Source organism: Streptomyces sp. NPDC015220 (assembly GCF_043079345.1).
Classification (GTDB): Bacteria; Actinomycetota; Actinomycetes; order Streptomycetales; family Streptomycetaceae; genus Streptomyces.
Map to the genome: position 1 here is coordinate 1 of NZ_JBIBUK010000005.1, position 115054 is coordinate 115054.

The 115054-nt window shown below is 73.3% G+C and carries 93 protein-coding genes, 2 tRNA genes and 2 pseudogenes (1 of these 97 cut by a window edge); 51 read left to right on the top strand and 46 right to left on the bottom strand.

Features of this window, described 5'->3' with window-relative positions; translation table 11 throughout:
• Nucleotides 1-167: pseudogene (locus ACF061_RS13705) on the bottom strand (phosphoserine transaminase); the annotation flags it as partial.
• Between the two features lie 156 nt (nt 168-323).
• Between ACF061_RS13705 and ACF061_RS13710 the strand changes: the two are divergent.
• The 11 genes and pseudogenes from ACF061_RS13710 (at nt 324) to ACF061_RS13760 (ending at nt 15302) form a co-directional block, all read left to right on the top strand.
• The gene (locus ACF061_RS13710) at nt 324-3233 is read left to right on the top strand and encodes an FAD-binding and (Fe-S)-binding domain-containing protein (RefSeq protein ID WP_392267052.1); all 2910 of its coding nucleotides are present in this window, start codon (nt 324-326) and stop codon (nt 3231-3233) included.
• Between the two features lie 121 nt (nt 3234-3354).
• Complete coding sequence (locus ACF061_RS13715; RefSeq protein WP_392267053.1) at nt 3355-4314, top strand: DMT family transporter; 960 nt, start codon at nt 3355-3357, stop codon at nt 4312-4314.
• A gap of 195 nt (nt 4315-4509) precedes the next feature.
• Nucleotides 4510-4695 (top strand): hypothetical protein, encoded by a 186-nt coding sequence (locus tag ACF061_RS13720; RefSeq protein ID WP_392267054.1) that lies wholly within the window; start codon nt 4510-4512, stop codon nt 4693-4695.
• A gap of 51 nt (nt 4696-4746) precedes the next feature.
• Nucleotides 4747-5532: pseudogene (locus ACF061_RS13725) on the top strand (TIGR03084 family metal-binding protein); the annotation flags it as partial.
• A 215-nt stretch (nt 5533-5747) separates the two neighbouring features.
• Nucleotides 5748-7382, top strand: coding sequence for an acyclic terpene utilization AtuA family protein (locus ACF061_RS13730; RefSeq protein ID WP_392267315.1), 1635 nt, complete (start codon nt 5748-5750; stop codon nt 7380-7382).
• A complete protein-coding gene (locus ACF061_RS13735) occupies nt 7379-8977 on the top strand; it encodes an acyl-CoA carboxylase subunit beta (protein ID WP_392267055.1) in 1599 nt (532 codons plus the stop codon). The genes ACF061_RS13730 and ACF061_RS13735 overlap by 4 nt, the downstream gene beginning before the upstream one ends.
• A gap of 27 nt (nt 8978-9004) precedes the next feature.
• A complete protein-coding gene (locus ACF061_RS13740; protein ID WP_392267056.1) occupies nt 9005-10852 on the top strand; it encodes a biotin carboxylase N-terminal domain-containing protein in 1848 nt (615 codons plus the stop codon).
• 208 nt (nt 10853-11060) lie between these two features.
• Nucleotides 11061-12221, top strand: coding sequence for an acyl-CoA dehydrogenase family protein (locus tag ACF061_RS13745; protein ID WP_392267057.1), 1161 nt, complete (start codon nt 11061-11063; stop codon nt 12219-12221).
• Between the two features lie 153 nt (nt 12222-12374).
• The gene (locus ACF061_RS13750; RefSeq protein WP_392267058.1) at nt 12375-13943 is read left to right on the top strand and encodes a 4-coumarate--CoA ligase family protein; all 1569 of its coding nucleotides are present in this window, start codon (nt 12375-12377) and stop codon (nt 13941-13943) included.
• Entirely contained in the window at nt 13940-14677 is a 738-nt protein-coding gene (locus ACF061_RS13755) for an enoyl-CoA hydratase family protein (RefSeq protein ID WP_392267059.1), read from the top strand. The genes ACF061_RS13750 and ACF061_RS13755 overlap by 4 nt, the downstream gene beginning before the upstream one ends.
• A gap of 25 nt (nt 14678-14702) precedes the next feature.
• On the top strand, nt 14703-15302 hold the full coding sequence (locus ACF061_RS13760) for a TetR/AcrR family transcriptional regulator (RefSeq protein ID WP_392267060.1): 600 nt from the start codon (nt 14703-14705) through the stop codon (nt 15300-15302).
• A gap of 57 nt (nt 15303-15359) precedes the next feature.
• Here the strand turns inward: ACF061_RS13760 and ACF061_RS13765 are convergent, their stop codons facing one another.
• Nucleotides 15360-16460, bottom strand: a complete 1101-nt coding sequence (locus ACF061_RS13765; protein ID WP_392267061.1) for a citrate synthase 2 — start codon at nt 16458-16460, stop codon at nt 15360-15362.
• A gap of 300 nt (nt 16461-16760) precedes the next feature.
• Between ACF061_RS13765 and pdxH the strand changes: the two genes are divergently transcribed.
• Nucleotides 16761-17438, top strand: coding sequence for a pyridoxamine 5'-phosphate oxidase (gene pdxH, locus ACF061_RS13770; RefSeq protein ID WP_392267062.1), 678 nt, complete (start codon nt 16761-16763; stop codon nt 17436-17438).
• A 553-nt stretch (nt 17439-17991) separates the two neighbouring features.
• Here pdxH and ACF061_RS13775 read toward each other — a convergent pair.
• Both ACF061_RS13775 and ACF061_RS13780 read right to left on the bottom strand, forming a co-directional pair.
• Nucleotides 17992-19434 carry a PAS domain-containing protein gene (locus tag ACF061_RS13775; protein ID WP_392267063.1) on the bottom strand — a complete coding sequence of 481 codons (1443 nt, stop codon included), beginning with the start codon at nt 19432-19434 and terminating at the stop codon, nt 17992-17994.
• A 170-nt stretch (nt 19435-19604) separates the two neighbouring features.
• Nucleotides 19605-20360, bottom strand: a complete 756-nt coding sequence (locus ACF061_RS13780) for an SIS domain-containing protein (RefSeq protein ID WP_392267064.1) — start codon at nt 20358-20360, stop codon at nt 19605-19607.
• Between the two features lie 313 nt (nt 20361-20673).
• On the opposite strand from ACF061_RS13780, the gene ACF061_RS13785 reads away from it, so the two are divergent.
• The 3 genes from ACF061_RS13785 to ACF061_RS13795 all read left to right on the top strand — a co-directional run bounded on the left by ACF061_RS13785 (nt 20674) and on the right by ACF061_RS13795 (nt 23434).
• Nucleotides 20674-21366 (top strand): metal-dependent transcriptional regulator, encoded by a 693-nt coding sequence (locus ACF061_RS13785; protein ID WP_392267065.1) that lies wholly within the window; start codon nt 20674-20676, stop codon nt 21364-21366.
• A 525-nt stretch (nt 21367-21891) separates the two neighbouring features.
• Nucleotides 21892-22920, top strand: a complete 1029-nt coding sequence (locus ACF061_RS13790; RefSeq protein WP_392267066.1) for an alpha/beta fold hydrolase — start codon at nt 21892-21894, stop codon at nt 22918-22920.
• A 55-nt stretch (nt 22921-22975) separates the two neighbouring features.
• Entirely contained in the window at nt 22976-23434 is a 459-nt protein-coding gene (locus tag ACF061_RS13795) for a hypothetical protein (protein ID WP_392267067.1), read from the top strand.
• A 49-nt stretch (nt 23435-23483) separates the two neighbouring features.
• Here the strand turns inward: ACF061_RS13795 and ACF061_RS13800 are convergent, their stop codons facing one another.
• The 3 genes from ACF061_RS13800 to ACF061_RS13810 are packed head-to-tail and all read right to left on the bottom strand — an operon-like array spanning nt 23484 to nt 26598.
• The gene (locus ACF061_RS13800) at nt 23484-25103 is read right to left on the bottom strand and encodes a transporter (protein WP_392267068.1); all 1620 of its coding nucleotides are present in this window, start codon (nt 25101-25103) and stop codon (nt 23484-23486) included.
• Complete coding sequence (locus ACF061_RS13805) at nt 25100-25894, bottom strand: ABC transporter ATP-binding protein (protein WP_392267316.1); 795 nt, start codon at nt 25892-25894, stop codon at nt 25100-25102. The genes ACF061_RS13800 and ACF061_RS13805 overlap by 4 nt, the downstream gene beginning before the upstream one ends.
• Before the next feature lie 38 nt (nt 25895-25932).
• A complete protein-coding gene (locus ACF061_RS13810) occupies nt 25933-26598 on the bottom strand; it encodes a bifunctional DNA primase/polymerase (protein WP_392267069.1) in 666 nt (221 codons plus the stop codon).
• A 507-nt stretch (nt 26599-27105) separates the two neighbouring features.
• Between ACF061_RS13810 and ACF061_RS13815 the strand changes: the two genes are divergently transcribed.
• Together ACF061_RS13815 and ACF061_RS13820 are read left to right on the top strand one after the other, a co-directional pair.
• Nucleotides 27106-28491, top strand: a complete 1386-nt coding sequence (locus ACF061_RS13815; protein WP_392267070.1) for a transcriptional regulator — start codon at nt 27106-27108, stop codon at nt 28489-28491.
• A gap of 157 nt (nt 28492-28648) precedes the next feature.
• Nucleotides 28649-30373 (top strand): hypothetical protein, encoded by a 1725-nt coding sequence (locus tag ACF061_RS13820; RefSeq protein WP_392267071.1) that lies wholly within the window; start codon nt 28649-28651, stop codon nt 30371-30373.
• 124 nt (nt 30374-30497) lie between these two features.
• On the opposite strand, the gene ACF061_RS13825 is transcribed toward ACF061_RS13820, so the two are convergent.
• Entirely contained in the window at nt 30498-31811 is a 1314-nt protein-coding gene (locus tag ACF061_RS13825; protein WP_392267072.1) for an ABC transporter substrate-binding protein, read from the bottom strand.
• A gap of 117 nt (nt 31812-31928) precedes the next feature.
• On the opposite strand from ACF061_RS13825, the gene ACF061_RS13830 reads away from it, so the two are divergent.
• Together ACF061_RS13830 and purU are read left to right on the top strand one after the other, a co-directional pair.
• Entirely contained in the window at nt 31929-32429 is a 501-nt protein-coding gene (locus ACF061_RS13830; RefSeq protein ID WP_392267073.1) for a hypothetical protein, read from the top strand.
• Nucleotides 32430-32574: 145 nt separating this feature from the next.
• Nucleotides 32575-33459: a formyltetrahydrofolate deformylase gene (gene purU / locus ACF061_RS13835; RefSeq protein ID WP_392267074.1), complete on the top strand. Its 885-nt coding sequence runs from the start codon at nt 32575-32577 to the stop codon at nt 33457-33459.
• 30 nt (nt 33460-33489) lie between these two features.
• On the opposite strand, the gene ACF061_RS13840 is transcribed toward purU, so the two are convergent.
• A complete protein-coding gene (locus ACF061_RS13840) occupies nt 33490-34770 on the bottom strand; it encodes a zf-HC2 domain-containing protein (protein WP_392267075.1) in 1281 nt (426 codons plus the stop codon).
• Nucleotides 34767-35348, bottom strand: coding sequence for a sigma-70 family RNA polymerase sigma factor (locus ACF061_RS13845; RefSeq protein ID WP_392267076.1), 582 nt, complete (start codon nt 35346-35348; stop codon nt 34767-34769). Before ACF061_RS13845 ends, ACF061_RS13840 begins: the two co-directional genes overlap by 4 nt.
• Before the next feature lie 414 nt (nt 35349-35762).
• Here ACF061_RS13845 and ACF061_RS13850 point away from each other — a divergent pair, with 414 nt between their 5' ends.
• The 3 genes from ACF061_RS13850 to ACF061_RS13860 all read left to right on the top strand — a co-directional run bounded on the left by ACF061_RS13850 (nt 35763) and on the right by ACF061_RS13860 (nt 38340).
• Entirely contained in the window at nt 35763-36131 is a 369-nt protein-coding gene (locus ACF061_RS13850; RefSeq protein WP_392267077.1) for an STAS domain-containing protein, read from the top strand.
• Nucleotides 36132-36355: 224 nt separating this feature from the next.
• A complete protein-coding gene (locus tag ACF061_RS13855) occupies nt 36356-36868 on the top strand; it encodes an EF-hand domain-containing protein (RefSeq protein ID WP_392267078.1) in 513 nt (170 codons plus the stop codon).
• 953 nt (nt 36869-37821) lie between these two features.
• Nucleotides 37822-38340 carry an ATP-binding protein gene (locus tag ACF061_RS13860; RefSeq protein ID WP_392267317.1) on the top strand — a complete coding sequence of 173 codons (519 nt, stop codon included), beginning with the start codon at nt 37822-37824 and terminating at the stop codon, nt 38338-38340.
• A gap of 740 nt (nt 38341-39080) precedes the next feature.
• On the opposite strand, the gene ACF061_RS13865 is transcribed toward ACF061_RS13860, so the two are convergent.
• Nucleotides 39081-39884 (bottom strand): serine hydrolase, encoded by an 804-nt coding sequence (locus ACF061_RS13865; protein WP_392267079.1) that lies wholly within the window; start codon nt 39882-39884, stop codon nt 39081-39083.
• Between the two features lie 254 nt (nt 39885-40138).
• Entirely contained in the window at nt 40139-41284 is a 1146-nt protein-coding gene (locus ACF061_RS13870; protein WP_392267080.1) for a GlxA family transcriptional regulator, read from the bottom strand.
• 71 nt (nt 41285-41355) lie between these two features.
• Here ACF061_RS13870 and ACF061_RS13875 point away from each other — a divergent pair, with 71 nt between their 5' ends.
• The gene (locus tag ACF061_RS13875) at nt 41356-42663 is read left to right on the top strand and encodes an MFS transporter (RefSeq protein WP_392267081.1); all 1308 of its coding nucleotides are present in this window, start codon (nt 41356-41358) and stop codon (nt 42661-42663) included.
• Between the two features lie 7 nt (nt 42664-42670).
• Here ACF061_RS13875 and ACF061_RS13880 read toward each other — a convergent pair whose 3' ends face one another.
• Complete coding sequence (locus ACF061_RS13880) at nt 42671-43870, bottom strand: flavin-containing monooxygenase (RefSeq protein ID WP_392267082.1); 1200 nt, start codon at nt 43868-43870, stop codon at nt 42671-42673.
• Between the two features lie 238 nt (nt 43871-44108).
• Between ACF061_RS13880 and ACF061_RS13885 the strand changes: the two genes are divergently transcribed.
• Nucleotides 44109-44696, top strand: a complete 588-nt coding sequence (locus ACF061_RS13885; protein ID WP_392267083.1) for a GNAT family N-acetyltransferase — start codon at nt 44109-44111, stop codon at nt 44694-44696.
• 92 nt (nt 44697-44788) lie between these two features.
• Nucleotides 44789-45652, top strand: a complete 864-nt coding sequence (locus tag ACF061_RS13890; RefSeq protein ID WP_392267084.1) for a GNAT family N-acetyltransferase — start codon at nt 44789-44791, stop codon at nt 45650-45652.
• A gap of 18 nt (nt 45653-45670) precedes the next feature.
• Here the strand turns inward: ACF061_RS13890 and ACF061_RS13895 are convergent, their stop codons facing one another.
• Both ACF061_RS13895 and ACF061_RS13900 read right to left on the bottom strand, forming a co-directional pair.
• Nucleotides 45671-46336: a pyridoxal 5'-phosphate synthase gene (locus tag ACF061_RS13895; protein ID WP_392267085.1), complete on the bottom strand. Its 666-nt coding sequence runs from the start codon at nt 46334-46336 to the stop codon at nt 45671-45673.
• A gap of 143 nt (nt 46337-46479) precedes the next feature.
• On the bottom strand, nt 46480-47115 hold the full coding sequence (locus ACF061_RS13900; RefSeq protein WP_392267318.1) for a TetR family transcriptional regulator: 636 nt from the start codon (nt 47113-47115) through the stop codon (nt 46480-46482).
• 134 nt (nt 47116-47249) lie between these two features.
• Here ACF061_RS13900 and ACF061_RS13905 point away from each other — a divergent pair, with 134 nt between their 5' ends.
• The 4 genes from ACF061_RS13905 to ACF061_RS13920 all read left to right on the top strand — a co-directional run bounded on the left by ACF061_RS13905 (nt 47250) and on the right by ACF061_RS13920 (nt 51903).
• On the top strand, nt 47250-47978 hold the full coding sequence (locus ACF061_RS13905) for a VOC family protein (RefSeq protein ID WP_392267086.1): 729 nt from the start codon (nt 47250-47252) through the stop codon (nt 47976-47978).
• 163 nt (nt 47979-48141) lie between these two features.
• Entirely contained in the window at nt 48142-50550 is a 2409-nt protein-coding gene (locus ACF061_RS13910) for a PQQ-binding-like beta-propeller repeat protein (RefSeq protein ID WP_392267087.1), read from the top strand.
• A gap of 257 nt (nt 50551-50807) precedes the next feature.
• Entirely contained in the window at nt 50808-51458 is a 651-nt protein-coding gene (locus ACF061_RS13915; protein WP_392267088.1) for a hypothetical protein, read from the top strand.
• 220 nt (nt 51459-51678) lie between these two features.
• Nucleotides 51679-51903, top strand: a complete 225-nt coding sequence (locus ACF061_RS13920; RefSeq protein WP_392267089.1) for an ATP-binding protein — start codon at nt 51679-51681, stop codon at nt 51901-51903.
• A 114-nt stretch (nt 51904-52017) separates the two neighbouring features.
• On the opposite strand, the gene ACF061_RS13925 is transcribed toward ACF061_RS13920, so the two are convergent.
• From ACF061_RS13925 to ACF061_RS13935, 3 genes are all read right to left on the bottom strand, one after another.
• A complete protein-coding gene (locus ACF061_RS13925) occupies nt 52018-52236 on the bottom strand; it encodes a hypothetical protein (RefSeq protein WP_392267090.1) in 219 nt (72 codons plus the stop codon).
• A gap of 175 nt (nt 52237-52411) precedes the next feature.
• Entirely contained in the window at nt 52412-52585 is a 174-nt protein-coding gene (locus ACF061_RS13930; protein WP_392267091.1) for a hypothetical protein, read from the bottom strand.
• Between the two features lie 203 nt (nt 52586-52788).
• Nucleotides 52789-55737, bottom strand: a complete 2949-nt coding sequence (locus ACF061_RS13935) for a BTAD domain-containing putative transcriptional regulator (protein ID WP_392267092.1) — start codon at nt 55735-55737, stop codon at nt 52789-52791.
• A 320-nt stretch (nt 55738-56057) separates the two neighbouring features.
• Here ACF061_RS13935 and ACF061_RS13940 point away from each other — a divergent pair, with 320 nt between their 5' ends.
• From ACF061_RS13940 to ACF061_RS13950, 3 genes are all read left to right on the top strand, one after another.
• On the top strand, nt 56058-58643 hold the full coding sequence (locus tag ACF061_RS13940; protein WP_392267093.1) for a bifunctional FO biosynthesis protein CofGH: 2586 nt from the start codon (nt 56058-56060) through the stop codon (nt 58641-58643).
• 83 nt (nt 58644-58726) lie between these two features.
• A complete protein-coding gene (locus ACF061_RS13945; RefSeq protein ID WP_392267094.1) occupies nt 58727-59296 on the top strand; it encodes a hypothetical protein in 570 nt (189 codons plus the stop codon).
• Nucleotides 59297-59670: 374 nt separating this feature from the next.
• Nucleotides 59671-60792, top strand: coding sequence for an ADP-ribosylglycohydrolase family protein (locus ACF061_RS13950; protein ID WP_392267095.1), 1122 nt, complete (start codon nt 59671-59673; stop codon nt 60790-60792).
• Nucleotides 60793-61016: 224 nt separating this feature from the next.
• Here ACF061_RS13950 and ACF061_RS13955 read toward each other — a convergent pair whose 3' ends face one another.
• The 4 genes from ACF061_RS13955 to ACF061_RS13970 all read right to left on the bottom strand — a co-directional run bounded on the left by ACF061_RS13955 (nt 61017) and on the right by ACF061_RS13970 (nt 65534).
• Nucleotides 61017-62594 carry a sodium:solute symporter family protein gene (locus ACF061_RS13955; RefSeq protein WP_392267096.1) on the bottom strand — a complete coding sequence of 526 codons (1578 nt, stop codon included), beginning with the start codon at nt 62592-62594 and terminating at the stop codon, nt 61017-61019.
• A gap of 418 nt (nt 62595-63012) precedes the next feature.
• Nucleotides 63013-63204 carry a DUF397 domain-containing protein gene (locus tag ACF061_RS13960; RefSeq protein ID WP_392267097.1) on the bottom strand — a complete coding sequence of 64 codons (192 nt, stop codon included), beginning with the start codon at nt 63202-63204 and terminating at the stop codon, nt 63013-63015.
• A 213-nt stretch (nt 63205-63417) separates the two neighbouring features.
• On the bottom strand, nt 63418-64275 hold the full coding sequence (locus tag ACF061_RS13965) for a helix-turn-helix domain-containing protein (RefSeq protein ID WP_392267098.1): 858 nt from the start codon (nt 64273-64275) through the stop codon (nt 63418-63420).
• A 506-nt stretch (nt 64276-64781) separates the two neighbouring features.
• Nucleotides 64782-65534 (bottom strand): GPP34 family phosphoprotein, encoded by a 753-nt coding sequence (locus ACF061_RS13970; protein ID WP_392267099.1) that lies wholly within the window; start codon nt 65532-65534, stop codon nt 64782-64784.
• A gap of 247 nt (nt 65535-65781) precedes the next feature.
• On the opposite strand from ACF061_RS13970, the gene ACF061_RS13975 reads away from it, so the two are divergent.
• Complete coding sequence (locus ACF061_RS13975; protein ID WP_392267100.1) at nt 65782-68304, top strand: D-alanyl-D-alanine carboxypeptidase; 2523 nt, start codon at nt 65782-65784, stop codon at nt 68302-68304.
• A gap of 154 nt (nt 68305-68458) precedes the next feature.
• Nucleotides 68459-70390 carry an MFS transporter gene (locus ACF061_RS13980; RefSeq protein ID WP_392267101.1) on the top strand — a complete coding sequence of 644 codons (1932 nt, stop codon included), beginning with the start codon at nt 68459-68461 and terminating at the stop codon, nt 70388-70390.
• A gap of 192 nt (nt 70391-70582) precedes the next feature.
• On the opposite strand, the gene ACF061_RS13985 is transcribed toward ACF061_RS13980, so the two are convergent.
• Together ACF061_RS13985 and ACF061_RS13990 are read right to left on the bottom strand one after the other, a co-directional pair.
• Nucleotides 70583-71092, bottom strand: coding sequence for a glutathione peroxidase (locus tag ACF061_RS13985; protein WP_392267102.1), 510 nt, complete (start codon nt 71090-71092; stop codon nt 70583-70585).
• A 9-nt stretch (nt 71093-71101) separates the two neighbouring features.
• Nucleotides 71102-72079, bottom strand: coding sequence for a helix-turn-helix domain-containing protein (locus tag ACF061_RS13990; RefSeq protein WP_392267103.1), 978 nt, complete (start codon nt 72077-72079; stop codon nt 71102-71104).
• 199 nt (nt 72080-72278) lie between these two features.
• On the opposite strand from ACF061_RS13990, the gene ACF061_RS13995 reads away from it, so the two are divergent.
• Both ACF061_RS13995 and ACF061_RS14000 read left to right on the top strand, forming a co-directional pair.
• Nucleotides 72279-73526: an MFS transporter gene (locus ACF061_RS13995; protein WP_392267104.1), complete on the top strand. Its 1248-nt coding sequence runs from the start codon at nt 72279-72281 to the stop codon at nt 73524-73526.
• A gap of 93 nt (nt 73527-73619) precedes the next feature.
• Nucleotides 73620-74069: a hypothetical protein gene (locus ACF061_RS14000; protein ID WP_392267105.1), complete on the top strand. Its 450-nt coding sequence runs from the start codon at nt 73620-73622 to the stop codon at nt 74067-74069.
• 105 nt (nt 74070-74174) lie between these two features.
• On the opposite strand, the gene ACF061_RS14005 is transcribed toward ACF061_RS14000, so the two are convergent.
• Together ACF061_RS14005 and ACF061_RS14010 are read right to left on the bottom strand one after the other, a co-directional pair.
• A complete protein-coding gene (locus ACF061_RS14005) occupies nt 74175-74495 on the bottom strand; it encodes a GYD domain-containing protein (protein ID WP_392267106.1) in 321 nt (106 codons plus the stop codon).
• A gap of 110 nt (nt 74496-74605) precedes the next feature.
• Nucleotides 74606-75010, bottom strand: coding sequence for an STAS domain-containing protein (locus ACF061_RS14010; protein ID WP_392267107.1), 405 nt, complete (start codon nt 75008-75010; stop codon nt 74606-74608).
• A gap of 107 nt (nt 75011-75117) precedes the next feature.
• On the opposite strand from ACF061_RS14010, the gene ACF061_RS14015 reads away from it, so the two are divergent.
• Nucleotides 75118-75447, top strand: a complete 330-nt coding sequence (locus tag ACF061_RS14015; RefSeq protein WP_392267108.1) for a helix-turn-helix transcriptional regulator — start codon at nt 75118-75120, stop codon at nt 75445-75447.
• Nucleotides 75448-75651: 204 nt separating this feature from the next.
• Nucleotides 75652-75948, top strand: a complete 297-nt coding sequence (locus ACF061_RS14020; protein ID WP_392267109.1) for a GYD domain-containing protein — start codon at nt 75652-75654, stop codon at nt 75946-75948.
• Between the two features lie 196 nt (nt 75949-76144).
• Here ACF061_RS14020 and ACF061_RS14025 read toward each other — a convergent pair whose 3' ends face one another.
• Complete coding sequence (locus ACF061_RS14025; RefSeq protein WP_392267110.1) at nt 76145-76912, bottom strand: DUF2182 domain-containing protein; 768 nt, start codon at nt 76910-76912, stop codon at nt 76145-76147.
• Nucleotides 76909-77523, bottom strand: a complete 615-nt coding sequence (locus ACF061_RS14030; RefSeq protein ID WP_392267111.1) for a DUF1326 domain-containing protein — start codon at nt 77521-77523, stop codon at nt 76909-76911. The genes ACF061_RS14025 and ACF061_RS14030 overlap by 4 nt, the downstream gene beginning before the upstream one ends.
• Before the next feature lie 490 nt (nt 77524-78013).
• Here ACF061_RS14030 and ACF061_RS14035 point away from each other — a divergent pair, with 490 nt between their 5' ends.
• Nucleotides 78014-79963: a PA14 domain-containing protein gene (locus ACF061_RS14035; protein ID WP_392267112.1), complete on the top strand. Its 1950-nt coding sequence runs from the start codon at nt 78014-78016 to the stop codon at nt 79961-79963.
• A 193-nt stretch (nt 79964-80156) separates the two neighbouring features.
• Here ACF061_RS14035 and ACF061_RS14040 read toward each other — a convergent pair whose 3' ends face one another.
• From ACF061_RS14040 to ACF061_RS14065, 6 genes are all read right to left on the bottom strand, one after another.
• Nucleotides 80157-80381: a cold shock domain-containing protein gene (locus ACF061_RS14040; protein WP_392267113.1), complete on the bottom strand. Its 225-nt coding sequence runs from the start codon at nt 80379-80381 to the stop codon at nt 80157-80159.
• A 225-nt stretch (nt 80382-80606) separates the two neighbouring features.
• On the bottom strand, nt 80607-81800 hold the full coding sequence (locus ACF061_RS14045) for an ABC transporter permease (RefSeq protein ID WP_392267114.1): 1194 nt from the start codon (nt 81798-81800) through the stop codon (nt 80607-80609).
• A gap of 149 nt (nt 81801-81949) precedes the next feature.
• A complete protein-coding gene (locus ACF061_RS14050) occupies nt 81950-82723 on the bottom strand; it encodes an ABC transporter ATP-binding protein (protein WP_392267115.1) in 774 nt (257 codons plus the stop codon).
• Nucleotides 82720-84210, bottom strand: a complete 1491-nt coding sequence (locus tag ACF061_RS14055) for a peptidoglycan-binding protein (protein WP_392267116.1) — start codon at nt 84208-84210, stop codon at nt 82720-82722. The genes ACF061_RS14050 and ACF061_RS14055 overlap by 4 nt, the downstream gene beginning before the upstream one ends.
• The gene (locus ACF061_RS14060; protein ID WP_392267117.1) at nt 84207-85163 is read right to left on the bottom strand and encodes a hypothetical protein; all 957 of its coding nucleotides are present in this window, start codon (nt 85161-85163) and stop codon (nt 84207-84209) included. The genes ACF061_RS14055 and ACF061_RS14060 overlap by 4 nt, the downstream gene beginning before the upstream one ends.
• 222 nt (nt 85164-85385) lie before the next feature.
• Nucleotides 85386-86306, bottom strand: a complete 921-nt coding sequence (locus ACF061_RS14065; RefSeq protein ID WP_392267118.1) for a DUF3152 domain-containing protein — start codon at nt 86304-86306, stop codon at nt 85386-85388.
• Nucleotides 86307-86471: 165 nt separating this feature from the next.
• On the opposite strand from ACF061_RS14065, the gene ACF061_RS14070 reads away from it, so the two are divergent.
• The 3 genes from ACF061_RS14070 (at nt 86472) to ACF061_RS14080 (ending at nt 89604) form a co-directional block, all read left to right on the top strand.
• Nucleotides 86472-87158: a response regulator gene (locus ACF061_RS14070; RefSeq protein ID WP_392267119.1), complete on the top strand. Its 687-nt coding sequence runs from the start codon at nt 86472-86474 to the stop codon at nt 87156-87158.
• A complete protein-coding gene (locus ACF061_RS14075; protein WP_392267120.1) occupies nt 87155-89011 on the top strand; it encodes an ATP-binding protein in 1857 nt (618 codons plus the stop codon). Before ACF061_RS14070 ends, ACF061_RS14075 begins: the two co-directional genes overlap by 4 nt.
• A gap of 110 nt (nt 89012-89121) precedes the next feature.
• Nucleotides 89122-89604: a GerMN domain-containing protein gene (locus ACF061_RS14080; protein WP_392267121.1), complete on the top strand. Its 483-nt coding sequence runs from the start codon at nt 89122-89124 to the stop codon at nt 89602-89604.
• A gap of 513 nt (nt 89605-90117) precedes the next feature.
• Here the strand turns inward: ACF061_RS14080 and ACF061_RS14085 are convergent.
• From ACF061_RS14085 to ACF061_RS14105, 5 genes are all read right to left on the bottom strand, one after another.
• Nucleotides 90118-90184 (bottom strand) — tRNA-Gly (locus ACF061_RS14085).
• 281 nt (nt 90185-90465) lie between these two features.
• Nucleotides 90466-90930, bottom strand: coding sequence for a hypothetical protein (locus tag ACF061_RS14090; protein ID WP_392267122.1), 465 nt, complete (start codon nt 90928-90930; stop codon nt 90466-90468).
• Nucleotides 90931-91631: 701 nt separating this feature from the next.
• The gene (locus ACF061_RS14095) at nt 91632-92687 is read right to left on the bottom strand and encodes a hypothetical protein (protein ID WP_392267123.1); all 1056 of its coding nucleotides are present in this window, start codon (nt 92685-92687) and stop codon (nt 91632-91634) included.
• Nucleotides 92687-93208 (bottom strand): SigE family RNA polymerase sigma factor, encoded by a 522-nt coding sequence (locus ACF061_RS14100; RefSeq protein WP_392267124.1) that lies wholly within the window; start codon nt 93206-93208, stop codon nt 92687-92689. The genes ACF061_RS14095 and ACF061_RS14100 overlap by 1 nt, the downstream gene beginning before the upstream one ends.
• 440 nt (nt 93209-93648) lie before the next feature.
• Nucleotides 93649-93721, bottom strand: a tRNA-Arg gene (locus ACF061_RS14105).
• 317 nt (nt 93722-94038) lie between these two features.
• Here ACF061_RS14105 and ACF061_RS14110 point away from each other — a divergent pair.
• Nucleotides 94039-96726, top strand: coding sequence for an ADP-ribosylglycohydrolase family protein (locus tag ACF061_RS14110; RefSeq protein WP_392267125.1), 2688 nt, complete (start codon nt 94039-94041; stop codon nt 96724-96726).
• 190 nt (nt 96727-96916) lie between these two features.
• Here the strand turns inward: ACF061_RS14110 and ACF061_RS14115 are convergent, their stop codons facing one another.
• Both ACF061_RS14115 and ACF061_RS14120 read right to left on the bottom strand, forming a co-directional pair.
• Nucleotides 96917-98425, bottom strand: coding sequence for an IclR family transcriptional regulator C-terminal domain-containing protein (locus ACF061_RS14115; protein WP_392267319.1), 1509 nt, complete (start codon nt 98423-98425; stop codon nt 96917-96919).
• Nucleotides 98426-98927: 502 nt separating this feature from the next.
• Nucleotides 98928-100208: a M6 family metalloprotease domain-containing protein gene (locus ACF061_RS14120; RefSeq protein WP_392267126.1), complete on the bottom strand. Its 1281-nt coding sequence runs from the start codon at nt 100206-100208 to the stop codon at nt 98928-98930.
• A gap of 676 nt (nt 100209-100884) precedes the next feature.
• On the opposite strand from ACF061_RS14120, the gene ACF061_RS14125 reads away from it, so the two are divergent.
• Together ACF061_RS14125 and ACF061_RS14130 are read left to right on the top strand one after the other, a co-directional pair.
• Nucleotides 100885-101544 carry a TetR/AcrR family transcriptional regulator gene (locus ACF061_RS14125; RefSeq protein ID WP_392267127.1) on the top strand — a complete coding sequence of 220 codons (660 nt, stop codon included), beginning with the start codon at nt 100885-100887 and terminating at the stop codon, nt 101542-101544.
• A gap of 427 nt (nt 101545-101971) precedes the next feature.
• On the top strand, nt 101972-103567 hold the full coding sequence (locus ACF061_RS14130; RefSeq protein WP_392267128.1) for an MFS transporter: 1596 nt from the start codon (nt 101972-101974) through the stop codon (nt 103565-103567).
• A 197-nt stretch (nt 103568-103764) separates the two neighbouring features.
• On the opposite strand, the gene ACF061_RS14135 is transcribed toward ACF061_RS14130, so the two are convergent.
• A complete protein-coding gene (locus ACF061_RS14135; protein WP_392267129.1) occupies nt 103765-104295 on the bottom strand; it encodes a MarR family winged helix-turn-helix transcriptional regulator in 531 nt (176 codons plus the stop codon).
• Between the two features lie 211 nt (nt 104296-104506).
• Here ACF061_RS14135 and ACF061_RS14140 point away from each other — a divergent pair, with 211 nt between their 5' ends.
• From ACF061_RS14140 to ACF061_RS14150, 3 genes are all read left to right on the top strand, one after another.
• Complete coding sequence (locus ACF061_RS14140; protein WP_392267320.1) at nt 104507-105274, top strand: dioxygenase; 768 nt, start codon at nt 104507-104509, stop codon at nt 105272-105274.
• Between the two features lie 491 nt (nt 105275-105765).
• Nucleotides 105766-106764: an RNA polymerase sigma factor RpoD/SigA gene (locus tag ACF061_RS14145; RefSeq protein ID WP_392267130.1), complete on the top strand. Its 999-nt coding sequence runs from the start codon at nt 105766-105768 to the stop codon at nt 106762-106764.
• Between the two features lie 667 nt (nt 106765-107431).
• Entirely contained in the window at nt 107432-108160 is a 729-nt protein-coding gene (locus tag ACF061_RS14150) for a TetR/AcrR family transcriptional regulator (RefSeq protein WP_392267321.1), read from the top strand.
• 322 nt (nt 108161-108482) lie between these two features.
• Here the strand turns inward: ACF061_RS14150 and ACF061_RS14155 are convergent, their stop codons facing one another.
• Nucleotides 108483-109448 (bottom strand): helix-turn-helix transcriptional regulator, encoded by a 966-nt coding sequence (locus ACF061_RS14155; protein ID WP_392267131.1) that lies wholly within the window; start codon nt 109446-109448, stop codon nt 108483-108485.
• 62 nt (nt 109449-109510) lie between these two features.
• Here ACF061_RS14155 and ACF061_RS14160 point away from each other — a divergent pair, with 62 nt between their 5' ends.
• The 3 genes from ACF061_RS14160 to ACF061_RS14170 all read left to right on the top strand — a co-directional run bounded on the left by ACF061_RS14160 (nt 109511) and on the right by ACF061_RS14170 (nt 111940).
• Nucleotides 109511-111040 (top strand): MFS transporter, encoded by a 1530-nt coding sequence (locus ACF061_RS14160; RefSeq protein ID WP_392267132.1) that lies wholly within the window; start codon nt 109511-109513, stop codon nt 111038-111040.
• Between the two features lie 402 nt (nt 111041-111442).
• Nucleotides 111443-111577, top strand: coding sequence for a hypothetical protein (locus ACF061_RS14165; protein ID WP_392267133.1), 135 nt, complete (start codon nt 111443-111445; stop codon nt 111575-111577).
• A gap of 111 nt (nt 111578-111688) precedes the next feature.
• Complete coding sequence (locus tag ACF061_RS14170; protein ID WP_392267134.1) at nt 111689-111940, top strand: hypothetical protein; 252 nt, start codon at nt 111689-111691, stop codon at nt 111938-111940.
• 139 nt (nt 111941-112079) lie between these two features.
• Here the strand turns inward: ACF061_RS14170 and ACF061_RS14175 are convergent, their stop codons facing one another.
• The 3 genes from ACF061_RS14175 to ACF061_RS14185 form a co-directional block, all read right to left on the bottom strand.
• Nucleotides 112080-112826 carry a DUF6227 family protein gene (locus tag ACF061_RS14175; protein ID WP_392267135.1) on the bottom strand — a complete coding sequence of 249 codons (747 nt, stop codon included), beginning with the start codon at nt 112824-112826 and terminating at the stop codon, nt 112080-112082.
• Nucleotides 112827-113021: 195 nt separating this feature from the next.
• Nucleotides 113022-114242 (bottom strand): Ig-like domain-containing protein, encoded by a 1221-nt coding sequence (locus tag ACF061_RS14180; RefSeq protein WP_392267136.1) that lies wholly within the window; start codon nt 114240-114242, stop codon nt 113022-113024.
• A 492-nt stretch (nt 114243-114734) separates the two neighbouring features.
• Nucleotides 114735-115054, bottom strand: partial view of a P1 family peptidase gene (locus tag ACF061_RS14185; protein ID WP_392267137.1) — the final stretch only. Its footprint extends 724 nt past the window's final position; only the last 320 of its 1044 coding nucleotides appear in the window; the start codon falls outside the window, past its right edge; it ends in the stop codon at nt 114735-114737.

The window sequence follows — 115054 nt, forward strand, 5'->3', positions numbered from 1 at the left end:
ACCCTGCCGACCAGGTTCTTCACCGGAGCCTGACGGTGGGAGGTGCCCAGGAGGGACGTGCCGGTGGCGGCGAGGGCGTCCAGCGCCTCGATCCGTACCTTGGAGGGGCCAGCGCCGAAACGTCCGTCGGCGGGCTTGATGTCAGCGGGGATCTGGATGTCGGCCACGAGTCGGAGGGTATCGGCTGGGTGAAACCGGACGGAACCATGTCCGTCCGGTGAGACGAGATCGCCGAGTAGTGAACTCATGAGGTCGTACGACGATATGCGTGAGGCTGTGGAAAAGTCGCCGTGACTGTGCGTGATCGGATGCATCCTGGACGCATGACGGATCTCTCGGGTCTCGAAGCGGAGCTGCGCGGGGTCGTCCGGGGCGAGGTCGGGTTCGATGCCACCGCCCGGGCGCTCGTGACCATGGACGCCTCCAACTACCGGCGCGTCCCGGCGGGTGTGGTGGCCCCGCGGGACGCCGACGACGTGGCGGCCGTGCTGGAGGTGTGCCGGACGTACGAGGTGCCGGTGGTCGCGCGGGGCGGAGGGACGTCGATCGCGGGCCAGGCGACCGGCACGGGCGTGGTGCTGGACTTCACCCGGCACATGAGCGCACTGCTGGAACTGGACCCGGAGGCCCGTACCGCCGTCGTCCAGCCGGGACTCGTCCTCGACCGGCTCCAGGAGGCCGCCGCGCCGCACGGGCTGCGCTTCGGACCCGACCCGTCCACGCACAGCCGCTGCACGCTCGGCGGAATGATCGGCAACAACTCGTGCGGCTCCCACTCGGTGGCCTGGGGCACGACCGCCGACAGTGTGCGGGAGCTGTCGGTGCTCACCGCGCGCGGGCGGCCGCTGCGGCTCGGCCGGGAGTGGGCCGGCGCGCCGCGGGGGCTGCGGGAACTGGCGGCGGGGGAGCTCGCGCGGCTGCGGACGGGCTTCCCCGAACTGCCCCGCCGCATCTCCGGGTACGCGCTGGACGCCCTGCTGCCGGAGAGGGGCGCGGACGTGGCGCGGTCCTTCTGCGGCTCGGAGGGCACCCTGGGCATCCTGACCGAGGCGGTGGTGTCACTGGTGGCGGCGCCCCGCGCGCGGGCGCTGGCCGTGCTGGGGTACGCCGACGAGAGCGCCGCCGCCGAGGCCGCGGCCGGTCTGCTGCCATGGGGGCCGCTCACGGTGGAGGGGATGGCCCGCGACCTGGTGCCGGCCGCCGCGGCCGGGCTGCCCGGGGGTGACGCCTGGCTGTTCGTGGAGACGGGCGGGCAGACCATCCGGGAGGCACGCGCGGGTGCGGAGGCGGTCGTGCGCGCGGCCGACGCCGTCGACGCCCTCGTGGTGACGGACGCGTCCGCGCAGCGCGCGCTGTGGCGCGTGCGCGAGGACGCGAGCGGCACGGCGACGCGGATGCCGGACGGCAGCGAGGCGTGGCCGGGGTGGGAGGACTGCGCGGTGCCGCCCGCCCGGCTGGGCGCGTACCTGCGGGAGTTCCGGGGGCTGCTGGCCGCGCACGGGCTGCGCGGCACCCCGTACGGGCACTTCGGGGACGGCTGCGTCCACGTCCGCATCGACTTCGACCTGCTCACCGAAGGGGGCGTCGGCCGGTTCCGGCGGTTCTCGGAGGAGCTCGCCGAGCTGGTGGTGGCGCACGGCGGCTCGCTGTCCGGGGAGCACGGGGACGGGCAGGCCAGGGCCGAGCTGCTGCCGAGGATGTACGGCGCGGAGACGGTGGCCCTGTTCGAGCGGGCGAAGGCCGTCTGGGACCCGGACGACCTGCTCAACCCCGGGATGCTGGTCCGCCCCGCGCCCCTGGACGCGAACCTGCGCTTCGCCGTGCTGCCGCGCCGGCCGGTGCCCGTGGCGTTCGGCTACTCCGCCGACGGCGGCGACTTCTCGGCGGCCGTCCGCCGGTGCGTCGGGGTCGCCAAGTGCCGTACGGCCGAGGCGCCGGGCGCGGCGGTGATGTGCCCCTCCTTCCGGGCGACGGGGCGGGAGGAGCACTCCACACGAGGGCGCGCCCGGCTGCTGCACGAGATGCTCGCCGGCGAGGTGGTGACCGACGGCTGGCGGTCGGCGGAGGTCCGGGACGCGCTCGACCTGTGCCTGTCGTGCAAGGGGTGCCGTTCCGACTGTCCGGTCGGGGTTGACATGGCCACCTACAAGGCGGAGTTCCTGCACCACCACTACGCGGGCCGTCGCCGCCCCGCCGCCCACTACGTCATGGGCCGGCTGCCGGTGTGGCTGCGCTGGGCGGCCCGCACCCGGGCGGCCCCGGTCGTCAACGCGCTCGCCGCCGTACGCCCGCTGGCCGCCGTCGCCAAGCGGCTGGGCGGGGTGGCGCCCGAACGAGGCATACCGCGACTGGCTTCGCAGCCGTTCACCCGATGGTGGCGCAGACGTCCGCACCGCCCCGGGGAGGGCGGCGGCGACCTGGTCGTGCTGTGGCCGGACACCTTCACCGAGCACCTCTCGCCCGACGTGGGCCGCGCCGCCGTACGGGTGCTGGAGGCGGCCGGACTGCGGGTGGCGCTGCCGCCGACCCTGCGGCTGCGCCGGCCACCGGTGGGCGACGGCCGGTCGGCGATCCTGAATCCGGTGTCCCTGCTGCGCGGCCGGGGGAGGGTCTGCTGCGGGCTGACATACGTCTCGACGGGCCAGCTCGACCAGGCCCGCGCGGTGCTGCGCCGCACCCTGGACCTGATGGGACCCGTGCTGGAGACCACCGCCCCGGTCGTCGTCCTGGAGCCGAGCTGCGCCGCGGCCCTCCGCACCGACCTGCCCGAACTGCTGCCCGACGATCCGCGCGCCCGGCGCCTGGCCGACCGGGTGCTGACCTTCGCCGAGACCCTGGAGCGGCACGCCCCGGGCTGGGCCCCGCCCCGGGTGGACCGCACGGTCGCCGGCCAGACCCACTGCCACCAGCACGCCGTGCTCGGCGACTCGGCCGACCGCCGGCTGCGCGCGGCGGCGGGCCTGACCGGCGAGCTCTCCGGCGGCTGCTGCGGCCTGGCGGGCAACTTCGGCTTCGAGAAGGGCCACTGGGAGGTGTCCACGGCCTGTGCGGAGGAACAGCTCCTGCCGTCGGTACGGCGGGCCGGCGAGGACACGGTGCTGCTCGCCGACGGTTTCTCCTGCCGCACGCAACTGGAGCAACTGGCGGGGGTGCGGGGGCGGCATCTGGCGCAGGTGCTGGCGGCCGCGCTCGAACCCGGCCGCACGGCCGCGGGCCGGACGGAGCGGAGCTGACATCCATGCCGGACGTGAGGACGGTGACAGTTCCGTATGGGTTCACACGCCTGACGCGGTCCACTACCCTGGACTTAGTAGTACATCGCGATGTACAAAGCCCGAGCCAGATGGATCGCCCGTGAGCACCCCGAGTACCCCCGGCACCGCCGCCCCGTCCTCCGCGAACCCGGTCGCCCCCGCGCCGGCGGGCCCGCCCGCGCCCATGGGTCAGGGCCGCTTCGGCTCCCTCGGGCCGGTCGGCCTGGTGCTCGCCGGGGGCATCTCGGTGCAGTTCGGCGGCGCCCTCGCGGTGACGCTGATGCCGCGAGCGGGCGCGCTGGGCGTGGTGAGCCTGCGGTTGCTGGTCGCCGCGATCGTGCTGCTGCTGTTCTGCCGGCCCCGGCTGCGCGGGCACTCGCGCGCCGACTGGGGCACGGTCGTCGCCTTCGGTGTCGCGATGGCCGGCATGAACGGCCTCTTCTACCAGGCCGTGGCCCGCATCCCGCTCGGACCCGCCGTCACCCTCGAAGTCCTCGGTCCGCTCGCCCTGTCCGTCCTGGCCTCCCGCCGGGCGGTCAACCTCGTCTGGGCGGGACTGGCCCTGGGCGGCGTCTTCCTGCTGGGCGGCGGGGGATTCGGCGACCTGAACGCGGCCGGTGTCGCCTTCGCGCTGGGCGCGGGCGCGATGTGGGCGACGTACATCGTCTTCAGCGCCCGCACGGGCCGGCGCTTTCCGCAGGCCGACGGGCTGGCCCTGGCCATGGCGGTCGGCGCGCTGCTGTTCCTGCCGCTCGGCATCGCCGAGTCGGGCGCGAAGCTCGCCGACCCGACGACCTTCGGGCTGGGCGCTGCGGTGGCGCTGCTGTCCTCCGTCCTGCCGTACACCCTCGAACTGCTCGCCCTGCGCCGCCTGCCCGCCCCCACCTTCGCGATCCTCATGAGCCTGGAACCGGCCATCGCCGCAACGGCCGGCTTCCTCGTCCTGCACCAGGCGCTCTCCCCGGCGGAGGGCGTAGCCATCCTGCTGGTCATCGCGGCGAGCATGGGTGCGGTGCGCACGCAGGTGCGGCAGGCCAAGGCGCCGGTGCCGGAGGCGTAGGGGTCCGGAGCGGGACCGGCGTCCACGGCGGTGCCGGAGGCGTAGGGGTCCGGAGCGGGACCGGCCCGCAGCGGTGCCGGTGCCGAAGGCGTGGGGCATGGGGTCCGGCGCGCGGCCGGCCCCCACGGTGCCAGGGCGGGAGGCGGCCTCCAACCCGATCCCCCGCACCACGGAACACCGTCTGCCTTCCTGCCCGTGCCCGTGCCCCTGCCCCTGCCCCGGTCCTTGCCCCTGTCCCTGTCCCTGTCCCTGCCCCTGCCCCTGCCCCTGCCCCTGCCCCTGCCCCTGCCCCTGTCCCTGTCCCTGTTCCGTGCCGCCGTTGCCGGCGGAGCGCCCGAGTGCGAGTGGTTCCCGGTAGTTCCCCGTCTGCCTCCGCAGTAATTCATGCAAGCATGCTTGATTGTTTTTTGGGTCGCTGCCATGCTCCCTCCCATGGCCGATCCGACGCCCGTGCTCGATGATCTGCGTGACGAAAGCGAAGAACTCGACCGGCTCGTGGCCGGGTTGGGACCCGGGCAGTGGAGGCTGCCCACTCCCGCGCCCGGGTGGAGCGTCGCTCACCAGATCGCCCACCTCGCCTGGACCGACCGGTCCGCGCTGCTCGCCGTCACCGACGCCGACCGTTTCCGCTCGCTGGTTCAGGAGGCGCTCGCCGCGCCCGGCTCCTACGTCGACCGGGGAGCCGCGGAAGGGGCGGGACTGCCGCCCGAGGAGCTGCTCGCGCGGTGGCGGAAGGGGCGGGCCGCCCTCGACGCCGCGCTGCGGGCGGCCGCGCCCGGCGTCCGGTTCCCCTGGTACGGGCCGCCCATGTCGGCCGCCTCCGTGGCCACCGGTCGGTTGATGGAGACCTGGGCCCACGGCCAGGACGTGGCGGACGCGCTGGGGGCGGTGCGGCAGCCCGGCGGCCGGCTGCGGCACGTGGTGCGCATCGGGGTGCGGGCACGGGACTTCGCGTTCGCGGCGCGGGGGCTGCCCGTGCCCGGCGAGGAGTTCCGGGTGGAGGTCGTCGCCCCGTCCGGACAGGTGTGGGCCTACGGACCCGAGGAGGCGTCCCAGCGCGTTACCGGCCCCGCCCTCGACTTCTGCCTGCTGGTCACCCAGCGGGCCCACCGCGCCGACCTCGCCGTGCGGGCCGAAGGACCCGACGCCGACCGGTGGCTGGACATCGCCCAGGCATTCGCCGGGCCGCCCGGCACCGGACGCGCGCCCAGGGAAGAGACCGGCGGGGAAGAGACCGGCGGGGGAGAGACCGGCGGGGGAGAGACCGGCGGGGGAGAGACCGGCGGGGGAGAGACCGGCGGGGAAGAGACCGGCGGGGAAGAGACCGGCAGGGGAGAGACCGCCGAGGGAGAGACCGCCGAGGTGGAGGCCAGGTGACCCGGGCACTGCGCGTCGGCAACGCCTCCGGTTTCTACGGCGACCGCTTCGACGCCATGCGCGAGATGCTGACCGGCGGCGAACTGGACGTCCTCACCGGCGACTACCTCGCCGAGCTGACCATGCTGATCCTGGGCCGGGACCGGCTCAGGGACCCGACCGCCGGGTACGCCCGCACCTTCCTGCGCCAGCTCGAGGAGTGCCTGGGGATCGCCCACGAGCGCGGGGTGCGGATCGTGACGAACGCGGGCGGACTCGATCCGGCCGGCCTCGCCGAGAAGGTCCGGGAGCTGGCCGCGCGGCTCGGCATCCCCGTGCGCGTCGCCCATGTCGAGGGCGACGACCGCACCGCCGACCACCCCGGCAGCCTCACCGCCCACGCCTACCTCGGCGGCTTCGGGATCGCCGAGTGCCTGCGCGCGGGCGCCGACGTCGTCGTCACCGGGCGGGTCACCGACGCGTCCCTGGTCACCGGTCCGGCCGCCGCCCACTTCGGCTGGGGGCCCACGGAGTACGACCGGCTCGCGGGCGCCGTCGTCGCCGGGCACGTGCTGGAGTGCGGCGCCCAGGCCACCGGCGGCAACTACGCCTTCTTCGCCGAGCACGCGCCGGAGCGGCTGCGCCGCCCGGGCTTCCCGCTCGCCGAGATCCACGCCGACGGCAGCAGCGTCATCACCAAGCACCCCGGCACCGGCGGTGTCGTGGACGTGGGCACGGTGACCGCCCAGCTGCTGTACGAGACGGGCGGCGCGCGGTACGCCGGGCCCGACGTCACGGCCCGGCTGGACACCGTGCGGCTGAGCCAGGACGGGCCCGACCGGGTCGGCGTCCGGGGCGTGCGCGGGGAGGCGCCGCCGCCCACCCTCAAGGTCGGTCTCACCCGCATCGGCGGCTACCGCAACGAGGTCGCCTTCGTCCTCACCGGACTCGACATCGAGCGCAAGGCGGCCCTGGTGCGGCAGCAGATGGAGGACGCGTTCGACGCCGCCGGGTCACCGCCCGGCGAGGTGCGCTGGGAGCTGGTGCGCACCGACCGGGCCGACGCCGACACCCAGGAGACGGCGAGCGCGCTGCTCCGCCTGGTCGTACGGGACCGGGACCCGCGGGCCGTGGGCCGGTCCTTCAGCGGGGCCGCCGTGGAACTGGCGCTCGCCGGATACCCCGGCTTCCACGTGCTCGCGCCGCCCGGCAAGGGCGCCCCGTACGGCGTCTTCGAGGCCGCCGCGGTCCCCCAGGACGCCGTCGGTCACGTGGCCGTCCTCCACGACGGCCGCCGCGTCACGGTTCCACCGGCCCGGGACACGCGCGTACTCGAGGACGTGCCCGAGCCGCCGCTGCCGGCGCCCCCTCCGCCCGGTCCCGCGCGGCGCGCCCCCCTCGGGCTCGTCGCCGGCGCCCGCAGCGGGGACAAGGGCGGAAACGCCAACGTCGGCGTGTGGGCGCGGTCCGAGGACGCCTGGCGCTGGCTGGCGGGCGAGCTGACCGCCGACCGGTTCCGGCAGCTCGTCCCGGAGAGCCGGGCGCTGCCCGTCACCCGGCACGTCCTGCCGGGCCTGCGCGCGCTGAACTTCGTCGTCGAGGGAATCCTCGGCGAGGGCGTCGCCGCCCAACACCGCTTCGACCCGCAGGCCAAGGCCCTCGGCGAATGGCTGCGCTCCCGCCACCTGGACATCCCGGAGGCCCTGCTGTGACGGTCCTTTCCTCCTCCCTGGACACCGGCTCCGCCGACTACCGGGCCAACCGCGAGGCGATGCTCGCCAAGCTCGCCGACCTCGAGGCCGAGCACGCCAAGGCGCTCGCGGGCGGCGGCGCCAAATACGTCGAACGGCACCGGCGGCGTGGCAAGCTGCTCGCGCGCGAGCGCATCGAGCTGCTCCTCGACCCCGACACGCCTTTCCTGGAGCTGTCCCCGCTGGCCGCCTGGGGCAGCGAATACGCCGTCGGCGGTTCGCTGGTCACCGGGATCGGCGTCGTCGAGGGCGTCGAGTGCCTGATCACCGCCAACGACCCCACCGTGCGCGGCGGCGCCAGCAACCCGTGGAGCCTGCGGAAGGCGCTGCGGGCCAACGACATCGCGCTCGCCAACCGGCTGCCCTGCGTCAGCCTGGTCGAGTCCGGGGGCGCCGACCTGCCCTCCCAGAAGGAGATCTTCATCCCCGGCGGCGCCGTCTTCCGGGACCTGACGCGGCTCTCGGCGGCCGGGATCCCCACCGTCGCCGTGGTCTTCGGCAACTCCACCGCCGGGGGCGCCTACATCCCCGGCATGTCCGACCACGTGATCATGGTCAAGGAGCGCGCCAAGGTGTTCCTCGGCGGGCCGCCGCTGGTCAGGATGGCCACCGGAGAGGAGAGCGACGACGAGTCCCTGGGCGGCGCCGAGATGCACGCGCGGGTGTCCGGCCTCGCCGACTACTTCGCCGTCGACGAGCGGGACGCCCTGCGGCAGGCGCGCCGGGTCGTCGCCCGCCTCAACCACCGCAAGGCCCATCCCGCTCCCCCCGGCGCCGAGCCGCCCCGGTACGACGGCGAGGAGCTCGCCGGGATCGTCCCCGGCGACCTGAAGGTCCCCTTCGACCCGCGCGAGGTCATCGCCCGGATCGTCGACGCCTCGGACTTCGACGAGTTCAAGCCGCTGTACGGGACGAGCCTCACCACCGGCTGGGCCGCCCTGCACGGCTACCCGGTCGGCATCCTCGCCAACGCCCGGGGCGTGCTGTTCAGCGCCGAGTCGCAGAAGGCCGCGCAGTTCATCCAGCTCGCCAACCAGCGCGACGTACCGCTGCTGTTCCTGCACAACACCACCGGCTACATGGTCGGCCGTGAGTACGAGCAGGGCGGCATCATCAAGCACGGCGCCATGATGATCAACGCCGTCTCGAACTCGCGGGTCCCCCACCTCTCCGTGCTCATGGGAGCGTCCTACGGCGCCGGGCACTACGGCATGTGCGGGCGGGCCTACGGCCCGCGCTTCCTGTTCGCCTGGCCCAGCGCCAAGTCCGCCGTCATGGGACCGCAGCAACTCGCCGGCGTGCTGTCGATCGTGGCCCGGCAGTCGGCGGCGGCGAAGGGGCAGCCGTACGACGACGAGGCGGACGCGGCGCTGCGGGCGATGGTGGAGCGGCAGATCGAGTCCGAGTCGCTGCCGATGTTCCTTTCCGGGCGGCTGTACGACGACGGGGTCATCGACCCGCGCGACACCCGCACCGTGCTCGGCCTGTGTCTGTCCGCCGTCCACACCGCGCCCTTCGAGGGCGCGCGCGGCGGCTTCGGCGTCTTCCGGATGTGAGGGATCGATCCAGTGACTGCGGATCCGATGATTTCGACGGTACTCGTCGCCAACCGGGGCGAGATCGCCTGCCGGGTCTTCCGCACCTGCCGTGAGCTGGGCATCCGGACGGTGGCCGTGCACTCCGACGCCGACGCCGACGCGCTGCACACGCGGGTGGCCGACGCCGCCGTACGGCTGCCCGGGGTCACGCCCGCCGAGACGTACCTGCGCGGCGAGCTGATCGTGAAGGCGGCCGTCGCGGCCGGCGCGGACGCCGTGCACCCCGGTTACGGCTTCCTGTCCGAGAACGCCGACTTCGCGCGGGCCGTGCTGGAGGCGGGGCTGGTGTGGATCGGTCCGCCGCCGCACGCCGTCGAGGCGATGGCCTCCAAGACCCGCGCCAAGCGGCTGATGGGCGTCGAACCCCTGGGCGAGGTCACCGAGGCCGATCTGCCGGTGCTGGTGAAGGCGGCGGCCGGCGGCGGCGGACGCGGGATGCGGATCGTGCGGCGGCTCACCGACCTGGACGCCGAACTGGCCGCCGCGCGCGCGGAGGCGGCGAGCGCGTTCGGGGACGGGGAGGTGTTCGTCGAGCCCTACCTGGAAGGCGGCCGCCACGTCGAGGTGCAGGTCCTCGCCGACGCCCACGGCACCGTGTGGCCCCTCGGCACCCGCGACTGCTCCCTCCAGCGCCGCCACCAGAAGGTCGTCGAGGAGGCACCCGCCCCCGGGCTCCCCGCCGAGCTGGAACACGAGATGTACGACCTCGCCGTGCGGGCCGCCCGCGCGGTCGGCTACACCGGCGCCGGCACCGTGGAGTTCCTGGTGGCCGACGGCAGGGCGCACTTCCTGGAGATGAACACCCGCCTCCAGGTCGAACACCCGGTGACCGAGGCCGTGTTCGGCATCGACCTGGTCGCGCTCCAGATCCGCGTCGCCGAGGGCCACGCCCTGGCCGCCGACCCGCCGCCCGCCCACGGGCACGCCGTCGAGGCCCGCCTGTACGCCGAGGACCCGGCCCACGACTGGGCCCCGCAGACCGGCACCCTGCACCGCCTCGCCGTCCCCGACGGCATTCGCCTGGACACCGGCTACACCGACGGCGACACCATCGGCGTCCACTACGACCCGATGCTCGCCAAGGCCGTCGCCCACGCCCCCACCCGCGCCGAGGCGGTCCGCGCACTGGCCGGCGCGCTGGAGCGGACCGCCGTCCACGGCCCGGTCACCAACCGGGACCTGCTCGTCCGCTCCCTGCGGCACGAGGAGTTCGCGAGCGGCCGCATGGACACCGGCTTCTACGACCGCCACCTCGCCGAACTGACCGCGCCCGCCGCCGACCCGTACGCCCCGCTGGCCGCCGCGCTCGCCGACGCCCACGGCCGGTCCCGGTTCGGCGGCTGGCGCAACGTGCCCTCCCAGCCGCAGGCCAAGCGGTACCTCATGGCGGGCGAGGAGCACGAGGCGCGCTACCGGCACACCCGCGACGGTCTCACCGCCGACGCCGACGGGGTGCGCGTCGTGCACGCGGACGCCGCTCTCGTCGTGCTCGAAGTGGACGGCGTGCGGCGCAAGTTCGACGTCGCCCGCTACGGCGACCGGGTGTACGTGGGCGGCACCGCGCTCACCGCCCTGCCGCGCTTCCCGGACCCGGCCGCCCAGCACGCCCCCGGGTCGCTGCTCGCCCCCATGCCCGGCACCGTCGTACGCGTCGCCGACGGGCTGGCCGCGGGGGCCGCCGTACGGGCCGGGCAGCCACTGCTGTGGCTGGAGGCGATGAAGATGGAACACAAGATCTCCGCGCCGGTCACCGGAACGCTCACGGCCCTGCACGCCGTGCCCGGCAGCCAGGTCGAGCCCGGCACGTTGCTGGCGGTGGTCCAGGCGGACTAGTGCCGCCGCAGGCGGCGTCCGCCCCGTCGCGCCGCCCGGCCGGCACACCCCGGAGCATTCGAGCAGGCGGGCCTCCTGAGAGCCCCCGGACGCCGCTGCCCGACGGACGGACGCCGGCCGCCACGGCACCGGCGCCAGGGGACCTCACGGAAACACCCGGCCCGCGAGGGCCCGGCAACCACACACCATCCGCACTCGGGAGACCCTCATGAGCCCCGTCATCGAATCCGAGGAACACAAGGACCTCCGGGCCGCCGTGTCCGCGCTCGGCAGGCGTTACGGACGCGAGTACGTCGTCCGCACCGTCGCCGAGGGCCGTCCGCCCACCGAACTGTGGACCGAGGCGGGCAAGCTCGGCTACCTCGGCGTCAACCTGCCCGAGGAGCACGGCGGGGGAGGCGGCGGGGTCGCCGAACTCTCCATCGTGCTGGAGGAACTGGGCGCGGCCGGCTGCCCGCTGCTGATGCTGGTGGTCTCGCCCGCCATCTGCGGCACCGTCATCGCCCGCTTCGGCACCGAGGAGCAGAAGCGGGCCTGGCTGCCCGGCCTCGCCGGCGGCACCCGCACCATGGCCTTCGGCATCACCGAGCCCGACGCCGGCTCCAACTCCCATCGCATCACCACCACCGCCCGCCGAGACGGCGCCGACTGGCTGCTCACCGGCCGCAAGGTGTTCATCTCCGGGGTCGACATCGCCGACGCCGTCCTCGTCGTCGGCCGCACCGAGGACGCCCGCACCGGACGCCTCAAGCCCTGTCTGTTCATCGTCCCGCCGGACGCCGAGGGCTTCCAGCGGCGGCCCATCGACATGGAACTCAACGCCGCCGAGAAGCAGTTCGAGCTGGTCCTGGACGACGTACGGCTGCCCGCCGACGCGCTCGTCGGCGACGAGGACGCCGGCCTGCTGCAACTGTTCGCCGGACTCAACCCCGAACGCATCATGACGGCCGCCTTCGCGATCGGCATGGGCCGCTACGCGCTCGCCCGGGCCGTGGAGTACGCGCGCGAACGCACCGTGTGGAAGGCCCCCATCGGCGCGCACCAGGCCATCGCCCACCCGCTCGCCCAGGCGCACATCGACCTGGAGCTGGCCCGGCTGATGATGCAGAAGGCCGCCCACCTGTACGACGCCGGGGACGACCTGGGCGCGGGCGAGGCCGCCAACATGGCCAAGTACGCGGCCGGGGAGGCATGCGTGAAGGCCGTGGACCAGGCCGTGCACACCCTCGGCGGCAACGGCCTCACCCGCGAGTTCGGGCTCGCCTCGCTGATAACGGCCGCGCGCGTGGCCCGAATCGCGCCGGTGAGCCGCGAGATGATCCTCAACTACGTCTCGCACCAGAGCCTGGGCCTGCCCAAGTCGTACTGATCCCGCGGGCCCTCGAGCCCGTGGGCCCGCGGGCCCTCAGACCCGCAGGCTCGCGGGCCTCGAACCCGTAGGCCCGGAGCCCACAGGCCCGCGGCCGACCGGGCCCCACCCGGCCCACCGACCCGTCTGCCCGGCGCGCGAGGAGGAGGAACCGTGTTCCGCAGCGAGTACGCAGACGTCCCGGCCGTGGAACTGCCCATCCACGAGGCCGTGCTGGGGCACGCCGCCCGGTTCGGCGACGCGCCCGCGCTGATCGACGGCACGGACGGCACCATCCTCACCTACGAGCAGGTGGACCGGTTCCACCGGCGCGTCGCCGCCGGCCTCGCCGAGGCCGGAGTGCGCAAGGGCGACGTCCTCGCCCTGCACAGCCCCAACACCATCGCCTTCCCCGTCGCCTTCTACGCGGCCACCCGTGCGGGCGCCTCGGTCACCACCGTGCACCCGCTCGCCACGCCCGAGGAGTTCGCCAAACAGCTCGACGACTCGGCGGCCCGCTGGATCGTCACCGTCTCGCCGCTGCTCCAGTCGGCCCGCCGGGCCGCCGAACTCGCGGGCGGCGTACGGGAGATCCTGGTCTGCGACAGTGCGCCCGGACACCGCTCGCTGTTCGACATGCTGGCCTGCACCGCACCGGAGCCGGCCGTCGCCCTGGATCCGGCGCGGGACATCGCCGCCCTGCCGTACTCCTCGGGCACCACCGGTCTGCCCAAAGGCGTCATGCTCACCCACCGCCAGATGGCCACCAACCTCGCGCAACTGGAACCGGCGATCACCACCGGACCCGGCGAGCGCATCCTCGCCGTCCTGCCGTTCTTCCACATCTACGGACTGACCGCCCTCATGAACGCGCCCCTGAGGCAGGGCGCCACCGTCGTCGTCCTGCCCCGCTTCGAACTGGAGACCTTTCTCGCCGCCATCCAGGACCACCGCATCACCGGCCTGTACGTCGCCCCGCCGATCGTGCTCGCCCTCGCCAAGCACCCGGTGGTCGCCCGGTACGACCTCTCCTCCCTGGAGTACGTCATCAGCGCGGCGGCCCCGCTGGACGCCGCTCTGGCGGCAGCCTGCTCCCGGCGCCTGGGCCTGCCGCCGGTCGGCCAGGCGTACGGCATGACCGAACTGTCCCCGGGCACGCACGTCGTCCCGCCGGACGCCCTGCACGAGGCCCCGCCCGGCACGGTCGGCAAGCTCGTCGCCGGCACCGAGATGCGCATCGTCGCCCTCGACGGGACCGGCGGCGACCTCGGGACCGGCGAGGCCGGGGAGATCTGGATCCGCGGCCCCCAGGTGATGAAGGGCTACCTGGGCCGGCCCGACGCCACCGCCGCCATGATCGACGCCGACGGCTGGCTGCACACCGGGGACGTCGGACACGTCGACGCCGACGGCTGGCTGTTCGTCGTCGACCGCGTCAAGGAACTCATCAAGTACAAGGGGTACCAGATGGCCCCCGCCGAACTGGAGGCACTGCTGCTCACCCACCCCGGCATCATCGACGCCGCCGTCGTCGGCGTCCAGGGCGACGACGGCGACGAGGTCCCGCACGCGTACCTGGTGCGCCGGCCGGCCGCCGGGGACCTCAGCGCGCGGGACGTCATGGGGTACGTCGCCGAACGCGTCGCCCCCTACAAACGCGTCCGCCGGGTCACCTTCATCGACACCGTGCCGCGGGCCGCATCCGGCAAGATCCTGCGGCGTGAGCTCAGGGAGCGTCCATGACCGAGACCGTCACCCGCGACCGTGCCCGCGGCGTCGAAATCCTCACCCTCGACTCGCCCGGCACCCGCAACGCCCTGTCCGCGGCCCTCGTCGGCGAACTCGACGACGCGCTCGCCGACTGCGGCGAGGACCCCGGTGTCCGCGCGGTCCTCCTCACCCACACCGGCAACACCTTCTGCGCCGGCGCCGACCTGCGCGACCCGCCCGACCCGCAGGCCCTGGTCGCACTGCTGCGGCGGATCGTCGCCCTGCGCAAGCCGGTCGTCGCCCGGGTGACGGGGCACGTCCGCGCGGGCGGCCTCGGCCTGCTCGCCGCCTGCGACATCGCCGCCGCCTCCGCCGCGGCCACCTTCGCGTTCACCGAGGTGCGGATCGGGGTGGCCCCCGCGGTGATCTCCCTGACGGTGACGGCCCGCGCCGACCCCCGCGCCCTCGCCCGCTACTACCTCACCGGTGAACGCCTCGACGCGGCCGAAGCGGCCCGCATCGGCCTGCTGACGATCGCCGCGGACGACGTGGACCAGGCCCTCGCCCCCGTCCTGGACGGCCTGCGCAGGTCCGCACCGCAAGGGCTGGCCGAGACGAAGGGCCTGCTCACGGCTAGGGTGCTGGAGGCATTCGACCGGGACGCGGCGGACCTCATCGCGCTCTCGGCCCGGCTGTTCGCCTCCCCGCACGCACGCGAGGGGATGACGGCCTTCCTCGAACGACGGGATCCCGCATGGGTGCTGTGAGACCAGCGAGAGCGGCAGGAACGGCATGGGCGTGAGCACGGTCGAGCGGGTCCCCAAGCAGGACCGCAGCCGGGCCACCCGGCAGCGGCTGCTCCAGGCCGCCGTGGCCTGCCTCGCCGAACACGGCTGGGCGGGCTCCACGGTGTCCGTCGTGGCCGAACGCGCGGGCGTCTCCCGCGGCGCCGCCCAGCACCACTTCCCCACCCGCGAGGACCTCTTCACGGCAGCCGTCGAGTACGTCGCCGAAGAACGCTCCACCGCCCTGCGCGACCTGTTCGGGCAGGGCGCAGCGCAGGACCGCCGGGCCGTGGTCACCGCCCTCGTCGACCTCTACACCGGCCCCCTCTTCCGCGCCGCCCTCCAGTTGTGGGTCGCCGCCTCCAACGAGGACCAGCTCCGGGCCCGCGTCACCGAGCTGGAGGCCCGCGTCGGCCGCGAGACCCACCGCATAGCCGTGGAACTGCTCGGCGCCGACGAGTCCCGCCCCGGCGCCCGCGAGACCGTCCAGGGTCTCCTCGACATGGCCCGCGGCCTGGGCCTGGCCAACCTCCTCACCGACGACGCCGCCCGCCGCGAACGCGTGGTCGCCCAGTGGGCGGCCGTCCTCGACGAGGCGCTGGGCTGAACCGCCGGGGGCGGCACGCCGAGCCGTGCTCCGCGTGCCGCCCCCGGCGCGATCCGGTCAGCGCGCGATGTCCTCGTAGCCCGGCACCTCGCGCGGGCTGCGCGGGCCCGGACCGATGTAGCGGGCCGAGGGACGGACCAGGCGGCCGGTGCGCTTCTGCTCCAGGATGTGCGCCGACCAGCCCGCCGTGCGCGCGCAGGTGAACATCGACGTGAACATGTGCGCCGGCACCTGGGCGAAGTCCAGCATGATCGCCGCCCAGAACTCCACGTTGGTCGCCAGGACCCGGTCGGGACGGCGGTTGTGCAGCTCCTCCAGGGCCGCCTTCTCCAGCGCCTCGGCGACCTCGAAGCGCGGCGCGCCCAGCTCCCGCGCGGTACGGCGCAGCACCCGGGCGCGCGGGTCCTCCGCCCGGTACACCCGGTGGCCGAAGCCCATCAGCCGCTCACCGCGGTCCAGCGCCTGCCTGACGTACCCCTCGGCGTCCCCGGTCCGCTCGATCTCCTCGATCATGCCGAGGACGCGGGAGGGCGCGCCGCCGTGCAGCGGGCCGGACATGGCGCCCACCGCGCCCGACAGGGCCGCCGCCACGTCGGCGCCGGTGGAGGCGATGACGCGGGCGGTGAACGTGGAGGCGTTCATGCCGTGCTCGGCGGCGGACGACCAGTAGGCGTCCACGGCCGCGACGTGCTTGGGGTCCGGCTCGCCCCGCCAGCGGATCATGAACCGCTCGGTGATGGAGTTCGCCTTGTCGATCTCCCGCTGCGGCACCATCGGCAGGCCCTGCCCGCGCGCCGACTGGGCGACGTACGACAGCGCCATGACGGCGGCCCGCGCCAGGTCGTCACGGGCCTGCTCGGCGTCGATGTCCAGCAGCGGCTTCAGGCCCCACACCGGGGCGAGCATCGCCAGCGCCGACTGGACGTCCACGCGGATGTCACCCGAGTGCACGGGGATCGGGAACGGCTCGGCCGGCGGCAGGCCGGGGTTGAAGGCGCCGTCGACGAGCAGTCCCCAGACGTTGCCGAAGGAGACGTGACCGACCAGCTCTTCGATGTCGACGCCCCGGTACCGCAGGGCGCCGCCCTCCTTGTCCGGTTCGGCGATCTCCGTCTCGAACGCGACGACTCCCTCGAGCCCGGGTACGAAGTCGGACATCAGGCGGCTCCTCGTGGTCTGTGCGACAGGTGGTGCGGTGGGGACGACGACCAGCTGTCGAAGGTCAGAAGTGGCGTGCGTGGGCGTCCGCCGGCGCGGATCCGCGGTCGTGTGCGATGACTCGCGGTCCGGGGCGGTCATCCCTTGTGATGCCCCGTGCGGTCGGCGGTCACCCCACCTGGACGACAGCAGCACGATATCCCCGGGCGGCACGGATGGGGAGAGCACACGGCACTGAGTGCCAGTCAGTGATGAAGGACACCCGGCAGCACCGGGCCGCGGATACGGCAAGATGACCGCGTGACCGACCGAGAAGCCGGAGAATCCGCGTCCCTCGACCTCGCCGCCATGCGCAAGCACTACCGGGCCGAGGGCCTCGCCGAGGCTGACCTGGCCGACACGCCCGTGGCGCAGTTCGCCCACTGGTTCCAGCAGGCCGCGGCCGAGGGCCACCTGTTCGAACCCAACGCCATGATCGTCTCCACGGCGGACGCCGAAGGCCGGCCCAGCTCCCGTACGGTCCTGCTCAAGGGCTTCGACGAACGGGGCTTCGTCTTCTACACCAACTACGACTCCCGCAAGGCCCGCGACCTGGCCGAGAACCCGTACGTCTCACTGCTCTTCCCGTGGCACCCGATGGCCCGCCAGGTCATCGTCCAGGGCGTCGCCCGCCGCACCGGCCGGGACGAGACCGCCGCCTACTTCCGCACCCGCCCGCACGGCTCCCAGCTCGGCGCCTGGGCCAGCGCCCAGTCCACGGTGATCAACACGCGCGGGACCCTGGACGCCTCGTACGCCGAACTGGCCGCCCGCTATCCGGAGGGCGAGCAGGTCCCCGTCCCACCGCACTGGGGCGGCTTCCGGGTCGCCCCGCGGACGGTGGAGTTCTGGCAGGGCCGCGAGAACCGCCTGCACGACCGCCTGCGCTACGTCGCCGAGGAGGACGGCGGCTGGCGGGTGGAGCGGCTGAGCCCCTGACGGCCGGCGCCCGGATAACGGCCCGCGCCCATGGGTGCGGGCCCTCGACGACGGGACGGGCCACGGGCTCGCGCCCGAGGGGCGGCCCGCCCGCGCCCCGTGGGCACGAGCCCCTGAACGCAGGCGACCCGCGAGCTGGGTCCCTCCGCCTGGGCGGAGAAGCCGGCCGGACGTACCGGCAGCTCGCGGGTCGGGTGACTGCTTGGGATTGGGCCGGCTGCACGCGTCTTTCGCGCACTGGTCCGGCACCGCACTGGATGTGGTGACGGGCCGCTAGCCCGCAGCCACCTCACGCGTCCGGTTCTCATACATCTGCCGAACCACCTCCCTTCTCGTGTACTCCACACCCTAAGAAGCGGTCGGCCCCCGATCAACCGCTTTTTTCGAGCCGCCCGTCGGCCGGCCCCGGCACCCGGCCCGGCCCCGGCTCCCGGCACCCGGCCCGGCCCCGGCTCCCGGCCGGTGCTGCGCACAGGACCCGGTGGGGGGCGGCGCGCAGGGCCCGGTGGGGGGCGGCGCGCAGGGCCCGCGCCGTACCGCGCCGCCGGGACCTTCAGGCCCGGCCCTCCCGCTCCCGCCCGGCCAGGTCCAGCGCCGTCGCGATGTGTACGGCCACGTCCTCGGCGTGGGCGGTGTCGGAGCGCTCGAAGGGGGCACGGCCGGAACCGCGCAGGAAGGTGACCACGCCCAGGGTGCGGCCCCGGCTGCGCAGCACCGCGCACAGGGCGTGCACCGTGTCCGCCGGCCACTGCCGGGCCAGGGCCCACTCGCGGGCCTGTTCGGCCGGCGCGGCGCCGACGGTGGCCCGTACCGAGCCGATCCGCTCCACGCACTGCAGGGCGGGGTGTCCCGTGCCGTAGCGGAGGGGCAGTCCGGACCGGCCGGTGAGCAGAGTGGGGCCCGGACCGGCGGTGGGCGTGGCGGCGACCCGGACCAGCCGGACCGGGGCGGCGGGGCCGTCCTCCGGCGGCGCGGCGCCGCCCGCCACACGGTCGATCAGGGCGTGGTCGGCGAAGCCGGCCAGCGCGAAGTCGAGGTGGACGGTGGCGGCGTCCAGCGGGTCCTCGCACTCGGCGGCGGCCCGGGCGGCCCGGTGGAGCTGGTTGGTGCGGAACCGCAGCAGCGAGGCCTCCTGCTCGCTCTGCCTGGTCTCGGTGACGTCGACGAAGAGCCAGGCGACGCCGAGCGGCACCGGCTCCTCGGCCAGCGGCGAGGCGAGCCGGACGAATCCGCTGCGCCAGCAGCGCCGCCGTTCGCCCTCCGGGGTGTGGACGGTCACCCACATCTCGGCCGGCGCGGGCGGCGCGCCCTCCGCCAGGACGTGCGCGAGCGAGCACTCGAGCTCCTCCACGCCCTGGGAGAGCAGCTCGCCGAGCGGACGGCCGAGCGCCGCCGTGCGGCCGGTGCCGAGGGCCTTCGCGGCGTGGGCGTTGACGACGGCGGGCCGCAGGTCGGCGTCGACCAGGACGACACCCCAGGAGGCGTCCTCGAAGAGGGCCTCGCTGAGCGCGATGGACCGCTCCAGGTCGATCTGCGCGTGGACCTCGCTGAACGCGCAGTAGAGCCCCGCGGGTCTGCCGTCGGGCCCCCGGACGGCCGCGGACTGGGTGCGCACGAGCACCCGGCCGCCGTCCTTGGTGAGCAGCGCGAACTCGTGCACCTGCCGGCCGGGCGCGTGCATGGCGGCCATCAGCCGCCCCTCGACCTCCCCGGCGTCCGCGCTGCGCACCGCCCAGCCGGCGAAGCCGTGCCGTCCGACGGCCTCGGCGGCGCTCCAGCCGAGGATCCGCTCGGCCTCGCGGTTCCAGTGGGTGACGACCCCGTCGGCGTCGAAGGCGCACAGCGCGGCGTCCATGCCGTCGAGCAGTGCGGCGAGCAGGTCGGAGCCGTCGGGACCGCCGGGACCGTGGGACGCCGCCGCGTCCCCGGGCCCGCCCCGCTCCGGCTCGTCCGGCCCCAGCTCGTCGGTGGCCCCACTACGCCGGGAAGCACTCACCTGGACCCCCTGCAGGCTGCGTCCGCGCGTACGGCGCTCCGCTTCGTCTCACTCACTGGCCATCATTCAACTTGAACGTGACGCAGCACACACCTGATTCCCGCAAGATTGTGGGAATCGTTGTACTCGGCGGATCGCGGGGCCGGCGAGTGACGCCGGTGGGCGCCCGCTCAGCGCCGGTAGAAGATGCGGTCGGCGTACTGGTCGAAGATCCGGGCGTTCCACTCGTGGCCGCCGTCGACGTTGCCCGAACGCAGCAGCGGGGGCTCGATGCCGCGCTCGGCCAGGGCGCCGGCGGCGGTGGCCATGACCGCCTGGAGCAGGGCGGAGGTGACGACCGTCGAGGCGGGGGCGAAGGGCGCCGGCACGGTGTCGAGGGTGAGCTCCGCGTCGCCGACGGCGATCTTGGAGTCGAGGACCAGGTCGCAGTGGTCCTTCAGGTACGTCCCCGAGGCGTGCCGCGACGTCGTCTCCGACGCGTAGGCCACCGAGGTGACGCCGATGACCTTCACGCCCAGGGCGCGGGCGGCCATGGCCATCTCGACCGGGAGGGCGTTGCGGCCGGACAGCGAGACGATCACCAGCGCGTCGCCGGCCTCGACGGGCGAGCTGTCCAGGACGGCCGAGGCGAGGCCGTCGACGCGTTCCAGGGCGGAGCCGAGGGTGGCCGGCACGACGTCGACGCCGACGGCGCCGGGGACGGCGAGGAGGTTCATCAGGGCGAGGCCGCCGGCGCGGTAGACGACGTCCTGGGCGGCGAGGGAGGAGTGGCCCGCCCCGAAGGCGAACAGCCGGCCGCCGGCGGCCACGGTGTCGGCGAGCAGGGTGCCGGCGGCCGCGATGGCGTCGGCCTCCTCGTCGCGGACCCGCTGGAGCAGGCCGATGGCGGCGTCGAAGAACTGGCCGGCCAGCGTGCGGTCGCTCATGCGAAGTCCGTCCCTTCGGGGTGTCTGCGTGTCGCCGATCACGGTGAGGTCTGGACCACAGCCGTGTCAATACGGCAGGTCCCGCCGCCGCGTTCGGCTCGGACGCCGCGTCCGTGCGCCGTTCGCCGCCGGGCCTCGACGCCCGCCGCCGCCGTCCGCGGCCCGCCGCTCGCCGCCGGGCGTCCACCGCGCGCCACCCGACGTTCCGGCGGAGCGCTCCGGTTGTCAGTGGTATGCGTCAGAATTGGGTTCAGGGCCAGCGCACGCGCCGGGGAGTCCTCGGACTCCCGGCAGAGGTAATCGAGGGGCACATATGTCCGGACTGATCGACACCACGGAGATGTACCTCCGCACCATCCTCGAGCTGGAGGAGGAAGGCGTCGTCCCCATGCGCGCCCGGATCGCCGAGCGGCTGGACCAGAGCGGGCCGACGGTGAGCCAGACGGTCGCGCGGATGGAGCGCGACGGCCTGGTCTCGGTCGCCGCCGACCGGCACCTGGAGCTCACGGACGAGGGCCGTCGGCTGGCCACGCGCGTCATGCGCAAGCACCGGCTCGCCGAGTGTCTGCTGGTCGACGTGATCGGCCTGGAGTGGGAGCAGGTGCACGCCGAGGCGTGCCGCTGGGAGCACGTGATGAGCGAGGCGGTGGAGCGCCGGGTGCTGGAGCTGCTGCGGCACCCGACCGAGTCGCCGTACGGCAACCCGATCCCGGGCCTGGAGGAGCTGGGCGAGAAGGACGGCGCCAACCCGTTCCTGGACGAGGGCATGGTGTCGCTGGCGGACCTGGACCCGGGTTCCGACGGCAAGACGGTCGTCGTCCGCAGGATCGGCGAGCCCATCCAGACGGACGCGCAGCTGATGTACACGCTGCGTCGCGCGGGCGTGCAGCCCGGCTCGGTGGTGAGCGTGACGGAGTCGGCGGGCGGTGTGCTGGTCGGCAGCGGCGGTGAGGCGGCCGAGCTGGAGGCGGAGATCGCCTCGCACGTCTTCGTCGCCAAGCGCTGACCCGGCCGGACGCGTCCGCCCCTTCCCCCTCCCGCCGCTCTTGGCGTCCCTCCCGTCCCCTTCTGGATTTCAGCGCGTCGAACGGCAGCGCCGCGACGGTTCGCGTGCGAGGCTGTCGCGAGAGGCATATGACCCAAAGGGGTGGGGCGGATGTGCCGCGGACATGGAGAGGGCCCCGGCGCCGTGCGGCGCCGGGGCCTGTCCTCCCCTGTGGCGACCCGGAGCCCCGAGCTCCCAGGGTCGTCCCCCTCGGACCCCTTTTCCCCGAGTGGTCCGCCTCCCGTTGAAGATCTCCCCCCGGCGGCGGCGATCATTCCTGACGGAGGGTCACTCGAACGAGGGGTGTTCGCTACGGAAACGGCATTTTCGAATACGCATTCGATAGCGTGGGAGTGACGAGTCGCACGGGACTTGCGCTACAGGAATGTGCACAACGGCATGGACACAGCGGAACGCGGTTCACAGGATCGGCCGGCCCGACCGGAGACGAGCGGCCGGAGCGGAGCCAGGGGGGTGCCAGGACCGATGGCGCGGCGTATCGACGTGACCGGGGCGGGCGGCGTACGGCTTGCCGCCTGGGAGTTCGCCGAACCCCCGAGGACCGGCCACCGGGCCGGCGGGACGGAGACCGGCCGGCTCTTCGTCCCGGCCCAGGCGGAACCGGCCGGGCTGCCCGTACCCTCGGCGTCGCCCGGGCCCGACGGGCGGCCCGGAACGAACAGGCCGAACGGGCCGGTCGCGCCCTCCGCCCCCGTGGCCGGCCCCGCCGCCGCGTCCCCCGAGAGCCCCACCGGTGTGCTGTTACTGCACGGGCTGATGGGCCGTGCCTCGCACTGGGCGCAGACCGCGCGCTGGCTCTCCGGGCGGTACCGGGCCGTCGCCCTCGACCAGCGGGGCCACGGCCAGAGCGAGAAGCCCCCGCGGTCGGCCTACACCCGTGACGCCTACGTCGAGGACGCCGAGGCGGCCGTGGAACAGCTCGGCCTCGGCCCGGCCCTCGTCATCGGGCACGCCATGGGCGCGCTGACCGCCTGGCAGCTCGCCGCCAAGCGCCCGGACCTGGTGCGCGGAGTGATCATCTGCGACATGCGGGCCTCCGCGCTCGGCGCGGCCTCCCAGCGCCAGTGGGAGGACTGGTTCCGGACCTGGCCGCTGCCCTTCGCCTCCCTCGCCGACGTCCGCCAGTGGTTCGGCGAGGACGACCCCTGGGCGGACCGCCCGAACCCGGCCCGCGGCGAGTTCTACGCCGAGATCATGCACGAGTGCGCGGACGGCTGGCGCCCGGTCTTCGAACCGGAGCAGATGCTCACCTCCCGCGAGACATGGGTGTACGACGCGCACTGGGAGGAACTGACCCAGGTGCGGTGCCCGGCTCTCGTCGTCCGCGGCCTGGACGGCGAACTCGGCCGCGCGGAGGCCCAGGAGATGGTGCGCGTCCTGCCGCGCGGCGAGTACGCGGAGGTCGTCGACGCCGGCCACCTCGTCCACTACGACCAGCCCGAGGCCTGGCGCTCGGCCATCGCACCGTTCGTGGAGGCGGTCCTCACCCGATGAGCGCGCGGACGACGGCGGCCGAGCAGGAGGCGTTCCTGAAGTCCATCTGGCGCTGATGCTGATGGGCGACGCCGAACGGGTGTTCGCGGAGGCCGCCCGTGTGCTGGCGCCCGGCGGTGTGCTGGCCTGCGTGGTCGGCGGCGGTGCGGTGGGCGGTGAGGCGTACGAGCTGTTCGGTTCGCTGCTGCGGGCCGCCGTGCGCGGCGCGCCCGCCGGGCAGCGCGTCCCGGCGCTGGGGGACCGCAGGACCCGCAGCCGCGAGGGCCTCGGCGCGCTGCTGCGGCCCGCCGGGTTCGGCCCGCCGGCCTGGGAGACCGTCCCGATCGACCTCGGTGGTCCACTCGAGCGGGTCTGGGCGTCGGTCTCCGGCATCTACGACGTCGGTCCGCTCGCCCCGGCCGCCGTGGCCCGCCTCCGCGACACCTTCCTCGCCGAGGCGGCCGGGCTGGCGGGGCCGGACGGCCGGGTCCCGTGCGGTTTCCGCGTCCACGTCGCCACCGCCCACCGCCGCTGACCGCCTCCGCCGCTGACCGTCTCCGCCGGCGGCCGTGCGGACGCGTCGCTCAGCCCTTGCTCACCGCCGCCAGGATCTCCGGGAGCCGGGCCGCCGTGCGGGGAGCGGCCAGGCGCAGGCCGAGGAGGGCGATCCCGGCGCCGTAGAGGGCGCCGGCCGGCAGCAGCAACCAGCCCCAGCGGTCGCCGCTCGCACTCACGTTCGCCCAGATGGTCAGGGCGATGACGGGGGAGCACAGCAGGGCCGCCGAGACCATGCCGCCGAAGACGGCGATCCAGGCGAGGCCTGCCTGGCCCGGCGCCACGTTCTTGTACCCCTCCTGGGGGATGGAGTACGGGAAGCGGGCCGACGTCCACGCCCCGGTCGCCAGCATCGCGCCGAGTATGCCGAAGGACAGGCCGAGCACCTCGGGCAGCCGCGGCCACTGGCCGAGCAGCGCGGTCGTCAGCACCGTGACGACCACGGCGTACGGCAGGGTCACCGCGAGCAGGGCCAGCGCGCGACCGCGCAGTTCGACGTAGGCGTCGCGCGGGGTGGAGATCGTCAGCGCGACCATCCAGAACGCGGACGTGTCCTGACCGAACTGGTTGTACATCTGCACGCCGAGCATCCCGGCCGCGAAGCAGGCGAAGTACGGCGACCCGGTGCCCTGGAGCGCGTTGAACACCGGCACGATCAGGCCGATGGCCAGCGAGGTCACCCAGGCGGCCTTGGTCTTCGGGTCCCGCCAGACGTAGCGCAGGCTGCGCCCCATGACCGTGCCGGTGCGGCCGGCCGGCAGCAGCCGGGTCAGGCCGCCGGCCCGGGACCGCTCGCGCGTGGCGGTGTCGGCCGCTTGGAGCGTCGAGGCGTCGGGGGAGGTCATCAGCGAGGTCAGGCTGCGCGCCCAGGCTCGCAGCAGCGCGGCCAGGGCGACCGCGGACAGGGCGAGCTGGGCCGCGGCGGCGCCGTACGAGCTGCGGCTCACCGAGTCCACCGCGCCCACCGCCGACGCGGGCGGCAGCCAGCGCAGCACGTCCGCCACCGGGTCGAGCTGCGCCAGCCCCGCCGCGCCGAGCCGCTGCATGCCGAAGTTGACGAACTGCGCCCCGATCGCGACGACCAGTCCGCTCAGCACCGCGAGGTCCCGGCCCTTCCTGCTGGTCAGCAGCCGGATGTTGGCGGCGGCCACGGCCCTGGCGAGGGCCACGCACACCAGCAGCGCGAGGACGACGGCGACGACCGCGACGACCCAGGCCGCAGCCCCGTGCGCCACCGAGATCACGCAGCCCGCCAGCAGCAGCACCGTGAACAGCGGCCCGACGCCGACCAGGGAGGCGGCCAGCAGCGCGCGGACCAGCGGTCGCGGGCGCAGCGGCAGCATCACCAGGCGGGTCGGGTCCAGGGTCTCGTCGCCGCTGGGGAAGAACAGCGGCATCACCGCCCAGCCCAGCGCCAGCACCGCCACGCCCGGCACGGCCACGGAGGCGATGTGCGGGTGGCCGCGCAGCGCGATCAGCCCGATGAGCTGCGACACCGCGAACAACAGGGTGAGGACGGCCGACCCGATCCAGGCCGCGCGCCGGTTGCCGGACTGCCGCAGCCCGTTGCGCAGCAGCGACAGTTTCAGGCGTACGACGACGGGCGTGATCGAGAGCTCCGGTGAACCGGCCCGGGCGGCGGCGCTCACCGGTTACCGCCGCCCAGCCAGTCGAGGTCGGATCCGGCGGCCCGGCCCTGCGCGCCGACGAGTTCCAGGAACGCCTGCTGGAGGGTAGAGGCCTCGCCGCGCACCTCGGCCAGGGAGCCGTGGGCGCGGATGCGGCCCGCGGCCATCACGGCCACCCAGTCGCACAGGGACTCCACCAGTTCCATGACGTGCGAGGAGAACACGACGGTGGCGCCGGAGCCGGTGTACCGCTCCAGGACGCCCCGGATGGTCTGCGCGGACACCGGGTCGACACCCTCGAACGGCTCATCGAGGAAGAGCACTTCGGGGTTGTGCAGGAGCGCGGCGGCCAGACCGATCTTCTTGCGCATGCCGGTGGAGTAGTCGACGACCAGCTTGTGCTGGGCGCCGGCCAGGTCGAGCACGTCGAGCAGTTGCGCCGTCCGCCGGTCCACCTCGTGACCGGGCAGTCCGCGCAACCGCCCCGAGTAGGCGAGCAGTTCACGCCCCGACAGCCGTTCGAAGAGCCGCAGCCCCTCCGGCAGCACCCCGATCCGCGCCTTCACGGCGACCGGGTCCCGCCACACGTCGTGCCCGGCGATCTCCACGGTGCCCTGGTCGGGCCGGAGCAGCCCGGTCACCATGGAGAGCGTGGTGGTCTTGCCGGCCCCGTTGGGCCCGACCAGACCGACGAACTTCCCCGCGGGCAGCTCCAGATCGATTCCGGCGACGGCGATCTGCTGCCCGAACCGCTTCCAGAGCCCCCGCACGCGCACGGCGCTGGTACCCACCACTGCTGCTCCCTCCGTCAGGTGAACCCTACGGCGGGTGCGGCGCACCGCTCACCCGGCTACCTGTCCCTCCCGCAGGCGTAGGCCAGCGCCGAGACCAACTCCTCGGCGTCCGGCAGCCACCGGTTCGCGGGCGTCGGCCGGCACGCCCACTGCACCGCTCCGCGCGACCCGTAACGGGTGGGCGGCGCGGCCACGTACGCGCCCTCGCCCAGTGCGACCATGTCGAGCGAGCCCGGTGACCACCCCAGCCGCCGCAGCAGGTCGGGCAGCTTCGCGCAGGCGCCGGGCAGCACGAAGAACTGCATGCGCCGCTCCGGTGTCAGGGACACCGGCCCGGGGGTCAGTCCCATCCGCTCCATCCGGGCCAGCGCCAGGAACCCGGCCGTCTCCGGCACGCACACCGCGTCGAACGTGCGGCCGGTGGGCAGCAGGACCGACGCGGTCGGCCGCGCCTGCCACATCCGGCGCGCGGCGGTGGCGCTGCCGGTCGCCTGCGTCGCCCAGTCCTCGCGCGCCGGGTGCGCGCCGGGCGCGGCGCACGCGGGGTCGCCGCAGGAGCAGCGCTGCACCCCGTCGACGGCCTCCAGCCAGGTGCCCGGGAACACGTCCCAGTGGCGCTCCTCGGCGTAGCGAACGGCCGTCTCCAGCAGCGAGTCCCCGCGCTGCTTGGGGATCTGACCGGCGATGTGTACGGCTTCCGGGCCCGCGATCGTCTCTTCCACGCTCAGCTCAACTCCCGCGCCCATTCCGGGTTACGCCCTGCTCCCGCCGCGGGCCGGCGTGCGCCCCACGGCCCCCGGAGCGCCCGCCGCCGCGGTGCCGGAAGGCCCGGGCCGCTCGTCACCGGGCCGTCCCGGCGCCCTTGCGACCGCACCCGCCGTGCGCCGCGGGGCGGGCCCGTCGGGCGGACGCGGCCGGTCCGGCGGCAGGGCCCCCGCGCGCGGGGGAGGGGCATCGGTTCCCCGGCTGGGGCGCATGGGTGCATGTGCGGGGGCGCGCGGGAGGATCGACGGCGGGCGCGGGGTAGTTGAGTGGGGGGCGGCATGCACCTTTACTCCGGCAATCTTCGCATGTCCCGCATTTTCGGTATGTCCGTGGGGCATTGATCTTCACGGCCGGACCCGCCGCCGGGACGCGACGGGGCCCGGCCGCGCGGAACACGTCAACTTCGGTGCGTGGGCGGGGCAGCGCAGCCACACGCGAGCCGCCAGGAAGCAGGGGGTTACGCCATGGCCGCAAGGCCTCTCGTCGCGCGGCAGCCGAACGAACGGCTGCAGGCGCTCATCCAGGAAGCGGGCTGCTCCAACGCCGGGCTGGCCCGCCGGGTCAACATGTGCGGTGCCGAGCACGGCCTCGATCTGCGGTACGACAAGACCTCCGTGGCGCGCTGGCTGCGCGGACAGCAGCCGCGCGGCCGGGCCCCCGCGGTCATCGCCGAGGCACTGGGCCGCAAGCTCGGCCGCACGGTCACGATCGACGAGATCGGCATGGCCAACGGCAAGAACCTCGCCTCGGGCGTGGGCCTCCAGTTCTCGCCGACGGTACTGGGGGCCATCGAACAGGTCTGCGAGCTGTGGCGCAGCGACGTGGGCCGGCGGGACTTCCTGTCCGGCTCCTCGGTCGCCGCGTCCGCGCTGGTCGAGCCGAGCCGCGACTGGCTGATCTCCGCGCCGGACGGGCAGGTCGCGCGGGCGGCCGGGCCGCGGGTGGGGCAGTCCGACGTGGCCGCCGTACGGGCCATGACGCAGGCGCTGGTCGACCTGGACCACGGTTACGGCAGCGGACACGTCCGCCCGGTGGTCGTGCACTACCTCAACAGCGTGGTCTCCGGACTGCTGTCCGGCTCGTACCGGGAGGCGGTGGGCCGTGATCTCTTCGCCGCCGTCGCCAGGCTGACCGAACTGGCCGGGTACATGGCCGTGGACACCGGTCAGCCGGGGCTCGCCCAGCGCTACTACATCCAGGCGCTGCGGCTCGCCCAGGCGGCCGGCGACCGCGGCTACGGCGGCTACGTGCTGGCGGCCTCCATGAGCCACCTCGCCGCGCAGCTCGGGAACCCGCGGGAGATCGCGCAGTTGGCCCGGGCGGCGCAGGAGGGGGCGCGCGGGCGCGTGACCCCGCGCGCCGAGGCGATGTTCCACGCGGCCGAGGCGCGCGGGCACGCCCTGATGGGCGACGCGCGGGCGGCCCAGCTCGCGGCCGGGCGGGCGGTGAGCGCGCTGGAGGCGGCCGATCCCGGCTCCGGCGACGACCCGGCCTGGATCACCCACTTCGACGAGGCCTACCTCGCCGACGAGTTGGCGCACTGCTACCGGGACCTGGGCCAGCCGGAGGCGGCGGCGCGGCAGGCGGAGCGGTCGCTGGCCGGGCATCCGGCCTCACGGGCCCGGCGCCGGGCCATCGGCTATGTGCTGCTCGCCACGGCGCAGGTGCAGCAGCGGGAGGTCGAGCAGGCCTGCAACACCGGGATGAAGGCCGTGGAGTTGCTGGGCACGCTGCGGTCCAACCGCGGCGCGGAGTACCTGGAGGACTTCCAGCAGCGGCTCGATCCGTACCGGGACGAGGCGGTGGTGCGGGAGTTCGGCGCGCGGCTGGAGGTGCGGGTCGCGGCGTGAGATCGACCACGTGAGCCATATACAGCGCACCGCACACGGGTTTCGTCACTGCGGCCGCGGGGAAAGAGGCGGAGTCCTGTGCTGCGTGGCACCGGGCTCGGGGGACCCGGTAGCGTGAGCCGACGATTCCGCAAGTCCCCCATTCGTAGGAGTCCCGGTGACGCAGAGTGGACAGGGCGAGGAGCCCTCGGCGCAGCCCGCGCGCGAAGGCATCGTGCTGCCCTCGGACGGTGGGCAGCCCCTGCTGCCGGGCATGACGGGCGGTCCGGCCGACCACGGCCGACAGGGTGGTCTGCCGCCGGCGCAGCCGGCCGGCGGGCCCCCGGCGGGCGGTCAGGCCTGGGGCCAGCCGTGGGGACCCGGGCAGCAGCAGACGCCGCCCCCGCCCGCGCAGGGCTGGCAGCAGAACCCGCCCGCCCAGTCCTGGGGCGCCCCGGAGCAGCCGTACCCGCAGTCACCGCAGGCCCAGTGGGGCGCGCACGACCAGGCCGCCCACCCGGGCGCCGGGCCGCTGCCCCCGGAGGGCGCCCCGGCGCCGGCCCACGGCACCCACGGCGGCGTTCCGCAACAGCCGTACCAGCAGCCGCAGCACCACCAGGCGAACGGCGCGCAGGCGGCCCAGCCCCCGGCGGGCGCGGCCCCGTACGGCGCCCCGGCCACCCCGTACCCCGCCGCCGGTCACGGCGCGCACGCCGCTCCCGCGCACGCCGCTCCGGCCGCCGACGAGGGCGCGACCCAGTACCTGCCGCCGGTCCCGGGGGCCCCGGGGGCCGCGCCGTACCCGCCGCCGGTGGACGAGGGCGCGACGCAGTTCATACCCCCGGTGGGGCCGGGCGCCATGCCGCCCGAGGCCGCCGGTGACCAGTCGACCCGGTTCCTGGGCCGCGTACCCCAGGGTGGCGCGCCCGGCGGCGGTCCGGACGCCGACGCCACGCAGTACATCGCCCCCGTGCCGACCCAGGCCGGTGGCGCCCCGGCCACGCCGTACGGCGCCGGGCCGGGCGGCGCGGGCCCGGGCGGCGCCGGCGGGCGGCAGACGCCCGCCGAGTTCGACAACCTGTTCCGCGGCGGAGAGGCCCCGGCCACCGCGCAACTGCCCCGGGTGGAACCGCCGTACGACGGCCGGCCCGGTCCGGGTGGTCCGCACGGTCAGCCGGGCTTCCCCGCCCCGGGCGGCGCGTCCTTCGCCGGGCAGCCCGGCGCCGCCGATCCGGCCGGCGGCGGTGGCCGCGGCGGCAAGCGCACCGGTTCGCGCCTGCCGCTGATCGCGGCCGTCGGCGTCGGCATCGCCGTCCTCGGCGTGGGCGCCGGCGCCCTGCTCAGCGGCGGCGGCGACGACGGCGACAGCACCCAGAACACCGGCGCCGGCACGAGCGTCTCCGCCTCCGCCCCCACCCCCGACACGTCCCCGACGCCGACCGTCGACCCGGCCCGGCAGCAGGCGGTCGAGCTGGACAAGGTGCTGGCCGACAGCGGCAACAGCCGGGCCTCCGTGATCAAGGCGGTGGCCGACGTCAAGAAGTGCGCCAACCTCGGCCAGGCCGCCTCCGACCTGCGCAACGCCGCCAAGCAGCGCAACGAACTGGTGACCCGGCTCAGCGCGCTCTCCGTCGACAAGCTCCCCGACCACGCCGCGCTGACCGGTGCGCTCACCAACGCGTGGAAGGCGTCGGCCTCGGCCGACCAGCACTACGCGGCCTGGGCGGACCAGGTCGGCGACAAGAAGGGGTGCAAGAAGGGCCACGCCCGCACCACCGGCGAGGCCCAGGCCGGCAACCGGCAGAGCGGCGTCGCCAGCTCCCAGAAGACCAGGGCCGCACAGCTGTGGAACGCGATCGCCACGAAGTACGGCCTCACCCAGCGCCAGCCGACCCAGCTCTGACCCCCGCCGGCCCGGCCCCCGGCATCCTGCCGGGGCCCCGCCCGCCCGCCACCCGGGCCCCCGCCCGCCACCCGGGCCCCCGCCGCCCGGGCCCGGACCCGGGGAGCCCGAGGTCCGGCCGGGCTCAGTCGATGTCCGCGTCCTGGAGTGTCCTGGTCACGTCGACGAAGTCCTTCGTGGCCGAGACCAGCCGGCCCCGGCGCACCACCTGGAGGGTCACGTCGGCGTTGACCATGCGGGCGAAGCCGGCCCCGGTGAACGGGCCCGACCCGCTCCAGCGCAGCGGCGGGGTCAGCCCGCCGGTGTCGACCCTCAGACCGCCGTTGAGGGTGCGCCGCACCGTGTCGGCGCTCACCTCGCCGGAGCCGATCCTCTCCAGGACGGCCCGCAGCACCGTGTAGGCGATCCACGTCGTCTGCACCCCGGCGTCCGCGGGGTCGACGCGGTTGTCGCCGAAGGCCTCCTCGCTGATCACCTTCTTCATCGCGTCCCAGCGCGGATCGTCCGCCACCGGGTACCAGCCGGTGATGTACGCCCCCTCGTACGGGCCCGCCGGTCCACCGCTCGCGTCGATCACCGTCTGGTCCACGCTGCCGAGCACGGCGGCGGTGCGCACCGCCGGGTACTTCTCCCGGCCACGGCGGAAGGAGTCCATGAAGATGCCGGTGCGCTCGCCCAGGGCGGGGACCACACAGCCCCGCTTGCCGGGTTCGGCGGTCGACTGCCGCAGCGCCCGGTCCGCCTGGCCGGAGTACTCGGTGGCGTCCTCCGCGGCCAGTTGGTCGTGGGCGGCCGGGTGCCCGCCGGCCTTGAGACCGGCGTCGAGCAGGCCGGGCAGTTCGTCGCCGGCGATGCTGTCGGGCCGGACGAACGTGACGGGCCCGCACTCGGCGGCGAGCTCCTTGCCGAGCCCGACCAGCAGGGTGGGCTGGCCGCCGTTGACCGGGTAGGACAGCGCCCGCGTGAACTCGGCGGTGGTCACGCCGTAGCCGCCGATGTAAGGGATGCCCGCCCCCTCCAGCGGCGGGAAGAAGGAGTCGCTGTACTGGCTGTAGGAGCCGACGACGGCGACCACGCCCTCCTTCACGGCGAGCCGGGCGCACTTCGCCGCCTCCACGCTGTCGTTGCCCTCGTTGCAGGTCAGGACCTTGAGCTTGTGGCCGGCGATACCGCCGCTCGCGTTGATCCAGCGGGCGTAGGCCCGGGCCATGGCCGGCATGCCGGGCTTGTTGGTCGCCCGGGTGACGTCCGGCGCCCAGGTCATCACGGTGACGGTGTCGTCCCCGGAGCCCCCCGTGACACCGGGGACGGCACCGCATCCGGCGGCGAGTGACGCGGACACCGCCAGGGCGCCCGCGGCCAGGAGGCTCCTCCTCCTTCCGGCGGGCCGGGGCGGGGCGGTGGGGAAGGTGCTGCGAGCGGGTCGCCTGCCGGTCATGCACACGCACGATTCCGGCACATCCCTAACCCGGAAGTGCACCATGCTCAACAATGGGTGACGGCACAGTGAATTACGGGGGCCCGGGCGGCCACCCGGAAGGAGAACGTACGATCGATGACCGTGCAAGGTTCGGAGAACTCTTCCCGTCGCGGCCGTCGCTCCTCCACCATGGGCGGCATGCCACTCAACGACATGCCGTGGTGGCGCTGGCGCAGCAATGTGCGCTCCGCGCTGCACATGCTCTCCGACCCGGGATTCCAGCGGGACGTCTGGCTGGCGGGCGCCGAGGGGTACGGAGACGTCACGGACGCCGTCTACCGGCTGGTCGAGGACACCTGGCTGGACAGCTGGTCCGCCGAGAAGTACGTCGGCACGATCTTCCGGGACTCCCAGGAGGCGGCACTCGTCGACACGGCGGTGCTGCGCGTGCTGCGCATCATGCACCAGGTCGGGCCCGACGCGCCGGTGGCCGCGTACCTCGACCACCACGGCTGGCCGGAGGCGGTGCGGGCGGCGCGGGACGCGCACCTGCGCCTGGCGGCGAGCGACGGCGACGACCCCGACGCGCCGCCGCGCAGTCTCGAAGTGCTGCGCATCATGACGCGCACCGCGTGAACGGGGGCGCGGACGCGCACCGCCCGGCCTGGGGCGGAATCAGCCCCTCGACAGCCCCGCTCCCACCGCCGCCGGCCGTGCCCGTCCGTCCCGTCCTGCGGAAGGCCGCCCGCGGAAGGCGGCCCGGTATGGGACCCTGTCACGCATGAGTGAGCAGTCCTCCCGAGCCGGCGAGGCCCAGGCCGGCCAGTACGTTCTGACCCTTTCCTGCCCGGACAAGCAGGGCATCGTGCACGCCGTGTCGAGCTACCTGTTCATGACCGGCTGCAACATCGTGGACAGTCAGCAGTTCGGCGACCAGGACACGGGACTGTTCTTCATGCGGGTCCACTTCTCCGCGGAGGCCCCCGTGACCGTGGAGAAGCTGCGCGCCAGCTTCGCGGCGATCGGCGACTCCTTCGCGATGGACTGGCAGATCCACCGGGCCGACGAGAAGATGCGGATCGTGCTGATGGTCAGCAAGTTCGGGCACTGCCTGAACGACCTGCTCTTCCGCGCCCGGATCGGCGCACTGCCCGTGGAGATCGCGGCCGTGGTGTCCAACCACACCGACTTCGCCGAGCTGGTGGGGTCGTACGACATTCCCTTCCACCACATCCCGGTGACCCGGGACACCAAGGCCGAGGCCGAGGCACGGCTCCTCGCCCTCGTCCGCGAGGAGAACGTCGAGCTCGTCGTCCTCGCCCGCTACATGCAGGTCCTCTCCGACGACCTGTGCAAGCAGCTCAGCGGCCGGATCATCAACATCCACCACTCCTTCCTGCCGAGCTTCAAGGGCGCCAAGCCGTACCACCAGGCGCACGCCCGGGGCGTGAAGCTGATCGGCGCGACGGCCCACTATGTGACCGCCGACCTCGACGAGGGCCCGATCATCGAGCAGGAGGTCGAGCGGGTCGGCCACGACGTCACCCCCGACCAGCTCGTCGCCATCGGCCGGGACGTGGAGTGCCAGGCGCTGGCGCGCGCGGTGAAGTGGCACGCCGAGCGCCGGATACTGCTGAACGGCAGGCGCACGGTGGTGTTCGCGTAGCGTCGCGCCGGCGCGGGGCGCCCCGCGCCGTCACATCCGGCTCAGCGACGCCGCCGCGTACAGCACGTCCTTGATCGCCTCCCGGTCGCCGAGCTGGCCGGCCGCCGCCTCGCACGGTGCCACGTGCCCGGCCGCGAGGCGGCAGAACTCCACCCCGTCCAGTGCCACGTGGGCCACCTCGTGGTCCGCGGAGCCCACCGCACCGGGCGAGTCGAGCGGTATCAGCCACTCGCCGCCGCCCAGCCCCTCGATCTCCAGGCGCAGACTGCGGCCGGGGGCGCCCGCGGCCACGAGATGCCGGGCGCGCAGGGGCGGGGCGAGCCCGGCCCGCCGCCGCGCGGCGAGCACCCCCGGCAGCATCCGGGCGGCGAGGTCGATCATCCCGTGCAGATGGCGCGGGGCCGGCGGCTCGTAGGGGTAGTCCACCGCGTCCGCGATGTCCTCGGCGTGCACCCAGCACTCGAAGGCCCGGTCGAGCAGCGCGTCCCGCAGCGGCAGCTCGCAGACGCCGTACGCCACCGTCGGCCGCCCGGAGGCGGCGGGCCCGGCGGCCCGGTACGCGCCCCTCCCGCTCGGCTCGGCTCCCTCCACGCCCGTTCCGCCCGCGTCCGTCGCGCCGGTGCGGGCCACCGTCCGGACGAGCGCGTGCGTCTGGTCCCGCCACGGCGCCCGCACGGAGTCGGTCGACGGGACGCGCGAGGCCCGCCAGTACGCCTCGGTGCGCGCCGCGGGCGTGGGTTCGCCGGCCGGGGTGCTCCCGAGCGGGTCGTCCAGCCCGAGGGCGACCGCGACCAGCCCGTCGACGCTCATCAGGTGTGCGATGACCCCGGCGACGGTGGTACGACGGCTCGTCGCCTTCTCGCCCTCGAACCACCGCAGCCGTACCGGCGCGTGCCACTCGGAGGCCCGGATGTCCTGGAGCAGCGCGTCCAGCCGCGCGGTCTCGGCGTCGTAGGGCGCAGCCCACTCGGGCACCGGGATGCGGGCCGGCCGCCGCTCCAGGCAGCTGTCCAGGACGCGGGTGCGCAGGCCCGGATCGAGGTCGAGGCTCTCGGGCGGGTGCAGCAGGCCGACCGCCTCCCGCAGTCGCCGTGCCTCCTCCGCGCAGTCGCCGCAGCCGCCGAGGTGCTCCTCGACGGCCACCGCCTCCCCGGGCGAACAGGCGGCCAGCGCCCATGCCCCGAGGAGCGACTTCAGGACGTCGTGCTCCGGCACGGGTCCGGTCCGGCTCCTCGGTTCCGCGGGCTCCTCCGGTACCGCCGGCCTGCGCAACGTCGGCGGCCGCCACTCGGACGCCCTTGGCCCGCTCATGCCGCACCCCCGTGTCCGGGCGGCGTCCCGAGCCCGCCGGCGTCGTGGGCGGTGGACAGCAGCTGGAGGCCGAGGCGGAGCCGGCGGCGGGCCTCGTCCGCGGTGACGCCGAGGTCGGCCGCGGCCTGCCGGTAGTCGCGGCGCTGGAAGTACGCCAGTTCCAGGGCGGCGCGCAGCGGTGCGGGCATGGAGTGGACGATGTAGTCCGCGCGGGCGGCGGCGGAGGCGCGGCGCACCTTGCGCTCCAGTTCCTCAGACGAGCCCCCGGCGCCGTCGGTGAGGGCGTCGGTCCCGGTGCTGCGCAGCCGCTGCACGGCGAGCCGGTGGGTCAGCGCGGCCACCCAGGTGCGCAGCGGCCCCTGTCGCGGGTCGTAGGCGTCGGGGTGCTGCCAGACGTGGGCGAAGACCTCCCGGGTGATGCCGTCGGCGGCCCGTTCGTCGCCGAGCACCCGGAGGGCGAGGCCGTGCACCAGCGAGGCGAACCGGTCGTACAGCTCGCCGAGGGCGGCCGCCTCGCCGCGTGCGAGTCGCTGCTGCATCCCGCGGTCCCAGCGCGGCGGTGCGTCCTTTTCCGCCATGCGGCCCCCTCCACGCCCGGCCGGACCGGGCTCGTGTCCCGGTCCGTCTCCGGGGCGTCGCCGGTCCAGCGTGACTGCCTGGTCCTCTCGAATGTAGTCGGCACGTGCGTCAGTGCACGCCCCTTTATGGCAATGTGCGCCCCCCGAGCGCCCGTGGGTGGTAGGGGGCGCGCGGGGTGGTTCTGCCCTTGGCTGGGCGGGTTGCCCCGTCTGTCTCGCCTACCCCTTTGCCTCTGGACCAATTTCGATCGAACGCGATTGAAGGTGACTGGAACGAGCCTCTTGGTGAACAAGGCCGGTTTGATGCGAGGCGTTTGGGGGAACGGCCGCTGGGCAGCCGCGCGGAAAGAAGCGTAGGAACTGCTTCCGTTTCCGGGCGGTTCCGGGGAAGGTCCGGCGAGCGGAGGGCAGATCGTGGTGTTCAAGGTGACCGGCGACGAACAGGGCGAGTGGAGCGTGCTCCAGGTCGCGGGCGAACTGGATCTGGTGACCTCGCCGGTGCTCCGCCAGCGGATCCACGACGTGGTGGCCGAGGGCCGGCACGACCTCGTACTCGACCTCTCCGAGGTCTTCTTCTGCGACTCCAGCGGTGTCGGCGTGCTCATCGCCGCCCGCCGCCTGATCCGCTCCTGCCAGGGCCGGCTGCGCCTGATCCTCCCGGCCGGCGGCGCCGTCGAGGGCTCCCACGTCAACCGCGTCCTCGGCGCGCTCGGCGTACGCCGCCTCTTCGACGTCCACCCGGACCTCGCCTCCGCGATCGACGAGGAACCCCTGTCCGCGTAGCACCCCGCGCACCGCTCACCGCCGTCCCGTCCGCCTCGGGGGGCGCACCGCGGGCGGGTGGGGCGCACCGCGGGCGGGTGGGGCGCACCGCGGTCGCACCCGCACCCTTGTGCCCGAATTCCCCCGGTCTTGGCACAACCGTCGTTTTCCCGTCACCTGAGGGAACTTGGCGTCGTACGCTCCCAGCCAGACGCAACCCCACAAGTAAAGGCGGCCCGAAAGACATGGTCAGCAGCGAGTACGAGCGCAGGATCGCGGCCCGGTTCGCCACCTTCGACCAGGACGGCAACGGCTACATCGACCGCGAGGACTTCAACGTGGCGGCCAAGGCGCTGCTCACCGAGTTCGGCACCGCCGCCCGGTCCGACAAGGGCCAGGCCCTGTACGCCGGCGCCGAGGCGTTCTGGCAGGGCATGGCCGGTATCGCGGACCGCGACGGCGACCAGCGCATCACCCGCGAGGAGTTCGTGACCGGAGCGGTCAAGCGGCTCCGCGACAACCCCGAACGGTTCGCCGAGATCGCCCGCCCCTTCCTGCACGCCGCTCTGGCCGTGGCGGACACCGACGGGGACGGATCCGCCACCGTCGCGGACACCGCCCGGGTGCTCACGGTCCTCGGGGTGCCCGGGGACGTCGCACGGGCCACCGCCGCCGCACTGGACACCGACGGCGACGACCGGGTGGGCGAGCAGGAGATCGTGCCCGCACTCGCCCGCTACTTCACGGTCTCCGAGTAGCCCGCGGCCCGGCCGCCCCCGGAGCGCCGCCCCGCCCCGGCGCGGCGTGTCGGCGCCCACGGCCGAGCCGTGCCGATGGCGGTCGCGCAACACGCCCGGAGGGATGAGGAGTTCGGCCGGGCCCGCCGTGGGGCTTCCGGCCGGTGCGCCGCATCCGCGCGGGGGTGTTCCATCCGGTCCGGGACGCACCGCGCCGCGGGCCGCCCGGCAGCAGCCCGCGCCGGCCCCCGTGGGCCTCGCCGCGCCCTCGGCCGCCCGGCCGCGAGGCCGCCGCGCACCGCGTCGGCGACCGCCCCGAGGCGCCCGTCCCCACGGGCTTCACCTGCGAGTCCTCGGCGCCCGCGCGGGCGGAGCGGGTCCCCCCACGGCCCCCCGGCCGCGACGGTCGGGGCGCACGGGGCGGTCGACGGCCCGCGCCCGGTCCGCCCGGCGGGGGGCCCGCGTCGGGCGCCGGGCCGCCCGTCGCCGACGGGGGACGGCCCCGACTGTCACCGATCGTGGCGATCATGGATTACGGAGCGTAGGCGTCCGGTTGTCCGCACGGCGGGACTCGTCACGTCCTGGAGTCGTCGTTCCACTTCGGTATCTTGTGGGGGATGCGAGTGGCTCCGAGGACCAGCCGTACCGGTGTTGCCCCAGGGGCGGCCCCGGACCGGGCGGTGCGCGCCGCTGCTTGCGAGGTCGGGCGGCCTGTGCTGCCCACCTGTTCGACTTCCCGCGACGAGCGTCGCACAGTATGCCGCACGAGTACTCCTTCGCGCGGGAATATGCCCGAAGCGCTTGTTGCGGTGACGGTACGTCAACCATGCTGTCTCGCAAGGGAGTCACAGTCCGTGACCCTTGCTCTGGCCGTTGTTCTGGCCATGCAGAAAATGGCTACGATCGTGGCCCTCGCGCGGCGCGGGGCCATGTGTCCGCCGGTTCGGATGGTGTGAGCGGTGCAGGTGCTTCAAGTGCAGCTGGAGGTCCGGCCCGACCCCGCGGAGGTGGGACGCGCCCGCAGATGGGCCCGTTCCCGGCTCGCCGGTTCGGGGATAGCGGCCGACGGGCCGCTCGCCGAGACCCTGGTCCTGCTCGTCTCCGAACTCGTCACCAACGCCGTGGTGCACACCGGCTGCCCGGCCGTGCTGCGGCTGTCCCTGCCCGGCGTGACGGCCGAAGCGGCCACCGTGCGCCTGGAGGTGGCGGACGCCAGCACCAGGGCGCCCGTGCCGCGCTGTGCGGGCGACGACGCGACGGGCGGCCGCGGCCTGGCCCTCGTCGACGGTCTCGCCGACCGCTGGGGCTGGTGCGCCGAGGGCGCCGGCAAGCGCATCTGGTGCGAACTGGACCGCTGCGCACCGGCCGTCGCCGAAGCCGCGCCGGCGACCTGTGACAACCAGGCGCCCAAGGGCGGGGCGGCGGTGACGGAGACCGGGACCTCGGGTCTTGAGGGGCCGAGGTACGAGGGGCTGACGTACGAGGCGGTCTAGGCGGCCGCCGGGAGACGGACACGGCGCGCGGCGGGCCGGGGCGCGGTGGGCCGGGATGCGCGGCGCGCCGGAGGCATGGACCGGCCCGGCGCGGGACCGGCCCGGCGTGCGGCAGGACACGAGCCTGCGGCCGGGCAGGAAGGCGCGGCCGGGTGCGGCCACGCCGCAGGGCGCGCATGCGCGTCGGGCGCGCGGCCGGGTGCCGATTCGGAGCGCCGGCCGGACCGTGGACCGGCCCGTGATCCGGGTGCGGCCCGCCCGTGGGGGAGCCTCGCCACGGCCGGCCCGCTCGGATCCGGTCCGTTCGGCTCGCCCCGGTCGGGGACTGCCCCGTCGGGATCGCTGCTGACCGTTTCCGGTCCGCTGTGGCTCGGTCCGGCCCGGGTGATGACTGTGCGCCGGGGGGTGCTTCCGTGCGCGCCCGCTGCGATCCCCGCATACCGGGCAAACCCTCGACCGGCTGTTGACGTACCGTGCCCGTTTGATCACGCTTGTGGGCAGCGATTCGCCGTGAGGGGACGACGAGGGTCCGGGTCCCGGACGGCTCGGCGAGTGCGAGTCGCGTGAGGTCGGCGTCGGCCGGTCCCCAGGACCGAGGGGGTGGGGTCGGTGCGCCGGAGCCGGATGGCGGTGCGCGGTGCCGTGCTCGGGGCGGGCATGGGCGCGCCGCCACCCGGACTCACCTCGCCGCCCACTCGTCGTCCACAAGCTGTGGACAACTTCCCGCGACCCCGGTCCGGCTACTGCCCGGCCACCGAGGAGACGGCCGTGCGCGCGGTCCGCTGGACCAGGGAGACGCCGTCGCCCATCGTCGCGTTGCCGTCGGACAGCACGGCCACCAGGTAGCGGTGGCCGTCGACCGTGATCCGGCCGACGCTGTTCACGTCCCAGAGTCCGGTCGTGTTGCGCTGCAGCCACCCGTTCTTCAGCGCCGTGCCGGACGCCGAACCGGCCGCCGAGACGCCCCAGGCCTGATCATCGGCGACGCTGTTCATCAGACTCCGGATGTAGGTCCGGGACTGCCCGCTCAGCGCGGCCGGGCTGGTCTTCGGGGTGTCGAACACCGCGCGCAGCAGCCGTATCTGGTCGCTCGCCGTGGTCCGGGTCAGCCCCCACTTGACGCCGGGTCCGCCCTTCGTCTCGGTCAGTCCCAGACGCTTGTTCGCCGCTTCGAGGCCCGGTGCGCGGCCGATCTGCCGCCAGAGCGCGTTCGCCGCCGCGTTGTCGCTGTGCCGGATCATCGGTTCGGCGAGGGCGCGCTCCTTGGCGGTGAGGGACCGCCCGGCGTCCTGCGCCTGCAACAGCGCCGTCGCGAGGATGTCGACCTTGATGATGCTGGCGGTGTCGTACGGCACGTCGTCGCCGTACAGCACGGGATCCTGCCTGCCGCCGTCCAGCGGGAGCACCGCCGCCGTCACCCGGGACGTGTCCTGGGCGTGCGCCGGTGCGGCGGCGCCCAGGGCGCCGGCGGACAGCAGCACCGCGGCGGAGACGAGAAGGGCGCCGGTCTTCGGACGCGGCACCGAGCGCAAGCGATTCAGCATGGTCGAGAAGGCACCTATTCGTGGCGTTTGACGGGAAATCTGAAAAACGAACATAGGCAAAACGCCCGTCCGTTTCGGTGACCCCCGTCACCAAAAGCCCGTTTAGCCCTGAATTGTGAGAAGGGCCATACGCGGAACGGGCCGTACGCGGACCGGCCCGGCGTGGACCTGCCCGGCGCGGAGCGGACTGGTGTGATCCGGCCCGCCGCCGGGCCGGACACTGCGCCGCCGGGCCGGACGGACCGGGCGGATGGCTAAGCGGTGCTCCCGATGCGGAACGTGCGCCGGTAGGCGGTCGGTGTCACCCCGAGCGCCGCCTGGAGGTGCTGGCGCATCGACTGCGCCGTGCCGAACCCGGAGTCCCGGGCCACCTGGTCCACGGACAGGTCGGTGGACTCCAGCAGGTGCCGGGCCCGCTCCACGCGCTGCTGGGTGAGCCACTGCCCCGGGCTGACCCCGACCTCCTCGCGGAAGCGCCGGGTGAAGGTCCGCACGGACATCGCCTCCTGCTCGGCCATGTCACGGAGCTGGATCGGCTCGTGCAGCCGCCCCAGCGCCCATGCGCGCGCGCCGGTCGTCGTGGCCAGCTGCGGATCGGGCACCGGCCGGTGGATGTACTGCGCCTGCCCGCCGTCGCGGTGCGGCGGCACGACGGTGCGGCGGGCCACGTCGTTGGCGACGGCGGTGCCGTGGTCGCGGCGGACCATGTGCAGGCACAGGTCGATCCCGGCCGCCACGCCGGCCGAGGTCAACACGTCGCCGTCGTCGATGAAGAGCACGTCCGCGTCCACCTCGACCAGCGGGAACATCCGCTGGAAGCGGCTCGCGTCGGCCCAGTGCGTGGTCGCGGGCCTGCCGTCCAGGTAGCCGGCGGCGGCCAGCACGTACACGCCCGTGCAGATGGAGGCGAGCCGGGTGCCGGGCCGGACGAGGGCGAGAGCGGCGGCCAGCTCGTCGGTCAGCCTGCCCTCGTCGAACACCGGGCCGAGCTCGTACGACGCCGGGACGATCACGGTGTCGGCGGTGGCCAGCGCCTCGGGCCCGTGCGCCACGTCGATGGAGAAGTCGGCGTCCGTCTCGACCGGGCCCGGCGGCCGGACCGAGCAGGTGACGACCTCGTACAGGTGCCGTCCCTCGGCGTCCCGGGGGCGTCCGAAGATCCGGTGCGGGATGCCCAGCTCGAACGGGAGCAGCCCGTCGAGCGCGAGGACGACGACCTTGTGCGCACGGAAGCCCGTGACCGCGCCCGTGCCGGAAGCCGAGCCCGCGCCCGAGCCCGCGCCCGCGTTGGACCCCGCACCCGAGTACGTGTCGCCCTCCGGCTTCGCCCGAGTGCCCCCGCCCGAATCCTCGGCTGTGCCCCTGCCCGAACCCCTGACCGAATCCCTGGCCGTGTCCATGGCCCGATCCTAGCGAACACTGTCCTCTGGGCCACTCGATCGCGGAGGCGCCCGGCCGGATGCTCTATGTCGTGACCCAGACAACCGAACCCGCAGTCGCCACCGGGGAAGACCAGTCCCGGCACCGGGCCCGGGTGCACCGCGCCTGGTTCGTCGCCGCCGTCACCTTCGTCACGATCATCGGCGCGGCGGCCTTCCGCTCCCTGCCCGGCCTGCTCATCGACCCGCTGCACCAGGAGTTCGGCTGGTCCCGCGGCACGATCGGCATCGCCGTCTCGCTCAACCTCGCGCTGTACGGGATCACCGCGCCGTTCGCCGCCGCGCTGATGGACCGTTTCGGCATTCGCAAGGTGGTCGCCGTCGCGCTGACCGTGGTCGCCGTCGGCTCGGGCCTGACCGTCTGGATGACCGCCGCCTGGCAGCTCTGGCTGTGCTGGGGCCTACTGGTCGGCCTCGGCTCCGGCTCGATGGCGCTGGCCTTCGCGGCAACGGTCACCAACCGGTGGTTCACCGAGCGGCGCGGCCTGGTCAGCGGCGTCCTCACCGCCGCCTCCGCCTCCGGCCAGCTGATCTTCCTGCCGATCCTGTCCTGGACGGTCCAGTCGCACGGCTGGCGTCCGGCGGCCGTGACGGTGGCCCTCGCCGCCCTCGCCGTCGTCCCCCTCGTCTGGCTGCTGCTGCGCGACCACCCGGCGGACGTGGGCGTGCGGCCGTACGGGGCGACGGAGTTCGTGCCGAAGCCGGCGCCCGTGCCGGGAGCCGCGCGCCGTACCGTGAACGTCCTGGCCTCGGCGGTGCGCACCGGACCGTTCTGGCTGCTGGCCGGTACCTTCGCGATCTGCGGCGCCTCGACCAACGGCCTGATCCAGACCCACTTCGTCCCCGCCGCCCACGACCACGGCATGCCGATCACCACGGCGGCCTCGCTGCTCGCGGTCATCGGCGTCTTCGACGTGGTCGGCACGATCGCCTCCGGCTGGTTCACCGACCGCTTCGAACCGCGCCGGCTGCTCGCGGTCTACTACGCCCTGCGCGGGGTCGCACTGCTGTTCCTGCCGATGCTGCTCGCGCCGGGCGTCCACCCGCCGATGATCTTCTTCATCGTCTTCTACGGCCTCGACTGGGTCGCCACCGTCCCGCCCACCCTCGCCCTGTGCCGGGAGCAGTACGGCGACGACAGCGCGATCGTCTTCGGCTGGGTGCTCGCCTCCCACCAGGTCGGCGCCGCCCTCGTCGCCTATCTCGGCGGCGTCGCCCGGGACGCCTTCGGCTCCTACGACATGGTCTGGTACGCCTCGGGCGCGCTCTGCGCGGCGGCGGCGCTGATGGCCCTGGTCATCCGGCGCAGGCCCGCTCCGCGGACCGCCCTCGCCGGCTGACGCGACGTCAGGCGCGGGCGGAGGGGAGGACCGCCCGGGCGGTCGCGTGGCGCTTGGCGACGGCCCGGGCGATCCTCTCCGCGTCGATCGCCAGCTCGCGGAGCATGCCGCTGACGGGGTTGGTGAACCCGGTGAAGTACAGGCCGGGCGCGTTGCCCGGGGTGCGGGGGCCGTGGACGACCGGCCTGCCGCGGCCGTCCAGCACGCCGAGGTGGCCGACCAGATCCGTCAGGCCGCGCGAGTAACCGGTGGCCGCGATGACGGCGTCCGGCCGGATGCGGGCGCCGTCGGCGAGGAGGACCTCGCCGTCCTCGAAGCCGTCGACGGCGGCCACGACCTCGACCCGGCCCGTGCGCACGGCGTCGACGAGGCCGACGTCCTGCACCGGGATCGCCCCCTCCCGGACCCGCGAGTACAGGCCGGTGTCCGGGCGGGGCAGACCGTGCTCCGACAGGTCCGGCACGCTCAGCCTCGCCAGCGGCCGGGCCAGCCGGTCGACGAGTCGGACCGGCAGCCGCCGGCAGAGCACGCCGGTGTACTGGGCGGGCCACCCGGCGGTCGAGCGGCGCACGATGTGCGGGGCGGTGCGCACCGACAGCCGTACGCGCCCGGCGCCGCCCTCCACCAGGTCCACCGCGATCTCGGCGCCGGTGTTGCCCACGCCGACGACCAGGACGTCCCGGCCGGCGTACGGCCCGGGGTTGCGGTACGCGGAGGCGTGCAGGAGCTCTCCGGTGTACTGCCCGCGGCCGGGCCAGTCGGGCAGGCGGGGCGTGTGGTTGTGGCCGGTGGCGACGACCACCGCGCCGCCGGTCAGCTCGCGGCCGCCGGTGGCGCGCAGCAGCCAGCCGGTGCCGTCCGGGGCGGGCTCGACCCGGGTGACCTCGACGCCGGTCACGATCTCCAGCGCGTGGTGCTCGGCGTACTTCTCCAGGTAGCGCACCACGTCGTCGCGCGCCACCCATCTGCCGAACCGCCGGGGTATGGGCAGGCCCGGCAGCGCGGACAGGCGGCGGGTGGTGTGCAGGCGCAGCCGGTCGTAGTGGCCCCGCCAGGACGCTCCCACCTGGTCGGACCTCTCCAGCACGACGGCGCGCACGCCTCGCGCGCGCAGCGCGTACGCCGCGGCCAGGCCGCCCGGACCGCCGCCGACGACGTAGACGGGGCGGTCGGCGTGCCCGGGCGTGGCGGGGGTGGAGTCGGCCATGAGTGGGAGCGTATTCACCCACCCGGTTGATGGGTCTCGGTCAAGACCGGAATTGGTTGCGGATTGATCACACGTGACCCGGCCGTCGCCGTGTCCGGTCGCCCGCGCGGTTCTCTCGCCCGCACGGCTCCGAGCGGGCCCGGGCCCGGGCACGGCCCCAGGCACGGGCACGGCCCCGGCCTCCGGAACCGGGAGACCGGGGCCGTGCCCGCACCGGCCCCTCGGCCACAATGACCCGATGGCCGAGATACGTGAGCAGTCCCTCCTCGAACCCGCCCCGGCGCCGCACGGCCAGGGCCTCCTGCTCCGCCCGTGGGACGCGACGTCCGAGGAGGACGCGCGGAACTGGTGGCGCGGGCGGAACGACCCGGAGTTCCGGCGCTGGAACACCCCCATGGCCCTGGAGCGCGACTTCGCCGACGCGCGCGAGTCCCTCGCCGCCCACGTGAAGCAGGCCGCCGAGGGGACGGGCATGCCCTTCTGCGTCACCGACGAGGCGACCGGCGCGACACTGGGCCACGTCGGCGTCCACGTCACCAGCCGCCCCATGCGGACCGGACGGATCGGCTACTGGGTGCTGCCCGAGGCCCGCGGACACCACGTCGCCTCCCGCGCGCTGGCCCTCGCCGCCCGCTGGGCCTTCGAGGAAATCGGCCTGCACCGCATGGAGTTGGGGCACGCCACCGGGCACGAGGCGTCCTGCCGCGTCGCCGAGCGGGGCGGGTTCGGATACGAGGGGACCCTGCGCGACGCGATGTGGGAGGCGGGCCGCCACGACGCCTTCCGCGACTGCCACCTGCACGCCCGGCTGAGCACGGACGCGTAGGACCTCCCGTCCGGATCGGGCCGGCCCGCCCCTTCCCAGCGGGAAGACCCTAATTCGGAGGCGCCGGCGCGCGCCCGAAGGAATCATGGGGCATGACTTCCGACGACTGGTACTTCACCCAGGACCTCGACGAATTCCTCGCGCTCGCGGGCGAGTTCCTCCGCTCCCGGCCCGCACGGCACACCGTGCACCTGACCGTGACGGAGGGCCTGCGCTCCCGCGGGACGCATCTCTACGGGGAGAGCGCACCCGAGTTCGGCGTGCTGCGGACGGACACCGGGCACCCGGTGCGGGCCTCCTTCTTCCGTACGCCGCCGCATCCGCTCGCGCTCACCGCCCTGACCGCGGCGGAGGCCGACGCGCTGGCGCGGCGGCTCGCCGCGGCCGGGTGCGAGCTGTCCGGCGTCAACGCCGACACCGACACCGCGGCCGCCTTCGCCGCCGCATGGCAGCGGCACAGCGGAGCCGCGGCCACCCTCGGCAAGCGGTTGCGGCTCCACCGGCTGGGCGAGTTGGCCGTGCCCCGGCCGGCCCCGCCGGGACGCGCACGGACGGCGGGCGAGGCGGAGCGCGAGCTGCTGGCCCAGTGGTACGCGGAGTTCTGCGCCGCCGTCGGCGAGGCGGCCGCCCGGAACCCGCGGGAGTGGGCCGACGACCGTGTCCGGCGCGGTGACCTGCTGCTGTGGGAGACACCGGACGGCACGCCCGTCGCCATGGCCGGGGCCTCCCCGCGCGTCGCCGGGCAGGTACGGGTGAACGGGGTCTACACACCGGCGCACCTGCGCGGACGCGGCTACGCGGGAGCCGTCACGGCGGAGGTCAGCCGGACCGCGCTGGAATCGGGGGCGGCGGAGGTGCTGCTCTTCACCGACCTCGCCAACCCGACCAGCAACAGGCTGTACCGGCGCATCGGGTACCGCCCGGTGTCCGACTTCTCCCTCCACGCGTTCGGCTGAGGCGGGTCACGCCCCGCCTCAGGGCCACAGCAACTCACGGGCCCAGCCGTCGGGCGCGCGCCGGTAGCGCAGGCGCACGTGGCGGCGGCGGGCGTCGCCCTGGAAGAACTCGACCTCGTCCGGCCGCAGCCGGTAGAGGGTCCAGGACGGCACCTCGGCGCTCGGGTCCCGCCCGGCCCGCTCCCAGGCCGACTCCGACGCCTCGGCCAGCTCGCCGAGGGAGCCCAGGACCTCGCTCTGGTGACCGGTGAGCGCGGCGGCCAGGGCCCCGGTGGAACGGACGCGCAGATCGGCCCGGGCCTGCTCCGGCGGGGCGGTCACGACCGGGCCCCGGACCCGGACCTGGCGGCCCAGCACGGGCCAGTAGAAGGCGAGGGCCGCGTGCGGGCGGGCGGCGAGCTGCCGTCCCTTGCGGCTGTCCGAGTGGGTCGCGAAGGACCAGCCCGCCGCGTCGGCGCCGTGCAGCATCACGATGCGGACGTCCGGGTGACCGGCCTCGTCGGTCGTCGCCAGGGACATCGTGTGCGGCTCCCGCTCGCCGGCCGCCGCGGCCCGCGCGAGCCAGGCGGCGAACAGGGGAAGGGGGGCGTCCGGTGCGGTGGCCGGGTCGAAACCGGGCAGCGTGGTGACCTCCGGGTCCCACACCCGCAGCGACTTCAGCAACTCGTGGAGATCCGTGTCCATGTCCCGAGTATCGGGTCACGGACCCCGGCGGCGAGCACCGCACAGGCCGCCGCACAACGCAACAGGCGGCGGTCCACTCGGGTGAACCGCCGCCTGGATGACAGGACTTGTGGCCCGGATAACCGGACCGGAACAGGTGCCGGCTATCTGCTGGGCTTCTTGCCGGTCATGCCCAGATGGACCAGCAGGGCGAGGTTCGGCCGCAGTTCGGCCTGCTTCACGCCCCAGGAGGTGAAGCCCTTCTGGTGCGAGGCGACCGCCGCGAGCATCGCGACCAGCGAACCGGCGATGGCGGCCGGGTTCACGTCCTTGTCGACCTTGCCCTTGGACTGGAGTTCGGCAACCGAATCCGCGAGGGAGTTGTTCACCGAGTTGAGGATCTTCATACGGAGCTTGTAGAAGCGCTTGTCGCCCTCGGCGGCCCCGAGGTCGACGACGCGCAGGATCGCGTCGTTGCGGCGCCAGAACTCCAGAAAACCGTCGACGAGTTCCTGGGCCGTCTGCCAGCCGGCCTTGCCGGCCCACGACCGGCCCTCGACCAGACCGGTCAACCCGGCGCTCTCGGCGGCCATTTGCTCGGCGATCTCCAGGACGGCGCCCTCGACGTCCGGGAAGTACTGGTAAAAGGTCGCGGGTGAAGTCCCCGCCTTCCGTGCGACGTCGATGACTTTGACGTCCCGGTAGGGGGAAGAGCTGAGCATCTCACTGAGGCAGTCCAGCAACTTCTGCCGGGTCGCCTGCCCGCGTCGACCGGCCACGCGGCCGTCGACGGTGCGCACTTGTCCTGTCATGTCGTCAGCTTACCGAGGGGTGATGGGAGCGCGATTCGGCCGACTGCAAATGGGGTGCGGGGCCGGGAAGAGGCAGCTGTGCCTGGTCTGCGGGTTGCGGGCGAGCCGGTTACTTTGACGACATGGCCGAAAACAGGGCATCCGTGTACACAGAAGGCGTCCCCTGCTGGGTGGACGCACAGCTTCCCGACGTCGAGGCGGGCAAGCGCTTCTACGGTGCGCTCTTCGGGTGGTCCTTCGAGCAGGAGGAGGCGTACGGCAGCTCCGTACTGGCCCGGCTCGACGACGAACCCGTCGCCGCGCTCACACCGAAGACCGACGGCCGCATGCCCACCGTATGGACGGTGTACTTCGCCGCCCCCGACCCCGAGGCGCTGGTCCGGCGGATCCGGGCCGGGGGCGGTCAGATCGTCGCCCCGACCGCGACCGTCGGCGGACTGGGCACCGCCGTCCTGGCCGCCGACCCCGAGGGAGCCGTCTTCGGCCTGTGGCAGCCGGCCGGCCGCGCGGGCTTCGGCCGACGGCACGAACCGGGCACCTTCGGCTGGGCCCAGCTCTACACCCGTGACATCGAGGCCGCCAACACCTTCTACGGCGGCCTCTTCCACGACGCCCTCTTCGGCCCCGAGGCCCGCCCCGACTTCGGCCGCGCCCCCGTCTCCGACGCCTTCCCGGCCCAGATGCCGCCCCACTTCCTCGTCCACTTCCGGGTCACCGAGGTCCGGGCCACCCTCGACGCGGTGGCCGGGCTCGGCGGGCGGGTGCAGGTGCCACCCTTCGAGACGTCCTACGGCACCGTCGCCGTCGTCGTCGACAATCAGGGTGCGGCCTTCGCCGTACTGGAACGGTGAAGGAGGCGACCGGGCCGGGAAGCGCCGCATTGACGGCTGTTCGCGGCGAGACATCCCGATTCGTCGGCGGGTTCGCAACCGGTGCCCGGGCCAGGAAGAATCAGGGTGCGTGCCGCCGCGGCGGTGCGGTGGGTGAGACGCTGCACGGGGGCCGCGTACACAGATGGTGGCGCGGCTCGTACGGGGAGGTGGCAGGCAAGTGGATCAGCTGACGCAGCACGATCCGCGACGGATCGGGCCGTTCGAGGTGCTGGGACGGCTGGGAGCCGGCGGCATGGGGCTGGTCTATCTCGCGCGCTCGGCGTCCGGCCGACGGGTGGCGATCAAGACCGTCCGGACCGAGCTGGCCGAGGACCAGCTCTTCCGGGTCCGCTTCACCCGTGAGGTCGAGGCCGCCCGCGCGGTCTCCGGCTTCTACACGGCCGCGGTCGTCGACGCCGACCCGCGCGCCGCCGTCCCGTGGCTGGCCACCGCCTACGTCCCCGCGCCCTCCCTCGAGGAGATAGTGACCGAGTGCGGGCCGCTGCCGGCCCAGGCGGTGCGCTGGCTCGCGGCCGGGATCGCCGAGGCGTTGCAGTCCATCCACGGCGCCGGCCTCGTCCACCGCGACCTGAAGCCGTCCAACGTCCTCGTCGTCGAGGACGGCCCCCGGGTGATCGACTTCGGTATCGCCTCCGGCGTCTCGAACACCCGCCTGACCATGACCAACGTCGCCGTCGGCACCCCCGCCTACATGTCCCCCGAGCAGGCCAAGGACTCCCGCAGCGTCACCGGCGCCAGCGACGTCTTCTCGCTCGGCTCCACCCTCGTCTTCGCGGCCACCGGACACGCCCCGTTCCACGGCGCCAACCCGGTCGAGACGGTCTTCATGCTGCTGCGCGAGGGCCCGGACCTCGAAGGCCTCCCGGACGAACTGCGCCCGCTGATCGAGTCCTGCATGCAGATGGAGGCCACGGGCCGGCCCACGCCCGCCGACCTCCAGGCCCAGCTCGCGCCCCACCTCTTCGGCTCCGGCTCCGACGACAGCGGCACGGCCTCGGCCTGGCTGCCCGAGCCGGCGGTCGGCCTCATCGAGTCCCGCCGCGGCGGCCGGCCGGCCGCCCAGCCCACCTCGCCCGGCCCCCGCGCCGGCGGCCGGCCCCCCGTACCGCCCCCGCCCTCGCACGACCCGGTCGTCCCCGCACCGGCCCAGCCCTCGCACGCACCGCACATCCCCGTCCCGGTGGGCGCCCCCGACCCCGGCCCCGTACGGCTGGCCGGCGCCCGGGTGTCGATCGGACCCGGCCCGCGCGTCGCCGACGCCCGCGCCGCCGCCGTGAAGGCGCCCCCGCCGGAAGCGGGCCTGGCCGCCTCCTGGTCCAAGCCCCGCCCCGGCACGGGCGCTGCCGACCCGGCCGTGTCCGCCGTCTCCGCCGTACCGGGCGCGCCCCCGGAGACCGCGCCCGGCTGGCGCCCCTGGCGCTTCCGCATGTCCAACGACGTCTGGGGCACCCCGTCCGTCGCCGGCGACCTCGTCTACGTCACCTCCTTCGAGGTGCACGCCCTGGACGTGGCCACCGGCCGCCGCCGCTTCAAGACCCGTGACGTCGCCTGGTCGATGGCGGTCTCCGACGGCCGTGTCCACGCCTCCGACGGCCCCACCCTGTACGCGCTGGACGCCAGGCAGGGCACCGACCTGTGGCGCCTGCAGACCGACGCCTGGGTGTACTCGCTGCGCGCCGACCGGGGCACCGTCGTCACCGGCACCCGCGGCGGCGGCGTCCAGGGCTGGGAGGCCGCCGGCGGCCAGAAGCTGTGGGAGATCACCGGCTGCCAGAGCGACTTCGAGTCCCCCGAGGCCGGCCCCACCGTCCACGACGGCACCGTCTACGTCTGGCAGGACGCCCGGCTGCGCGCCCTTCAGGCCCGGACCGGCGAGGAACGCTGGTCCTACCCCATCGGCGACGCGGCCTCCTGCGGCGGCGTGCCCGTCCGCATCACCCCCGCCCCCGACGGCTACGTCTACGTCTCGGCCGGCACCCGCGTCGTCGCCCTCGACGTCGCCACCGGACGCGTCCGCTGGCACTTCGAGGCCCCCGCGGTCTTCCTCTGCCCCCCGGCCTTCGCCCCCGGCCCGGCGGTGACCGGCGGCGGGGTGTACCTGGCCGACTACCTCGGCACCGTCTACGCCCTGGACGCCACCGACGGCCGCGACCGCTGGCGCATCGCCACCGAGGCGCGCTCCGCCGTCGACCCGGTCCTGGTGGCGGCCGGACACGTGCACGTCGGCAGCGGCAAGGGCCTCTACACCCTGGACGCCGTCACCGGAACGCCCAAGTGGCGCTTCCAGTCCGGCGGCGAGATCGTCGGCTCCCCGGCGGTCGCCGAGGGCCGCATCCACTTCGGCTCGACGGACCACCTGCTGTACACGCTGAAGGCCGACGACGGCCGCCTGCGCTGGAAGCTGGCCACCGGTGGCGAGATCACCGGCTCCCCGGTGGTGCGCGACGGCGTCGTGTACGCGTGCAGCAAGGACCGCTGCGTCTACGCCCTGGACGCCGAGAAGGGAACGGGAACGGCCCGCACGGCCTAGGCGGGGCGGGCCGGACCGGGCCGGGCCGGGCCTGGCCTGGCTTTTGGTGACGGCCGTCGCACGGGGTGCACGGAAGGGACTCGGACGGCGGCCGTCGGCTCGGGCAGGACGGTGGGGCGGGGCGCCGACGCGGCGGCCGGCGGGCCTCGCCCACGGGACCGACTGCGACCGGTTCCGGTCACCGTCTTCACACGAAAAGCTACCCTTCGTGCGCAGCCCCCGCCACACGGCCCAGCCGCCGTCGATAGGGTGCCCGCATGCGGATACGGGGACGGCAGGGACGCGGACTCAGGCTCACGGCGGTACTGGCGGCCACGGTGCTGGCCCTGACGGGCTTCTCCCGAGGCCACGGCCACAGCAGCCACAGCGGGGGCGGAGGCGGGGGCGGATGCAGCAGCTCCCACCAGGACCACGACGGTTCGTCGTCCTCGTCGGGCGGCAACAGTACCTCCGGCGGCGGCTCGTACACCTCCGCGACCCCCGAGGACGACCCGTACGGCGACGACTACGCCGACAGTTCGGGCACGAGCTCCGGCACCACCTCCGGCGGCTCCTACAACCGCCGGCCCACGCACCGCTCCTCGCCCTCGCCCTCCGGCACGGGCAGCAGCGATGACCTGAGCAGCGGCGAGGCGAAGCTGGTGAGCTGCGCGACGGAAAAGGCGCCGTACGCGACAGTCGAGGTCACCAACCCCAACGACAGCGAGGCCCGCTTCACCGCCTACGTCGAATTCCAGAACGCCAAGGACGAGCTGGTCTCCTACCACTCCGCCGAGGTCACCGTGCCCGCGAACGGCAAGGCGCGGGCCCGAGTTCAGCTCGGCGACGGCGCCTCCCGGGTCGACGACCTCATCCAGCTGATCGACCACTGCGAGGCGGACCCGAGGGCCCCGGTCGACGAGGACTGACAGAACGGACGAGGACACTCGCGGGGGCGGGGAGTCTTCGGTGGGGTGGGCTGTCGGGGGAGGCCGGTGAGAACGGGCCGCCTTGGTGAATCGGTGCGGGCGGTCCGTCCTGCGTTGAACGCCCCCGCGCTTCCTCAGCTGCGACTGGAGCTGCTTGCGTTCCCCGAGGCGGTGCCCGGGCTGCGGCGGGCCGTGCCGGCACGTGGGGGAGGGGACGGCGGTGCGGGTGCGGGTGGCCCGGTTGGACGGGGGCCGGATGCGGGTCGAGGTCGGTGACCCGGACCCCCGGGCGCTCCCCGTCCTCGTGCGCGCGGCGGACGAGGACGAGTCCGGCCGGGGTCTCGCGCTGCTGGACGCCGTGGCGACGCGGTGGGGCGTGGAGCGGCGGGCGGAGGGCAAGACGGTGTGGTGCGAGCTGGCGGAGGAGGGCCGGGCGACGGGCTGAGAGGCCGACGACTGGGGACGAAGCCGGGCCCGTCCCGCCGGGGGACGAGGCCGGGCCCGTCCCCCCGGCGCACTGTGCGTCCCCCGGCGCACGGTGCGTCGGAACCCGCGGCGGCTACTCCGAGACGCCCGTGGCGTGGTAGTCGTTGGCGGTGACCGGGGTTCCGGTGGCGTGGTAGTCGTTGGTGGTCACCGTGGTTCCCGTGGCGTGGTAGTCGTTGGTGGTGACCGGAGTCCCCGTGGCGTGGCCGTCGGCGAACGCCGGCAGCGTCGTTCCGAGAGTGGCCGCGGCCGCGATCGTGACGGTGACGAGGGCCTTCTTGGTGCGAGTCACTCGAACTCCTAAGCAGAACGGTCGAAGTACAGACTGAAGCTAAGGGCGACCGGGCACAGGTTCGAGTGATCGAATGTATCGCGCCTGATCTTGACGCAAATGGGGTGCTGGAACACGTGGGCCGCGGCGGCTCCCCCTCCGCGCCGCCGCGGCCCCTCCCCCGTGCGAAGGAAAACTAGTTGGGACGCTCGACCGTCGCGTGGGCGTCGAGGGTGGTGATCTCCTCGCCGGTGGCGTGCGCGTCCGCCGGCTTGAGCTTCTCACCGGTGGCGTGCGCGTCGAGAGGAACCAGCTTCTCGTCCGTGGCGTGCGCGTCGTTCGGCTTGATCTCACCAGTGTTGTCGGCCATGACGGTCAACTCCCTGAATTCTGTGCAGGATCGGACACGCCCGTCCGGCGACTCCCCCGAGGGTCGCCGGACGGGTTTTGCAAGGCCGTCACCCTAGCGGTGTGGCCGAAGAGCCGGTCCGTCTGCCCCCCGACGCGGCGGACCGGCACTCATGAGAGTGCCGGTCCGCGATAAACGAATGATGAACGCCGGGACCGCCGGGGTCAGGCGACGGCGGCCGGCTGGAGGAGAGCGCGTACCTCGTCCGCCTCGGGGGAGCCGAGTTCCTCGAAGACGGTGAGTGCCTCCCGCCAGCACACGTGCGCCCGGTCGGTGTGCCCGATGGACGCCAGTGCGCGGCCGAGCACGGTCAGGACGTTCGCCCGTCGCCAGTCACCGCCGATGCCGCGGAGCAGCGCCAACGCCTGCTCGGCGTGGGAGGCGGCGGACGCGGGTGCGCGGTCGGCGAGATCCAGTTCCGCCAGCCGGAACAGTGTCATGCCGTGCCACAGCAACTGCCGGCTCTTGCGGAACACCTCCAGCGCGGCCAGGAGGGCGTTCCGCGCGTCCGTCGTGCGGCCGGCGGTGGTCAGGGCGAGGCCCAGGGCGTACTTGCCGTTGGCGAGCCGTAGCGCCTGGCCGGTGATGTCCTGCTCGTAGATCTGCACACCGTGCAGTGCGAGCGCCACGGCGCTGTCCGTCCGGCCACTGGCCAGGTGGACGCGGGAGAGGTTGCAGAGCGCCGCCGCGACGCCGGGCTGGTTGGAGTCCGCGCGGAAGGCTTCGAGCGCGCGCTCGAAATGGGCTTCCGCGTCGACATGGCGTCCTTCGTAGAGCGCGATGATGCCGCGCTGGTTCGGGGCCTGACCGCTCGCGACGGGGTCGGCTGCCGCCAGGCCGAGCTCGTCGGCCCGCTCGCCCTCGGCCTCCGCCTCGGCGAAACGCCCGGACACACTGTGGACATGGGTCAGCATCGTGCGGGCCCTGCCCTCGGCCCAGGGATCGCCGACGGTACGCGCCGCATCGCTCACCGCGGATGCCGCCTGCGTGAACTGAAGGGAGTTCGCCCCCGACTCGCCCAGGTCCACCGCGGCCATCAGGAGGTCGGCGGCCTTTCGCTGCATCCCCGCGGACGCCGCCTGCCGGGCGCAGGCCAGGAGGCAGTTGGACTCGCTGAACAGCCACTCCAGCGCCCGGTCCCGGTTGGAGAAGGACAGCCCGGGGTGCTGCGTGGTGGCGATGTGTTCCAGTACGCGCTCCCCGGGCCGCTCGATCGCGTAGACGCCCGCCGCCGTGGCCAGGTAGAAGTCGAGCAGCCGTGACATCGCCGCGTCGCGTTCGCTCGGCGGGTGTTCGTCGCGTTCGGCGCAGGCGCGGGCGTAGAGGCGGACGAGGTCGTGGAAGCGGTAGCGGCCGGGGGCCGCCGACTCCAGCAGGGAGGTGTCGACCAGGACTTCCAGGAGGTCCTCGGTCTCCTCCGCCGGGAGGTCGAGGACCGCCGCCGCCGCCGCGAGGGAGATGTCGGGGCCGTCGGCCAGGCCCAGGAGGCGGAAGGCGCGGGCCTGGGACGGCTCAAGCTGGCCGTAGCCCAGTTCGAAGGTCGCCTTGACCGCCAGGTCCCCCGCCTGGAGCTCGTCCAGACGGCGTCGCTCGTCCGCCAGCTTGGCCGCGAGCACGGACACCGTCCAGGTCCGCCTCGCCGCCAGCCGGGAGGCCGCGATGCGGATGGCCAGGGGGAGGAAGCCGCAGGCGGCGACCACGTCCAGGGCCGCCTCGCGCTCGGCGGCCACCCGTTCGTCGCCCACGATCTTCGTGAACAGCGACAGCGCCTCCTCGGGGCTCATCACGTCCAGGTCGACCAGGTGCGCTCCCGCCAGGTCCACCATCCGCACCCGGGACGTCACCAGTGCGGCGCAGCCCTCCGTGCCCGGCAGGAGGGGTCTGACCTGGGCGGCGTCCCGGGCGTTGTCCAGCAGGACGAGGACCCGGCGGCCGTCCAGGACCGAGCGGTAGAGGGCCGCCCGTTCCTCCAGGGAGTCCGGGACCGCGGAGTCCGGGGTGCCCAGGGCGCGCAGGAAGGAGCCCAGGACCGTCTCCGGTTCGGCCGCCCGCGAGCCCGCGCCCTGGAGGTCGACGTAGAGCTGGCCGTCGGGGAAGGCGGCCCTCGCCTGGTGGGCGACGTGGACGGCGAGCGTGGTCTTGCCGACGCCGCCGATGCCCGCCAGGGCCGACACCGCCATCACCCGGCCGTCCGCCGACGCCAGCACCTCGCTCAGTTCGACCACGAAGGCGGCGCGTCCGGTGAAGTCGGGGACGGTGGCCGGGAGCTGGGCCGGGCGTACCGGTGCGGGCTTGGGCGCCGGGGCGGGCGCGGACGGCTCTGCCAGGGCGGGGTCGGCCTGGAGGATGCGCTGCTGGAGGTCGCTGAGCTCCGGGCGGGGGTCCACGCCCAGCTCGTCGGCGAGGAGGCGGCGCGTGTCGGCGTAGACCGCGAGCGCCTCGGCCTGCCGGCCGCTGCGGTAGAGGGCGAGCATCAGCAGTTCGCGCAGGCGTTCACGGAGGGGGTGGGCGGCCGTGAGGGCCGTGAGTTCGGAGACCGCCTCCGCGTGGCAGCCCTGTTCCAGGTCCATGTCCAGGCAGGCTTCGAGGAGTTGGAGGTGCCACTCCTGGAGGCGCGCCCGCTGTGCCTCGGCGTAGGGGCCCGGCAGCCCGGCCAGTGGTTCGCCGTCCCACAGGTCGAGCGCGTCCCGCAGGGCCTCCCGGGCGCGGGCCAGGTCACCGGCCGAGCGGGCCTTGTCGGCCTCCGCCGCCAGGTCCTGGGCGGCCACCAGGTCGAGCGCGCCCTCTCCCAGGCCGCGTACGGCGTAGCCGCCCGACTCGCTGACCAGCACCCCCGGGTCGAGGACCTTGCGCAGCCGGGAGGCGTAGGTGCGTACCGCCGCCAGCGCCTGCGAGGGCGGTTCCTCGCCCCACAGCGCGTCGATCAGTTCGGACGCCGTCGCCGTACGGCCCTCGCGCAGCAGGAGCGCGGCCAGCAGGGCGCGTTGCTGTGGCGAGCCGGTGGGCAGCAGCTCCTCGCCGCGCCAGGCGCGCACCGGGCCGAGCACGCCGAAGCGCAGTGCCGCCGACGCTCCGGGACCCCGCTGCTCAGGCACTCCCGGTACACCGTCCATCGCTGCCCCCTGGCCACCTGCCGAACAAACCACAACCGAGAGGCCAGTTTGCCTTGTTCATGGCAGATGCGTCAGCTCTGGGAGACAGCGATCACAGGTGGAGGGGCCCTGTCTTACAAGGTCCTCACATGTTCCCGCCGTCGAGGCGGCGCCCGCTGTCCGGCCGGCGCACCCGCCCGTCCGGTCCGCACCGGCACGGTCCGCCGGCCCGGCCGACGCGCCGCCCCGGCCCCGCGAGCGGCCGCCTCCGGGAGGACACCGGGCGGCGGCCGGACCGGCCACGGCGAACCGCCTGATCACCGCGATCGTATGCTCAAGGGATGACGACTTCCGCGACCTCCGGAACCGGGCCCACCGAGAACTCCATGCGTCGCGCCCTCAAACGGGCACGGGACGGGGTCGCCCTGGACGCCGGTGAGGCGGCGGTGCTGCTCCAGGCCCGAGGTGAGCACTTGGACGACCTCGCCGCGTCCGCCGCACGGGTGCGCGACGCGGGCCTGGAGGCCGCCGGCCGCCCCGGCGTCATCACCTACTCCAAGAGCGTCTTCATCCCGCTGACCCGGCTGTGCCGGGACAAGTGCCACTACTGCACCTTCGTCACCGTCCCCGGCAAGCTGCGCCGCGCCGGGCACGGGATGTTCATGTCCCCCGACGAGGTCCTGGACATCGCCCGCCGAGGCGCGGAACTCGGCTGCAAGGAAGCCCTGATCACCCTCGGCGACAAGCCCGAGGACCGCTGGCCCGAGGCGCGCGAGTGGCTCGACGCGCACGGCTACGACGACACGATCGCCTACGTCCGCGCCGTCTCCATCCGCATCCTGGAGGAGACCGGGCTGCTGCCCCACCTCAATCCGGGCGTCATGACCTGGACGGACTTCCAGCGACTGAAGCCCGTCGCGCCGTCGATGGGCATGATGCTGGAGACCACCGCGACCCGGCTGTGGTCCGAGCCCGGCGGCCCGCACCACGGGTCCCCGGACAAGGAGCCCGCCGTACGGCTGCGGGTGCTGGAGGACGCCGGCCGTTCCTCCGTGCCGTTCACCTCCGGCATCCTGATCGGCATCGGCGAGACCTACGAGGAGCGCGCGGAGTCCCTGTTCGCGCTGCGCAGGGTCGCCCGCGCCTACCACGGCCTCCAGGAGCTGATCATCCAGAACTTCCGCGCCAAGCCGGACACGGCCATGCGCGGCATGCCGGACGCGGAGCTGGACGACCTGGTCGCCACGGTCGCGGTGGCCCGGCTCATCATGGGTCCGAGCGCCTGCCTCCAGGCCCCGCCCAACCTGGTCGACGCGGAGTACGAACGGCTCATCGGCGCCGGCATCGACGACTGGGGCGGGGTCTCCCCGCTCACCATCGACCACGTCAACCCGGAGCGGCCCTGGCCGCAGATCGACCAGCTCGCCGAGAAGTCCCGGGCGGCCGGCTTCGAGCTGCGCGAACGGCTCTGCGTCTACCCGGAGTTCGTCGTCCGCGGCGAGCCCTGGCTCGATCCGCGTCTGCTGCCGCACGTGCGGGCGCTGGCCGACCCGGCGACCGGCCTGGCGCGTGAGGACGCGACGGTCGAGGGACACCCCTGGCAGGAACCGGACGAGGCGTTCACCTCCTCCGGACGCACGGACCTGCACGCGTCGATCGACACCGAGGGCCGCACGTCGGACCGCCGCGACGACTTCGACGAGGTGTACGGCGACTGGGACGCACTGCGCGAGGCGGCCGCCCCCGGCATGGCGCCGGAGCGCATCGACACGGACGTACGGCAGGCGCTGCGCACGGCCGCCGACGACCCGACCCGGCTGACCGACGCCGAGGCGCTGGCCCTGCTGCACGCGGACGGTCCGGCCCTGGACGCCCTGTGCCGGATCGCGGACGACGTGCGGAAGTCCGCGGTGGGCGACGACGTGACGTACATCGTGACGAGGAACATCAACTTCACCAACGTCTGCTACACGGGCTGCCGCTTCTGCGCCTTCGCGCAGCGGCGCACGGACGCCGACGCGTACACCCTCTCCCTGGAGCAGGTCGCGGACCGGGCGCAGCAGGCCTGGGACGTCGGCGCGGTCGAGGTGTGCATGCAGGGCGGCATCCATCCGGACCTGCCCGGCACGGCGTACTTCGACATCGCGCGGGCGGTGAAGGAGCGCGTTCCCGGCATGCACGTGCACGCCTTCTCCCCGATGGAGGTGGTGAACGGCGCCACGCGTACCGGCATGTCGATCCGCGAGTGGCTGACGGCGGCGAAGGAGGCGGGGCTGGACACGATCCCCGGGACCGCCGCCGAGATCCTGGACGACGAGGTCCGCTGGGTCCTGACCAAGGGCAAGCTGCCGACGGCGACGTGGACCGAGGTGGTGACGACGGCGCACGAGCTGGGCATCCGCTCGTCCTCGACGATGATGTACGGCCATGTGGACCAGCCCCGGCACTGGCTGGGCCACTTCCGCACCCTGGCCGGCATCCAGCGGCGCACGGGCGGCTTCACCGAGTTCGTGACGCTCCCCTTCATCCACACCAACGCCCCGGTCTACCTGGCCGGCATCGCCCGTCCCGGCCCGACGACGAGGGACAACCGGGCCGTCACGGCGATGGCGCGCCTGCTGCTGCACCCCTGGATCCCGAACATCCAGACGAGCTGGGTGAAGCTGGGTTCGGAGGGCGCGGCGGAGATGCTCCGCTCGGGCGCGAACGACCTGGGCGGCACGCTCATGGAGGAGACGATCTCCCGGATGGCGGGTTCGTCGTACGGCTCGTACAAGTCGGTCAAGGACCTGGTCGCGGTGGCGGAGGCGGCCGGCCGGCCGGCGAAGCCGCGTACGACGGTCTACGGCGAGGTCCCCGAGGAGCGGCAGCGGGCGGCGGCGGCGTCGGACGGCCACCTGCCGGAGCTGTTGCCGGTACTGGAGTGAACCGTGGGGGAGGCCGCCCACAGTACGATGTTCCGACCGTTCCTGGGGGTCGAACAGCTGAGTAGCCGAGGAGATGCGTGCCCATGCCTGCCCGAATACCTTCGTGGGCCTGGGTCAGCGGCCTGACCGTGGGAGCGGTCGCGGCGGTCGCCGTACTCACGGTCCAGGCCGAGAACGGCCCGCACCCGACGGCCGCCGCCGTCCGTCCGAGCACGTCGGCGTCGGCGGGCGCGCACCGTCCGGCGGCCTCCCCCAAACCCGCCGCCCCGCCCGAGGCCCCGGCCGACTCGGGCACGGGCCGCCGTGTCGTCTACTCCCTCGCCCTCAAGCGCGTCTGGCTGATGGACGAGCGGGGCATGCCGGTCCGCACCTTCGCCGTCTGGCCGGGCACGGTGAGCCCGGACCCGGGCGCCTACGCGATCTCCCAGCGCAAGGACGCCAACAAGGGCTCCGACGGCATACAGATCGAGCACATCATGTACTTCGCGGGCAAGTCGGGCGTCTTCATCGCCTTCAGCAACGCCGTGGACGGCTCCTCGCCCCCGCCGGTCGCCGCCGGCATCAAGACGGGCGGCGTCCGGACCGGCAAGGCCGACGGCACGGCCCTGTGGGCGTTCGCCTCCAAGGGCACCAGGGTCGTGGTCGTCGACTGACGACGCTCCCGGTTCGGTGGCGGTCACCCTGGTCCGGTGGTGGCCGGTCCCGGTTCCGTGACGGTCGCCCCTGGTCCGATGGCTGCCGGTCCCGCTCCGGTGGTGGCCGCTCGCGGTCCGGTGGCTGCCGGTTCCGGCCTGCCGGGCGGGCGAGTGGGGATTCCGGGACACGTCCGCCCGCCGTCGCCGCCCGCGCGTCCGCCTCGGCGTGCCGGCCCGGACCCGTTACCCGTCGGCGTCCCGACCCGGGCCCGACACTCGCCCGGTGCGCCGCGCGTCGCGACCACTCCGATCCGTTGCCTGAACAGACCGTTCCCGTTCGATTACAGTGCTCCACTGTCGTACGTACGGACGGTGCCGCGGAGGAGGTCTGGGTGAGTACGACGTCCGGTGCCGTCTGGGGGCGTGCGGAGCAGCAGGACTTCCGCAGCCGGGTGCGTGGCACGCTGCTCGGAGCGGCGCTGGGGGACGCGCTGGGGGCGGCGGTGGACGGGCTGGGGCTGGAGGAGATCCGGGAGGCGCACGGCCCCGAGGGAGTCGTCGATCTGCTGCCCGTCCACGGGCGGCGCGGCGCGGTCTCCCACCTGACCCAACTCACCCTCTTCTCGGTCGACGGGCTCATCCGGGCGCAGGTGCGGCGGGACACCGGCGCCTGGCATCCGCCGACCGATCTGCACCGGGCCTATCTGCGGTGGGCGGCGACCCAGCGGGACTGGGGACCCGACGAGCGGCGGGCGGAGGACGGGTGGCTGGCCCGGGAGGAGTGGCTCTACGCCCGGCGCGGGCCGACGCGGGCGCTGCTCATCGGGTTCGGGGACGAGATCATGGGGACGCTGGAGGCGCCCAAGAACCCGGGGGAGCCGGGGCCGGAGGCGGCAGCCCGGTCGGCGCCGTTCGGGTTGCTCGTCGGGTGGGAACCGCAGCTCGTCGTGCAGCTCGCCGTGGAGTGCGCCGCACAGTCGCACGGGCATCCGGTCGCCTGTCTCGCGGCCGGGGCGTACGCCGCTGTGGTGCACGCCCTGGCGCGGGGGGACAGCCTGGACGGCGCCGTGCAGAAGGCGCTGGCGCTGCTCGCCGTACGACCGGGGCACCAGCCGGTGTCGGACGCCCTCCAGCACGCACTGGGCGCGGTGCGGCAGGGCATGCCGTCTCCGGGCCGGGTGGCGGAGCTGGCGGGGGAGGGTGGCGCGGCGGGGCCGCTGGCCGTGGCCGTGTACTGCGCCCTCGTCGGTGAGGACGTACGGCACGGGCTGTGCCTCGCGGTGAACCAGAGCGGGCCCTCGGGCGTGGCCGGCGCGCTCACCGGCGGTCTGCTCGGCGCCCTGCACGGCGAGACGGCCCTCCCGCCGGCCTGGATGGCCGAGCTGGAGGGCCGACCCACGTTGCTGGTCCTGGCGGACGACTTCGCGATGGAGATGACCCAGGGGCCCGCGCTGCACGGGCCCGGGGGGTCGGCTCCGGGATGGCTGGCCCGGTATCCCAGGGGGACGGGGTAGGCGCCGGCGGGGCTCTCTTCCGGGGCGGACAGGACCGGTGTCGTCCGGGGCGGACAGGGCCGGTGTCGTCCGCGCGGCGGGTTCCGTCGCACGACGGGTTCCGGTCGGGACGCGGGGCGCGCGCGGCCCCCGTGCCGGCCGCGACGGCCGGGTTTCCGGCCCGCCGACTACGACGGCTGGGTGCCACCCTGCCGACTACGACGGTTGGGCGCCCGGCCTGCCGCCTACGACGGCTGGGTGCCCACCACGTCGTCGCCCGCGCCCGCCGGCGTCGGGATCGCGGCGGCCGCCGCCGAGGAGCCGTCGTCGTCGGTGTTGACCCGTTCGATGATCGCGAGCCGTTCCGGGGTGTCCTCCGGTTTGAGGTGGCCGACGAGGACGTAGAGGACCAGGGAGACCGCGAGCGGCACCGACACCTGGTACTGAAGCGGGACACCGCCGTCGACGTTCCAGTTGATCGGGTAGTTCACCAGCCAGAAGGCCAGCAGGCCCAGCGCCCAGCTGGTGAGCGCGGCCGTGGGGCCGGAGCGGCGGAACGGGCGCAGCAGGCCCAGCATCATCGGGATGGCGATGGGGCCCATCAGGCCCGCGACCCACTTGATGACGACCGTGATGATGTCCTTGAAGGCGGGGGAGTTGACCTGGGTGGCGACCGCCATCGACAGGCCGAGGAAGACGACGGTCGTCGTCCGGGCCGCGACCAGGCCCGATCGCTGCCCCCAGCTCCGCGCCCGCCGGGAGAGCGCCGGCGCCACGTCCCGGGTGAAGACGGCGGCGATGGCGTTGGCGTCGGAGGAGCACATGGCCATCGTGTGCGAGAAGAAGCCGACGATGACCAGGCCCAGCAGGCCGTGCGGGAGCAGCTGCTCGGTCATCAGGGCGTAGGAGTCGGAGCCGTCCGGCTTCCGCGCGTGCACCAGCAGCGGTGACACCCACATCGGGAAGAAGAGGACGACCGGCCAGACCAGCCACAGGAGCGCGGACAGCCGGGCCGAGCGCTCGGCCTGGCGGCCGCTGCCGGTCGCCATGTAGCGCTGGGCCTGGTTGAGCATGCCGCCGTTGTACTCGAAGAGCTTGATGAAGAGGAAGGCCAGGAGGAAGACCGTCCCGTACGGGCCGACCAGGGGCTTTCCGTGGCCGTGCAGGGCCGGCTCGTCCCAGGCGCCGAGGAGGCCGATGCCCTTGTCGTTCAGCTTCAGGAGCACCGCCACGAACATGGACAGTCCGGCGAGCAACTGGATGACGAATTGGCCGAGTTCGGTCAGCGCGTCCGCCCACAGGCCGCCGATCGTGCAGTAGACGGCGGTGATCGCGCCGGTGATGAGGATGCCCTGGTTGAGGCTCACCCCGGTGAAGACGGACAACAGGGTGGCGATGGCGGCCCACTTGGCGCCCACGTCGACGATCTTCAGCAGCATGCCGGACCAGGCGAGTGCCTGCTGGGTCGGCAGGTTGTAGCGGTTCTTCAGGTACTCCAGTGGCGAGGCCACGTGGAGCCGGGAGCGCAGGCGGTTGACGCGCGGCGCGAACAGCTTGGAGCCGATCGCGACGCCCAGCGCGATCGGGAAGGACCAGGTGACGAAGGAGGTGACGCCGTAGGTGTAGGCGATGCCCGCGTATCCGGTGAACATCACCGCGCTGTAGCCCGACATGTGGTGCGAGATGCCGGACAGCCACCAGGGCATCTTGCCGCCCGCGGTGAAGAAGTCGCTGACGTCGTCCACCCGTTTGTGCGACCAGACGCCGATCGCGACCATCACGCCGAAGTAGCCGATGAGCACGGCCCAGTCGAGACCGTTCATGTGCTCCCCTTCCAGGGTCCGCCTTGTGAACTCCGCTCAGCTGGTTGGCACTTCGCCTGAGTGGGGTAGGGGCGAGGCAGGCCGCGAAGTGCCCGCTCATCCTGGGTTCGCTCGCGTGAGCACGACAAGCGAGCGGAAGGTCAAGAGCGGGCAAAAATGTTCGATGTGCTGACCTTTGTTCATCTACATGAACCGTGACAGGCCGAAAAAGAGCCCCCTCGGCAAGGACGGCGGGCTCGTCGAGAGGGCTCAGGGTGGTGCTGGGTGGTGGTGCTCGGCGTCGCCGAGTGGTGCGGTGATGCCTGGTGGTGCTCGGTGTTCCCCGGCGGGGCGGTGGTGCCGGTCGCCGTATCGTGGTGCGGCGGCGCCTGCGCCGGTAGCCGATCGGGACGCGGGAGGATCGGTGAGACCCTCCCTCTCACGCCTTGATCGAGCGCACGAACGAGTTCCACGTGTCGGTCGGGAAGTCAAGCACCGGCCCCTCGGGGACCTTGGAGTCCCGGACCGCCATGGCCGCGACCACCGGTGACTTGACCTCGACGCACGCGCCGTTGCCAGTGGAGTACGAGGACTTGGTCCACGTCTCCGTGGCGCCCTGACGAATTGCCATTTCTGCTCCGGATTGCGAGTGGAGTGGTTGAGTTGCTGTCACCGCACGACGCGTCGGGAACCCACAGCGCGGTTCACGCCAACGTTCTTGCTCGATGGCGTGATCGACGCTACTCGCCACTCTCGGCCTCAGAAGAAGCCGTTCACTCGACCGGATGGACTTTTTCCCCAGGTCTTCTGTAAGAGCTTGGTGAGGGTGTAATTTTCCGCCCTCTCAGCGTGCGTTCTCCTTCGCGATGTCCGCGATGAACTGCCGCGACTGCTCCACGTTCAGGGCCTGCGCCCGCAGGTGCTCGTACATCACGCTGTACTTCTGCACGTCATTGGCCTTCTCCAGGTACAGGTCGCTGGTGACGCCCTCGATGTAGACGACGCTGGAGTCCGCCGCGTCGGGGAACTCCAGGATGGCGTACTGGCCGTTCAGGCCGGGGTGGGCGCCCATGTCGAAGGGGATCACCTGCACGGTCACGTGCGGCAGTTGGGACTGCTCCACCAGGTGCTCCAACTGGTCCCGCATCAGGTTGCGGTCTCCGACGGTGCGGCGCAGCGCGGCCTCGTCGAGGACGGTCCACAGGCGCAACGGGTTCTCCGCGGCGGAGATTCGTTCCTGCCGCCGCATCCGGACCTGGACGCGCTTGTCGATGTCGGCGGGCGCGGTCTCCGGCAGCGCGCCGGCGATCAGCGCCTCCGCGTACTGGCGGGTCTGCAACAGGCCCGGTACGACCTGCGGGTCGTACACCCGCAGGCTGGCCGCGTCCGTCTCCAGGCCGATGTAGACGCTGTACGGGATGTCGCCGAAGGAGTGCCACCAGCCCTGCTGACGCGAGTCCTTGGCCATTTGCATCAGCGAGTCCACGATCCGGTGGTCCTCCACCTCGTAGACTCCGCACAGGTCGCGGACGTCACGCTGGCTGATGCTGCGCCGCCCGTTCTCCAGGCGGCTGATCTTCGACTGCGACACCAGCAGCCGCTCCGCCACCTCCTCGGCCGTCATGCCCTTGAGCTCCCGGAGCCTGCGCAGCTCCTGGCCCAGCCGGCGCCGCCTGACGGTGGGGTTGACATTGGACGCCACGGGACGTGCACCTCCGGCTGCGTTCCTCTACTTTGCGTATCTGCTGTTGAGCAGACTGCCACCAAGGTGCTTTCTACCGCTGGGAAACGCCGGATATGCGCCGCCTGCACGCCAGTTCGCGTTGAGGGCGACGGCCCGGGCGGGCGGCCGAGCGCCGGTGGAGGAACCGGTGACGAGACGGCCGAGCGGGGTGGCGAGACCGTGGGGTCTCGCCACCCCGCTCGACCAGCGGCTCCCGGAACCGGGTCTGGGGACGTGCGGTGCGGCGCTCGCGCTGTGCTGCTGTGCTGTTGTGCCGCGGGTGCTCCGGTGTGCGCGTGTCGCGCGCTCGGAGCGCGGTGCGGTGTCGGGTGTTCGGCCGGTGGTGTCGTGCACCTGGCCTGCGGTGCGGTGGTGCGCACCTGTCCTGCGGTGTCGCGCGCTTGTGCTGCGGTGCGGTCGTGCGCTCGCCCTGCGGCGCGCGTGCCGCGCTTCGTGCGTGTGCCGCCGGACCCCGTGGCGTGGTCTCAGTGGGCCACGACGCGTGCCATGGAGCCGTGGTGCGGCTGCATCGGAACACCGTGGGCTGGTTCCGGCGCGGGCCTGGCCGCGGCGGCCGGCCGGCCGGCCGGGGCCTGACCGCGGCGCGGCTGGGCCGCCACCCCGTTCTGCACGTCCATCACGGCGTGCGCCACGAGACCGCCCATGGGGTCGTGCCTGATCAGGTCGCGCAGCCGGGAGCGCGACGAGCGGCCCTCGTTGCCCGGGTACAGGTGCTTGCCGAGGCCGACGGCGTGCGCCAGCGCGGCGAGCGCCGCGGTCCGCGGGTCCGGCGGCACGCCGGTGCGGATCGCGGAGTCCAGCCGGGACCTGATCTCCCGGCTGATGGCGGTGTCCGTCGCCTGGTAACGCGTCGTCGGCAGCACCCCGCACATCTGGCCGGGCACGGCGGCGACCATGCCGCACCGTTCCAGGTGCGAGAGGTAGGTCTGGCGGAGCCCGAGACGGGGTCCGCCGATCCAGTGGACGGCCCGTACCGGAGCGCCGCGCCTTCGCAGCAACTCCAACGCGCAGTCCAGTGTCGGATCTCCTGTCGGCCGTGGCACCACCACGGCGATACGATCCCCGTCTGGGGCTATCCGTCCGGCCAGCGCCAGCTCCACTAGCTGCGCTCCGGCCAGACCCAGGTCGAGCGACTGCGGCTGCGCAGTGGTACCCGTGGCCGGGTCCAGTGCCAGCAGCAGAAGCTCCTCCGGAAGTGTTCTGCGGCTCCTGCCCATCCATGCCTCCCCGCGTGGATGAATGACAGGGTGACCCCTCTCACATTGGTCTGTCGAGGGTGCGTGACCACTTCGTAGTGGAACCAGTAGGTATGTCGTTCTCGTCTTCCGGTTCGGTTTGGACCGCAGACAGGACACTGGTACATGGTTCGGACAACGGTACGACCAAGTGGTACGGCCGGTTCGGCACGACCGGCGTCCGGGTGGCGGTTCACGGTTCGGTAGCCGCACGTGGGGTGTGTGGCACATGGAGGAGGCATCGGTGGCGGGCGAGTCCCCCGACAGGTCGAAGCAGCGCGAGTCGTCGGCAGAACCGACGTCGGGGAGCGCGGGTCCGGTTCCCGAGGTCAGGAGTGAGGCACGCGACGCCCGCGACCCGCGCCTCGCCCTGGCGGGGGACTCCGGTACGTCCGGGACGAGCGGGTCGTCCGACACGGCTGAACGGCGCGGCGGCGTGGATACGGCCACTCGGGTGTTTTCCGTACGGGACGTCAAGACGGACGCCGACGAGGACGCGACGGACGCCGACGCGACGGACGAGGAGGACGCGACCGACGAGGGCGCGACCGAGACGGATCCGGCCGCGGGCGCGGGAAAGAGCGGGAACGCCGCGAAGGACGGCGAGGGCGAGGGCGCCGACGAGGACGGGAAGCCCGGCGCGCCGGATGACGCACGCCTGCGCGCGGACGCCGAGGACTCCGAGGACGGCGACGAGGACCCGGCGGCTGCCGACGCCCCGGAGAAGGGCGCCGAGAACGCCGGGAAGTCGGACGGGGCGGCCGGGGAGTCCGGAAAGGCCGAGGCCGAAGCGGAGGACGCGGAAGCCGACGGCGGCGACGAGGACACGTCCGAGTCCGGTGCCGAGTCCGAGTCGGCGGCGGAGGACAAGCCCGGTGCCGAGTCCGAGTCGGCGGCGGAGGACAAGCCCGGTGCCGAGTCCGAGTCGGCGGCCGAGGACAAGCCCGACGCCGAGCCCGAGCCCGGAGCCGAGCGCGCGTCCGGCGTGGAGCCCGGGGCCAAGGCCAAGGCGCCGGTCGACCAGCCCACCGCGGTCTTCAAGGCGCCCAAGCCACCCGTCGACCAGCCCACCACCATGCTCAAGCTGGGCGGCGACAAGAAGGACGGGAAGAAGGGCGAGGAGAAGTCCGAGGAGAAGGGCGATCGGAAGCCCGGGCAGCGGGCGGAGCGGACGGGCGAGAAGAAGTCCGCCCCCGAGTCCGACGCCGAGCGCACCAGCAAGTTCGTCGCTCTCAAGCCCCTCGACGCCCCCGAGACCCGCAAGCCGCCGTCGAAGCCGGGCCGGGACTCGGACGCGGAGCCGGAGCAGGGTCCGGGCAAGCCGCGGACGCAGCCGACGCCCGCCTCCGGCAAGCCGCAGCCGCCGAAGGGCGGGCCGACCGGTCCCGCGACCGTCGTCACCCCGGCCGCCGCCGCTCCCGGCGCCGCGCAGGCCGGCCCCGAGCGCACCACCCAGCAGCCGCTGCCCCCCAAGCCCCCGCTGGACCTGCTGGCCGAGCTGACCAACACCCCGCCGCCGCCGGAGACCCCGCTGCGCACCACGGTGCGCCGGGTGAAGATCTGGACGCCGCTGGTCGTGCTCCTGCTGATCGTCTTCGCGATCGTGCAGGCCGTGCGCCCGCTGCCCGCGCCCGGCCTCACGCTCACGGCCAAGGACAGCTACACCTTCGCCGGTGACAAGGTGAACCTGCCCTGGCCGGACGAGGGCCAGGGCTGGATGGACGTCACCGGCGTCGGCACGATGGACCACTTCGGCAAGCAGACGCCGGCGGCCATCGGCTCCGTCGCCAAGACCATGACCTCGTACATCATCCTCAGGGACCACCCGCTGAAGCCCGGTCAGGAAGGGCCGAAGATCGAGGTGGACCCGCAGGCGGAGAAGGAGGGCGGCTACGACAAGACCGGGGACGAGTCCACGCTCAACACGGTCAAGGCCGGCGACTTCCTCACCGAGAAGCAGGCGCTGTCCGCCGTCATGATCCCCTCCGCGAACAACATCGCGCGGCTGCTGGCGCGCTGGGACGCGGGGTCGGAGGAGGCGTTCGTCAAGAAGATGAACGCCACCGCCAAGGAACTCGGGATGACCAACAGCACCTACACCGATCCCTCCGGTCTGACCAAGACCACCGTCTCCACGGCCGAGGACCAGGTGAAGCTCGGCAACGCTGTCGTGCGGATCCCGGCCATGGTCGCCATCACCGGCGCGGCCAGCTGGACCGACCCCAGCGGGCACAACTGGCCGAACTACAACTCGCTGCCCTACTGGGTCGGAGCGATCGGCATCAAGACCGGCACCACCACGGCGGCCGGCGGCAACCTGCTCTTCGCCGCCCGCAAGAAGGTCGGCGGCCAGACGGTCACCGTCGTCGGCGCGATCCTCGGCCAGCACAAGCCGTCGATCCTCGACACGGTCAACCAGGTCAGCAAGACCGCGCTGCTCGGCGCCGAGGAGGCGCTGACCTCCGCGAAGATCCTCAAGAAGGGCGACGTCGTCGGGTACGTCGACGACAAGCTCGGCGGCCGGACCACGGTCGTGGTCACCGAGGACGTCACCGCGGTCGGCTGGGCCGGTTCCAAGGTGAAGCTGTCCTTCGCCGCCACCACCGTGCCGCACTCGGCGAAGGCCGGCACCCGGGTGGGCACGCTCACCGTCGGCGACGGCGGCTCGGGCGGTGCGATCCGGGTCCCGGTCGCCCTGAAGACGGACCTAGCCGAGCCCGGATTCACGGACAAGCTGACCCGCATCGGCTGACCCGCCGGCCGTACGGCGAATCCCGCGCACCCCGTCAGGGAGCCCCACCCGGAGGTTCCCCGGCGGGGTGCGTGCTAGCGTCACGAAACGGGGCACGTCGCCGGTCGCGGGACGCGGCCGCGAACAGAGGACGGGACACGGGGAGTGCCTTCAGGTGGCCACTGCGGAGCCGACACGCGCCGACGACGCCGAGCCGGGCCCGGGAGCCGGGCCGCGAATAGCAACATCTCCGGACGGTACGGGGCATGATCGCCCGTGTCCGGGTGGCGGTGGGGCGGACGCCGGCGTCGGCACGAGTGCCGTCGGCATCGGCACGACAGGCGCCGCCGTCGGTGCCCGCGCCGGGAAGCGGTCGCGGGCCCGGGCCGCCGTCATGGCGCTCCGGGAGCGGATGCTGAGGCACCCGGTCCTTTCCGTCACCGCTCTGTCCGGTGTGCTGCACATCGTCTGGTTCTTCGCGTTCGCCAACAGCGGCGGCGACCTCGCGGCGCAGGACGCCTGGGCCGAGTTCGTCGGCCGGCACCCGGACTCGGCGTACAACCTCGCCTGGTACGGCGGGATGCACGCCGTCTCGTACAGCATGGTGTCGCCGTATCTGATGTCGGTCCTCGGCGTCCGTACGACGATGATGATCGCGGGCACGGTGACCGCGGGTCTGCTGACCCTGGTCCTGATCCGCAGCCGCCCGGTGAAGAACCCCCTGTGGGCCGCGCTGGCCGGAGTCTTCGGGCTGCTGTGCAACGCGCTGTCGGGCCGGGTGACGTTCGGCCTGGGCATGGTGTTCGCGCTGGGCGCGGTCGCGGCCGTCTTCTGCTGGCCGCACCGCTGGCGCCGCAGACGCTGGGCGAAGGCGCTGGTCGCGGCCCCGCTGGCCGCGCTCGCCACCATGGCGTCCCCCGTGGCGGGCCTGTTCGTGGGCCTGGTCGCGGTCGCGATGTTCCTGCAGAAACGCCGCCCCGGCGCATGGGCGCTGGGCCTGGCGCCCGCCGCGGTGGTGGCCGTCTCGGCGCTGCTGTTCCCCTTCTCCGGCACCCAGCCGATGGGGTTCGGCTCGGCGTCCCTGCCCCTCCTCTACGCGATCCTCGCCGCCGTCCTCGTCCCCCGGGACTGGAAGACGGTCCGCATCACGTCCTGGGTCTACGCCCTGTCGGTCGTCGGGGTCTGGGTGATCAGCTCCCAGATCGGCTCCAACATCACCCGGCTGGCGATGCTGTTCGGCGGGGTGATCATGGTGGCGGCGCTGCCCTTCGCGGTGCCGCGCTCGCGCAAGTGGTACGCGATCGTGCTGGCCATGGTCGGTTTCGCCGGCTGGATCGGCTTCAAGTCGGTCGACGACGTCATCAACACGGCGCCCGCCGCCTCCTGGTCGCACGAGCTGGCGCCCCTGGTGCACCAGTTGCAGAAGGTCGACGCGGAGAAGGGCCGGGTCGAGGTGGTCCCGGCCCGGTCCCACCGCGAGGCCTCCGCGCTGGCGCCGTACGTCAACCTGGCCCGCGGCTGGAACCGCCAGGCCGACATGAAGCGCAACGCGCTCTTCTACGACGACACGCTCAACTCGGCGAACTACCACGAGTGGCTCCAGCGCTGGGCGGTGCACTACGTGGTGCTGCCCAAGGGCGAACCGGACGGCGACGGCGGCCAGCGCGAACGCGAGCTGGTGCGGCAGGGCCAGCCCTACCTGCGGCAGGTCTGGGGCGACGCCAACTGGCAGCTGTTCGCGGTGACCGACCCCAAGCCGCTCGCCGAGCCCAACGCGGTCGTCGACCGCGCCGAGCAGGTCGAGCTGACCATCGAGGTCCGCAAGCCGGGCCGCATCCTCATCCGCATCCCGTACTCGCCCTGGCTGAGCATCGTCGACGAACACGGCCAGCGGCTCAAGGCGCCCCAGGAGACCGAGGTCTCCAAGCACCGCACTCCGGGAACACCGAAGACGTTCGACAACGTCAACGGCTGCCTGGCGGAGACCGAGGAGGACGACAAGGGCGACAAGTGGACGACGCTGCTCGCGCCGCACGCGGGGACGTACCGGCTGGCGGCGCCGTACCAGCTGCCGCGGGGCACCCCGTGCCCCGACGAACTGAAGTGAGCGCCCGTCCGGCGCCGCGCCCGGGACCAGCCCCGAGCCGCGGGCCGGACCGGTGCTGAACCGCCCTCCGGGCGGGCCCGCGGCGCGCTCCGGACACGTACGGCCCGAGCCGCCGGGCCGGAGCGCGACTCGGGCCGGGTCCGCCGGGTCGGCGCCGGTCCGGCGGACCGGGCACCGCCCGTCCGGTGCCGGTCAGGCGAGCTGTGCCTCGACGGCCGCGACCAGTTCGGCGGAGTCCGGCGTGGTCTGCGGGGAGAACCGGGCGACGACCCGGCCGTCCCGTCCGATCAGGAACTTCTCGAAGTTCCAGCGGATGTCCCCGCTGTGCCCCTCGGCGTCGGCGAAGCCGGTCAGGCGGGCGTACAGCTCGTGCCGTCCCGCGCCGTTGACCTCGATCTTCTCGGTCATCGGGAAGGTGACGCCGTACGTCGCCGAGCAGAACTCGGCGATCTCCTCCGCGCTGCCCGGCTCCTGCCCCATGAACTGGTTGCAGGGAACGCCGAGCACGGTGAAGCCCTGCCCGGCGTAACGCTCGTGCAGTTGTTCGAGGCCGGCGTACTGCGGGGTGAGCCCGCACTTGGACGCCACGTTCACGATGAGTACCGCCTGCCCCGCGTACTGCTTCAGGTCCGCGGAACCGCCCTGGAGGGCGCCGATCTCCACGTCGAGGGGAGCGGCGCCGTTGCTGTCTGCAGTGGTCATGAGCGGATGCTAGACCTCCGGCGAAGGCGCCGCCGCATCGACGAGGACCTGCCCCGGGCCCGTCCGTGAGTACAGCACCGACCGCCCGGCCCGCCGCCGTTCCACCAGCCCGGCGTCGAGCAGCACCCGCAGATGCCGACCCACGGAACCCAGTCCCAGCCCGGTCACGGCGGTGAGCTGGGTGGTGCTGAGCGGCGTGTCCAGCAGGACCAGGATCCGGGCCCGCCCCGGGCCCAGCAGCGCGCCGAGGGCGGCGGGGACGGCGGCGCGCCGGGCGCCGGTGTCGGCGAGGGCGCCCGCGCAGGGGTAGACGACGGCGTACCGGCGCTCGTCCCACGACACCCAGCCGGTCTGCGGGGTGACCGGCACGAAGACGAGCTGGGCGCCGGAGATCTCGCGCGGCGGATACGCGTGCGCGTTGACCTGGAGCCGGTTGTCGCCGAGCCACCGGGTCCCCGGCCGCAGCGCGTCCACCACGGCGGCCCAGCCGCCCCGGCTCACCTGCGCGGTCCGCGCGACGACGTCCGCCTCCAGGACGCGCCGTCGCCGGTCCCAGTAGGGGCGTACGGCGTCGGCCCAGACGTACTCCATCAGCCGTGCCGCCCGTTCGGGCAGGTCGTCGCGGTCGAGCGCGGCGGGCACCGGTCCTTCGAGGGAGAGCCGCAGATGCGCCCGGGTCTCGACCGGGTCGGCCGCGCGGACCCGCGCCACCCCTTCCGCGAAGCTCTCCTCGTCGCGCGGTGTGGGGGTGAGGAAGTCGGCGATCCAGTTCCGGCCGAGGCCGGCCCGCACGAGCAGCGCGGTGACGGGGTCGTCGGCCAGTCGCCGCCGGTAGGCGGGCAGGTGGGCGCGGAGCCAGGCCTGCTCACCGGGGTGCCCGCCGGCGCCCGCGTGCAGCAGTTTCAGGCTGGCGAAGGTCTCGGCGAGCGGCGAGAGCACGAACCGGCTCCCGGCGAGCGTGTCGGCGTTGACCTGCCACCAGCCCACGGTTCCCCCGAAGTCCCGACGCCGCCCACGATGTCCGGCCCGCACCACGCCCGCCGCGACCACGGCGTCCCGCCCGCACCACGCCGTGCCGGCCGGACGTCCGAACCCGCGACGCCCCACCGCCCCACGGCGCCCGCGATGTTTCGCGTCCGCGCGAAACAATAACGGCCGCCGGCGTGCCCGTCCGAGACTCCGGCGCATGCGCAGTTACCAGGATCTGCTCCGCGTGCCGGAGTTCACCCCGCTCTTCCTGTCCGCCGCCGCCCAGACCGCCGCCCAGACGATGAGCGGTCTCGCGCTCGGCACGCTGGTCTACCGGGCGACCGGCTCACCGTTGCTGTCCGCGGTGAGCATGTTCGGCTTCTCGCTCGCCCAGGTGCTGGGCGCGACCCTGTTCCTCTCGGGCGCCGACCGGCTGCCGCCGCGCAGCGCGCTGGCGGGCATCTCGCTGGTCTTCGCGGTGGGCACGGCGGTGCTCGCGCTGCCGGGGCTGCCACTCGGGGCGGTCTTCGCGGTCGTCCTCGTCCAGGGGCTGGTCGCCTCGCTGGGCGGGGGCGTCCGCTGGGGTCTGCTGAACGAGATCCTGGCGGCGGGTGGCAGGGACGGCTACCTGCTGGGGCGCTCGGTGTTCAACATGATGAGCGGGATCATGCAGATCACCGGGTACGCGGTGGGCGGCGCGCTGGTGGCGGCGCTGTCGCCCAGGGTCTCGCTGCTGCTGTCGGCGGCGTTGTACGCGGCGACTGCCGTGGTGGTCCGGCTGGGCCTGAGCAGGCGGCCGCCGCGCTCCTCGGGCCGCCCGTCGGTCGCCGCGACCTGGCGTACCAACGCGCGTCTGTGGTCCGACCGTCCGCGTCGGCTGACCTACCTGGGCCTGTGGCTGCCCAACGGCCTGGTGGTCGGCTGCGAGTCGCTGTACGTGCCGTACGCCCCCGGCGCGGCCGGCACGCTGTTCGCCTGCGCGGCCCTGGGCATGCTGGCCGGCGACCTGACGGTGGGCCGTCTGCTGCCGCCCGCCGTACGCCGCCGGGCGGCCAGGCCGCTGCTGTGGCTGCTGGCCGCGCCGTACCTCCTGTTCGTCCTGCGCCCGTCCGTGCCGGTGGCCGCCTGCCTGGTGGCACTGGCCTCCGTCGGGTTCGGCGCGAGCCTGGTCCAGCAGGAGCGTCTGATGTCCCTGACCCCCGACGAGCTGAGCGGTCACGCGTTGGGGCTGCACTCGGCCGGGATGCTCACGATGCAGGGCGTGAGCGCGTCGCTGGCGGGCTCCGTCGCCCAGGCGACCTCGCCGGCCGTGGCGATGACGGTGATGGCGGCGGCGTCGGCCGGGGTGACGCTGGCGCTGGCCGGGGCGGAGCGCCGGGTGAAGCAGGAGCAGCAGGAGCTGGAGTCGGGACCGGGGGTGGGGCCGGAGACGGAGCCGGGGGCGGCGCGGACGGCGACGTCGTAGGACGGGAGGTTCACCCGTTCGGCCGTTCCCCGCTGGTGGCGCGGTCTCCGGGCGAACACGGTGGACGCACCCGACCGCAGGAAGGACGACGCCATGACGCAGCAGTCGGCATCGCCGGGAAGCCGTCCCCAGAGCACCGTCGGCGACCAGGACAGGACAAGCCCCTGGGCGGCGGGCGGAACCGTGTTCGCCGGAGTGGTGCTGCTGGTGGACGGCCTGCTGAACATCCTCAAGGGCATCACGGCCATCGCGTCCAACAGCATCTACGCGCGCATCGGCAGCTACGTCTTCCGCTTCAATCTGACCGGTTGGGGCTGGGTCCTGGTGGCCCTGGGCGCGATCGCCGTCATCACCGGGCTCGGCCTCCTCACGGACGCCCTGTGGGCCCGGGTGCTCGGCGTCTTCATGGCCTCCCTCAGTCTGGTCGCCAACTTCCTCTGGCTGCCCTACCTGCCCTTGTGGGCCCTCATCTCCATCGGCCTGGACGCCTGGGTGATCTGGGCGCTCACCGCCCACCGCTCACCGCGGTCGGCCGTGCTGTGACGGGGGAGCCGCCGCCCGGGGACACGGGCCCGCCGGCGTACCCGGGCTCGCGGCCCTCCGGTCACGCGCCGGAAGCGGGCCGGGCGTCTGTCGGCGCCGGCCGGTTCACGCGCCGGGGGCGCGGAAGGCGACCCGCCGGCGGGCGGCCTCGTCGATCTCGTCGAGGGTGAGCAGGGGAGTGGCCCGGGTGCGCAGGGCGCCGCTGGCCTTGACGGTGAGGCTGACGGCGGCCATGGAGGCCGCGTCGGGGAAGTCGACGACGAGCACGATGTCGTCCTCGCCGAAGGCGAAGTACATGGCCTCGACCGTCCCGCCGAGGTCGCCCACGACCCGTTCGACGGCGGCGCGGCGGCCACTCGCTCCCTCCTGGAGCAGCCCCTTCGTGCCCTCGGGCGTGTAGGAGGCCTGGATGAGGAACTTCGGCATGGGGACGCTCCCTGCCCGTCGCTGGTCCGGTACGCGGGTAAGACCTTCCCCCCGCCGGGTGGGCCACCACTCGCCGGACCGCCTGATTCACCCGTTGGACGCGTGCGGCCTCAGGAGAGGGCCGCGTCGTCCACCGTCTCCCGTGTCTCCAGGACGGTGTCGACCCCGGTGATCTCCAGGAGCTGCCGGAGCTGTTGCGGCGGCGCGGCCACCCGCAGGGTGACCGATCGGTGGACGAGGATCAGCAGGTTCAGCAGCGCCGAGTCCGCGAAGGCGACGCCGGAGGCGTCCAGTACCACTTTCGGGTGTTTCCTGGCAGCGGTCTCCAGCGCGTCCGCCAGAGGTGTGATCGAGTGCAGGTCGTAGGAGCCGTGCGCGACGACGACCCAGGCGCCGCGCCATTCGTACTGGATCACCGCACCTCCGCCCTGGGCCGGCCCATCGACCTGCTCCGGCAACTGTTCTGCGCCGACGTGACTCATGAGCCTCGGCATGACGGCCTTGTCCCAGGACACCTTCGGGACCCTCCTTCGGCTCTTCCTCGCGGGATCAGGTCAGCAATTACGTGAAAAGTATGTCATGTATCTGGGTTCAGGCAACGGGGTACCGTAAAATGACGCCCATGGTTGGAGTGCCCGAACCTCACACCGGATGGACGTTCATCACCAACCACGCGCGCGTGCTGGCCGCGATCGCCGACAACCCGAACGTCCGGATCCGGGACATCGCCGCCCACTGCCGTCTCACCGAGCGCGCGGTGCAGCGGATCATCTCCGATCTCGAGCAGGACGGTTACCTCTCCCACACCCGCGACGGGCGCACGAACACCTACCGCATCGAGCCGGACAGGGTCCTGCGCCACCCGGCGGAGGCCGGCCTCCCCGTGGCATCCCTGCTCTCCCTGCTCGTGCAGGACGAGACCGAACGCGCCAGGAAACCGGTCGCCCAGTAGCGGCGCCCGGTGAGCGCGAGGGCCGCCGGGCGACAGCGGCGAGACCTCGACCCGGTGTCCTCGGTAGCTGATGCCGGGCGTGGACGTCCGCCCCGGCGCCCGCGGTGACCCGTCCCGCTCGTTCGGGTGCGCACCCCGCGCGGGCTCCCGTCCGGTTGTCCAGGCTGGACCTCGCGATGTGTTGCCTCGTGGAGGTGGGAGAACATGCCGACGTACGTCGCCCTGCTGAGCTGGACCGATCAAGGGGTCCGGAACTACAAGGACACCGTGGAGCGCGCCGAGACCTTCGGCTCAGCGGTGCAGAACCTCGGGGCCAGGCTCCTGAGCATCCACTGGACCGTCGGTCCCTACGACCTCGTGGCCGTCGTGGAGGCGCCCGACGAGGAGACCGCCACGGCGGCGCTCCTGCATCTGGACGGGGTCGGCAACGTCCGCTCCACGACCCTGCGGGCCTTCGACCGGGAGGAGATGGGACGCATCATCGCCAAGGCGACCGGCTGACGAGCGCCGGCAGGGCGGGCGCGGCATCCGGCGGGGGTCGCCCCGGCAGCCGGGCCGCCCGGCGACCCGGTGGCCCCCGCATCCGGCACGCCGGTGGCCGGCTGCCTCTTCGTCCCGGACCGTGTCCGCCGACCGGACGGCCATCACGGTCCAGGGCACCGGCCGCGCGGCCCGTTCGGCGGCCGCGCGGTGCGCGTCACGGGTGACGCGGGCCCATCCCGGTCATGCCGCCGCCGGTGAGGTCGAAAGCCAGCGAGGGGAGCCAGAAGACGGCGACCGCGAGCACCAGCGAGGTGACGCCGACGACCCGGGCGACGGGACGGCCCCGCGGCAGGCGCTTCTCCGCGGTGACGACGGCGGCCAGGCCCACCATGAGCCACAGGTTCATCGCACCGAACGCCGTGAGCAGCAGCATCAGGGACCAGCAGCATCCCAGGCAGAACGCGCCGTGATGCGCTCCGGCGCGCAGGTGGCGCGAGGGGCCGCGGTACGACGCGTAGCGCAGCAACAGGCCGACCGGTGAGCGGCACTTGGTGAGGCAGACGTCCTTGAGGGCGGTGAGCTGGTAGACACCGTTGACGGCGAAGACGGCGGAGGCCACCGCCGTCCCCGTCGTGGGACGCGCGCTCGCGACGTGCGTCGCGCCGACGGCCAGGGCGTACGCCGGGAGTCCGGCGGCGGCCCAGACCAGCACATAGCCGGTGGTGAACGCGATCAGGCGCGGTGTCCGGTGGGCGGGGGCCGTCCGCGCGTACAACGAGGCGACGGGCGCCGTGGCCGGCAGCATCATCGCGGCCATCATGATCGTCCACGTGCCCATGAAGGCGGCCGGATCCCCGGCCATGGTCCCGGACCCGGTGTCCCCCCGGCGCAGTGCCACCCACGCCCAGGCCGCGGCCGCCGTGAGCAGCACCGGTCCGGAGTGGCGCGCGCCGTGCCGGACCGTGATCGTCGTCCTGGTCACGCCGACCACGAGAAGGGCGCCGAGTGCGCGTTGCGGCCGGTGAAGTCCCATGAGCGGCCGTGCACGCCACTGCCGACGGCCCGCGTCGAACGGGCGATGGTCAGCGTGCTGTTCGCCGGGTGGAACATGCCGGTCAGCCCCATCACGGGACCGTCCTCGCCGAACTGCGGGGCCACCTGGTCCTCGATCTCGACGTCGATGGCGTCCGCCACCCGCACCGTGTGGCGGCGGCCGTCGTCGTGGAAGTCGATGGGAACGCGTTCGACGCCGAGGACTTCGCCGATGAGGGGGACGAGCGCCGCCATCGGTCCGCCCACCCGTCCGGAGAAGACCCTGCCCAGCGCGTCCGCCTGGCCGTCGTCGGCCGAGGCGTCGACGTACAGCGCGACCTGCCAGCCGCCGTCGGCCATCACGCGAGGCGCGTCGGCGAAGACGACGACGCTGCGGTCCGACACGTCCACGCCGTCGACCTCACCCCTTGCTACGTGGAACGCGAGAGTCACCTGGCAGCGCTCGTTGTCGGCGGGTGCGGTCATACCGGAGGTGGTGCACGGACACACGGTGTCGCAGTTGCAGCTCTCAAGATATGTACCGTTCACATACCAAGTCATCGCGGTACTCCTGTCCGGGTCACAGGCCTGCCGGCGATGCGACGTGGCGCCCGGCCAAGGGGGCGACAGGCTCGATGCGCACGCCGGTTGTGTGCGGCGCCTCGGCCTCATGGAGGAGAACAGGGCCGTGGACGCGTTGCCGCGCGCCCGCCCGGCCACAAGGTCGGCGCCAGGAGAGCGCCTCGGCCCGAGCGGCCGCCCGAGTACTTCCCAGGCTAGTCCCGTGCCCGCACCCGCACATCACACCAGTCCCGCCCGTCCCGCCCGTCCGTCCCGCCTGCCCGGCTTCCGGCTCCGGCTTCCGGCGGCACGAGGTCCCGGACGTACGCGCGGCCCCTGGTCCGGGAATGCCGGCATCCATGCTCCCGAGGGCGGAGGCCGGTGCCCGGGACGGCGCGGGACCCGTGCAACCAAGCGCGCCCTCCGTGGGTCTTGGAGCCGAACCGATCTGCTGATCGCAAGACTGGATCGAGCCCAAGTGAAGGACCGAATGAGACCAGCAAGAAGCACCGTGGTGGCCACCGCCGTGGTGATGGCGGCGGTGGGCGGCCTGCTCACGGCCTCCGCCTCCGCCTCTGCCGTGACGAGTTGCACCTCCCCTGTCCTCAAGCGGCAGTTCTTCGGCAACACCGCCTTCTCGGGCACGCCCAGGAAGACGGACTGCGACAGCGCCGTCAACGAGTCCTGGTCGGGGGCGCCGGCCAAGGGGCTGCCCAAGGACGACTTCGGTGTGCGCTGGACCGTCACCCGTGACTTCGGCTCCGGGGGGCCCTTCGCCTTCGCCGCGGAAGCCGGCGGCGGCATCCGCGTCTACCTCGACGGCGCCCGCAGGATCAGCCTCTGGAAGAAGGACTCCAAGGCGAGCAAGCAGACCGTCAACCTCACCGTTCCCAAGGGCAAGCACACCCTGCGGATCGACTTCGTGAACTGGACCGGCCCGGCGAGCGTCAAGTTCGCCTACACACCGCGCACCACGGCCGGCGTCGACAAGGTCAAGCCCCTGGCCCCCACCAGCCCCGTCGTCACGTACGACAAGGCAACGGGCAAGGCGAAGACCGCCTGGGCCAGGAACAAGGAGATGGATCTCGCCGGCTACCGCCTCTACCGGCGGCCCAAGGGCGGCTCCTTCCCCGCCAAGCCGCTCGCCACCACGGCGTCCACCTCGTACACCGACGCCCCGCCCGCCACCGGCGGCACGTACTACTACCAGGTCCGCGCCTACGACAAGGCGGGCAACGAGTCGCCGGGCACCGCCGACAAGAGCGTCGCCACCGTGGACAGGACGCCTCCGAGCGCACCGGCATCGGTCAGCGCCACGGTGGTCGCGGGGACCGTCGCAGTCGGCTGGAAGCCGGTGACCGACGCGCAGGGCTACCGTGTGCTGCGGTCGAGCACGGCCGACGGCAGCTACACCGCCGTGTCCGGCTGGCTGGGCGACACCTCGTACCGGGACGTCACCGCCGACCTCAAGCAGCAGTGGTACTACAAGATCACCGCGCGGGACGCGGCGGGCAACGTGTCGAAGCCGTCGGCCGCGGGCACCACGGGCGAGCCCGACACCACCGCGCCCGCCCCGGTCACGGGCTTGACGGGGATGGGCACCACCGCGGGCAACGGCATCACCTGGGAGGCGTCCGGCTCGGCCGACACCGACCACTACGAGGTGTTCGCGGCACCTGTGGGAGAGCAGGACGACGACGGCCCGGCCATCGTCCACGGCACGTCCTTCCACGACCCGAACGCCCCGGTCGAGCACCAGTCGGTCTACCGCGTGCAGGCGGTGGACACCTACGGCAACGTCTCCGCGGCCGTGAGCCTGCTCGTCTCCCGGCCCGCTCCGGCCGAGGTGCTGGTTCCCGCGACCACCGGGGGCGAGCCCCGCGACGACGTCAACGTCGTGCACTTCGAGCCGCCGGCGGGCAGCGGTGAGACCGATGTCAACGGCTACCGCCTCTACCAGCGTGGGGACACCACGAGCGTCTGGACCGCCGTCCACCTGGTCCCGCCGGGAGCCAGGGGCGCCGTCGACCAGACCGCGAAGACCGGACGCTCCTACTACTACGTGGTGGCGCTGGACCGGCAGGGCCGTGAAGGGGCGCCCTCCGAGGTGGTCGCGGTCGACCGCGAGACTCCGGTCCACTCGACCCCGCCGAACCCGCCGCAGCTCACCGTGGTCAGGGAGGGCAGCCCCCGCACCGGCGACTTCGTCGTGAACGTGAAGCCGGCCGCGGCCGACAAGGACCGCGGGATCAGCGGCTACAAGTGGGAGTTCACCGGCGCCTGCGGCAACTCCGGCTGGCAGGCGATCAAGGGCGAGACCGGCACCCTCTCCTGGCGACCGCCCTACAACGGCCCCTGCCAACTCCAGGTCTACGCACTCGACCACTACGGCAGCGGCTCCAACACGACCGCAACCGTGCTGGACTTCATGATCCGCTGACCTCCGACCGTGCCCGCACCACCCCACCCGCCCTGAACGAGCCGTCCCACGGGGCCTCGACTCGGGCGGTTCGGAACTTCCACGGGCGCTTCAGGGGGTGCGCGGGTCCGCCGCCATGAGGGGGTGCGCCGTCGTCGCAGCGACTGTGCCGACGGCGCGCCCCTCACCTCGGGCCCGGAACAGGAGGCGGGAGTCAGGAGGTGTGGGGCACTACGGTCACCGCCCGGTAGGTGAAGCCGTCCTGCTTGGAGCGGGGTTTCTCCCACTGGAGATCCACCAGGTCTCCCGGCGCGAGCGAGTGGAAGCCCCTCTTCCGGATCTCGGAGTAGTGGGCCCAACAACCGCCCGGTGTCTCGGGGGAGTCGAGTACTCCCCACCCCTCCTCGTCGTGCCACTCACGGACAGTCGCGATCACCATGCGGCGAGTCTACGAGTGCCGACCGCGCCGACCGTGCCCACGTATCGGGGACCTCGGGCCGATGGTCCGCGGGCGTCCGCCTCCGCCCGCCGTCGTACGTCGTGGTCGGCACGAAAGTAGCGTCGCAGCGCCTCGCCGGTGGGCCTCGGCATCGCCGCCCCGGCGGCCCGTCACGGGTCGGTGGTCCACTCGGTGGTCCACGGCGATGCCGACCACGACCCACGGCTACGAGCGCAGGGCGTCGACCGGTTCCATGCGGGAGGCCCGCAGCGACGGGTAGAGGCCGGCCAGGAGTCCCACCAGGGCTCCGGCGACCGGGGCCCCGAGGGCGAGGCGGACGTCCAGGACCGGTGTCCACTCCTGGACGGCGGAGACGATCACCACGACGACCACGCCCAGGGCGGCGCCGACGACACCGCCGAGAAGCCCGATCGTCGTCGACTCCAGCAGGAACTGGGCGGCGACCTGACGCCGCGAGGCCCCGAGGGCTCGGCGCAGCCCGATCTCCCCGATCCGCTCGATGACCGTCACCAGCGTCACATTGGCGATACCGATGGCGCCGACCACCAGGGAGACCAGCCCGAGGATCAGGAACAGGCCGTTGACGTCGCCCTGCACCCCCTCGCGGGCCCTGGCCGGATCGTCCGGCGCCGTCACGGTCAGGGACGCCTCGGCTCCGGGGGCCAGCGCGATCGGCGCCTGGCGGGCTACCTGGCCGGCCGCGCCGAGCGAGGTGTTGATCAGCACCCGGGTCACGGTCCCCAGCCCCACCCGGTCCGCGGCCGTCGTGGGCGGCAGCATCATCGCGGTGGCGAGTTGCTGTTCCCGCTCCACTCCACCGAGTATCCCGATCACCGTGTACGCCTGGCCCTTCAGGAAGACCGCGGGGGCGTCCTGGACCGAGCCGATGCCGAGGAGCCGCGCCGCCTGGTCGCCGAGGACCGCCACCCGGTCGTGCCGGGCGATGTCCCCGTCGTCGAAGAAGCGCCCGGCGGTCATCTCGCCCCGTACCGCGGCCGGCAGCGTGGGGGACGCGGCGACGACCGCCATGGTCTGGCCGCTGACCTCGCCGGGAGCGACCACGTCGTTTGCGCGCACCTGGACGCTCGCGGTCTTCTGGGAGTCGGCGATCGCGGCCACCGACTCGACCCCGGCCAGCCGGCGCACCGCCTCGACCCCCGACCAGTCCACGAGCGGCCCGGAGCCGGCCGAGGCCACGGAGGGCACTCCTACCGTGACCGAGGTGGCGGTCAGGGCGTCGAACCGGCCCACGATCCGGTTGCCCGCCGTGGCCGAGATCCCGATGGTGATGACCAGGGTGGCGATGCCCAGAACGGTGCCCAGCGTGGTCAGGGCGGAGCGCATCGGGCGGGCGAGCACCCCCGCCAGCGCCTCGGACCACAGGTCCCTGACGTCCATCCAGGGACGCTCGACGGTCCCCCTGGTCTGTGCTGTCCCCGCGGCCCGTGCTGTCCCCGCGGCCCGTGCTGTCCCCCCGGCCCGTGCTGTCCCCCCGGCCCGTGCCGCGCCCGCGGAAGCCGCGGCCTGCCGGAGGCGTGTCCGGGACCTCATCGGCCCTCCTCGGTGAGTCGTCCGTCGCTGATCCTCACCCGCCGGTGCGCCCGCCCGCTGACCGCCTCCTCGTGAGTGATCACCACCAGGGTCATGCCCTGCTCGCCGAGCCGGTCGAAGAGGTCCAGCACCACCTCGGTGTTCTCGCTGTCGAGGTTGCCGGTGGGCTCGTCGCAGAGCAGCAGCGCGGGCTCGCTCATCAGCGCCCGGGCGATCGCCACCCGCTGTCTCTCACCGCCGGAGAGCCGGTCCGGCCGGAATCCGGCCCGGTGTGCCAGACCCACCCGTCGCAGTGCCTGCTCGGCCCTGGTGCGGCGGCCGGCCCGGCCGCGCCCGGGGCGCGGCCGGCGGTAGGTCTCGGCCAGCATGACGTTCTCCTCCACGGTCCGGTACGGCAACAGGTGGAAGGACTGGAAGACGAACCCGATCCGGCTGCCGCGCAACGAGGTGCGCTCGGGGTCGCCGAGCGCGTTGGTCTCCACCCCGTCGAGCCAGTAGGCGCCCGAGGTGGGGCGGTCCAGCAGCCCCAGGGTGTTGAGCAGCGTCGACTTCCCGGAACCGGACGGGCCGACGATCGACAGGTGCTCGCCGCGCCGGACGGTCAGGTTCACGTCGCGCAAGGCGTGCACCGGCGGTTCGGAGTCGAAGGTCCGGTCCACGGCGATCAGCCGGATGACCGTGTCCGCGTCGGGCACGACGGAGAGCGGCGGTGCGGTCGTCGGCGGTGGTCCGGCCGGCGGCGGACCGGCGGTCGTCGGCGGACCGTTCATCGCCCGACCACCACCTGGTCGCCGGGGGCCAGGGCGGCACCGGCCGACGGGGTGACCTCCACCTGGCCGTCCGCGGAGAGCCCGGCCTCGACGGGAACGTCCACCACCTTGCCGCCGCGCACCACCCGCACCCGGGACTTCCCGTCGGCGGACGTGTGCAGCGCGGCGACGGGGACCGTCAGCACCTTGCCCTCCGACGAGCCCACCTCGATGGTGACCTTCGCGGATTCGGCGGTGTTCTTGTCCAGCTTCCCCGCCGGCACGGAGATCTGCACCGGTACCGGAGCCGAGGCGCCGTCGCTCCCGCCGCTCGAGGTCCCCTGCTGCTTGTCGGCGCCGGCCGGGTCGTCCTTCGGCACATCGCCGCCGAGTGCCACCACTTCGCCGTCCACCTTGGTGCCGTCGGTGGCCTCCACCCGCGCCCGCATGCCCTTGTGGAGCAACTTGGCGTCGTATGCCGGGACCACGGCCCGCACCACGACCTTGGAGCCGGTCACCGTGGCGACCGGTCCGGCGGGCGTGTCCCCCGTCTTCACGGACACCTTGTCCAGCCGGGCCGGCAGTTCCGGCAGGAAGACCACCTCACCGGCGGGGACCTTGGTTCCGTATCCGGCCTGGAAGGCGGAGAGCGCGGCGTTGGCCGCGTCCAACTGCTGCCGCGCCGACTTGAGTTGCAGCTCGGTGGCGTCCCTGCCGCTGGCCGAGCCGCCCTTGGGCCCGCTGCCGGACCCCTCGTACCTCTTGGACCCCTCGGAGTCACCGGTTCCCCCGGAGCCGCCGCCCGGGTCCCGTGCCGCGAGGAGTGCCTGCTGCGCGGTGGTCACCGCCGCTTCGAGCGTCCCCAACCGCTGTTTGTCGGCGATGGTGGGTTCCATGGGCTGGTAGCCCTTGTTCCTGTACCAGCGGCTCACCGCCGCGGCGTCCGACTGCCCGTACGTCCCGTTCGCCGAGCCGGGGTCGAAGCCCAGCCTGGTCAGCGCCCGCTGGAGCTGCTGGACATCGTCCCCGGAGGCGCCGGGTCCCAGCGTCCGGTACATCGGCACGGTGCCCCGCAGCACCAGGACCGGCCGCCCGCTCACCTGCATCAGAACATCGCCCTCCTTCACCTCCGACCCGGCTGCCGGCGCCTTGGTGACCCGCTGGGCGACGCTGTCGCCGGCTCCCGCGTCACCGGACCCGGAGTCCGGAGATCCGACGGGCCCGGCCAGGGCCACGCTCTGCGACGACGCGAACTCCACCGAGCCCTGGGCCACCACGCTCGCGGTCAGCGAGCGCCGCTCGACCGCGACGGTGACGGGACCGGCTTTCGGCGGCCGGTGCGCGGCGGCGGCGTCCGCGGGCGACTGCATCCGCGAACCGGCGAACCATCCGCCCGCTCCGACCAGCGCCACCGCGGTGACGACGACCGTGAGCTGTCCGGGACGGGTGCCGATCAGCTCGCGGAACCGTCCGGGACGGGTGCCGGCCGGTTCGGTGCGCTGCCTCACCCGGCACCGCCACCGCTGGCCGGGGCCTTCAGGAACTTCGGGAAGTAGGCGGCCCGGAACTCCTTGCCGCACTCCAGGTCCCGCATCGCCAGCTCGATGTCCTTGGTGAGCAGGGGAAGAGCCTCCTCCTTACTCAGGGACTTGCGGGTGTTCCCGTCCTCGTCGGCGACGGGGATACCGCCGGCGCCGGCCGGAGCGGACCCGAGCGCCTGGAGCTTCACCATCTCCCCGATGCCGGTCGGCTGCGTGGTCGTGACGGAGATGCCGTCCCTCTTCAGGCACGAGGCGTACGACTGCGCCAGCGCGACCAGCTCCGGATCACCGTTGAGCGCCTGCGCGTTGGCCCGGTTCCTGTTCGCGGCCGCGTCGCTCCGCTCCTGGGCCGACGTGGAACCGTAGACCTTCCTGTCGGCCTCACCCTGACAACCGGTCCAGTTCTTCTCGCCGCTCTTCGGGTCGGGGGGAGCGCCCAACGCCTTGTCGTACGCGGTTTTCTGCTCGGGGGTGAGCGTGTCCTCGTAGTCCGCGTTGGGCGTCCTGTCCGAGTCCTGCTGGGCGGCCGTACGGCCCGAGGCGCCGGGGTCGTTGGGGTAGACGATGCCGGCGTAGGTGCCGAAGCCGTACTTCTGCCGGTACTTCTTCGTCAGCGCGTAGTCCGCCCCGTCGGTGGCCCAGGAAGCGGCGGGGTCCTCGGGAGCCACGGGGGTGTAGGCGAATCCCTGCTTCTTCATGCAGGCCGCGATCGCGTTCTCCAGGAGGTACTGCTTCTTGAGATCGGCGTTCGCGTCGGCGGGAACGCCGAGTTGCCCCGGCGACCCGGCCACGGTCTTCCCACCGTCCGACGAGTGGGATTCCACGCCGGTGCCGGCGCCGTTGCCACAAGCCGCCAGCAGCGGCAGCAGGCTCACCATCGCAGCCGTGGCCAGTGTCCGGGCGGTCCGGGATCGATTCATTCGCTTCTGCTTCCATCCGGTCGGGGGGAGGGGTGTTCTGCCTGCGAGCGCGGGAGAACGCGGAGTTCACAGTGGTGCCGGCAGTTCATGGCCGTGAGTTCGGTACATGACCGAGCCGTAACGGTCGTCCGCCGTGACGAGCGGCCCGGTGACCGGAGCTGGTCATACGGGCGGACTGGGGATCGGTGTCGGTCATACGGGCGGACTGGGGATCGGTGTCGGTCATACGGGCGGCCCGGTGACCAGGACACCGTTCTCGTCGTAGGGCCAGGCGTTGGCGACGCATCCGTGCAGGCCCTTGATCTGCTGCATCATCACGGGGGCCAGTCGTCCGGCGCCCGCGCAGGTCACGTGCGAGTGCCCGAGGAAGTGCCCCATCTCGTGGTTGATGATCAGTGCCCGGTAGTCGTGGATCGGCCCGTCGAAGGTGGGTGAGCCCTCGACCCAGCGCTTGAGGTTCACCACCACCCCGCCGGGGACCTCGCAGTTGTACTCGCCCCCGGTGTCCTGCCGGATGCCCGCCCAGCACAGGGAGTCCGCCGTCCCCGGCGTCGCGATCTTCACGGTGAGGTCGTGCGGTGCCCCCGCGCTCACGAGCTGGAACGCGTTGGCCGGGTCGTGGGCCCACCCCCGCGGGGCGGCGAGTATCCGGGCGATCTCGTTAGCCGCCTGGGACGGCGAGATGTCGAGGCCGGTCTCGACCTCCACGACATAGCGCAGCGGGTGGGGCCCCCTGCCCACCGTCGCCCCGCCGGCCCGCGCGGTGACGAACGTCCCGCTGCCCGTCGAGGGGACGTCGGCCTTGGTCCGGCTTTGGGTCGGGGAGGGGGGCGGTGGCGTGCGTGTGGGAGCAGGGGCGGCGGCGGGGGGCGACGTGGGTGGGGGAGTAGGGGCGGCGGTGGGGGTGACGTGCGTGCTCCGCGGACGCGGCGCACCGCTCGACGCGTCGCTCCGCCCGCCCGTCAGGAGGTATGCCACCGAGCCGAGCAGGCCGACGGCCGCCAGCAGGCCGATCAGCAGGCTCCGGCCCCGGCGGCGCGGCCGCCTCCGGCGGCGGGAGGACCGACGCCTACGGCCGTCGCGGTGAACGGCCGCGATGCTGTTGGTGGGGGGCGCGGATTGCCGCTGTCGTGCCGAATTCATGGCAGCTCAACGTGGCTATTCCAAATGATCGCCACGAGCCGGTTCCATCACGAAAAGGTAACGAAGGGGCGCGCCCCTCGGCCCGTTGTGATCGTTGTGTAACGGCGGTCGGAGAGGGGTCTCTCCCAGGACGGCCACGTCATCCGGGCTGCTTACACTGCCGGGATGTCACGGGTCCTGATTGTCGAAGACGACCAAGATGTCCGCATGGCCATCCAGCTGGGTCTGCGGCATCAGAGTCACGAGGTCCTCGCCGTGGGAACGGGTGAAGAGGGGCTGGAACAGCTCCACCCCTTCCGGCCGGACGTCGTCGTACTCGATCTCATGCTGCCCGGCATCTCCGGCCTGGACGTGTGCCGCCGGATCAGGGAGCGCGACCTGGTGCCGGTCATCATGGTGACGGCCCGGGGCGACGACATCGACGTGGTCGTGGGACTGGAGGCCGGCGCGGACGACTACGTGGTCAAGCCCGTGCGGGCCCGGGTGCTCGACGCGCGGATACGTGCCGTACTGCGCAGACAGGACGCGTCGCTGCCGGACGGCACCCGCCCCCGGGCGGAGACGCACGGCGAGCTGGTCGTCGACCGCGCCGGGCTCGTGGTGACGCACCGGGGCGAACCCGTCGCCCTCGCCCCCTCCGAGCTTCGGCTGCTGCTGACCCTGTCGGCCTCGCCCGGCCAGGTGTTCAGCCGCCAGCAACTGCTGGAAGCGGTCTGGGAGCACAGCTACCACGGCGACATACGGCTCGTGGACGCCTGTGTGAAACGACTGCGCAGCAAGCTCGGCGAGGGCAGGAGCCCCCGCTACGTACAGACCGTGCGCGGATTCGGCTACCGCTTCGGCACCTCATGAGCGACCGGAAGTCCGCGCGGACGCGGAAGGCCGCCGGGACGCGGAAGGCCGCCGGGGCGCGGAAGGCCGCCGGGGCGCGGAAGGCCGCCGGGGCGCGGAGAATCGCCGGGGCGCGGAGAATCGCACCCGAGGCCTCCACGGCCGACGAGAATCCCGCAGGCATCACGGGTGCCGGCCCCCGGCGGTTCCTGCGGGCGGCCTTGGTGCGCATTCCGCTCCCCCTGCGCGGCCTGCGCCCCCGCCTGCTGACGGCCTTCGTCCTGGTGGCCATGGCCAGCGCCCTGGGGACCGGGGCCCTCGCCTTCCGCGAGGCGCGCACGGCGGTGCTCCAGCAGAGCCAGGACTCCGCCATCCGCCAGTTCCGCACGAGCGTCGACGCCGTCGCGCCGTACATCCCCCCTTCTCCGGACCGGACGGAGCTCCAGTCCGCGGTGAACCAGGTGCTGTACGCGAACCGGTCGTCGGGCTGGCGGGTCATGGCCGCGTACGGTGACCACCGTGCCTACGCGCCGAGCGCCGGTTTCGTCGAGCTGAGCCCCGAACTGCGCCGGGCCGTGCGGGACAGACGTGCCGCGGTGTTCCAGCGGGTGAACGTCGGCGGCCATTCCCATCTCGTCGTCGGCATGCCCGTCACATACACCTCCGGCGAGGGCACCGAGCCCAGGCTCTCCGGCCTCGTGATGTATCTGGACGTCCCGCAGAACACCGAGGAGGGGTACATCAAGGCCATGGTCAGCGGCATGGAGCGGGCCACCCTGGTGGCCCTGTGCCTCGCCGTCGTCCTGGCGCTGCTGGCCGCGAGCGGCGTACTGCGTCCCGTACGGGCGCTGCGCCGGGCGACGCGCCGGATGGCCGCGGGGCATCTCGACGTCCGGCTGAACGTCACCGGTTCCGACGAACTGGCCGACCTCTCCCAGTCCTTCAACGAAACCGCTGCCGAACTGGAGCGAACCATCAAGGAGCTGCACCGCCTGGAGGCCCAGGGACGCCGCTTCGTGGCGGACGTCTCCCACGAGCTGCGCACGCCGCTGGCGGCGATGTCGGCGGTCACCGACGTGCTGGACCTGGAGGAGAGGGAGGGGGAGACCGGTGAAGCGCTGCGGCTCATCAGCGAGGGGACGAGCCGGCTCAGCGCACTGGTGAACGACCTGATGGAGATCTCCCGCTTCGACGCGGGGGCGGCCGAACTCAACCGGGACGAGATCGACCTGGCCGAGTCCGTACGGCGTACCCTCGCCTCCCGGGGGTGGCTGGGGCAGGTGGAGACCCATCTGCCCGGGCCGGGTGTGCTCCGTGCGCGCGTCGATCCGCGCAGGCTCGACGTGGTGACGGCCAACCTGGTCGGCAACGCGCTGCGGCACGGAGAGCCGCCGGTGCGGCTGACCATGGGGGTGCGGGAGGAAGGGGCGGACATGGCATGGGCCGTCGTCGAGGTGACCGACAACGGACCGGGGATCGCCGAGGAGGCCCTGCCGCACATCTTCGAGCGGTTCTACAAGGCGAGCACCTCACGGACCAGGAGCGAGAGCAGCGGGCTGGGCCTGGCCATCACGGCGGAGAACGTGCGCCTGCACGGAGGGCGCATCCGGGCGGCGAACCTGCTCCGAGGCGGCGCGGTGTTCACGGTCGAACTCCCGCTGCACCGCGACCTCCCGCTGCACCGCGCCGACACCGGCACCGGCACCGAGACCGAGACCGGCACCAGGACTGACACCGGCACCAGGACTGGCACCAGGACTGGCACCAGGGCCGGCGCCAGGACTGGGACCGGCACCAGGACCGGCGCCAGGACTGGGACCGGCGCCAGGACTGGGACCGGCACCGGGACCGGCGCCGGCGGGGGTGCCTGGTGAAGGGCTCGCGGCTGGCGGCGCTGTTCTCCGGGCTTACCGCCGCGGTCACGCTCACGGCGTGCGGAGTTCCCCCGTCCGATGTCATCGAGGCCGGTGCACCGGCGAGCGGCATGTTCTCCCCCAGCTCGGCACCCCCGACGCCCGCCACCGTCTCCCTCTACTTCCTGCGCGACGGGAACCTGACGGCCTACCCCCGCCGGACCAGCGCCGCCGGGAGCCTCGGGACCGCCGTACGTCTGCTCTTCAAGGGGCCGACCGCGAGCGAAGCCGCGACGGCCACCACGGAGCTGCCCCGCCTGACGACCGCGCCGCGGTTGGCGACCGGCGACGACGGCATCCTCACCGTCCGGCTCCCCGACCAGGCGTCCCCGCTGAGCCGCCGGGCCATGCTCCAACTGGCCTGCACGGTGGACCAGGCGGCCGCACCACTCGCCATCGTCGTCCCCAGCGCCGACGCGAAGGTCGCCGGCGGCGCAGTGCGCGATTCCGCCTGGCCCGGCAGTCTCCGCGTGCTCGGCGACGGATGGACGATGACGCAGTCCGACTACGAGTGCCCCTCCAAGCCCCAGCCGCAGAAGCCGCCCCAGCACTGACCCCGGCCCAGCACCAACCCGCGGCTCCTCGCCACGCTCGCTGTCGCCCACACCGACAGCGCAGCCGTCAAGGCTCCGACGGTCGCTGAGGGCAATCACGGTGATCTCCACCGTGCGGTCGGCCGGTCATGACAACGAAACACCCCGGCTGGTCGGAACCTGCCGGGGTGTTTCTGAGACCCCTCCGAAAGGAGGGACACGAAGCATAACCGACCCGACGCTCGCCTCGTACCGGGCGACCATGGACGCCTGCGCTTCGACGGCGCGGGCATCGGTCACGCGCCGGGCCAACGCCCGAAGGCACCGCAGCTCTCGAACCGCGCTGATCCACCAGCACATGACCAGTGACCTCGACCGGGCCACCGCCGACCGACTCGGGGTCGTGATCCGCGAGGGTGGGGGGCCTCCGCGTAGGGGATGTGGACTCCGCGTGGATTGAGTGGCACGACCCCGGACACGACGAAGGGCCAGCCTGGGAGGAAACCCCTCCCGAGCTGGCCCTTCTACTTGTGCCCCCGGCAGGATTCGAACCTGCGACACCTGCTTTGGGAGAGAGGCTGGGCGATCTGCGAGCTGATCCGCTGCTTCGCCTGCTGGGGCAGTGGGCGGCTACTCAACTGAAGGGCACCGGTGTTGACCGTGGCTGACCCCCGCATCTGGCGCGGATGTGGCACGAACCTCAGCTGGCGACGGCCAGCCACGACGGAGAGTGCGCCGACCGACCAGGCGCGCGTGTGCCTCGCCGCACCCACACCGGCTTCCACCATGCTGCCAGTGCCGTATTCGCTGTGGTTTCCCGTGGCTTCCCTCAGGGTCTGGCGCGAAGGGGCACGGGCTACCTTCTGAGCCGCAACTCGTGGTCTACTCGGCGACGCCCAGGTCTCGGCGCATGACCTTGCGAAGGTCGGCCACGGCCGCATCGAACCTGCTTTCCAGCTCGGTGTAGGCCGGGCTCTCGACGGCGGCGCCGTCGATGAGCAGGTCTCGCGTCTCCCTCAGGACCACGAACGCGGTGCGTGCGGCCTCAACGACTGCCTGCGGAGCCGTGATGGCCAGCTGGTGGCGAATCTCGTAGGCCCCAGGTGCCAGGAACAGTTCGCGTAACCTTCCTGGCCGTTCCTGCGTAGGGAGGTTCGCCTGCGCAGCCTCGTTGAGCGCTGTTCGCATGCGGGAGAGGGCGGCGGTGTAGTCGGCGTAGAGCTGCCTGCGCACATCGAAGCTTTGGCCGGCGCGCTCCCTTCGCCAACTGAGCCGATCGGCGATCAACGTCGAACCGACCCCGATGACCGCGCCAAGTGCCGTGCTGGCCAGTGACAACCATTCCATGGCGGGTGAGCCTAGGACGCCCGTTCCCAGGAGCTCTACAGGACAGGGAGGAGCTGAGGAAGCGGTGCTCCGCGCCTGGTGAGTGGGGTGCCGGCTGCCCAGTGTTCCCCATAGTTCCTCCCGCCACCTGGCACGCGTCTGGCCCGGGCGCGGCCGTCGCCGTCAGGGGTGTGCGCCCGCCACGCCAGCGACCACCGCTTTAGGAGTTCGATCCGAGTCCGCTCCGGCTGCCGTCATCGACTGGTGCGACGGCCGGACGGAGTCGCTGGTGCACGCTCTCGTCCGGCGTCGTTGATGTCAACCGTGGATGTCAGAAGCCTCCTGGCCCGTAGCTCTACTGCCGCGCGACGGGACGGGTTCCGCCGTGCTGGATGCGGGCGAGGCCGGTCTCGAATGTCCGTAGGGGTACTGCCTTCTGGGATTTGATCCATCGTCCCGGCCTAAGTAGGCCGTGACGTCAAGCGCAGTGCCCGTTTGGATGGGCGTCTCCGGTCGGATCGCGTGAAGCCGTGTCATAGGTGGGGATGGCACCGGACCGCGACGGGCGCGGGCTCGCGGCCAACACGGACGGAGGTGACATACAGTCAGTCCGCAGGAGTGCCGCGGCAGGTCACCAGGCTCGTACTCCTGGACGGGCACCAGCCCCGGAAACTGCGATGCTCAGGCGAGATGTGCTCCCGCTGCCCGCTGCCCGCTGCGGGTCAGCCCAGTACATGGGTCGTCCAGTCATGCTGGTCGGTCCCGAGCAGGGTGAACCGCTTCAGCCACGTCGTGGGGCCGCCCACGGTGCGGTAGGCGTCCACGCCGTTCAGCGACTGGGTGCAGAGTTCGAGGCCATGCTCCCGGATGCAGGTCGGCCTGGTCAGGGCAGTCTTGGGGTCCGCGTCGGCTGAGCTCTTGACGGACTCGGGCAGGTCCGGCTCGATCGTGGTGGTGATGTACATCCCGTCGACCTGGAAGTTGATGCTGCTGCTCCAGGGCACATGCTCTCCCGGCAACATCTGTTGCCCCCGAACGAAGGTGGCCTCGGTAAGCCTGAGTCCCGCGGGCACCTTGCTGATCCGGTACGGCAACGGGATCGCCCGCCGGGCCACGACGGCCTTCTCGGCGATCCGGTGCAGGATCTGCTGCGCGTCGGCCCTTTGCAGGTAAGCGGCACGCAGCTCGGCCCACCGGCCGTCCGCGGTCTGCCAGCGCAGATACCAGTCGCCCCCAGGCGCCTCGGCGGTCGTCGGGCTCTTGCCCACCCAGTACGCGGGACGGCCCTCGACCGGCGGCGCCTCGACCCGGTACTGCCGCGGCCCTCCCGCGTACCAGAGCCGCCCGGTCGAAGGCGTGGCTCCCGCGGGATAGACCCCGAGCCAGACGATGGGTGCGAGCCCACCGTCGTCGGGGACCTTGCCGTCGGCCCGCACGACGGTCCTGCCGTGGTCCGGCACATAGCTGACATCGTCGAAGTTCGCCGGGAGCCAGCCGTAGGACGCCTCCACGACCAGCGGGTTCGTATCCAGAGCGGGGGTGGCCGAGGTCGCGGCCGGCGCGGGGCTCAGGGCCCTGTCGCCGCCAGAGGGCAGGAGGGTCACCGCTGCGGTTGCCGCCGCCACGGCCGCTACCGCGCCGAGCGCCGCGAACCGCCTGCGTCGCAGCCGAACTCTGCCCTCCCGCACCGCCCGGGCGACATCGATGCCACTTCCCGGTGCGGGCGAGGCGGCCAGCTCACAAAGTTCCCGGGTCAGCTCGTCGGTCTGGTCGCGCATCACAGGGTCCTTTCAGCGGCGGTGACGGAACGAATGTCGAGCACCCTGCGTAGCGCCCGAAGCCCGCGCGAGGTCTGGCTCTTGACGTTCCCGGGGGAACAGCCGAGCGCATCGGCGGTTTGCTCGACGCTCAGGTCGTGGTAGTAGCGGAGCACCAGAGTGGCGCGCTGCCGGGGAGGAATCGCGGCCAGCGCCCGACGCAGGTCAAGGGAGGCCTCCGGGTCACTCGGCTGCGCCACAGGCTCCGTCCCCGGCCGATCCGGGTGCCGAGCCCTCCATCGCTGCCACGGGGAGCGCTGCTCCGCCAGAAAGGTGTTCACCAGCACCTTCCGGGCGTAGCCGTCCGGGTTCTCCGCCCGCCGCATCCGCGGCCAGTGGACGTACAGCTTTGTCAGAGTCTCCTGCACCAGATCGTCGGCGCGGTGCCAGTCGGAGCAGAGCAGAAAGGCCACTTTGCGTAGCCAGTCGGCTCTGGACTCGGTGAACTCTCTGAACTCCGTTTCGCGCCCCTGCTCCGCCATGGATGGACATGCTCCTCTCCCGGGCCGCACACCGGGTACCGCCCGACACTCTGATGCGGCAGGCGGGACGGAAGGTTGCACGCCCTTGCGGCAATCGCCGCCCACGGGAATGGCTGGCGCAGTACCCCTGTCCGGCCCAGCCGGGCGACGAGCACAAGCCACAGCAGCCAACGGCCCGGGGAGCGGCCCGTAGCCGGCCGGCACACGGGAGCTGATGACGCGTAGGGGGCACAGCAGCTCGCGGGCCACGCTGATCTGTCAGCACATGACCAGCGACCGTGGCGGGGCCATCGCGATCGGCTCGGGGCCGTGATCCGGGGCGGTGGGGAGCGGCCTCCCAGACCGCCGAGAAGGATGCCGTAGGCCCATAGCGGCACGCGTGTGGCACGGCGAAGGGCCAGCCTGGGAGGAAACCCCTCCCGAGCTGGCCCTTCTCTCTGTGCCCCCGGCAGGATTCGAACCTGCGACACCCGCTTTAGGAGAGCGGTGCTCTATCCCCTGAGCTACGAAGGCGTGACGCTGGGATGGGCTTGGGCATCCACAGGGTGCACCGCCGAAGTGGTGCACCGCGCACAGTCTAGCGGCACCGTCGGGTTCGTACCCAAGGGCTGGGGTGCCGGTGCCGTCGGGGCGGGAGTGTTTACTATCGTCTGGTTGACGATAAGCGGGGGGCGTGCCAAGCTGGCGCGGCGTCAGCGCCGGAGATCCTTTTCCGGTGTTCCGCTGTGCAGGTGTCGTCCCGGTGCCTTGTCCAGGTCGGCGGCGTCACCCGCGTGTCATCGCCCGTCCGGCACGCCCGCCGCGCGCCGTCGCACCCGTATGGAGGCCTCATGGCCCGTGCCCGTACACCCAATCCTCGCCTGGACGCGCGGGGCGCCGACCGGGCCGCCGGGGTGCTGCTCGGCGCGGCCGTGGGGGATGCGCTCGGGGTGCCGTACGAGTTCCAGACGACGCTGGGCGAGGACCAGCGGCCCCGGATGATCGGCGGCGGTCTTGGGCCGTACGAGCCGGGTGAGTACTCGGACGACACGCAGATGCAGGTGTGCGTCGCCGAGGTGGCGGCGACCGGCGCCGATCTGCGTGAGGCCGGGGCCCTGGACGCGGTCGCCGTCAACTTCCAGCGCTGGCTGAGCGGGGGCGCGAGCGACGTCGGCGCCCAGACCCGCGCGGTCCTGACCGCGGCCGGCCGGGCTTCCGGGGCGACGGCGGGCGCGGCGATGCTTCAGGCCGCCCGTGACTTCACCGCAGCCAAGGCGCACAGCGCCGGCAACGGCTCCCTGATGCGCACCGGGATCGTCGCCCTCGCCCACCTCGGCGACGCGGCCGAGATGGCCGAGGCGGCCGTGGCGGTCGGCGCGCTCACCCACCCTGATCCGGACTGCGCCGACGCGTGCGTGCTGTGGTGCTCGGGCATCCGTACGGCGGTGCTGGAGGGGACCTTCGACGGCGTACGGGCCGGACTGGACCTGCTTCCCGCGGAGCGCCGGGGGATCTGGGAGCGGCGGCTGGAGGAGGCCGAGACGCATCCCGCGTCCCACTTCTCCAACAACGGCTGGGTCGTCCACGCGCTCCAGGCCGCCTGGTCGGCCATCAGCCGCACGCCGGTTCCCGAGCCGGACCCGGCGGCGGGCAACTTTCCCGCTCAGCATCTGCGCCTCGCCCTGGAGGCGGCGGTCCGGGCCGGGACGGACACGGACACCGTCGCGGCGATCGCCGGCGCCCTGCTCGGCGCGCGCTGGGGCTGTTCCGGCATCCCGTTGCGGTGGCAGCGGGACGTGCACGGCTGGCCCGGCCTCACCGGGGCCGGTCTGGTCCGGCTGGCGGTGCGCACCGCACGCGGCGGGCGGGACGACGACGCCGGCTGGCCCTCGGCGGCCCGCGTGCCCCTCCCGGTCGGCTCGCCCCCCGCCTTCGCCGTCCCCCACCCGCACGACCCGGGGGTGGTGCTGGGCAATCTCGCGCTGCTCCGGGGCGCGGAGCCGGTCGACGTCGACGCGGTGGTGTCGCTGTGCCGCATGGGCACGGACCCGGTCCTGCCAGACGCCGACGTCGAACACGTCCGCGTCTGGCTGGTGGACAGCGACGGGGACAACGCCAATCTCCACTACGTCCTCGACCAGGCCGCCCGTGAGGTGCTGCGGCTGCGGCGCGCCGGCAAGCGGGTCCTGCTGCACTGCGCCGCCGGGCAGAGCCGCACCCCCGCCGTCGCCGCCCTCTACAGCCATCTGGCCGGCGGGAGGGACGCCGAGACCGCGTTGTCCGAACTCCGTGCGGTGCTGCCGCACGGTTGGCAGTTGCCCGCGCATGCAGAACTGCTCGACGCCGTCCACGCGTTGGCCGCCGGTACCGGCGCTCGCGGTGTCTCGTCGGCGGGCCGGTCGCCGGCGGCCGGCGATGCGCTGCCGGGGCGGGGCCCGGAGCCGGAACGGCCGGCGGAGTTCCTGAAGGAGAGGTGGGCGCCCTCGCGGGTGCGCGGGCTGCTGCTCGGGCTGGCGGTGGGCGACACGCTGGGCGCGGCTCGCGGCAGGCTGCCCGCGGAGGTGTCGTTGCGGGCCGGGGTGAGCACCCAGCTGGCCTGCTTCACCGCCGAGGGGACGATCCGTGCCTTCGTACGCGGTGACCACAGGGGCGTCTGCGCTCCCGCGGGGGTGGTGTGGCACGCCTACCGCAGGTGGGCCGCCTTGCAGGGCCTGGAGCCCCACCGGTCGCTGCGCCATCCTCGGACGGAGGACGAGGGCGCGTGGCCCGACGGTTGGCTCGCCCAGGTGCCCGTGCTCGCCCAGCGGCGGGGCTCGGCGCCCGCGACGGTCGCCGCCCTGTCCGGGAGCGGGCCGGGCGGCATGGGAAGTCCGACGGCCAGCCGCGGTTGCCACGCGCTCACCCGGACCCTCCCCGTCGCCGTGGCCGTGGCCGGACACGACCCCAAGTACTGGGTCAGCGAGGCTCGCGCGATGGCCGCCCTCACCCACGGCGACCCTGCCGCCCGGTCCGCCGCCGCTCACGCGACCGTACTGGCCGCGCACTGCCTGACCTGCGGCGCACAGCCCGAGGTGCGGCGCGCCCTGGCGGAGGGCATCCGGGCGCTGCCCGGCGCCGACCCCGACATGACCACCGAGGAACGCCACCGGCTCACTGCGGCACTCCAGCAGGCCGTCGAACATCCCGCCGACGGCACGCGCCTCGCCCGGCTCGCGCCGGACCCCACCGCGCCCTCCGCGCTGCTCGGCGGTTTGTACGCCGCCGCGTCCTTCCCGGAGCGGCACCAGGTGGACGCCGCGCTGCGCTTCGCCGCGGGGGCGCCGGACGGCGATTCGGTGGCCTGCGTCACCGGGGCGCTGCTCGGAGCGGCGCACGGCGCGGAGGCGCTGCCCGTCGATCTGGTCAGCCGGCACGAACTGGCCTGGGTGCTCGACACGCTGGCGCGCGACCTCGTCGCCCAGATGGTCGACCGCCCCAGCGGCACCGAGTACGGCTCGGGCTGGGACGAGCACTGGTGGGGACGCTACCCCGGCTGGTGACCACCCGCCGCCGCCCCAGGACCTCCGGGTTACCCGGCGCCGGGGCCGGGGCGGTCGGTCCCTGGTTCGGGTGGCCGTGGCTCCTGCGGCCCGGGGCGTTCGGTGCCCGGTTCTCGTGACCGTGGCTCCTGCGGCCCGGGGCGTTCGGTGCCCGGTTCTCGTGACCGTGACTCCTGCGGGCCCGGGGCGGTCAGGAGAGCGCGACGCGGGTGAAGCGGGCGGCCATGTGGAAGTCCGCTTCGATCGACGAGACCGTCTCCCGCAGCGCGGGGAGGAGTTCCGCGACGCACTCCTCGCGTGTGTGACGGGCGGCGTGCATAGCGATGTTCGCCGCGGCGACCGCCCGGCCCGTACGGTCGTGGACGGGGACCGCGATCGCCCGCAGTCCTTCCTCCAGTTCCTCGTCGACCAGGGCGTATCCCTCGGTCGTCGGCCCGGTCAGGGCGCGGCCCAGCGCGGTGGCGGGGGCCGGCAGGCGGGTTCCCACGGTGAAGTTCACGCTCATGATGCGGCTCGTGGCGGCTCGGGCCGTGTACTGGATCTCGTCGCCGGACTGCGTGAGGACCGCGAGGGACGCCGACTCGTGGACGCGGGCGGCCAGGTCCTCCAGGTGGGGCTGGGCGATCCGGGGCAGCGAGGTGCGGGACAGCGGCGGGAAGCCCAGGGACAGGACCCGGGGGGTGAGGGTGAACACGCGGTCGGGTCCGGGGGCCACCAGGCCCAGGTGCTCGTACGTGATCAGGGCACGGCGTGCCGTCGCCCGGGCCAGTCCCGTCGCCTTCGCGACCTCGGTGAGGGTCAGGGACGGCCGGTCCTCGCCGAAGGCGGTCAGGACCGTCAGGCCCCGGGCCAGGGACTCGACGAACTCACGGCCCAGTTCCTGCTTCGAGGCGGCCGTCCAGGTCGCCAGGTCGGAGGGAGGCGGCGCCGTGGGCGCCGGGGGCGGGGCCGCCGCCAGGTCCCGTTCCATCGCCGCGACCGTCTCGCGCAGGCGCGGCAGCAGCGTGGCGCGCAGGTCCCGCGCCGTGTGGCGGCTGGTGTGGCTCACCACGCTCGCCACGCAGGCGATCCGTCCGGTGGCCGGGTCCCGTACCGGCACCGACACCGCCACCAGGCCCGGTTCGATCAACTGGTCGTCCAACGCCCAGCCGTTCCGGGCCGCTTGGGCGGTCCGCTCCTCGAAGTCGTCGGCCGGCAGCGGAGGTCTCGGCGGCACCGCGGGGAAGCCGCGGTCCTCCGGGTCGGCCGCACGCCGCTCGTGCCAGCGCCGCCAGTCCCCGTCCGTCCACTCGGCCGCGAACAGCGGGCCCGGCGCCGTGCGTTCGGCGGGCAGCAGATCGCCGATGCGGAAGCTCAGGGACATCGCGCGGCGCCGGGTCGCCTGGTGGATGAAGCGGATGCCGTCCCGGTCGCCGACCGCCAGCGACACCGACTCGTCCAGCTCGTCGGCGAGGGCGTCGGCGCGCGCGTCGAGCAGGGCGGGCAGCCGGAGGGCGGCCAGGTAGGCGTTGCCCAGCTCCATCAGGCGGGGGGTGAGGACGACGTCCCGGCCGTCGAGGCGTACGTATCCCATCCGGGCGAGCGTCGCCGTGATGCGGTCCACCGTCGAGCGGGCGAGTCCGGTGGCCCGCTCCAGGGCGCTGGGGCTCAGCGTTCCGCCGGCCTCCGTCAGCCGCCGCAGCACCGCGACGCCCCGCATCAGCGGAGTGACCGCCTCGGCGGGCGTGGCGTCCGAGGGGGAGGGGGCGGCCTCGGCGGGGGAGGGCGCGGCGTCTGCCGGGGAGGGCGCGTCGCCCCTCCTCTTGGCGGGTGCGGCGCCCGTTCCGCTGGGTGCGGCGCCGGCAGTCCTGTCGGGCTCCCTGGAGGAGTGCGCGGGTGTGGCGGGCGTCGCGGGCATCGGTTTCGGTTCTCTCGTACGGGACGGTGGTCGCAGCAGGGCTACGGTAGTCCGGTCCGGAGTGCGTGGTCGGGGGGCCACCGTCCGCACGCCGTGGTCAGGGGGCCGTGGATCCGGGCCGTGGATCCGAGGGCTGTGGCTCGGAGGCCGGGTCGAGAGTCGAGGCCGTGGTCCGGGCTGTGGCTCGGAAGCCGGGGGCCGGGGGCCGAGGGCCTTGGTTCGAAAGCCGGGGGCCGGGGCCGGGGCCGGGAGTCGAGGGCCGTGGTCCGGGTGGCTCGGGCGGCCGTCCGGTCCATGGGCGGAGTCACTGCCGGGTCACCCGCACCCGGTAGTTCCCCTCCAGGTCCGCCGCCGCCACGTCGATGCGGATCCTGGCCTGCGGGTCCTTGAAGGTCTCGCCGGGCGAGAAGGGGGCGTCGGACAGTTCGGCGTGCACATTGGGACTGCGGGTGCAGCCGCCGGAGCCGCGGTGGGAGTCGTAGACCGTGATCGGCCCGCGGCCGGTGTCGACTTCGGCGTCGACCCGGTAGATGAGGACGCCCGGCCGGCACACCGTCTCGTCGTTGCCCTCGCGGGTGCGCAGTTCGAGGGCGTAACCGCTGTGGCCGTCGAGGGGGACGAAGATCAGCTTGGGGCCGCCCGCGCGTCCCAGCGGGGTCAATGTGTACTCGGCCGGGCCCCGCTTCGCCGCGCAGCTCACCTGGTTGGCGTCCAGCCAGCCCAGCTTCCACTTGTGCCAGCCGAGCAGGTCGTTGTTGGCGCCCCAGTCCTCGCTCATGATGTCCCAGTGGCCGACCGCGCCCCCGCCCTCCTGCGTGTAGAGGTCGGGCAGCCCGAAGACGTGGCCGTTCTCGTGCGGGAGGACCCGGTAGCCGGTGCGGTCGTAGGAGCCGGAGCCGTCGTCCTGGCGGGAGTAGACGAAGGAGGCGTTCGAGACCGGGACGCCGTCGGCGACGGGGGCCTCGGCGTTGCCGGCGAAGGTGACGGACAGGACCGTGTCGAGGGCGGACGGGCCGGCGTTCGGGGTCATCAGCACGTTGAGGAGGTCGTAGTCCCGGAAGTCCACCGCCGGGTCGGCCGCCGCCACTATGTCCTGCACCAGCCGGCGGTAGCCGGGGTCGAAGGGGGCGCCGCGCTCTATGCCGTACTCCTTGAACGACTTCGGCATGCGCAGCCACCGGGGTATCGGGGTCTCGGGGCGGTAGTCGAGGCGGCCGTAGGAGGCGGTGCGGAACCATGCCTGGGTCTGCGGGAAGAACTCGTGGAAGCGGCCGAGCGCGCTGCCCTGGCCGGGCGCGTCGGAGAAGTCGATCATCAGGGTGAGGGCGTGCACGGTGCCCGTGGAGCGGGCGTAGCCGCCGGCCGTGGGGACGCCCTCCGTCATCTGTACGGCCGTTGCTCCGCTGATCATGCAAGGTATGAGGGCGGGGGAGCGGGCCAGGGCGGACGCCCCGGCCCCGGTCGACGAGCCTGCCGTGAGGTGCGCGCTCGCCGCTGTCCCGACCGCGAGGATCAGCACACTGACGGACGCCAGGGCCACCGTGCGGCGCTTGTGTATCCGGTGGCGGGGCGGCTGCGGCTGCATGCGTGGACCTTTCGCTCCAGGCAGCCACCGGTTCGCTCGCTCCAGGCAGCCACCGGTCTCCGACTGCACCCTTTCGATCACCCTCTGTCGCGGGTGCGGCGGGCGCGCGCTGGAGCGGTCCGGTCGTGGGAAGCGGCCACTCCGGTCGTGCGAACGGGCCGTCCGGGTGCGGGAGCGGGTCGGAGGGATTGGGGGCGGGGCACCCGTCCGGGGGGACGGGGCGGCGGCCGGTGCGGCGATGGGGCGTCCGTCCGTGGGAAAGGGGGGCGGTGGCCCGCGTGGCGGTGGGGCGTCCGTCCGTGGGAACGGTGCGTCCGTCCGTGGGAACGGTGCGTCCATCCGCGGGAGAAGGGGTGGCGGCCCGCGCGTCGGCGGGCCACCCGGTCCGCGGGAATCCCGTCCGTGGGAACGGGCCAACCGGCCATGGGAACGGGGCGTCCGTCCGCGGGGTGGGGCCGCTTCGACCACGGGTCGGTGAATGTGACACAGGTCACCGAAAACTCGTCGCGGGTGCGGAAATAACCGGGGACCTCTTCCCCGTTTAGTCAGACGTCAACGCGAAACGGGGACTTCCTCTCCGGATCGCACCACCGCCCGAACCGCCGGGCCGACGACCCGGCCGGTTCACCCGACCCGGCCGACCGGCCGATCCGACCACGACCCGAAGGAGTACGCCGTGCAGGCCGCGACGACCGCGAACCCCGTACCGCGCAAGGCGACCAGGCCGCGCGCCGACGCCCTGCGCAACCGGGAGCGGATCGTCACCGCCGCCCGGGAGATGTTCGTCGAGCACGGACCCGACGTGCCGCTCGACGAGATCGCCCGCCGGGCCGGCGTCGGCAACGCCACGCTGTACCGCAACTTCCCCGACCGCGACGCCCTCGTCCGTGAGGTCGTCTGCTCGGTCATGGACCGTACGGCGCTCGCCGCGGAGCAGGCGCTCATGGAGACCGGCGACGCGTTCGAGGCGCTGTCGCGCTTCGTGCACACCGCCGCCGACGAGCGGGTCAGCGCACTGTGCCCCATGGTCTCCAGCACCTTCGACCAGAACCACCCCGACCTCGAGGCAGCGCGCGAGCGGGTCGAGAGCCTAGTGCAGGAGATCATGGACCGCGCCGCGGAGGCCGGGCAGCTGCGCACCGACGTGGGCGTCGGTGACCTGATGGTCGCCGCGGCCCAGCTCAGCCGGCCCCCGGCCGGCACCGGCTGCCTCGGCCACGACCGCTTCGTCCACCGTCATCTTCAGCTGTTCCTGGACGGACTGCGGGCCCCGGCCCGATCAGCCCTGCAGGGCACGGCCATCACCATGGAGGATCTCCGCCGGACCTGCTCCTGATCGCGCGACCGTGCGACCGACCGACTTCACGACCGTGCGACCGACCGACTTCACGACCGTGCGACCGTACGACCACGCGACCGTCCGAGCGTTCGCGGCGAGCGGTACGGATCGCGTCTCCCAGCGCCAGCCACGCCTCCCGGCACCGTTCACGCCTCCCGGCACCAGCCCGCCTCCCAGCGTCGATCGCACCTCCCGACGCTGATCGAACCGACCAGCACCGATCGATACGACGAACAAGCGCCGACCAGAACCCATCCACACGGATCAACCCCGATCGACCCTGATCAACGTCGATCAGCCGATCAGTCGGGGGCCGTACTCCGGTCAACACCCATAACCACTGCTTGCGACCGCTCCCCGAGGGGGCGGGCCGTCACCTTTCGACACCCTTTTTCCGTCACGAAGTCCCGAAGTGGGTACACCCATGTCCGAAACAGCCGCACAGGCTTCCGGCGTCCGCGCCACCGGCGCCGCCGGTACTCGCGGCGTCCTGGAGAAGTCCGGGGACGCCAACCGCTGGAAGGCGCTGGTCTTCATCGCGCTCGCCCAGCTGATGGTCGTCCTCGACGCCACCATCGTGAACATCGCCCTGCCCTCGGCCCAGACGGACCTGGGCATCTCCGACGGCAACCGCCAGTGGGTCGTCACCGCCTACGCCCTCGCCTTCGGCGGACTGCTCCTGTTCGGCGGCCGGATATCCGACCTGTGGGGCCGCAAGCGCGCCTTCGTGACCGGCCTGACCGGCTTCGCCGCGGCCTCCGCGCTCGGCGGCGCCGCCACCACCGGCGCGATGATGTTCGGCGCCCGCGCGCTGCAGGGCGCCTTCGGCGCGCTGCTCGCGCCCGCCGCGCTCTCCCTGCTCGCGGTGATGTTCACCGATGCCAAGGAGCGCGCCAAGGCGTTCGGCATCTACGGCGCCATCGCCGGCGGCGGTGGCGCGGTCGGCCTGATCCTCGGCGGTTTCCTCACCGAGTACCTCAACTGGCGCTGGACCTTCTTCGTGAACATCCCGTTCGCCGTCCTCGCCGCGGCCGGCGCCTACTTCGTCGTCCGGGAGCCGGCCGGCAGCCGCAACCGCTCGCCGCTCGACATCCCGGGCGTGGTCCTGTCCACCCTCGGACTGGTCGCTCTGGTGTACGGCTTCACCCGCGCCGAGTCCGACGGCTGGGGCGACGCGACGACCGTCTCCATGTTCGTCGCGTCCGTCGTGCTGCTCACCGCCTTCGTGCTGGTGGAGTCGAGGGTGAAGGCCCCGCTGCTGCCGCTGCGGGTGATCACCGAGCGCAACCGCGGCGGCATCTACCTCTCGCTGGGCCTGGCCATCATCGGCATGTTCGGCCTGTTCCTCTTCCTGACCTACTACCTGCAGATCGTGAAGGGCTACTCGCCGGTCAAGACCGGCTTCGCCTTCCTCCCGATGATCGCGGGCATGATCACCGGCTCCACCCAGATCGGCACCCGGCTGATGACCCGTGTCCCGGCCCGGCTGCTGATGGGTCCCGGGTTCCTGGTCGCCGCCGTCGGCATGCTGCTGCTGACCCAGCTGAAGGTCGACTCCTCGTACCCGGCCCTGCTGCTGCCCGCGATGCTGCTGCTCGGCCTGGGCATGGGCACGGCGTTCATGCCGGCCATGTCCCTGGCCACCCAGGGTGTCCAGCCGCGCGACGCCGGTGTCGCCTCCGCGATGGTCAACACCTCGCAGCAGGTGGGCGGCGCCATCGGCACCGCCCTGCTGAACACGATCGCCTCCTCCGCGACCGCCTCCTACATCAAGGACCACATCGCGGCCGCAGGCCCCGCCGGGTCGCGACAGCAACTGGTCCAGGTGCAGGGCCTGGTGCACGGCTACACCAACGCCATCTGGTTCGCCGTCGGCATCCTGGCGGTGGCCGGCGTCATCGCGCTGACCTTCGTCAACGCGGGCCGGCCGGGCAGCACCACGGTGACCGGCTCGGGTTCGGCCGCCGGTCAGGGCGAGGGCGTCGAGGACGAGGTGCCGGTGCCGGTCATCGCGCACTGACACCAAGAGCCCGCACCGCTTGCCCCGCACCGCCGGGCTCGCGCCACCCGGCGGGTCCGGAACACCCTTCCCGGACCCGCCGGGCGCCTGCCGGACTCGCCGGGCACCTGCCGGACTCGCCGGGCACCTGCCGGGCCCAGGGGGGCGCCTGCCGGGCCGGGAAGCCCGCCGGGCCCGCGCCGCGGGTTCCGGCCCGCTCAGCGGAGCCAGGGCAGGTCCGCGCCCGCTTCGTCGGGCTGGAGTCCCTCGGCGACGATCTGCATGATCTCGCCGAGGGACTTCTGCTGTTCCGGGCTGAGCCGGTCGAACAGCGCCTGGCGCACGGCGGCCACATGGCCTGGTGCGGTGCGCCGCAGCACCTCGCGGCCCTCGTCGGTGAGCACGGCGAACTGGCCCCGCTTGTCGGAGGGGCAGTCCTCGCGGCGCACCCAGCCGTTCTTCTCCAGCCGGGCGACGGCGTGGGAGAGCCGGGAGCGGGTGATCTTGGCGTCCATGGCCAGCTCGGTCATCCGCAGCCGGCGGTCCGGGGACTCGGCGAGCTTGACGAGGAGGCCGTAGTAGATGTGCGGCATGCCCGCGTCGCGCTGCAACTGCCGGTCGAGGTGGTCCTCGAGGAGGGTGGTGGCGTGCAGGTAGGAACGCCAGACGCACTGCTCGTCGGCGGTGAGCCAACGGTGGGCCCCGGCGGCGGACGGGGACTCGGGCGCGGATGAGGGAGCCGTGTTCATGGACCCACTGTACGAGGAGGCTTCTTGAATTTTAAACGAAAAAGGGTACCCTGGCACCGTAATGCTTTAAAGTTCAAGTGAACTTCGCGAGGGCCGGGCGCGGTACGGGCGGGTGGGATGCCGGCCGGCGAAGCGCGGACGGGCGAAGTTCCAGTGATCCGGTCGATGACCGCAGGGAGCCGCCGTCGTGTCCGCCACCGTCGAGGGGCGCATGCCCGCCCTCTACCTCAGCCACGGCGCCCCGCCGCTCGCCGACGACCCGGTCTGGCCCGGCCAGCTCGCCGCCTGGTCCGCCGCCCTGCCCCGGCCCAAGGCGATCCTCGTCGTCTCCGCCCACTGGGAGGAGGCCCCGCTCGCCCTCGGCGCCGTCGGGACGGTCCCCCTCGTCTACGACTTCTGGGGCTTCCCCGAGCACTACTACCAGGTGCGGTACGCCGCCCCGGGCGCGCCCGAACTCGCCGAGAGCGTGCGCAAGCTGCTGCGCGGTCCGGGCCTGCCCGTGCAGGACGTGCCGGACCGCGGCCTCGATCACGGCGCCTATGTGCCGCTGGTCGAGATGTACCCGGACGCGGACGTCCCCGTCCTGCAGATCTCCATGCCGACCCTCGACCCGGTCAGGCTCATGGACATCGGCCGCAGGCTCGCGCCACTGCGCGACGAGGGCGTGCTGATCGTCGGCTCCGGCTTCTTCACCCACAACCTGGCCGCGCTGCGGCACGTGGGCCCTGGAGTGCCGAGCTGGTCGTCGGAGTTCGACGACTGGGGCCGGCGCGCCCTTCAGGCCCGTGACTGGGACGCCCTGCTGGACTTCCTCGACAAGGCCCCGGCGGGCCGGTACGCCCATCCGCGCACCGAACACTTCGCACCGCTGTTCGTGACCATGGGCGCGGCCGAGGCCGGCGGCGAACTGGACGCGCAGCGGTCGGTGATCGACGGCTTCTGGCTGGGAATGGCGAAGCGGTCGGTGCAGTTCGGCTGATCCCGGGGCGGGGCGGGGCGGGGCGGACGGCGCGGCTGGAACGTGTGGGTGCTGAGCCGCGTTGGGAGCGGTGTGTGGAGGGTCTGGGAATTCCCTGAGAGTCCGGGTTTGCGGCAACCTTCCGCCGGTACGGGCCGTCCATGAGAGTGGGAGGGCGATCAAGGGCGACGCTCTCCCGTGGAACGGACTGCGGCATCGGTGTGACGGGCGTCTCATGTGCGGGGTGGCCAATGGGGCCGGTGAGGGCTTTGAGGGTTTCCCGCCCCCGCCCTGACCTGGGAATCCGCACCTGTTTCCGGGGCGCTCGGCGCGCTGCGGGCGACAGGGTACTGCATGATCAGAAAAATCGGAGGGTGGGTTGGGAATTCTGTCCTGATTCCAGTCGTTGTTTCCATCGGATGCGGGGCACCCGAGGAGAGTTCCGAAGAGTCCGAAGAAGTGCCAAGCGTCCCAAGGACCACCCGCTGACCCACCATCGCAAGGGAGCACGCATGGCAACCCGTGCCGTCGCCCGTCGTAAGTCCGCCACCGGCGAGACGGCCGACGCGGCAAGCAGTGTTCGCGCCCATGGCGGCGAGATCGCCGATCGCGACCTGGTCGGCATGTACCTCGACGAGATCGCGCGCACACCGCTGCTCGACGCCGCCAAGGAAGTCGAGCTGTCCCAGGTCATCGAGGCGGGTGTGTTCGCGCGGCAGATCCTCGACGGGTACGAGGAGTCGCAGGCGGAGGCCACCCCTGAGGAGCTTCAGGCTCTGGTCGACGCGGGCGAGCGGGCCAAGGACGTCTTCATCCGCTCCAATCTGCGTCTGGTCGTGGCGGTCGCCCGCCGCTATCCGCGCAGCGGCCTGCCGCTGCTGGACCTGATCCAGGAGGGCAACGCCGGCCTGGTGCGCGCGGTGGAGAAGTTCGACTACCGCAAGGGCTTCAAGTTCTCGACGTACGCCACCTGGTGGATACGCCAGGCGATCACGCGCTCCATCGCGGACCAGTCCCGCACGATCCGGCTGCCCGTCCACCTGGTGGAGGAGCTGGGCCGCATCCGCCGTGTCCAGCGCGAGTTCAACCGGGAGAACGGCCGGGAGCCCGAGCCCGCGGAGATCGCCGCGGAGCTCGGCTCGACGCCGGAGCGCGTCGCGGACGTCCTGGACTGGGCCCGTGACCCGGTCTCGCTGAACATGTCGGTGGACGACGAGGGGGAGACCCAGTTCGGCGACCTGCTGGAGGACACCTCCGCGGTGTCGCCCGAGCAGTCGGTGCTGACCCTGCTGCGCAGCGAGGAGCTCGACGACCTGATCGGCCGCCTCGACCAGCGCACGGCGTCCATCATCAAGATGCGCTACGGCATCGAGGACGGCCGCGAGCGCACGCTGACCGAGGTCGGCAAGGAGCACGGCCTGACCCGGGAGCGCATCCGCCAGATCGAGAAGCACGCGCTGCTGGAGCTGAAGAAGCTGGCCCGCGACACGGGCTTCGACGCGGCGGCGTGATCCGGGGCCGGATCCGGCCGGGACGGTTCGCCAGGGGCGACCGGACCGGACCGGGCCCGGCCGCGGTCCGCACCACGGGTGGGCGCCCGGTGCCTTGGGGAGATGCCGACGGCGTACGCCCGGTGGCGAAAGCCCGCGCGAACATGGCCGTGGACCATCGCTTCAAGGGGCGCGGGCCCGGGAACAACAGTTCCGGGCGCGGAGGTTCGAGCGGCCCGGGGGCGACCTCGCGTTCGGCTCCAAGGCCGGCTCCCGGTCGGCGCGGACCGACGCCCCGCAGCCGTCCGGGCAGGAGTACCGGGCGCGTCGTGCAGAACGCCGCGCCGCGCACGGACCGCACCCGGTATGAACGTTCCGTACGTGCCGTACGTATGGAACGCCCAGCACGACACGACCATCCGAGCCACGTCCCGACGCACTCCCCCCGGCGCCGGGACCTTCCTCGAGCCGGGCTTCGGCGCCTGACCCCCCAGGTCGCCGGAGCCCGGCTCCATCCCTGTCCCGAGGCGTGCCGGAAGAGGCGGGTCACCCCGGACCTGAACCCCGGGGTGGCCCACCCAGATGGCAGATTGTGCCACACAGGCATAGCCTGCCGACCGTGACCAGCCCCACCCCCGCTCCGCGCGAGTCCGCCACCTTGACCGAGCGCCGCAAGGCGGCCACACGCATGGAGATCGCCCGGGCGGCGGCCCGCCTCTTCGTGACCCGCGGCCTGCGCGCGACCCGGGCCGAGGACATCGCCCAGGCCGCCGGCGTCGCCCCGCGCACCTTCTACCGCTACTTCGCCACCAAGGAGGAGGCCGTGGCCCCGCTCTACGCGGCGGGCGCCGAGCGGTGGACGCGAGCGGTCCGCGAGGCCCCGGCCGGGCTGTCCGTTCCCGAGGCCCTGGCCCACGCCGTGCGTCACGCCTGCGCCCCCGCCGCCGGAGTCTCGGCGGTCTCCTGGCAGTGGGCCCGCACCCTCATCCACCTGGCCGGGACCAACCCGGCGGTGCGCAAGGTCTGGGCCGAGATCTGCCAGGCGTCGGAACGGAACCTGGCGGAGGCGCTGGCGGCCCGTACGGCGCCGGAGCACCGGACGGAGGGGCCGACGGGTGCGCCGGCGGGCACGCCGACCGGCACGCCGGCGGGCGCGACGGCACAGGGAGCGACCGAAAACGTGGGCGGTGGCACCGGGGCCGACGACATCACCCCGGAGCTCCGGTTCACCGCCGCGGTGGCGAGCGCCGCCGTGCGCGTGGCCGTGGAGGCGTGGGCGGACGGCGAAGAACTCGGCGACGGCCCCAATGGCCCCACCGCTCTGGCCCTGCGCAACCTGGCGGCTCTGCGGGACTTCAGCTGGGAGGCGGGAGAACCGCGAGAGGGGGGAGAGGGCCTAGCGACGGAAGAGACTTGAGAGACAGGGAGCCTTCAACGGCCGGACAGCCGGACGGGACAGCAGGGGCGCCTGACCGGAGGAGTCGGCGGGACCCCGCAGTTGGTCGGCCGGTTCGGCTGTGGCTGTGGCTGTGGCCGTGGTGGCGGGCGGCGGGTGGTCGGTGGTCACTGTGGCCGGGCGGCGGCTGGGGCGCCGAACGGTGGTGGTCGTGGCCGGGCGGTCTGTTGGGCCGCAGACGTCTGTTGGGCCGACGACCGGTGGTCGCCGTGGCCGGACGACGATTCTCGGAATGGTCGACCGGTGGTGGTCGTGGCTTCTTCGGTGGTCCGGCTGCCCTGGCTCAGGTGTCCGTGGCCCGCGTCAGGCGCGCTCCCAGCTCTCGTACGCTCGTCACCAGCTCGGGCGGCTCGTGCACGGTGAAGTCGCAGCCCAGTGTCGCCAGCCGGACCGCGAGCCGTTCCACGTGGTCGCCGGTGGTGGCCCGGAGGCGGCAGCGGCCGCCGTCCAGCGGCTCCGGCGCGCCGAGCCAGGCGGGCAGCCGCCCCGCGACCGACTCGGCCGGTTCCGCGAACGTCACCGAGAACGTGTACGTCTCCTGGTACTGGTACACCGACCGCCGCAGATACTCCGCCGCGCTCCCCGCCGGCAGTTCCCGCGGTGCGAACCGCGCCCCGGTCGCGAACGGCTCGCTCACCCGGTCGACCCGGAACGTCCGCCAGTCCGCCCGGTCCAGGTCGTACGCCACGAGGTACCAGCGCCACCCGGTCGACACCAGCCGGTACGGCTCCGTCACCCGCCGCGTCCCGGTGCCGTCCCCGGCGCGATAGGCGAACCGCAGCCGCTCCCGCCCGGCCACCGCCGACGCCATGACGGTCAGCGTCTCGGGGGCGACACTGGCCCCGTCCCCGCTGGTCAGCGGCGTCGTCGCGGCTTGCAGGGTGGACACGCGGTGGCGCAACCGGGCCGGCAACACCTGCTCCAGTTTGGTCAGCGCCCGCACCGACGCCTCGTCCATGCCCTCGATCGCGTGCCCGGCGCCCGCCCGCAGCCCGACCGCGATCGCCACCGCCTCCTCGTCGTCGAGCACGAGCGGCGGCATCGCCTTTCCCGCGACCAGCCGGTACCCGCCGTCGGATCCCATGGTCGCCTGCACCGGATAGCCGAGCTCGCGCAGCCGGTCGATGTCCCGCCGCACGGTGCGCCGGGACACCCCGAGCCGTTCGGCGAGCTCGCCACCGGGCCACTCGCGGGGCGTCTGGAGCAGCGACAGGAGTTGGAGGAGCCGGGCCGGAGTGTCCGTCGTCATGGTTACGAGGATCCCGCAGATCTAGGACATGGTCTGACCTACTGGGTTCCTACCTTGGCCACATGTCCTCCAGCGAAACCCTTGTCAGCAGCTCAGCGCAGGCGGCCGACCGCCGCCGCTGGTTCGCGTTGGCGATCGTGATGACCGCGGCCTTCATGGACCTCGTGGACGTCACGATCGTCAACATCGCGATCCCGTCCATCCAGCAGGACGCGGGCGCGTCCTTCAGCCAGATCCAATGGATCACCGCCGGTTACGCCCTCGCCTTCGCGGCCGGGCTGATCACCGGCGGCCGGCTCGGCGACATTCACGGCCGCAAGCGGCTGTTCCTCGTCGGCATCGGCGGCTTCACCCTCGCCTCCGCGCTGTGCGGGTTCGCCGCGAGCCCCGAGATGCTGGTGGCCTCCCGCATCCTCCAGGGCGGCATGGCGGCGATGATGGTCCCGCAGGTGCTGTCGATCGTGCACGCCACCTTCCCGGCGCACGAGCGCGGCAAGGTCTTCGGCCTGTTCGGTGCGATCGTCGGCCTGGGCGCGGTCTCCGGCCCGCTGCTCGGCGCGCTGCTGACGCAGTGGAACCTGTTCGGTCTGGAATGGCGCCCGATCTTCCTGATCAACCTGCCGGTCGGTGTCGTGGCGTTCCTCCTCGGCAGCCGCTTCATCACCGAGTCGCGGTCCCCGCGTGCGATGAAGCTGGACCTGGTGGGGGTCGGCCTGGTCACGCTGGGCCTGCTGATGCTGCTCTACCCGCTGACCCGGGGCCGCGAGCTGGGCTGGCCGGCGTGGGGGTACGTGTCGATGGCGGGCGCGCCGGTGGTCTTCGCGGCGCTCGTGGTGTTCGAGCGGCGGAAGGCGGCGCGGGACGGTTCCCCGCTGGTCGAGCTGTCACTGTTCAAGGTCAAGAGCTTCGCCGCCGGCATCGCGGTGCAGACGGTCTTCGGGGTCGCCCTGGGCGTCTTCTTCCTGGTATGGACGCTCTACATGCAGATCGGCCTGGGCTGGAGCCCGCTGCGGGCCGGCCTGACGGGCGTGCCCTTCTCGGTCGCGGTGTCCGTGGCGGCCGGGCTGTCGGTGCAGAAGCTGGTCCCGCGGTTCGGCCGCAAGGTGCTCCAGACGGGCGCGCTGCTGATGGCGGTCGGCGTCCTGCTCTACATCTGGGAGTCCGACCACTTCGGCCTGCGCATCACCCCGTGGCAGATGGCGCTGCCGCTGGTCGTGATGGGCGTGGGCATGGGGCTGATCGTCGCCCCGCTGACGGACGCGGTGCTGTCGGAGGTACCGCGTGAGCACGCCGGTTCGGCGTCCGGCCTGATCAACACGGTGCAGCAGATGGGCAACGCGCTGGGGCTCGGGCTGGTGTCGGTGGTCTTCTTCGGCGTCGTCGGCGACCGGCTGACCCCGGCCCAGGTGGGACCGGCCTTCGTGAACGCCTTCCAGCACGCGCTGGTGTGGGTGGCGGTGGTCCTCGGAGCCATCTTCGTTCTGATGTCCGCGCTGCCGAAGCGGCCGGCCCAGCACATGGAGGGCGCCGGTGCGGAGACCGGTGCCGAGACGGCTCCGACGGGGCAGCGAGAGCCCGAACTGGTCGCCTGAGCAGGTGAGGTGAGGTGAGGGCCCGGCGGCCGATGGCGCGCCGGGCCCATCGTCATGCCGGCCCCACGCTCGGACGCATGGCGGACCGTCCACGGCGGGCAAGGGGAACAGCCGCCCACGGCGGGCCGTGGAGGCCCGTACGCGGCGGGCCGCGGGGGCCCGTGCGAGGCGGGACACGAAGACCCCCGTACGCGGCGGGGCGTGGGAGACCGTTCGCGGCGCGGCGGGGCGTGGCAGCCCGTGCGGCATCGTGATGCCGTCGGCGTCGGCGTCGGCGGGCGGCGTGCTCGCCGGCGCTCTGTCGATGACGTGCGGCGCGACGCAGCACGCTCCGCACGGAGGCGTCCTCGTGGTCCCGCCGAACGGCGGCCCGCCCTCTGCCTGATCCCCATCGCGGCGGGTGTGCGCACGACCACCGTCCTGGTGGTCGCCCTCAAGGCGCTGCGAGGGCCCACGCCGGGCGCCGCGGGGACAGGGCGGGACGGCGCGGGCGTGCGGTCGGCGTCGGCGGACCGCACGCAGCCGGTCGCGGTGTGAATCCCGCGATCCGATCAGGTCGCTTTGGGGTGCTGTGAGTAGTTCACGTCACCTGCGAGATACGTCACGGTCCGGGGCCAACGTCCCGGACCGTGGTGTTCACTTGAAGACATGCCTGAGCACGTCTCGATCCTGATGTGGTTCGGCGTGGCCGTGCCCGCCGCTCTGATCATCGCCTGCGCCATCGTCCTCGCCGGTTACCGGTACGGCCTCCGGCTCGAGATCCGCCGACGCCGTCCCGCGCAGCGACTGGCGGCCGTCCCGCCCCAGCGCACCTCCGGCCCGCATCGGGAGTACGTGGAACTGTCGGCGGCGGAACGGGCCGCCTTCGCGGGCCTTATGCGGCAGCTCGGCGACGGCTGAACCACCGCCCGGACCGAGCCCCGTCACGGCGGTCCGCCCACGAGGCCCAGGACGCCCGCGAGCTTCTAGAACGCCCACGAGGCCCAGGACGCCCGCGAGCTTCTAGAACGCCCGCGTGACCCAGGACGCCCGCGAGGATCTAGGACGTCTGCGAGGCCCGCCGCTCCATGGCGTCCCGGGCCGCGTCCTCCGTCGCGTACACCTCGCACATGTGGCGTCCGTCGGGGGTCGCCGTGTGCTCGACCTCCCACAGGGAGACCTCCATGCCGTCGCTCAGCAGGAACGCGTGCTCGTAGAGCGTGAAGCACAGCCCGGCACGGCCCGCGCGGCAGGGACGGCCGAACGCCTGGGTGATCCGGTGCCCGGACGCCGTCGCCAGCAGCGAGACGACATCCGTGCCCGGCCGGTCCGCGTTCTCCGCCCGCCGCAGCAGACGGCGCGCGTGGTCGGCCGAGTCGTCCGGGGCGTATGTGGGCCGCGACTCGGGCAGCGACGCCAACTGCACCGGCACCGGCAGCTCGAAGTCCGGCGAGTCCGGCGGGAGCGGCAGCCGGACGGTGGCCGTGCGCAGTTCCTCCTCGTCGAGATACACCTCGTGCTGCGCCTCACCGCCCGGCACGGTGTTGTGCACCAGCTCCCAGAGGGTGAGGGCCGAGCCGTCGGCGAGCAGCCAGGTGTGCCGGTACGTCTCGCGGTGCAGTCCGGCGCTGTGGTGCGCGGAGCGCAGCGAGCCGTCGTACGCCAGCGCGCAGTCGAGCCGGCGTATGGTCTCGTCGGGCAGTTCGAAGGAGTTCAGCGCCCGGCCGAGGAGCCGCGCCAGGTGCTCCTCCGGAGACTCGGGCGACTCGCGTGGTTCGTACGCGGCCGTCTCGTACGGAACGCTCAAGGTTTCTCCCGGCGTTGCTGCATGTCACCTTGTGGGTGCATACCGTAGCCCCTCGGTCGGACATCGTGACAGGGAACCGAGAAAACGTCTGCCGGAAAAACGGCCGGGCCGCGCGAGAAGTTCCCGCACGGCCCGGCGATTCGTCAAAATCCGCTGCTCAGAGGCGTTTCGTGGCCCGTGAGCCGAACGGGGCGGTCAGGCCGCGCTGCCGGCGGTCCACTCGCTCCACGACATGTTCCAGCCGTTGAGCCCGTTGTCCGGGGTGACGGTCTTGTCGGGGGAGTTCTTCACGACCACCACGTCGCCGATGAGCGAGCTGTCGTAGAACCACTTGGCGGGGGTGTCGCCCTGGGCGCCGCGCACGTCCCTGAGGCCGACGCAGCCGTGGCTGGTGCCCGCGCTGCCGAAGGGCGGATTGCCCTGGTTGTACCAGTAGTTGCCGTGGATGAAGGTGCCGGAGGTCGTCAGGCGCATGGCGTGCGGCACGTCGGCGATGTCGTACTCGCCGCCCAGGCCGACGGTCTGGCTGTTCATCCGGGTCTGGATGAACTTCTCCGAGATCACCATCTTGCCGTTGTAGGTGGTGTGCTCCGGGCTGCCGGTGGAGACCGGGATCGTCTTGACCGTCTGCCCGTCCCGGACGACCGTCATGGTCTGCGTGTTGGCGTCCACCGTGGAGACCTGCGAGCGGCCGACCGTGAACGTCACGGTCTTCTTCTGCACGCCGTAGACGCCGTTCGCGCCCTGCACGCCGTCCAGGTCGATCTTCATCGTGACCTTGGAGCCGGCCTTCCAGTAGTCGTCGGGCCGGAAGTCGAGCCGCTGCGCGCCGAACCAGTGGCCCACCACCTGCTGGCCGCTGCTGGAGGTGACGGTGATGTGCGACTGGACGGTCTTCTTGTCGCTGATCGCCTTGTCGAAGGTGAACGACACCGGCATGCCCACGCCCACCGTGGTGCCGTTGTCCGGCGTGTAGGTGCCGATGAAGCTGTTCGCCGTGGTGACGGTCGTGAAGATGGAGTTGGCGGCGGCGGTGAGCCCGCCGGAGTCCTTCGCGGTCGCGGAGATCTGGTACTTGGTCCCGCGCTCCAGCTGCTCCTTCGGCTTCCAGACGGCGCCGTCCGCCGAGATCGAACCCGGTACCGCCTGGCCCGTCCCGGCCACGGTCATCTTCACGTCGGTGAGCTTGCCGTCGCTGACCTTCACGCCGGTGGCGTTGATCGACGCGCTCGTCGAACCGTCCTTGGCCGAGATGACGATCTTCGCCGAGGAGGTCTTCGGGGTCGACTTGCCGCCGCCCTTGCCGTCGTCGCCGGCCTTGGCGTCGCCACCGCATCCGGTGAGGGTCAGGGCGCCGACCACCAGGGCGGCACAGGCCCCAAGTACGCGCCGCGCTGCTATGTCCGGCGTTGTCACGGGCTGCTCCAGGTTCGTGTGAGGTGCGTGATCCACTCAGTGTGTGGGTGAAGAGGCGACCGGGCCCTCCCAAGGTTCCCGCCGACCGGCCGAAAAGCCCGCACGTGACAGAACCGGAACAATCGAAGGTCCGGTGTGACACACCGGCCGTTCCACCGACGGGGTCGGCGGCGGCAGTTGGTCCGCCCGGCGACCGGGAACGACAGCGACGAGCACCGCTTCCCGTCCGCCCCGGCTCTCATCGCCCGGGCCGAGATCCCCCCTTCCCGGACGGCCTGCCGGCGGCCTGCCGGCGGCCTGCTGAAACCCGCCGTCGACACCTCGCCTCCGCCTCGGCGGTTGCCGCCTCCACGGCTTCCGGACCCGACGGCTCCCGCGCGCCCGCTCCGGTCCGGTCCGGGCGGTTCCCGCCCCGCGCGCCCGCCCGGCTTCGGTTTCCGACGGCTCCCGCCCGCCCGCCCGGCTTCGGTTTCCGACGGCTCGGCTCAGGCCTCAGCGGCTCCCCTCGCCACGGGCCGGGTACAACTCCCCGTACGCCGGCCACGAACCGCCGGGTCCGGTCACCGGCTCGGCGGTGCGAACGGCGCGGACGATCGCGCGGGTCACGACGTCCGCGCCGGCCGCGAGGACGTCGTTCAGGTCGAGGGGCCGGCCGGTGCCGAGCGGGCGGGCGCCGGTGGCCAGCGCGAACACCGTGTCCCCGTCGTTGAGCAGGTGCACCGGCCGCACCGCGCGCGCGATGCCGTCGTGCGCCGTGCCGGCCAGCTTCTGCGCCTGTGCCTTGGACAGGTCCGCGTCGGTGGCGACCACCG

Excerpts from the sequence above, each read along its gene's own strand:
- ACF061_RS13710 (WP_392267052.1), top strand. The coding sequence starts at position 324 with ATGACGGATCTCTCGGGTCTCGAAGCGGAGCTGCGCGGGGTCGTCCGG.
- ACF061_RS13730 (WP_392267315.1), top strand. The coding sequence starts at position 5,748 with ATGCGCGAGATGCTGACCGGCGGCGAACTGGACGTCCTCACCGGCGAC.
- ACF061_RS13740 (WP_392267056.1), top strand. The coding sequence starts at position 9,005 with ATGATTTCGACGGTACTCGTCGCCAACCGGGGCGAGATCGCCTGCCGG.
- ACF061_RS13745 (WP_392267057.1), top strand. The coding sequence starts at position 11,061 with ATGAGCCCCGTCATCGAATCCGAGGAACACAAGGACCTCCGGGCCGCC.
- ACF061_RS13755 (WP_392267059.1), top strand. The coding sequence starts at position 13,940 with ATGACCGAGACCGTCACCCGCGACCGTGCCCGCGGCGTCGAAATCCTC.
- ACF061_RS13760 (WP_392267060.1), top strand. The coding sequence starts at position 14,703 with ATGGGCGTGAGCACGGTCGAGCGGGTCCCCAAGCAGGACCGCAGCCGG.
- ACF061_RS13765 (WP_392267061.1), bottom strand. The coding sequence starts at position 16,460 with ATGTCCGACTTCGTACCCGGGCTCGAGGGAGTCGTCGCGTTCGAGACG.
- ACF061_RS13780 (WP_392267064.1), bottom strand. The coding sequence starts at position 20,360 with ATGAGCGACCGCACGCTGGCCGGCCAGTTCTTCGACGCCGCCATCGGC.
- ACF061_RS13785 (WP_392267065.1), top strand. The coding sequence starts at position 20,674 with ATGTCCGGACTGATCGACACCACGGAGATGTACCTCCGCACCATCCTC.
- ACF061_RS13790 (WP_392267066.1), top strand. The coding sequence starts at position 21,892 with ATGGCGCGGCGTATCGACGTGACCGGGGCGGGCGGCGTACGGCTTGCC.
- ACF061_RS13795 (WP_392267067.1), top strand. The coding sequence starts at position 22,976 with ATGCTGATGGGCGACGCCGAACGGGTGTTCGCGGAGGCCGCCCGTGTG.
- ACF061_RS13815 (WP_392267070.1), top strand. The coding sequence starts at position 27,106 with ATGGCCGCAAGGCCTCTCGTCGCGCGGCAGCCGAACGAACGGCTGCAG.
- ACF061_RS13825 (WP_392267072.1), bottom strand. The coding sequence starts at position 31,811 with ATGACCGGCAGGCGACCCGCTCGCAGCACCTTCCCCACCGCCCCGCCC.
- ACF061_RS13830 (WP_392267073.1), top strand. The coding sequence starts at position 31,929 with ATGACCGTGCAAGGTTCGGAGAACTCTTCCCGTCGCGGCCGTCGCTCC.
- purU (WP_392267074.1), top strand. The coding sequence starts at position 32,575 with ATGAGTGAGCAGTCCTCCCGAGCCGGCGAGGCCCAGGCCGGCCAGTAC.
- ACF061_RS13840 (WP_392267075.1), bottom strand. The coding sequence starts at position 34,770 with ATGAGCGGGCCAAGGGCGTCCGAGTGGCGGCCGCCGACGTTGCGCAGG.
- ACF061_RS13845 (WP_392267076.1), bottom strand. The coding sequence starts at position 35,348 with ATGGCGGAAAAGGACGCACCGCCGCGCTGGGACCGCGGGATGCAGCAG.
- ACF061_RS13855 (WP_392267078.1), top strand. The coding sequence starts at position 36,356 with ATGGTCAGCAGCGAGTACGAGCGCAGGATCGCGGCCCGGTTCGCCACC.
- ACF061_RS13865 (WP_392267079.1), bottom strand. The coding sequence starts at position 39,884 with ATGCTGAATCGCTTGCGCTCGGTGCCGCGTCCGAAGACCGGCGCCCTT.
- ACF061_RS13870 (WP_392267080.1), bottom strand. The coding sequence starts at position 41,284 with ATGGACACGGCCAGGGATTCGGTCAGGGGTTCGGGCAGGGGCACAGCC.
- ACF061_RS13880 (WP_392267082.1), bottom strand. The coding sequence starts at position 43,870 with ATGGCCGACTCCACCCCCGCCACGCCCGGGCACGCCGACCGCCCCGTC.
- ACF061_RS13885 (WP_392267083.1), top strand. The coding sequence starts at position 44,109 with ATGGCCGAGATACGTGAGCAGTCCCTCCTCGAACCCGCCCCGGCGCCG.
- ACF061_RS13890 (WP_392267084.1), top strand. The coding sequence starts at position 44,789 with ATGACTTCCGACGACTGGTACTTCACCCAGGACCTCGACGAATTCCTC.
- ACF061_RS13895 (WP_392267085.1), bottom strand. The coding sequence starts at position 46,336 with ATGGACACGGATCTCCACGAGTTGCTGAAGTCGCTGCGGGTGTGGGAC.
- ACF061_RS13905 (WP_392267086.1), top strand. The coding sequence starts at position 47,250 with ATGGCCGAAAACAGGGCATCCGTGTACACAGAAGGCGTCCCCTGCTGG.
- ACF061_RS13910 (WP_392267087.1), top strand. The coding sequence starts at position 48,142 with ATGGTGGCGCGGCTCGTACGGGGAGGTGGCAGGCAAGTGGATCAGCTG.
- ACF061_RS13915 (WP_392267088.1), top strand. The coding sequence starts at position 50,808 with ATGCGGATACGGGGACGGCAGGGACGCGGACTCAGGCTCACGGCGGTA.
- ACF061_RS13930 (WP_392267091.1), bottom strand. The coding sequence starts at position 52,585 with ATGGCCGACAACACTGGTGAGATCAAGCCGAACGACGCGCACGCCACG.
- ACF061_RS13935 (WP_392267092.1), bottom strand. The coding sequence starts at position 55,737 with ATGGACGGTGTACCGGGAGTGCCTGAGCAGCGGGGTCCCGGAGCGTCG.
- ACF061_RS13940 (WP_392267093.1), top strand. The coding sequence starts at position 56,058 with ATGACGACTTCCGCGACCTCCGGAACCGGGCCCACCGAGAACTCCATG.
- ACF061_RS13945 (WP_392267094.1), top strand. The coding sequence starts at position 58,727 with ATGCCTGCCCGAATACCTTCGTGGGCCTGGGTCAGCGGCCTGACCGTG.
- ACF061_RS13955 (WP_392267096.1), bottom strand. The coding sequence starts at position 62,594 with ATGAACGGTCTCGACTGGGCCGTGCTCATCGGCTACTTCGGCGTGATG.
- ACF061_RS13960 (WP_392267097.1), bottom strand. The coding sequence starts at position 63,204 with ATGGCAATTCGTCAGGGCGCCACGGAGACGTGGACCAAGTCCTCGTAC.
- ACF061_RS13970 (WP_392267099.1), bottom strand. The coding sequence starts at position 65,534 with ATGGGCAGGAGCCGCAGAACACTTCCGGAGGAGCTTCTGCTGCTGGCA.
- ACF061_RS13975 (WP_392267100.1), top strand. The coding sequence starts at position 65,782 with ATGGAGGAGGCATCGGTGGCGGGCGAGTCCCCCGACAGGTCGAAGCAG.
- ACF061_RS13985 (WP_392267102.1), bottom strand. The coding sequence starts at position 71,092 with ATGACCACTGCAGACAGCAACGGCGCCGCTCCCCTCGACGTGGAGATC.
- ACF061_RS13995 (WP_392267104.1), top strand. The coding sequence starts at position 72,279 with ATGCGCAGTTACCAGGATCTGCTCCGCGTGCCGGAGTTCACCCCGCTC.
- ACF061_RS14000 (WP_392267105.1), top strand. The coding sequence starts at position 73,620 with ATGACGCAGCAGTCGGCATCGCCGGGAAGCCGTCCCCAGAGCACCGTC.
- ACF061_RS14005 (WP_392267106.1), bottom strand. The coding sequence starts at position 74,495 with ATGCCGAAGTTCCTCATCCAGGCCTCCTACACGCCCGAGGGCACGAAG.
- ACF061_RS14015 (WP_392267108.1), top strand. The coding sequence starts at position 75,118 with ATGGTTGGAGTGCCCGAACCTCACACCGGATGGACGTTCATCACCAAC.
- ACF061_RS14020 (WP_392267109.1), top strand. The coding sequence starts at position 75,652 with ATGCCGACGTACGTCGCCCTGCTGAGCTGGACCGATCAAGGGGTCCGG.
- ACF061_RS14030 (WP_392267111.1), bottom strand. The coding sequence starts at position 77,523 with ATGACTTGGTATGTGAACGGTACATATCTTGAGAGCTGCAACTGCGAC.
- ACF061_RS14035 (WP_392267112.1), top strand. The coding sequence starts at position 78,014 with ATGAGACCAGCAAGAAGCACCGTGGTGGCCACCGCCGTGGTGATGGCG.
- ACF061_RS14040 (WP_392267113.1), bottom strand. The coding sequence starts at position 80,381 with ATGGTGATCGCGACTGTCCGTGAGTGGCACGACGAGGAGGGGTGGGGA.
- ACF061_RS14045 (WP_392267114.1), bottom strand. The coding sequence starts at position 81,800 with ATGGACGTCAGGGACCTGTGGTCCGAGGCGCTGGCGGGGGTGCTCGCC.
- ACF061_RS14050 (WP_392267115.1), bottom strand. The coding sequence starts at position 82,723 with ATGAACGGTCCGCCGACGACCGCCGGTCCGCCGCCGGCCGGACCACCG.
- ACF061_RS14060 (WP_392267117.1), bottom strand. The coding sequence starts at position 85,163 with ATGAATCGATCCCGGACCGCCCGGACACTGGCCACGGCTGCGATGGTG.
- ACF061_RS14065 (WP_392267118.1), bottom strand. The coding sequence starts at position 86,306 with ATGAATTCGGCACGACAGCGGCAATCCGCGCCCCCCACCAACAGCATC.
- ACF061_RS14070 (WP_392267119.1), top strand. The coding sequence starts at position 86,472 with ATGTCACGGGTCCTGATTGTCGAAGACGACCAAGATGTCCGCATGGCC.
- ACF061_RS14075 (WP_392267120.1), top strand. The coding sequence starts at position 87,155 with ATGAGCGACCGGAAGTCCGCGCGGACGCGGAAGGCCGCCGGGACGCGG.
- ACF061_RS14080 (WP_392267121.1), top strand. The coding sequence starts at position 89,122 with ATGTTCTCCCCCAGCTCGGCACCCCCGACGCCCGCCACCGTCTCCCTC.
- ACF061_RS14090 (WP_392267122.1), bottom strand. The coding sequence starts at position 90,930 with ATGGAATGGTTGTCACTGGCCAGCACGGCACTTGGCGCGGTCATCGGG.
- ACF061_RS14095 (WP_392267123.1), bottom strand. The coding sequence starts at position 92,687 with ATGCGCGACCAGACCGACGAGCTGACCCGGGAACTTTGTGAGCTGGCC.
- ACF061_RS14100 (WP_392267124.1), bottom strand. The coding sequence starts at position 93,208 with ATGGCGGAGCAGGGGCGCGAAACGGAGTTCAGAGAGTTCACCGAGTCC.
- ACF061_RS14110 (WP_392267125.1), top strand. The coding sequence starts at position 94,039 with ATGGCCCGTGCCCGTACACCCAATCCTCGCCTGGACGCGCGGGGCGCC.
- ACF061_RS14115 (WP_392267319.1), bottom strand. The coding sequence starts at position 98,425 with ATGCGGGGCGTCGCGGTGCTGCGGCGGCTGACGGAGGCCGGCGGAACG.
- ACF061_RS14120 (WP_392267126.1), bottom strand. The coding sequence starts at position 100,208 with ATGCAGCCGCAGCCGCCCCGCCACCGGATACACAAGCGCCGCACGGTG.
- ACF061_RS14130 (WP_392267128.1), top strand. The coding sequence starts at position 101,972 with ATGTCCGAAACAGCCGCACAGGCTTCCGGCGTCCGCGCCACCGGCGCC.
- ACF061_RS14135 (WP_392267129.1), bottom strand. The coding sequence starts at position 104,295 with ATGAACACGGCTCCCTCATCCGCGCCCGAGTCCCCGTCCGCCGCCGGG.
- ACF061_RS14140 (WP_392267320.1), top strand. The coding sequence starts at position 104,507 with ATGCCCGCCCTCTACCTCAGCCACGGCGCCCCGCCGCTCGCCGACGAC.
- ACF061_RS14145 (WP_392267130.1), top strand. The coding sequence starts at position 105,766 with ATGGCAACCCGTGCCGTCGCCCGTCGTAAGTCCGCCACCGGCGAGACG.
- ACF061_RS14150 (WP_392267321.1), top strand. The coding sequence starts at position 107,432 with ATGGAGATCGCCCGGGCGGCGGCCCGCCTCTTCGTGACCCGCGGCCTG.
- ACF061_RS14155 (WP_392267131.1), bottom strand. The coding sequence starts at position 109,448 with ATGACGACGGACACTCCGGCCCGGCTCCTCCAACTCCTGTCGCTGCTC.
- ACF061_RS14160 (WP_392267132.1), top strand. The coding sequence starts at position 109,511 with ATGTCCTCCAGCGAAACCCTTGTCAGCAGCTCAGCGCAGGCGGCCGAC.
- ACF061_RS14170 (WP_392267134.1), top strand. The coding sequence starts at position 111,689 with ATGCCTGAGCACGTCTCGATCCTGATGTGGTTCGGCGTGGCCGTGCCC.